The sequence below is a fragment of the Moorella sp. E306M genome (assembly GCF_006538385.1).
GTDB lineage: Bacteria > Bacillota > DSM-521 > Neomoorellales > Neomoorellaceae > Neomoorella.
On record NZ_BJKO01000001.1, the window covers coordinates 1,072,862 to 1,187,102 of the forward strand.

The window sequence follows — 114,241 nt, forward strand, 5'->3', positions numbered from 1 at the left end:
TATTCTACGTCTAGCTTGACCCCTGTCTTCTCTTACAGGGTCCCTTTTTACGTCTGGCCCTCTTCCACTGTTCAGTTTTCAAAGACCTGCTTCGCTCAACGCGACTTTTTTAGTTTATCATTTTTTCGGCTCGGTGTCAAGAGTTTTTTTCTTCCACCGGCGCCGGCAGATTTCCTGCCGGCAAGTTCGTATTTTACTACGGCCTCCTGAGCTTTGTCAAGGGGCCTTTTTATTTTATTTCTTTCTTTCAGTGGCGCCCCCGCCGGGACGCAGAACATAATATAACATGCAAAACGGGTAGCGTGCAATGCTCTTTATAGCCTGCCAACGACTACCCGTTATAATTACACCGTTAAATTTTTGACCTTTCTTGTTTTTTTCTGCCCGATACTCCGTTTTGCTTATTCTTCCCTGGGACGCATGGTGGGGAATAGGATAACGTCCCTGATGGAAGGGGAGTCCGTCAGGAGCATTACCAGGCGGTCGATGCCGATACCCATACCGCCGGCCGGGGGCATACCATATTCCAGGGCGCGCAGGAAATCTTCATCCAGCATGTGGGCTTCTTCATCACCAGCGGCCCTGGCAGCCATCTGGGCCTCAAAACGCCGACGCTGGTCCAGGGGATCATTCAGTTCGGAGAAGGCATTGGCCAGTTCCCGCCCGGCAATAAAGGCTTCAAAGCGGTAAGTTAGTTCTGGGTTTTCTTTTTTCCTCTTGGCCAGGGGAGAAATGGCCACCGGGTAATCAAGGATAAAAGTGGGCTGTATCAGATGGGGTTCCACCCTGGTCTCAAAGATTTCGTTCACAATTTTACCCCAATCCAGGCCGGGTTCGAGTTCCACGCCCAGTTCCGTTGCCGCCCGCCATGCCTCTTCCCTTGTTGTTATCCGGGAAAAGTCCACTCCGGTATACTTTTCAATGGCTGCAAACATGGTTAACCGCGGCCAGGGCGGGGTCAAATCCAGCTCTTCGCCCTGGTAGGTAACGGTGGTCGTCCCCACTGCTTCCCTGGCGACAAAGGCTACCATCTCTTCCAGGAGGGTCATCATATCTTCATAGTCGGCATAGGCCTGATACAACTCGATCATGGTAAATTCGGGATTGTGTTTTGTAGATATGCCTTCGTTGCGAAAAATGCGGCCCATCTCGTAGACCTTTTCCAGGCCGCCGACCAGCAACCGCTTTAAGTGCAGCTCCAGGGCAATACGTAAATAGAGATCGATATCCAGGGCATTGTGATGGGTAATAAAGGGCCGGGCTGCTGCGCCGCCGGGGATGGTATGCATGCTCGGTGTTTCCACCTCTAAAAAGCCCTGGTTGTCCAGGAAAGTGCGTATGGCCCGTAAAACCCTGGCTCTGGTAATAAATACCTGCTTTACTTCCGGGTTAACAATGAGGTCGAGATAACGCTGTCGGTAGCGCAAATCTACGTCCTTCAAACCGTGCCATTTTTCCGGCAAAGGACGCAAACTCTTACACAGCAGGGTTAGCTGATGGACTTCCAGGGAGATTTCCCCGCGGTGGGTACGAAAGACCCTGCCTTTAACACCAATAATGTCGCCGATGTCCAGTTTGCGGAAAAACTCATAGGTTTCCGCCCCAACATTATCGATACGAATATAAAGCTGGAGGCGTCCGTCCCGGTCCTGCAAATCAGCAAAGGAGGCTTTACCATGGCCCCTGATGGCCATGATACGGCCGGCCAGGGTTACTTCTTGCCCTTGCAGTTCTTCAAAATGCCGGTGAACGGCTGCTGTGGTATGGGTACGCTCAAAACGTCCCCCGTATGGGTCGATGCCCTCCTCCTGAAGTTCCTTTAACTTTTCCAGGCGCACCGCTATTAAATCGTTCTCGACTTCCAAATTATTGTTCCCCCTATTGCCCTCTGGTTATATTTACTATCTGGTAACGCAGGGTTCCGGCCGGTACCTGAATATTTATTATTTCTCCAATACGATGGCCCAGGATGGCCTTACCTACCGGCGACTCGTTGGAAATCCGATTCTCTGCCGGATCGGCTTCCATAGAGCCGACAATTTCGTATTGCAGTTCCTCCCCTGCGTCCAAGTCCTTTAAAGTGACCCGGGAGCCGAGGGAGACAACGTCACCAGGTACCTCGCTGGCGTCAATAACCCTGGCGTTACGCAGCTTTTTTTCCAGGGTAAGAATACGGCCTTCAATGAAGGCCTGCTCGTTTTTGGCGTCCTCGTATTCAGAGTTCTCGCTGAGGTCGCCAAACTCAATGGCCTGCTTTAAACGTTCGGCGACCTCCCGCCTTTTTACAGATTTAAGGTACTCCAGCTCTTCTTCCAGCTTCTTCAATCCGCTCAGGGTTAATAAGGTTTCTTTTTCTGCCATCCTCTCGCTCCCTTTCAATTACCGCATCACTTATAAGCACCGGTGCTATCTCAATATATGTCCTTTTTCGCTCCTTTATGCGGCCGATCCACAGGTCCAAGTACCATAACAAGCACCGGAGGTTGCCCCAGTGCTTGTTGTGCCATAGTCCGCTCGTTTACTGGTATTATAGGCTTGCCCGGTTACCATGTCAATACCTTTCTAAAAGTTAACGAGGCAGGGCTGCTTTGCGTCGGGCCTGCTCGCGGATGGCTGCCACCCTGGCTTCGGAAACCGGGAGCTCAAAACTACGGAAGCCGGCCACGCGAAAGCCGTGTTTGGCCGCCAGGCGGTTAATGGTATCAATCTGTTCTACCGTTAACTCTCGGCCCAGGGTAAAGTTTTCAATTCTCCCCTCCAGGGCCAGGATCATGGTTTCGGCCATGCAGGCATAGGCTAAACCCGGCGGGTAACCAAAATTAAAGTTAAAGTTGACATTGCCCGGTACCTCGACCACCCCGCCGTCAATCACCAGCACGTCGTCGCGCATCTCGGCTACTCGCCGGGAAACATCCCGGGGCCGGGCTACGTCGCAGACTACCGCTCCCGGCTTCAGGTCCTCGGGCTCAATGATGGTGTCTACCGCTGAGGTAACGGTGATAATAACATCGGCGCGACGGATGGCTTCCTGGGAATGGCTGGTTATCCTGGCCTTTACACCAGTCATATCCTTTATCTCACCGGCCAGGCGGAACAGTTTAGCTTCATTGCGGGCAACAAGGGTTAGATGCTGGCAGCGCCGGGCCAGGATTTTAGCGCACACGGCGCCAATGGAACCTGTGGCCCCAACAATAGCTACCTCGGCCCGGGGCAGGTCAATATCCATCATGGCCGCCGCCTTTTCCGTAGCTTCTATGGCCGTAGCTACGGTATAACTGTTGCCCGTGGTCACCGCTATATTTAAATTGCGGGCCACGGTAATCCCGGCATCGCCGACTACGGAAGTCATGGCCCCCAGGCCCAGGATCTCGGCGCCCAGTTTTTCCGCCAGGCGGCCGGTGCTAATAATCCGTTCCATTACAAATTTTTCCGGCAGGCTTACCATCTGGCGTGAAGTCAGGGGACAGGCTACAAACCACCCTTCAGTTTCTGCGTAGGGAGAACGGACGCCGGTAATGTGCGAGGTTTTCAAAGGGGGGAGATAACGTGTCGCCCGTTCCAGGAGACTGGAGGGCAAGTGGCGGGCGAGAGGAAATTTCCTGGTAATATCACTGATATCCAGGGGGTGGATCATGAAGGCGAACTTGTGCAAGGAATGAGCCCTCCTTCGAAGAATAGATAGGGGAAGCGGCAGGTTTGTGGGAGGCCGCCCTCCTCCTTCTCCTGCGTCCGCTGGTGGCGCAGCACCGCCGCGGGCGGCTTTCCCATAATGTAGCTCAATTCAAATTTACGATGCGTGGTTTAAATTCCAGCCGGTCCAGGAGGCGGTTGTAATCTTCCGGGGTGACATCCTCCGGCTTTTTTCCGCTCAAGGTTAAGAGCACGCCTTCCATGACGTTGGTACCGAAGGAGCGGCCGTTAAATTCCGGCGTGGTAGTTATCAAAGTTTTAATACCCCGGCGGCGCAGTTCTTCGATGTCGGCGCTGGTAACGGTATTGGTGATTATTACCCGCCCCGGCAGCTCCGGGGGAAGGTAACGGCGAATAAAGAGGAAATCCCCGGCAACAATCTCCGCCCCTTCGTAATAACGCTGATAGCGGTTGTCGATCTTCTCCTGCTCTTTACCCGTAGGATAAAGGAGTTTAAAGGGCAGCAGGCGTACAAAGGGTGCCGCCAGGTAGGCCACCCGCTGGAATTTTGCCAGGGAACGGATGGGTACGGGTATACCCAGGCCAAAAATCAGGTCGCCGCAAATAAGATCGGCTCCGGCAGCGTCCAGGGCTTCAGCCATGCCAAAACGGTCGACGGCGCTAACCATGAGCACCCTTTTCCCCCGGAAATCCAGGATACCTTCCCGGGCCAGGTAGGCTATCACCCGGCGCTCCAGGGTATCCTTTAAGCCGCCGCCGTCCACTATGGGAGTCAGCCGGGCCGCCCGGACTATTTTAGCCGCATCCCGGAGGAGATAACGCCTGGTGCCTACCCGGATGTAGAGGTCCATCCCTCCCAGGCCGAAGGCATCCACCTGCCCGTCAAGTTCCCGGATAAGATTAATCATCCGCTCCATATCGCCGTCGGTACCGATGCGCTCGATGCGGAACTTTTCTCCCAGGAATTCAGCTTCCACCTGGTGATCCCGTTTAGAGGAACCCAGGCTGATGCTGACCACTCGTTTCATTTTTTATCCCTTCCTTTGTTTTTTCCCAGCTGGCGTACCAGGGCGCGCAATCCCTCGACATCTACCTCCCGGTCACCCTGGATGGGGGAAGGGCCGATCTCCACGCCCACCACTTCTCGTCCCAGCAGCGCTTCGCTGACCTTAATGCGGTAGTCGGAACCGATAATGATGACGACATCGTAGTCCCGCACCCGGCCTACAATCTCCATCAGCTGGTTCAGTAGCTCCAGCCCGCTTTTCTGGCGGACAAAATCCCAGCGCTCGGCATCGGTTAAAAGTAAGATGTATTCTACGCCCTCCTGCCGCAGCATATTTTCCAGCTCAGCCTTATTGGCAACGGGAAAGCCTACCACGGCTATACGCCGGCCGCGCCGTATCTCGCCCAGGGTTTCTAAACGGGAAACAAAGGAGCGGTCGACGCCTACCTGCCGGGCTGCCTCCTGCTGGGAAAAACCCTGGCAGCGCAATGTAAAGATGCGCTCCAGGATGGAGTTAATCTTGCGCCGGCTGATAAGCCTGTCGCCAATCCGGATCAGGTCCATTAGAAAGTCTACTCCTCTGTGCACAGATATGTGCACAGGGAGATTATAACAAAATAAAACCGTCCTGGCAAGGTAGTTTAGCAGGTCCCTCAACAGACCGCTCCGCGAGGACGACAGAGCGAGCAAAACAATGCCCGTACGGAAAGTTATTCAGAGGCATGCCGGTCAAGATATTCACGGCTATAAGCATTCAGGGTGGCGATGACTTCCGCCGCGGTATCGAGGGTATATAGGTGCTGGCGCAGGCGGGCTGCCCCCGGTAAACCCCGCAGGTAACAGGCCAAAACTTTCCGCATTTCTTTTACTGCCTTCTTTTCACCTTTCAGCTCTACCATCATGTTTAAATGGCGAATGGCCATAGCCATACGTGTGGCTACATCCGGTGGTGGAGGTTCCGACCGGCCTTCCAGGCGGGCGCGGATGGCCGTTAAAAGCCAGGGATTGCCTATCGCAGCCCGGCCTACCATGACGGCGTCGCAACCTGTCTGTTCCAGCATGGCTACGGCGTCTGCCGGTGTCCTGATATCACCATTGCCAATGACCGGTACCGGTACGGCTTCCTTTACCCGGCGGATGCAATCCCAGTCGGCCTGCCCGCTGTAAAACTGGCTGCGGGTGCGGCCGTGGATGGCTACCGCCGCCGCCCCGGCTTCAACCACCGCCCGGGCTGCCTCGATAACATTTACGGAATTTTCATCCCAGCCCTTGCGCATTTTGACCGTTACCGGCACCGGGCCGGCAGCCTCAACCATGGCGGCGACAATGGCCGCTGCCAGGGGTAGATCGCGCATCAAGGCCGCTCCCTCGCCATTTTTCACTATCTTGGGTGTCGGGCAGCCCATATTTAAATCAACAATATCCGCCCCGGCGGCCACGGCCAGTTTGGTAGCCCTGGCCAGGATTTCCGGCTCGCGGCCGAAGAGCTGGACAGTAACCGGGCCAGGTTCGTCCTTTACATCCAGGAGCGCCCAGGTAGCCTTGCTTTGATAGATAAGACCCTGGGCGCTGATCATTTCTGTATAGGTTAAGGCCGCCCCCGCTTCCCTGGCGAGGTGGCGAAAGATGCGGTCGGTAAAGCCCGCCATGGGTGCCGTCACCAGGGGTGCGGCCAGGGTAACCGGGCCAATTTTAACTGTTGCGCTCATAGACAATCCGCAAACCCTCCAAAGTTAACAGGGGATCAACCTTATCGATGCAGCTAACTTCAGGTGCTATCAAGCCGGCCAGGCCGCCGGTGGCTACCACCACGGCCCGCCCCCCCATCTCGGCCTGCATGCGCTTAACAATTCCTTCTACCTGGCCGATAAAGCCATACATTATCCCCGCCTGCATGCAGGCTACGGTATTTTTACCGATTACCTGGGGCGGCCTGACGAGTTCCACCCGGGGCAGTTTGGCCGCCCGGGCAAAAAGGGCATCCGTAGCGATGCCAATCCCGGGAGCGATGGCCCCGCCCAGGTATTCGCCGCTGGCGGAAATGGCGTCATAGGTGGTAGCGGTCCCGAAGTCCACGACAATGGCCGGGCCACCATACAGTTCATAGACGGCCACGCCGTTGACAATCCTGTCGGCACCTACCTCCCTGGGGTTGTCAAAGCGGATGGGCATCCCGGTTTTTACCCCGGGGCCGATTACCAGCAGCCGGCAGTTAAACTGATCTTTAAGCATCATGGTCAAAGTCTGGGTCAAAGTCGGCACCACGGAAGCCATGACCACGGCTTTAATGGCCTCCAGGTCCACCCCCTGGTAATGGCACAGTTGACGTAAAATCAGGCCGTATTCATCGGCTGTCTTCTGCCGGTCGCTGGCTACGCGCCAGTGGCATTGCAACTCCTTACCTTTATAAAGGCCAATGACAATATTAGTATTGCCGATATCTATGGCCAGTAACATGGCCTCATCCCCTCCATTCTTTTCAACTTCAATTATTCCACAGTACCCGGCTTTATCCTCTTTCCTGCCGGTAAAAAAATAACCCCGTTAAGGGGTTAGTTACCATCGGCAATAACCGCCGGCCAGCCAGGGGCAACCGGCGCAGAGGCGACCGGCCGCATTTTTATCAACTTTGCGGCCAACAAGTTCCCAGGCCGCGGCCCAGGTCAGGGCGGTACCGGGTACCAGGCCCAGATGCTTTAGCACCAGGTTATCCCGCGCCACCGCAGTGGTACAGTTATCTGTACCCTGGTTGGGGCAGGCCCGGCACCAGACATCATAATCATTAATGATGATTAATAGCGATTGGGGACGCCCGTGCCATAAAGCCAGGGTACGCCGCATCCGCCTGACAAAGGCCGGGCTGTAGCCGTAGCCCTGGAAGTGGCGGGCACAGAGTAAATGATGGGCACGGACTGAATAACTAACTGCTTTCCCCAGACTGCTCTTCCAACTCACGGGCTGGTAGATACCCTGCCTGCTGCAGCGCCCGCCGGACCTGGAGGCTGATGGCTGCTGCCAGGACCAGTTTGGCCAGGTCCAGGGGGATGTAGGGCAGAACCCCCAGGAGAAGACCTTTCATCAGATTAAGATGCAGGAGGTACATCAACTGTAAAGTACCCAGAACGTAGATTACTACCAGGCAGGTGAGCATGCCGGCAGCCAGGCGGCCGTAACCCGGCTCCCCTTTACCCCTTTCCAGGACCAGGCCCATGAGGTAGACCCCCAGGGCAAAACCCCAGAGGTATCCCCCCGACGGGCTGGCAAAGGCCGCCAGGCCAGCTCCGCCACGGGCAAAGACGGGTAAACCAATGGCCCCCAGAAGTAAGTAAACGAGCATGGCCAGGGTACCTCTATTTTTACCCAGGATGGCACCGGCCAGGAATACTCCCAGGACCTGGCCGGTAATGGGTACCGGTGAAAAGGGCAGGGGAATAGCCACCTGGGCCAGGACGGCTACCAGGGCGGCAAAAAGGGCCACCAAGGCCATATCTTTAGTACGCATAGAAGATTCCTCCTCCTAAATCAGCTATTGCGGGCTGGCATTTTCCAGCCCGCAGCTTACGGCGGCTCGCTACCGCAAATGGTTTCTTGTTTTTATTGTTAACCATTTGCTATATATGTGGTTAACATATATGACAAAAAATTTAGCTTGCCGTCCGCAGGCTCACCTCCCCTGCGGTAAAACGCCGGACCTCACTACCAGCACCCCGGACCAGCAGCGCGCCCTCAGCGTCAATATCTACAGCCACGCCCCGGAAAACTTCCCGCCAGGAGTTAACCTCCACCTCCCGGCCCAGGGTCACGCTCGCCTCTTTCCAGGCCCGCCGGACAGGATCGAAACCCTCCTCCTGCCAGCGCTCATACCATTTTTCCAACTGGTACAATATCTCCTGGAATAAAGGCAGCCGCGCCACCGGTCGCCCCAGTTCTAAAAATAAAGAGGTAGCCAGGGGTCTAACCTCGGGGCTAAAATCATCCGCCTCAACGTTGACGTTTAAGCCTGTACCCAGGACAACATACTCGAGGGCATCAATTTCGGCTTTAATCTCCGTCAGGATGCCGCAGACTTTACGCCCGCCGGCCAGGAGATCGTTGGGCCACTTGATACCCGGGGGGAGGCCAGTTCTCTGGCGGATGGCTGCCGCCACGGCTACTGCCGCCAGCAGGGGCAGCTGGGAAGCCAGGACCGGAACCACCCGGGGGCGCAAGATAACCGAGAACCAGATGCCTTTTCGGGGTGGCGAGAGCCAGGAACGCCCCCGCCGGCCGCGGCCGCCTGTCTGGCCCTCGGCGACGACCACTGTCCCTTCCGGTGCCCCGCCGTCGGCCAGTTCTTTGGCCACCTGGTTGGTAGAACCCACTTCGTCGTAATAGTAAAGGTTCCGTCCCAGCCAGGACGTCTTGAGGCCTGCGGCCACTTCCTCGGGATAAAAGCAATCCGGGACGGACAGCAGGCAATAGCCGCGGCGGGTCTGGGCATCAATCCGATAGCCTTCCTGGCGTAAAGCCTGGATATGTTTCCACACGGCCGTCCTGGTGATGGCAAGCTTTTTGCTCAGCTCTTCACCAGAAATGTATTCGCCCCGGCGGCGGCGCAGATACTCTAATACCTGTTGCTTGCTGCCTTCTATGCCCATGATTATATTTTAATCTTCCTTTTTATGGTTGTCAACTATCCGCCCGCCATCTGGGTTAACATTTTTCCTGTCTTTCTTCACACCCAGACTTCCCGCGGCTGTTCCCCGCCCCTGACCTCGCTTATTTTATTCTGGCCATCCAGGAGAATGACCCGCGGTTGATAGGACCTGGCCTCGGCGTCGGTAAATATACCGTAGGAGATAATGATGACAACATCGCCGGGCTGGACCAGCCTGGCGGCGGCCCCGTTGGCGCAGATAACCCCGCTGCCGGGAGGCCCGGGGATGGCATAGGTTTCCAGGCGGGCGCCATTATTATTGTTGACCACCTGCACTTTCTCGTTGGGCAAAATATCGGCCGCGGCCATCAGTTCGCTGTCGATGGTAATACTACCGATATAATTGAGGTTAGCCTCGGTGACAGTCGCCCGGTGGAGCTTGCTTTTCATCATGGTGCGCCACATCGTCTTTTACCTCCAGGGTCAAATTATCAATTAAACGGGTGTTGCCCACCCAAACGGCCAGGGCCAGCAGCACCCGGCCCTTGATTTCGTCTAAAGGTTCAAGAGTCTCTGCGTCATTTACCGCCACATAATCTATTCGCGTCCCGGGCCGGGATAAAATTTCCTGAGCCATGGCTTCCCGGACTACGGCAGCACGGCGTTCGCCAGAGCGGATAAGGTCGGCCCCGATGTTCAAAGCCCGATAGAGGGACAGGGCTGATTGGCGCTCTTCCGGGCTTAAATATTTGTTCCGTGAACTTAAAGCCAGGCCGTCGGACTCCCGTACGGTGGGAACGGTGATTATGTCAACCGGAAAATTTAAATCCCTGACCAGGCGCTTGATCACTACCGCCTGCTGGTAATCCTTGAGGCCGAAATAGGCGCGGTCGGGTTGGACGATATTAAATAGCTTGCTGACCACCGTAGCCACGCCCCGGAAGTGACCCGGCCGGGAAGCGCCACAGAGAACTTCCGTCAAGCCCTCGACCTGGACATAGGTGGCATAGCCGGGCGGGTACATTTCTGCTACCGCAGGGGCAAAAATGGCGTCGACACCCGCGGCAGCAGCCAGCTTTTGATCCCTTTCCAGGTCCCGGGGATAACGCTCCAGGTCTTCCCCGGGGCCAAACTGGGTCGGGTTGACAAAAATGCTCATAATAACGACGTCATTCTGCTCCCTGGCCGTCCTGGCCAGGGTTAAATGGCCCTCGTGAAGGTAACCCATGGTCGGGACCAGGCCTATGCTCTTGCCCTGTTGCCTGGCTGCCGCCACAAACTTGCGTACCGCGGCAATTGTTGTCAACAGCTCCAATACCGTCAGCTCCTTTAAAAATAAAATCTTCTGCCCGCCTGCTCATCGCATCAAATTTGGTAGCCAGGATTTGCCCGAACAGGGCTACCTTGCGGGCGTCGATGCTGCCTTTACGGCCGGCCAGGTCGGCCGTATAGCGTCCCAGGGCGCGGTAAATCTCGCCCAGTTCGGGAACAGCGGCTTCCATGGCCTTTAAATGATCCCTGATGGTAACAAAGTCGCCCCTGGCAATGGGACCGGTCAGGGCCTGGGGAATTCCCTTTTCATTAATATTATCTAAAGTGCCTTTAATTAATGGCGCCAGGGCCCGGGCCGCCATCTCCGGTTCCATGCCGGCCGCCTGCATGAGCCGGCGACTTAAATCTATGAGGCTGACCAGGTAGTTGGAAGCGACGCAGGCGGCCGCATGGTAAAGGGGTTTGGCCCCGGGGCTGATGAGGAAATACTCACCCCCCAGTTCGGTTACCAGGCGTTTCCCCAGAGGCAGGGCTTCCCGATCGCCTTCCAGGCTGAAAACCGACCCGGGGAGGTTGGCCACCGCCCGGTCGGCATCGGCACAGGACTGGAGGGGATGGAGGCTCAAGGCCAGGGCACCGGCCCGCCGGGCCGGGTCCAGGACGGCTGAAGTTAACGAACCGCTCATATGAATGACCGTTTGCCCGGGGCGAAAGCCGTTTCTCGAGGCAATGGCGGCTGCCACCGGGCCGATGGCCTGGTCACTGGTGGTAATAAAGATCAGGTCGGCCTGCCGGGCTACTTCTTCCGGCTGCGCAAAGACCGGGCAGGCCAGCCTTGCTGCCGCCCGCCGGGCTGAAGCAGGGGTACGGCTGGCTACACCGGCGATGGTGTATCCCCGCCGGCGCAATAATATGCCCATCCCCGTACCGACAGCTCCGGCTCCAATTATGCCCACCCGCATAATTGCGACGCTCCTCCAAATAAAAAGCTTCCGACGAGCTGCCGGAAGCTTGATTCCTCATTCACCCGTCTCGGTCTTAAATAGATCCAAGCGGTATAATTTTAAGCCGGTATTATCGAAGGATAAATGCGTGCACTCCTTAAAGGTAGCGCCCAATTTTATTCTAACACCTGAAACCACTATACGGCAATACTTCCTGCCCGGGAAAACGGTCTTTAGCAGCCACATCTGCCCGCCGGCCATCCGGTAAAATAAGGTCCGGGGCAATTTCTGCCAGGGGTATCAGGACAAAGGCCCGCTCTTGCATCCTGGGGTGGGGAATCTGCAGGTCGGGTTCATTAACTGTTAAATCATCGTAAAGCAGGATGTCAATATCAATGTTGCGGGGACCCCAGCGCTCCCGCCGCACCCGGCCCAGGCGCTGCTCTATAGCCAGGACAGTCGACAGCAGCTCGCGCGGGTGCATGGAGGTTTTGATCCTGGCCACTCCGTTTAAAAACCATCCCTGGCCCGTCTTGCCCACCGGGGCCGTCTCATACCAGGAAGAAAGGCGTTCCACCTCGATCCCTTCGGTGGCCGTAAGTATTGCTACGGCCCGCTGCAAATGCCCTTCCCGATCACCCAGGTTGGAGCCCAAACCCAGGTAAGCCGTTGTAAAATCTTTCCCCTTTACCGGCATGCAATCATCCCCGCCATACAGGTTGGCCAGTAATAGCATATCCCTGCCGGCCTGCCTGTACACAGTTTTTACAAAAATGGATCAGGGTTCAGCTTCCACAATTAAAACAGAAGGATTGGTCAGGAGGCGGATAACCTCGCCGGCGCGGCGCCGGGGCTGCAGCACCTCAACCACCGGCCGCATGGGCACCTCCGGCTCCTGGGCTATTACCCGGGCTATTTCACCGGTCGTTAACCGCACCGTAGTGCCCACCGGGTAACTGGCAATAGCTTGCAAAAAGACTCGTACCAGTTTCAGGTCCAGGTTACCCATGGTGCTTTCTACCATTAATAATTCCATGCCCTCATGGGGAAGATACCTGGGGCGGTAGCAGCGGTCGGTAGTTACAGCATCGTAAACATCGGCGATAGCCACGCACCGGGCCGCCAGGCTTAACTCTTCCCACCTTAATCCTTTAGGGTAACCGCTGCCGTTGCAACGTTCATGGTGATCCCGGGCCACCCGGCGAACTGCTTCGCTTACCACGCCCTCCAACCGCTCATAACCGGCCTGGGGATGGCGCTTGATAAGAGCAAACTCCTCGGCAGTTAACTTGCCCGGTTTTAATAAAACTTCAGGCGGTACTTCCAATTTGCCCACGTCGTGGAGCATGGCGCCAACGCCGATGACCAGGAGTTCTTTCTGGGAAAGGCCCAGTTTTAAACCCAGGAGGGTAGCCAGAACAGTCACATTCAGAGAGTGGCGTGCAGAGTAAGGGTCCAGGTCCTTAAGCATGGCCATCTGCAAAAACATGTTCTGGTTGTCCTGCATCCGGTTGAGAAAGTCGGCTACTATCTCCTGGATATTTTTAACCTCCAGCTGACTCCCCAGGCGGCAGCGGTGATAGACATCGCTCAGAGCTTCCTGGGCTTCCTGATAAATTTCCCCTACCGGCCCGTCAGGTAAATGGGGTATCCTGGCCGGCTTCCCCTGCGGTGACGGATGGTAATAATCCCCGGCACGCTGGACGGTTGCAGAATGAAAATCATAAATTTGGGTTGTAGCTCCTGCCAGTTTATCCAATCCAGCCCCGCCTCGCCGGGGAGAATTGCCATCCATTGCGTACCTCCGCCTTTTTTTGTTAATTACTGACTGTAATAAATTTTTTTCGACACCAAATATGGATTTCCTGCCAGTGCCATTTTAGATTTGTAACAAGAACGCAGCCGATTATTTGATGAAATCGCTTTATAATTGTGACCGAGGTCACAGTTTGTCTTCGCGCCCTTGTTTATGATAAAGGTGTCTTTAGAATTCCACCAAAGGGGGAGAAACCATGTTTTGTTACCAGTGCGAGCAGACGGCCGGCGGTACCGGCTGCACCAGGGTAGGCGTCTGCGGTAAGAACGAAGATATCGCCAGCCTCCAGGATACCATCCTTATCGGCCTTAAGGGTATTGCCGCCTATGCCTACCATGCCCGGGAACTGGGTGCCCGGGACGAAGAAGTAGACGCCTTTATGCACGAGGCACTTTTTACCACCCTAACCAACGTCGACTTTGATCTTAACCGTCATATAGAGATGGCCTTAAAAGTCGGGGCCATGAACCTCAAGGTCATGGAATTATTGGATAAAGCCCATGTAGAGCGTTTCGGCTCCCCGGTCCCGACGAAGGTTTCTACCGGCACCAAGAAAGGACCGGGCATCCTCGTTACCGGCCATGACCTGCTGGATCTCTATGAACTCCTGCGGCAGACGGAAGGTACGGGGATTAATGTGTATACCCACGGCGAAATGCTGCCGGCCCACGCCTACCCGGAATTGAAAAAGTTCCCTCACCTGGTGGGCAACTACGGCTCGGCCTGGCAGAACCAGAAAAAAGAGTTTGCCGAGTTCCCCGGCGCCATCCTGGGTACAACTAACTGCGTGTTAATACCTGCGGAATCTTACCGGGAGCGCATGTTTACCTGCGGCATTGCCGGCCTGCCGGGAGTAACTCATATTAAAAACCGCGACTTTACGCCGGTTATTGAAAAGGCCAAGGCCCTGCCGCCCCTGGAGGAAAAGGCCGGCGGCGAGCTGACCACCGGTTTCCATCACACGGCTATCTTAAGCATAGCCGGCCAGGTGATCGAGGCCGTCAAGGCCGGCAAGATCCGCCACTTCTTCCTGGTGGGCGGCTGCGACGGGGCCAAGCCGGGCCGCAACTACTACACCGAGTTTGTGGAGAAGGTGCCGCAGGACTGCGTGGTCCTGACCCTGGGCTGCGGCAAGTACCGCTTCAACCACCTCGACCTGGGCGACATTGACGGCATCCCGCGCCTCATCGATATAGGCCAGTGCAATAACGCCTATTCAGCCATCCAGGTAGCCCTGGCTCTGGCCGAAGCCTTTAACTGCAGCGTCAACGAGCTGCCCTTGAGCCTGGTCCTGTCCTGGTTCGAGCAGAAAGCAGTGGCCATCCTGCTGACCCTGCTCCACCTTGGTATAAAGAACATCCGCATCGGCCCGTCCCTGCCGGCCTTCTTAACACCCAATGTGCTGAAGGTCCTCCAGGAAAACTACAACCTGAAGCCTACTACCACGCCGGAACAGGACCTGAAGGACATCCTGGGTTAATAATAAAACGCCACGTAGCTTAAGTGCGCTACGTGGCGTTTTTTCACAGGGGCAAAACCTTTACGGAGAAATTTTAGCCAGCCGTTTCAAGGCCTGAAGCTTATCAGTCCGGCCGATCTTTGCTGATGCCAGGGCCTGCTCCAGGACGGCAATGGAGCGATCGTACACCCGGCGGTCCACCGGGTAGGGGTGGCCGTCCTTGCCGCCGTGGCTGAAGCTGTACCGGACCGGATCCCGGAAGCTGGCCGGTGCGCCGTAGGCCACCTCGGCAACCATGGCCAGGGCGCGGACGGTTTTGGGACCCACGCCTTCCACGCCCAGGACGGCGGCAAAATCCCGGGGCTGGGCGGCATATACTTTGAGCAGGGCTTTATTGAGGTAGCTCGCCCGGGGAACATCATGACGCCAGGGGAGAGGGAGGTTGGGCAATTCCCTTTCCAGAATGCGGTTAAACTCGGCTACTACCTTTTGCGGCTGCTCCCGGGCCAGCTCCGTCACCACCTGGCGGGAGGCTTGACCCTCGCTGGCCACCATGTTCAGCACCTCACCCTTCACGTCGCAGCAAACAGCGGCATGGGGTTCGCAGACAAAGTCCCTTAGCCCTTCGCCCAGCCAGTGGTAGCGGCGGGCCAGGCGCGTGGTTTCATTCATCCCCTGCTGGACGACGGCCCACCGGCCGTCAAAGGTGAAGATAAAGACGTGGTGGTAGAGCTGGTAGCCGTCCTGGAGGGCCGTATTGTCGACTTTGGCGGCCATCCTGCTGGCGTAAATTAACTCTCCTGGTTGTAAAGAAGTCAGGGCCAATCTGTCGGCCGCCGTTGCAATTTCCTCCGGTGTCCGGCGGGAAGTACGACCTTTGCCCCCGGCAATGACAAAGCCCAGGTCCTTTTCCCGGCCGCGCAAACCCTCCTTAAGGGCGCCGCAGAGGGTGGTAGTTAAACCCGAAGAATGCCAGTCAAAGCCCAGAACGCAACCGAAGGCCTGAAACCAGTACGGATCGCTCAAGCGCCGTAACACCTCCCGGGGACCGTATTCCCGGACAATAATCTCCAGGATGGCCGGCCCCAGGCGTTTCATGCGTTCAAAAAGCCAGGGCGGGCAGTGGCCGCCGTGGAGGGGCAGGCTGGCCGTACCGGTACGCATTAAAAACCTTCCTCTAAAACCCTAGTATATGTATTTAGAATTTCTTGCGAGAAAAGCACAAAGCGTACTTCGGTAAAGATGCCCGGGTTGGCAGCTAAAAAATCCTTAACTGTGGCCAGGGCGATGCGGGCCGCCCGTCCCACAGGGAAGCGGTAGGCCCCGGTGCTGATGGAAGGAAAGGCGAGCGATTTTATACCCCGTTCCTTCGCCAGCTGCAGGCTGCTGCGGTAGGCGCTGGCCAGGAGCTCATCTTCTCCTTTTCGGCCGCCGTGCCAGATAGGGCCTACGGTATGGATAACGTAGCGCGCCTTGAGGAAGCCCCCGGAGGTGATGACCGCCTGACCAACGGGACAGCCGCCCTGTTCCTCCCGGATACGGCGGCACTCTGCTGCTATGGCCGGTCCCCCGGCACGGTGGATGGCGCCGTCGACGCCGCTGCCACCCCACAGGCCGGTATTGGCGGCATTGACAATGGCCTCTACCTCCTGCTCGACAATATCCCCCTGGAGGAGTTTTAGCAGGGTACCGGCAATGTTGACTTCCGTCATTACTAAGACCCTCCTCAAATAGCCTTAGAGCGGCTGGTAACCGCCGCTATTGAAAGCCTGGCTTTTAGTACCCCGGTCTGCTGTTATGTCAACTCCGGCTTTACTCATGCCACGGGTTCCGGGGCCAGATCGACAAATTTGGTGAATTCAGGTAAAAAGGCCATTTCCACCGTTCCTACAGGACCATTGCGGTGCTTGGCTACGATAACTTCGGCAATCCCCTTTTTATCGGTGTCGGGATCGTAATACTGGGGCCGGTAAAGGAAGATAATCACGTCAGCATCGGCCTCAATAGCCCCGCTCTCCAGGAGATCGGCCATGACCGGACGTTTATCCTGGCGCTGCTCAACACCGCGGTTCAACTGGGATAGGACCAGGACGGGAACATTCAATTCCCGGGCCAGGGCCTTCATGGCCCGGGAAATGATAGCAATTTCCTGCTGGCGGCTGTCCACGCGGCGGTGGGCCTGCATAAGCTGCAGGTAGTCAACTACCACCAGGCCCAGGCCGCTTTCCGCCTGCAGTCGCCTGGCCTTGGCCCGGACCTCCAGGGCCGAGACGGCCGGGGTGTCGTCAATATAGATGGGGGCTTCTCCCAGGATGCCGGCGGCATTGACCAGACGCGCCCAGTCGTCTTCGGTTAAGTAGCCCGTCCGCAAGCGGTGCTGTTCCACCATGGCTTCGGCGGCCAGCATACGCTGCACCACCTGTTCCCGGGACATCTCCAGGCTGAAAATGGCCACCGGCAACTTTTGTTTAACAGCCACCTGCTGGGCAATGTTGAGACAGAAGGAGGTCTTTCCCATCCCCGGCCGGGCGGCGCAGATGATGAGATCAGAGGGCTGCAGGCCGGAAAGGATTTTATCCAGGTCATGGAAGGTGGGTATACCGGTAACTTCACCCTTATGAGCGCTTAAACGCTCCAGATGGGCAAAGGTTTGCATCAGGACATCTTTAACGGGCACAAAACCGCTGCGGCGCCGACCCCCGGCCACCTCAAAAATTAGACGTTCAGCCTCATCTAAAATCTGGTCCACATCGCCGGCCTGATTTAAGGCCAGTTCGGTAATGCGCCCGGCTGCCTGCACCAGGGCCCTTAATGTGGCTTTTTCCGCTACCAGGCGGGCATAATAGCCGGCATTGGCTACACTGGGTACATCGCCCGTCAGGGAGCTCAAATAGGCAGCCCCGCCTGCCACCTCCAGCTGCCCCTGGCGGCGAAGTTCTTCCGTCACCGTCAGGAGGTCGACAGCCTCACCGCGCTCATTGAGATCCAGGATGGCGCGATAAATCAAACGGTGGGCTTCCCGGTAAAAGTCTTCGACTTTAAGGATTTCCAGAACGGTAAGCAGGGCTTCCCGGTCCAGCATAATGGCCCCCAGGACGGATTGCTCGGCCTCCAGGCTCTGGGGAGGAAGCTTTTCCAGTTCGCCTGCCATGGTTTTCAGGCTCCTGCCCGGGACCGCCGCCGGCCCCTGGCCCTGGCCGCCGGCATCAGGTAATCCAGGGCCTCGGCTACATTTTCCACGGGCTGGACGGCAATCCCTTTGAGACCAGCCGGTACCTCGGCTGCATTTTCCGCTGGAATTAAAACCATCTTCATGCCCGCCTGCTTGGCGCCATAGATTTTCTCCAGTACGCCGCCTACCGGCTTGACTTTCCCCTGGATGGAAATCTCGCCGGTGACGGCAATGTCCTGGCGCATCGGCCGCTCCTGGACGGCACTGATAATGGCCGCGGTAATGGCCAGGCCGGCCGAGGGCCCGTCAATGTTGGCCCCGCCGACAATATTGACGTGGACGTCATAGTTGTATAAATCCTCACCTGTCAGCAGGCGAAATACCACAGCGGAATTAAAGACGGAGTCCCGGGCCATGCTGCCGGCCGTTTCATTAAAGCGGATGCTCCCTTTCCCCGGTTCCCGGGCCGGGAAGGCCATCGCCTCAATCTCCAGGACTGAACCTACAAAACCGGCTACGGCCAGGCCCATGACGCGGCCCACTTCCAGGGTATCCCTGGCCTTCACGGTAACGCAGGGCGTCAAGCGGGCGCTTCTTAAAACCTGCATGACATGTTCTGCTGTAATCAACCGGCGCCGGCGGCCCTTTTTCCGCTGCTGTTGATAGAGACTGAGGCCGTAAGCTTCGGCCAGGATGTTGATGGCCTTACGGCCTTCAATGGTATATTCGGAGATTAGTTCCGGTACCGCCGGTTCCAGTTTGACCCCCAGCCGGCCAGCGGCTTCCCTGATAATAGTCTGGATATGGACAGGGGTGAGGGGTTCAAAAAATACCTCCGCGCACCGGGAGCGCAGGGCCGGGTTTAGCTCTTCCGGCTCCCGTGTCGTAGCGCCGATAAGGATAAAATCAGCCGGCGCCCCTTCCTCAAAGAGTTTTTTAATATAGCGGGGAACACTCTCGTCACTGGGGTCATAGTAGGAGGAATCAAATTCTACCCGCTTGTCTTCCAGGACTTTGAGGAGCTTGTTGAGAAGCAGGGGATCCATTTCCCCGATCTCGTCAATAAAGAGTATGCCCCCGTGAGCCTCAGTCACCAGCCCCAGCTTGGGCTCCGGCACCCCGCTCTCGGCCAGGTCCCGCCGCGCTCCCTGGTAAATGGGATCATGAACAGAGCCCAGGAGGGGGTTGGTCACTTCCCGGGGATCCCAGCGCAGGGTGGTACCGTCCACCTCGACAAAAGGTGCCCCGGGTTTAAAGGGGGAGCTGCTTATTTTCTTGGCTTCTTCCAGGGCCAGTCGCGCCGCCGTCGTTTTCCCCACCCCCGGCGGGCCGTAGATGATCATGTGCTGGGGAAAGGGGGAGGTGAGTTTAGCAAGTATTGACTGCACGGCCTGATCCTGGCCGACGATTTCCTCCAGGCGCCGGGGCCGCAGGGCTTTCAGGGCTGTCCGGGACAAGGTTATCTGGGACATCTTTTCCAGAATAGCCAGTTTTTTAAGGGTCTGGGCGTTTTCCGGCCCGTTATTTTCCTTTAGAACCTGGCGGCGAACCTCCTGGATGTACTCTTCATGGCGCTCCTGCAGCCTTTCGGCAATGCGCTGCTCCAGCTTTTCTTCCACCGTCCGCCGGGCAATAAAGTCGGCTATTTCTTCCTGCAGGGCGGTCAGGATCCGGGGTATCTCTTCTTCGGCCGGTAAATCAACGATGGTAGGGTCTTCATAGATCAATTTTTCCAGGGCCAGGACCCTGGCCGCCAGGTCATCGGAACGTATTAAATCCAGGGCTTCCAGCTTGCTGGCCCTTAAAACTACTTTCTCCGTACCGTAAATATCACATAATACACCATATAAAGCGGCCACCTGGCGATCCAACATATGACGATCGCTGGCCAGGACGGGCAAAATCTCTTTGGACATTCTTTTTAACTCCCCTCTGCCACCACCTGTACCCGCAGGCGGGCCTGGATTTCAGGATGCAATTTCAGGGTAACTTCATAGCTACCCAGGGCCTTGATGGGTTCTTTAAGATCTATTTTACGCCTGTCGATATCCACATGAAAAGTGTTTTTAATTGCCTGGGCTATCTCTTTATTGGTAACCGAACCAAAGAGTTTGCCCTTATCACCGGCGCGGGTGGTCACCTGTACCACAGCACCATTGAGCAGACCGGCCTGACGCCGTGCTTGTTCCAGTTCCTGGCTCTTTTTCTCCTCCTGGCGTTTCTTTTCCAGGTTTAACTCTTTCATGCGCCCGGCAGTAGCTTCCACCGCCAGGCCCCGGGGCAAGAGATAATTGCGGGCGTAGCCCTCAGCCACTTCCACCACTGTCCCCCGGTTACCGAGTTTGGGGACATCAGCAACTAAAATAACCTTCATAATGCCTCACTCTCCTTCACCAGGCGAATTGATGCGCCGCCGGTAACTGAAAAACGGGTCAAATAAACCCAGGGTTACCAGGGAAACCAGGGCCATCGGGAGATTGATCATGGCCACAATAACCAGCACCGCCTTGAGAAAGGAAGCCAGTTTCAGCCGGTAAAAAATAAAGCTTACCGCGGCCAGGCCGTTACCCGCCAGCAGGGGCAAATATACATAAAGGATATTTATCCCTACCTTGCGGGCAAAAGCCAGGCCGTAATAATCTCCTAACTGCCACAGGCCCAGCCCGGCAATTACCCCCCAGATGGCGTGCCAGGGTAACTGCCAGTAACGGAAGGGCGGCAGCCCCCTCTCAATAAGGCCCAGGCGTTGCAGAACCTTTTCAGCTACCAGGTAATTAACGAAGGCGGCCAGGATAGAAGCAGAGATTAAAATCCCCGGTAACAGGAGTTTAAGGAGATTGATCATGCCGGTCAGGGCGGCCTGGAACTGCTCCGGAGTCATTCCCGATTCCAGCATTCCCGTACGGCGGTAAAATTCCATGGTATAGTTGACTGTAGTCTCAAATTCCTGGAGCAGCCCCCCCAGGGGCAATCCCGTCAGTTTAGAAGTCAGGACCAGGCTCAAAAGCAAAGAAAAGAGGGAAACCACTCCCCCGGCAATCAGCACCAGGCCTGGCCGGGCCTTAACTTTAAAAAGGTGACCGTAGACCAGTCCCAGCCCGGCAAACTGGACAAATAGCAATGTCGCATTTAGCGGCCCGGTAAAAAAAGCTATAGCCAGGCCGGCCACAAAGGTAGCCATTACCCCCAGGCGTAAGCTACGGCGTACGGTAAGGACGACAATGGGGACCGTCCAGATAATATTGGTAAATACCTGAAAAAGGGGTATAAAATAGCCCGTGAGCACCAAAACCACCGTCAGGGCTGCCATGAGGGCCCCTTCAGCCAGGGCTGCTACCCTACCTTCGGTCATGAAATTATCACCCAATTATTATCCATTAATTAAGCGAATATAGAAAAGAGGGAGTTGCTGTCCTCCCTCATGAACTTCGCCTTTATTATTCAACCGTATATGGCAACAGGGCCAGGATCCGCGCCCGTTTTATAGCCGTAGTAAGCTGGCGCTGGTGATGGGCACAGTTGCCGGAAATACGGCGGGGTAAAATCTTGCCCCGTTCGCTGATATAACGGCGGAGGCGGTTTACATCCTTGTAGTCTACCTGCTCAATTTTATCGACGCAGAAGCTGCAAACCCGTTTCCGGGAACGTTTCTTGTCACGCGCCAAATTCAGTTCCACCCCTTTACCTAAAAAGGTAAATCATCTTCGCCCATATCTACTTCTGTGCCAATATCGCTAAAATCCTGGCTGAAGCTATCAGCACCCATACCCGCAACGGGATTAACCCCGCTCGGGCCCTTTCCATCCTTGGGCCAGTCAAGGAAACGGACATCGTCGGCTACAACATCAGTAGCCTGGCGTTTCTGGCCATCGGGCGTTTCATAGGTACGCGTCTGGAGACGGCCTTCAACTGCCACCAGGCGGCCTTTATTCAAGTGGTTGGCACAGGTTTCTGCAAGCTTTCGCCACACGGTGATGCGAATAAAATCTGTTCCCCGTTCACCCTGCTGGTTGACATAATTCCTATCTACCGCCAGGGTAAAGGTTGTTACGGCGATACCGCTGGCCGTATAGCGCAGTTCGGGGTCCCGCGTCAGCCGGCCAATTAGAACTACCCGGTTTAACATACCTCTCCCACCGCCCCTGTCTTTTAGCTGGCTTCTTCCAGACGCGTAATCAGGTAGCGAATTACCTCATCGGTAATCTTTAATACCCGCTCCAGTTCCTGGGCAACGACCGGCGTGCCTTTAAACTTCATGAGGACATAATAGCCCTCCCGGTACTTGCGTACCTCATAGGCCATCCGCTTTTTGCCCCACTGGTCTACCTCGATAACCTGGCCGCCCTGGTCGGCTATCAGCCGGGTAAATTTCTCCACCACTGCTGCCGTAGCTTCGGCTTCCAGGTCGGGCTTAATTACGAACACAACTTCGTAATTACGCAAATGACAGCACCTCCTCCCTGTGGACTTATGGCCCCACCCACCGGTGGAGCAGGGAAGCTTTTCTGGTTGATTATAGCATAATTGATCCCGGAGGGCAAGGTTGAGATTTGCCAAGCCTGACGCATACCTAAAAAAGATAAAATGCTAAGGGCTAAGAAAAAAAGAGGCAACTAGTTATACCGCCGTCGCAGGGCTATGAAAGGTTCATCGGGGTATAGCCCGTCTAAAGGCATTTCCCGCGCCACCCGGTATGGTGGCATCAATAATTAGTTTAGATCGGTGCAGATTAAAGGGATCCCTGGAAAAACCATTAGTATTATTAAAAACAATGGCTTTATCCGGGGAGCTCCTAGTAGCTAACGCCCACAAGACGTCTTCCCAGTTAAAAATATCTACATCCGGGTCAACTGCGACACAATATTTTAACCATGGCGCCTGTTCCAGGGCAATTTCTAAAGCCCTTCGTACTTCAGCCTTATCTTTAGGCCTTAATGAAATAACCCCATTAAAAACTACAGGGGATAGGTTAACACCTACTACATCTATACCTGCCTCTTTTATTGCTTTAAAAACAGCGGCTTCCCTGGAAAGCGCCAGCAATAAACTATCCTCCAGGGAACCAGCCCTTATTCCTTGAAAAACAGGATTTTCCCGATGCGTAATTGCCGTCAAATGGATAGTTGGATTTTCGCCGCGCGGTACGTAATATCCCATAAAGTCGCCAAATGGTCCCTCAGGAGCATCGTCTTCTGGATCTATATAACCTTCTAAAACAATTTCGGCCCAAGCTGGTACTTCTGCGTCGATAGTAACACATTTAGTTAACTGCAAATGTTCACCCCTTATGGCACCGGCAATCTCCAGTTCATCAAGCCCAAAATGAACTTTACTTACAGCGGCTATTATTTCCGCGGGGTGGTTGCCAATTGTTATAGCTACCTCAACTCTTTTCCCTAGTTCTCCAGCTTTTTTACGGATTAATTCCAGATGAGAACCGGGTTCCAGGCGAATGCCTAATTGTTGTTTCCCCTGTACCTGAAGTCTGTGTATGGAAACGTTACGTATTCCTGTTTCCGGATCCCTGGCCAGAACCACACCGGCAGTAATATATGGACTGGCATCCAGAGCATTATATTTTACAACAGGCAGCTTGTACAAATCCACCTGCGAGCCAATATATTGGACCTCTTGAACACTGCCGCTTTTTATTAATACCGGTTTTACAGGGTTGGACAGACACTTGAGGTAAGCGGGCCATATTTCGTGTATGGTGCAACCAAAAACTATCGCATAATGATCTCTGCTGCTTAATACGTTAAACAAAAAGCCGCTTTCAAACCCTCTAACTTTTTTTATCCAGATTGTTTGTGGGCTTTTCCTGTTAGCAAATATTAAATTGGGGATATCTTCTATTGAAATGTCCTCTATTTCTTCCAATTTATTTTTGTGGTAAAGGTTACGCAGGTAATCTCTGAGACCTTCCTGCATAAATAATTCCCCTTTAACAGGAATATATATAGCTACCCGGAGTCTGAAATATAAATACAAACTAAGAAAGCCTCTTGATTATTTCTTCTGAGGTAATGACTTCACCAAGCACGTACTCGATATTTCTTAAAAAAGCGCGATGTAATTCCCTATCGGTACCAGCAACGCAATCAGAAATTACTACGACACGATAATCACGTTGCTGGGCGTCCAGAGCAGTAGCATAAACACATACGTTAGTTGCAACACCGGTAATAATAAGGGTGCTCCTTTTAAGCCCTTTAAGTAAGATTTCCAGGTCGGTCAAATAAAAGCCGCTATACCTGCGCTTAACAACAATAAAATCTCCCTGTTCCGGCCTGAGTTCATCGATAAATTCTACTCCCTTCGTTTGTTCCAGGCAATGCTCCGGCTCTTCGCGTTCCAATTCCATACCAAAGTCAACCTTTTCCGGCCGGTGCTTTTCTTGGGTATAAATTACAGGAATATTCTGGGCGCGCATAAAAGAGATTAATTCCTTTAATCGTGGTATAATCTCACGACCGCCAGGACATTCGATGGGAGCGCCCTCATCTATAAAATCCGCTTGCATATCAATTACAAGCAAAGCACAATCCTCTTTTTTATACATTTTCAGCCCCTCCCTATAACGACCGGATTTCCTGGATAATTTCAATAATCTTCCTGGCTGCAAACTCTACTAAAAGGCGTCCCTTTTCGGAGGTAGCCTTGGTCGGATCACCTATAACCCCGTTAGCCGAGATGTCCTCAGTTCTCCACCCCATAGTTACAGGGCCAAAAATGGTAACATATTTGTTGCTACGTAATGGTTCGGGGGGAAAGCTGGCAACAATTTGCTCTTTTTTAACCAGATGAGGAAAAGTGTACATAATAATAGAGGTTTCCAATTCGCAGGCGTGGAACACGCCATCTCGAGGAGATTCTTGAATTTCTTTCAAGATATCCTCCCAGAAATTAGTAAACCACCAGTCAATTACAAACACCTGGACATTCAATTGATCCCGCAAATCCCGGCATAAAGATGTCAAGATATCTGTATTGCCGCCATGGGAGTTAAAAATAGCTATCTTTTTAAATCCATGCCGGGCAATGCTTTTACATATATCTTCTATCACGCCCCTTAATGTTGCATACGAAAAAGAAATGGTGCCAATAAAATTCAGGTGCTCGTTACTCTTGCCAACCGGTATAACGGGGGGTTATCAATAGTGGTATTTCTGGATCAATATCTTTTAATACGCGTTCTAGAACGGATTTTAAAATCATAGTGTCTGTTCCTACTGGTAAATGTTTACCGTGTTGTTCTGTAGCTCCTACTGGAAGTAAAACGATGGTTTCTTCCCTGTTAAAGGCATCTATCGCCTCTGAAGTTAGTTCTTCTAATAACCTAGCCATCTTCACTTACCCCCATATCTCAGACTGACTGTAATTGTAGTTAAAATAAAAATCAGTAATAGCGCTATAAATATATAGTCATTGCCGGTTAATTGAAGCTCTTTGTAGTTCATCCTCTTTTTTCCGATGCCAAACTGGTACACGTGGAGACCAATACTTATGTTCTTACCCAGATTAATTGCACGCATAACAAAGGGAAAAACAACTGAAGCATATTTCCTATACTTTTCTATCAGGCCACCCTGGTCAAGTTCGTACCCCCGGCTCCTTTGAGCGTTTAATATAGTTGTAATTTCACTGCTTAATAAAGGGATAGTTTGGAAAATGAGAGCTATCATAAAGGTTAAAGTATAAGGCAATCCCAGTTTTGATAAACCGCAGGCCAGTTCACTAAAATCCGTCGTCAGGATCACGGTATAAAACACACTTATAGTGATAAAGATGTACAAGGCGACAGTAATGGCCTTTAAAATATCATTTTTCTCTAGTTGCAGGATGCCCAGAGAGAATAAAACTTCACCTCCTTCAGGCTTTAAGGCACCAAATATCATCCAGGTAACAATCGCAATGCTCAGAAGCGGTAGGGCTTTGCGCATTAAAGATAATATTTCCGGTAAAATCTTTGCTGACAGCCAAGCTCCCAGCAAGCTTAGCACAACTAATACCATCACAGGTAATGTCCGAAATACTAATGCCACAATGGTTATAACTATGAACCATATTATTTTTACCCGGGGATCAAGATTATGAAAGTAAGATTCCTTTTCAACGTAGCTAGCTAACTGCATACCTTCTCCTCCCTCTCTGTAGCATTTGTTAAGCAAGAGTCAATGAATTCGTCGACGTTTAAAGTGGCCGGCGCCCCGGCTTCCAAGCCCAGCATAGTAATTTCAGGCAAAGGTATATTGATTTCTGCAAATATTTCCCTCTGACTAAATATCTCTCTAATTGTGCCACATGCTTTAACTCTTCCTTTATCTAGCAACAAAACTGTATCTACTAAATCAGCCAGGAAAGGTAAATCATGGGAAACAATTATTATGGTACGACCAGCGTTTTTCCATTCCTTGATTAACATTGCCAGCTTTTCTTTATCAAACCTGTCCATGCCATTGGTCGGTTCGTCTAAAACTAGAATTGCAGGGTTAACAGCTACAGCGGAGGCAATCATCAACCATCTTTTTTGGCCGGCTGATAAATTTACCGGTAATTCTTCGCGATACTCCAGCAAGCCGAATTCTGCCAGGAGCTTTTCCACCGTCTCCTTTTGTTCGGGACTTACTTGTCTATAAATAGCCCTAATGCCAAAAGTTGCTTCATCGTAGACTGTCTCTTCAAAGAGCATCTGGTCAGGATTCTGGAAAACAAAACCTATAATTTTAGCCATTGTGGCAATAGTTTCTTGATCAGGCCTTTTTCCATTAACCTCGATTGTTCCCCGGGTTGGTTTCAGCAAGCCATTAAGATGCTTTAATAACGTGCTTTTTCCCGAGCCGTTCTGGCCAATTAAACCGATAATGCGACCCCCTTGTAAATCAACATTTATGCCTTCAAGGGCCTTGAACCGGCCGTACATAAAGGAGAGCTCTCTTATAGAAATTAAAGACGGTGCCTTGGGACTCTCTTTAATAGCGTCGTTATAATTAACAGACCTTGTCCTTAATGTTGGATTCTTCCTTATGAGGTTCTTTTCCCATAGGTAGCGTTTAGCTTCTGCATAACTAATGAAAACAGGTAACCGGTATCCATTTTCAACTAGGGTATGGTATAACTCATTTACTTGAGTGGTAGTAATGCCGGAAGCAATAACTTTGTTTTTATCAGCAAAAAAATTATTGGCCTGGTTATCTAAAATTATCTCTCCTTGATTCATAACGATAACTCGATCAAGCAGGGGGGCCACCCATCCCACGTTGTTACCAATAACGATGATAGTACGGCCTTCACGTTTCAGCCGGGCAACGGCCTCCTGAATCAGAAGGACGCCCCCGGGATCCAGGGCCGAAACCGGTTCGTCTAAAACTAAAACCTTCGGTTCCATAGCCAGTATGGAGGCAAGACAGCATAACTGTTTCTGGCCACCAGATAGCTCGCCTGTAAATCTGTTTAAAAGATGTTCAATTTGGAGTTGCTTGGATACGCGTTCAATCCTCTTACCCATCTCTTCGCGGGGTAAACCGAGATTTTCCATGCCAAAGGCCAGCGTGTCTTCTACCCTAAAGCCGAAAAGCTGGGTTTCAGGATTTTGCATTACCATGCCTACTAATACGTTGCTTGCATCTTTAACCTGGAAAGCATTATTACCGGCTATTTTTAGTTCGCCTTCAATTATGCCGTTCCTATAAAAGTTTGGTATAATACCGCTTAATATATAACCGAAAACGGATTTACCTGAACCGCTGCGCCCAAATATGCCTACTACTTCACCCTCATTTATGGTCAGTGATATATTCTTGATCACCCGGGGAGAGCCGGGTCTAAATCTGTAAGACAAATTTTTCGCTTCCAGAATGGCCATGTTAATCCTCCTAAATGGTAACCCTACAGATATACTGCTTGCCTGGCAGGGAAAGCCCTGTCCAAACCTTCCCTGCCAGGAGTATTCAGGCCGAGATATTAGAGACATCGATCCTGGACAGGCGTTTGATAAACATCTTGACTATTATCGGTGTACCGATCATTAATGGAGGAACATCGCTTAAGCCCAGCCAGAATAATGCCCACCGAAAATCAAATATACCCAGGATAGATAAACTCAGGGAAACGGCTATTATCATGGCAATTCCGGAAAGACCGCACCACAAAACCGATTTCCATACCAGTGATTTGTCGGTAGCGATTTCCTCCAGTGTTCTACCTTTGCCGACCATAATTGCCGGTAACCAGCCCGTAAACCCTACCATGATCCCATCCACTAGCAGTGTGTGGGCGGGGATAAAGGCACCGCTAAGCAGCGACCAGACCAAGCTGCCAATATACCCGGAGGCGAAACCGGAAATAGGACCAAAAAAGATCCCTATTACCGCTGGTAGAAAAGCAAAAATACGCAAATGGATTACCCCGGGAACCAGGGTAATGGGGTTAACGTAGGCCCAGAGAACCCCGGTTAATACACCCCAAATTACCATGAAAACGAGACCTGCAGGAGTGATTTTGCTTTTTTTAGTCATGATTTACCCTCCTCGTTTTTTTATAAAAATAGGCCCTTTGTAGACTGTTTCACTACAAAGGGCCCCGTTACCCCTCAGTCAAACACCATTGCCATAATAAAGGCGCATTCCGCCCAGTCGACGCCTTCAGAAGGATATGATATAATGGTAAATACTACCCCATTTTCAGGGTACGTAAAAGGTGACTCATTAAATCTTGTTTTTCTTCATTTATTTGTGCTATCCTTTGTTCCAGCTCGAGGACATATTCTTTATTGATCCCTTTGATATTAATTGCCACATTTAGCAGCGCCCCTTCAAGGCCGGCAGCAGCCAGATGGGCAGCGACCCCGGCATCGCTTACGGCGCCGGGAACGCCTTTATCGATAACCACCGATATTTTTTTGAGTAACTGCAAGCATTTCTCAGCGGTACGTAAAGGTACGAACGCTGCTTTTAAAGTTTCCTGTTTAATAGCCTCCTTCCGTTTATTTGCTTCACAGGGATTTCTTCTGGGTAACCGGTAAGCATTTATTACTCCAGCAAAGGCAGCTGCGTCTTCATCCATTAAACCCAGCAGTTCGGCTTTTAACTCTTCAATCTCACCTCCAACTTTATGCATTTCGGCATGGCTTGCTTTATATTGTTCCTTTGCTAGCGTTAAATAGCATACCTTTAGAGCCAGGGCGGCGCTGAGGTAGCCGCACAGGGCGCTTAAGGTTCCCCCTCCGGGTACGGGTGCCGTTGATGAAAGCTGGGCAGCAAAATCGATAAGGCTTTTTCCGGCAAGCATAGGTATCTCCTAACTAAGATCAAATAAATTGTTCTCCAGTATCTGGTTACGCTTAAAACTCTTAAGCTGTAAGAAATACTCAGCCACCATAATTAAACTTTCCTGGGGAACGGTTCCCACAAGCTGGGTCTCCAGGACCGTTACTCCATAGCGGGCAGCCTCTCTTTTCACCAGCTCAAAAGTGCGGTAAAGAGGGGTCAATTCATAATCAAAAATATTCATCGATACCGCAACCAGGTCGCGCTCTTCATATTTGAGGCCCACAGCCCTGACAGTACTGAAGCCCCCGCTTGGCCCGCGGACCGCTTTAGCTATCCCCTGCGCTAAACTCAAGTCACTGGAATTGAGAACGATATTATAAGCTACCAGGGGCCTGGTACCGGCGCTGACAATGACCGCCCCGGCAGTTGGGTGCAGGGCAGCCGGCCCGATGTCCGGAGCCCTTTCCGGCAAATGGACAACTTTTTTTAACCCCTCGTATTGCCCCCGGCGGATAAAGTCCAGGCTTTTTCTTTCCGGAGTGCGGGCATTTTCCCCGCTCAAGTAAACTGGCAATTGAAAACGGGCGTAAATCTCCTTTCCTAGTTCTTCCGCCAGAAGCTTACATTCTTCTAAGGATATATTCTTCAGTGGAAATAAGGGGATAGTATCCTGGGCTCCTATCCGGGGGTGGGCGCCGCTTTGCTCTTCCATATTAATCAATTCTACCGCTTTGCCGGTCATATTAAGCAGGGCCCTTTTTAAAGGTTCCGGCTCTCCTATCGCTTCAATGACAGTGCGGTTAAAATCGGGATCGGGATAATAGTCGATGAGTTTTACCCCGGGAATGTCCTTAAACTGCCCTACGATCGCCTCAATTACTTCTTTCCTGCGACCTTCACTAAAATTAGGTACTGTGTGGATATATTTCTTCACTTAGCGGCCCTCCAACGCCTTAATCCTCGTCAGTTAAAATAGCCACAGCTCTGATAGGAGACCCGCTGCCATCCCTTATACGTAAAGGAAGCCCCATGAATATGAACCTGCGGTTTACTACTTTATCGAGGTTACAGAGGTTTTCTGTATTGGTCATGTTATATTTACCGCACACCCAGTGACCTGAAAAATCCAGATCGGCTGGATGATCAATAGACGGGGTATCAACACCGATATTGACTACCCCCTTTTGGGCCAACCACTCTGCCGCCTCATAGCTAAGACCCGTATATTCTGTCTGCCATTTATTGGTACCGTAATTACGATCATAATGACCAGTATACATTAGAAAAATATCTCCAGCCTGGATCTCCAGGCCTGCCTTAGCCAGAGCCAGCTCCAGATCTTCTACAGTGATATACCTTGAAGGTGGTACATGGCTTAAATCTACACAGATGGCGTCACCCCAAAAGTGGGTCAACGGCATTTTATCGATGGTCGGCCCCTCCGGATTGTATTCCCACACAGCATCGCAATGGGTAGGCCCGTGTTCGCTAATCAACAGGTTGCGGGCCGAAAAACCCAGTGTCTTACTCCCGGTCATCTTTTTATTTTCTTCGTGGGTCATATTTACCATAATAAAGGTACGCTGATGCATGGGAAAAACAGACATACCCTGGTATATTTCCTGGGAAAGATCAATCAGGGTCCAGCGTTTATTCCGGTTCATCTTTATAAAACCTCCTTAATCGCTGAAAGTACGCAGTAATTATTGGCATCCACTACCCCTTTATCGGTAAGCTTCCATTTGGGGCTGGTGGTGAGGGATAGAAAAGCCAGATGCATAAAAGGAGCATGTACCTTGCACCCGAGTTCTTCCGCGGCCAGGCGATGCAGCAACGCCGTCCTAGCTATTAGTTCATGAGCTGTTAGGGCATCAGTCATTAAACCTCCAATCTCCAGGGGAAGCTCTCCCAGGACCCTGCCGCCTTTTACTACGGCCACACCCCCCTGCATTTTAATAACGTGATTAACCGCCACGGCCATATCGTTATAGTTTGTACCTACAACTATGATGTTGTGGGCGTCATGGGCCACACTTTCGGCAAACGCTCCATTTTTAAGGCCAAACCCTTTCACAAAGCTCCTTCCTATATCCTTTTGTCCGTACCTCCCTACTACGGCAATAGGCAACAAATCTTCGTCTAAAGAAGGGAGAATATAGCCATTGTCTACTTTCATTTCAACTTCGATAGCGTGGGACAGATTTTGATCGGGTATAAGACCTATACAGCGTACTATGGCTTTGGTGCCCCTTGCAGGCAACATCAACTCTGCGGCTGAGACGTAGTCCCGTTTGACAGATTTTTTTACTGTTGCCGGGTAAGTATATGGCGGTATATCAATAAGCAACTCCCCATCTTTCGCTACAAGTTCACCTTTCAGGTAAACCGCCTCTACTTCCATATCTTCGAGTTCACCCGCGATAACTACCAAATCTGCCAGTTTCCCCGGTGCCAGGACACCAAGATGATTTAAGCCCAACCATGTGGCCGGATTAATAGTCGCCATTTGTATTGCTTCTACAGCACCTACACCCTGACGGATAGTACGGCGAATTATATCGTTCATATGGCCGCTTTTGACTATATCTTCCGCCAGCATGTCATCGGTAGCCAGGATCATACGACGCGAATCGAAACCTTCTTCAGTAAGAGCTTTAATACATTCAGCCATGTTGCGCTGGGTTGATCCCTCGCGCATTAATAGATAAACGCCGTAACGCAGTTTTTCTATGGCTTCAGCTTTGGTTGTGGTTTCGTGGCAGGATACATCCGTACCTCCGGCAATAATATGGGCTGCAAGTTCGGGGCCGAACAACTCCGGTGCGTTGCCGTCAACTCCTTTACCTATAGAGCGGGCATATATGGTAGAAGCCAGGGTATCTTTAATCACGTCAGGGTTGTGGGCAAAAACAAATTTAATTGCGCTGACCCCCTGGATCTCGCCGATGCCAGAAACAGATGGGTAAGACAACATTTCCGGTACTTCCCGTGAAGTTATATGATAACCCGGCGTTTCCAACCCCGGTGAGTCGGGTGTTAAAGCGGGGATGCGTAAGAATACGTGGTGAGGCATAAGGGCAGCTTCAGCGGCCATGGCCCTTACCCCTTCTGGTCCTAGGACGTTGCCTATCTCATGGGGATCGCATATCAGACAGGTAGTGCCTGTGGGCAAGGATATCCTGGTAAATTCGGTAATCGTGAGCATGGCACTCTCAAAATGCATATGGGCGTCAATAAAACCTGGTGTTACATACTTCCCGTTCAGATCAATAACCTCTGTTTCCGGTCCAATCAAGTTGTTACAATCACCAATCATTAAAATTATTTTCCCGTTGATAGCAATATCCGCCCTGTAGATTTCCCTGGTTAAGACATTAACTACGCGGGCGTTCTTTAAGACCTTAGTAGCGAACTTTTGCGGAGAAAGTAAAACTTCTATTGCCCGAAATCGCTCTTCTATAAGATTTTGCTCTTCCTGGCTTAAATTCATATTTCCACCTCCGTTAAGCCTTATATAGCAAGTTTCGTACCAGGCCAGGCAACATCTTATTAGCCGATCGATAGGGGTTGCCAATTAAAAACAAATAGGGGAAGAAATTTCCGCTATTTTTATAAATCAGGACTGTGAACCGGAAATTATATCCGCTTTTTTTCCTTTATCCTATACTTCTTCAGTTTATTCCTCAGGGTCCTATCTGTTATGCCTAAAAGGATTGCCGCTTCTTTTTTTCTACCACCGGTTTTCTTTAGAGTTGAGAGGATCAACTTTTTTTCTACCTGGTCCAGGGTTTCGCCAATAAAAACAGGTATGGCGTCGGGAATGTCCATGGGCAACGGATCAAATAAAGGCTGAAGATTTGAAGGTAAATTGTCTGTAGTAATTTCCCTGCCCGTTGCCAGAGCCACACCACGTTCAATAATATTTTCCAGTTCTCTTATATTGCCGGGAAAATTATAGTTTAGTAATAAACGGAGAGCTTCAGGAGTAATAGAATCCACCTGACGCCCCAGCAGTGCCGAATATTTAGCAATAAAATGCTTTACTAATAAGGGGATGTCCTCTTTGCGTTCCCGCAGGGGCGGTAGCTCAATATTAATTACATTCAGACGGTAATACAAATCTTCACGAAAGTTATTCTGCTTAATAGCCTCGGGCAAATTCCTGTTGGTTGCCGCCAAGATACGTACATCAACCGGATAGGTATTCTTGGAGCCCAGCGGTATCACGGTTTTATCTTGTAAAAAGCGTAAGACTTTGGCCTGGAGGACGAGGGACATCTCCCCAATTTCATCTAAAAAAATAGTACCACCATGGGCAGCCCATAGTTTACCCTCATAGCTGCGGTTGGCACCCGTAAAAGCTCCCTTCTGGTAACCGAAAAGCTCACTTTCTAATAAATTTTCCGGGATAGCAGCGCAATTTATAACCTCAAAAGGACCTTTTTGCCGCCGGCCGTAATAATGAATCGCCCGCGCCACCAGTTCTTTCCCGGTTCCACTCTCTCCTGTTATTAAAACGTTGCTATCAATATCCTTTACTTTTTCTATCAGAGTTAAAATCTTATTAATAGCCCTTGATTTGCCAATGATACCATAAGATTCATATTGCTTTTTTAGTTCTTGGTTCAAGATTTCCAACCTGGCCTGCAGGTGGTACAATTCCAAGCCCTTATTAACCAGGGCTTTGAGTTCCTCAATATCGACAGGTTTGGTCAGGTAATAAAAGGCACCTTCTTTAATAGCTTCTACAGAAGAACGGATACTACCATAAGCAGTTAAAACTATAACAACAGCGTGCGGATTAAACTGCCGAATCTTACGTAGTACCTGTAAACCATCAACTGGCCCGAGATATAAGTCAAGAATGGTGAGGGCAATCTCTTCCTTTTGCAAATAATAGAACCCTACTGCCGGGTCAGTGGCCGTAATTACTTCAAAATCATTCAGCAGGGCAAAGCTCAAAGAAGAACAAATGGCGGGGTCATCATCGATTATCAGAATTTTCTCCATGGCATACCTCCTGGTAGAAAGTGATCTTGAAACATGTCCCCCGACCCTTCTGGCTAAATACCCTTATATCGCCATGATTCTCTTTAACAAGTTGGTAGGTAATAAAAAGACCCAGACCCGTTCCTTTTTCTTTTGTGGAATAAAAAGGATCAAATATGTGTCCAAGGTGCTCTGAAGAAATGCCGCAACCATCATCCTCTACCTCAATCCACACCCCATCCTGGCCTTTACCTGCTGTAATTTTTACCTTGCCTTTTTCTTTAATGGCTTCAGTAGCGTTTAAAATGAGGTTGATTAATATTTGTTTTAGCTGTTGCTCATCAGCCCATATTCTCAGAGAAGTGTCGATTTGAACATCAAAATCGATTCCACTGTTAAACTGCCCTTGAAATAAAACCATAACTGAATTTACGATTTCATATAAATTACACCATTCGCGGACCGGTGCGCGGGGGCGGGCGTACTGTAATAATTCCCCGACAAGCTTATTAAGGCGCTCAATCTCCATGGGCACATATTTTAACATCTCAGCGCGAAAACGGGGGTTGTCATATTGAGCAGGAAGAGTGTCAACAAAAGTTTTAATGGCCATAATCGGATTTCTGATTTCGTGGGCTATATTAGCTAAAAGCATACCCAGAGATTCCATTTTATCTTTACGGGCCAAACTTTCACGCAAATGCTTTTCCAGGGTAATATCCCTTAAACTAATCACTACCCCGATGACTTTATTACTTTCACCGTATAAAGGAAAAATATTATAGCTCAGCAAAGATTGTTTGCCATTCTTAATTTCGATTTCGTGATCAACAAAAGCCTTACCAGTCGCCATTGTTTCATATACAATACCAAAATCAAAATAGCGAACCAGTTCTGTTTCCAAAGCGTATTTCCCTATTAAGTTATGTCTCTTTACACCCAAAATTTTACAGGCATAAGAATTGATTGAGGTAATTATTCCCATACGGTTTAATCCAATTACTCCTACATCTACGCTATCGATAATGTGACTGTTTAGATCTTCAGCTACCAGACCAAACCACTTTTCGCAGATCCGATCGTAAACCCCATTTTCTTTTATCGCTCGTAATCCTTTATTAAAAATTTCTACTAGTTGCTTCCTGCCACGACTGACAGCTATAGCATAAGCCTGTGGCGAAATTGGCTGGCCAACCAGCCTGATTTTATCTATGTGTCCCATCTTTTGGGCTAGGTAAGTTCCTGTAAGCCTGTTGCCGATAAAGGCATCGACTTTTCGTTTAATTAATTCGTTTAATGCTTCGCCTTGATCAGCAGTAAAGATATAGTGCAGAAAAGTTTTAGCGCTGCCAAGATGATGGTTGATCAAGTCATAAGATATGTCATCTTTTTGAACGGCTACCTTTAAACCCTTGAGATCATTCAAAGTTAAAATATCATACCGGTCCCTTAGAACAAAAACAGAATGGGAAACTACCAGGTATGCTTCGGTGAAATCAAAGATATCCTTACGCCTTGCACTTAAAGCCATACCCTGTATAGCATCAAAAATACCCTCCTGAACGGCTCGTATAGCTTCTGACCAGGGCATGGCTCTGAAATAGATTTCCACCCCCACCTCTTTGCCAATGGCTTTTAAAATATCCACGTTAAATCCCTTGAAGGCCCCATGATCGTTTAAAAACTCAAAAGGAGGGTAGCGACAATCACCGCAAACCCGGAGAATAAGTTTAGTAAACATAAGAAAGTCCCACCTTTTTGAGTGCCTGTTTAGTTATAGATGCTATTTTCCATATCGAAAAAAGTGCTACCAGCCAAATGAAAAATCTGCCCGATAGCACCTTTGCTTTCTCACCCGGGGAAATGATATAACGAAAAAAGTTACCTGCCTTTTAACAAACAGGTAACTTCATCGTCCTGTAAGCCTCTTTGCTTACCTAAACTATCACTATTTTAAACTATTATATTTGTATGCTTCTATAATGTCAATATTGAGTGCTTTTCACCAAGGCCAGGTGTTCTTCCGGCAAGCCTTGGCTGTGACCGGTGATCCTCATCATGGCTGAAGCCGGTACGTGGTAGTAGCGTAAGAGCAACACCCGGTCAAACAACCGCAGGTAGTTGTCCACCGCCTCGGGGGTGTGGTAGATCCGCCGGGCAATCTCCTGGGTGGTTAGTCCTTCCAGGGCCATCTCCACTATACCGGTAGGTCGGGAACCATAACCCCCCCTGACCTGGAGGGCGGGTGATAATATCTTATCTCTTACCCTGCCGGCTGCCGCCGCTCCAGCCAGCAGGGTAGGGATAGATTAAGGCAGTGTTGACCGTGGTCCTTCTTGCCAGGGAAAGGGAGATGAGGGGTTATAGAAGGTAGAAAACCTTGTGAAATAGCCCTGGAGCAAATTATTGGCTGCCACCATTTTCTTGCTTTCCGTCGGGATAATCCTCTATAAGAGGATTATAGAAAATATCTACAACATTAACACAAAAACCCTCTATTACCCCGGAACGGACAATTCCTTCTTTCTCAATTTCCTGGTCCAGTTTAAATTTGCCTTCCACCAGGGAAAAAACCTGAATGGATTTATCCTGGGGATCTATAATCCAGTACTCCTTGACGCCATGTTTTCCGTAAACCTTGTATTTCTGGCGCAGGTCATAATAGGCTGTCGTGGGGGAAAGGATTTCCACCACCAGGTCCGGGGCGCCCTCGATCTTTTCAGGTTTAATAATATCCATCCGGTCGCGGGCAATGAAAATAATGTCCGGCTGGTAGGTTTCAGTTTCCTCGAGATAAACATCCATAGGCGCATGTAAAACTATACCTAAATTCTTTGCGGTTACATAAGCGACCATTTTAAATTCGAGCTTCATAGAAATAATCTGGTGGTAAGAAGTCGGCGATGGTGTCAATACCAGTTCCCCCCCGATGAGCTGGTAAGGAGCTCCCTCCGGTAGCCGGCAGTAATCGTCGTAGGTATAAACCTTATCTTTGCTAACTGCTATTTCCTTTAGGGCCAGGCTCACTATTGCCACCTCCCGCCTTTTTGCCTGAAGATATTTTACCGCTTCGCTTGGTGACCAATAACCCCTTTTACCATTACTATAATTCCACTTCTAACACGCGGTTGAAATAGGCAGGCATATACTGCCGGACACGGGCATAATCGGGCATGGTTTCGTAATCAAATTTCATCAGGACCGTTACTTTTGTTCCCTGCTGAAATTTACCGCTTTTCCGCAGGATGTTTTTAATGCTCTGGTCCAGCTCAACCAGGGTGCGACCCCTGGCCTCAAAACCAGCATCACCGGCTATCCATTCCCTCCCGTTGTGGATGAGCCTGACTTCTATATCTGCCCGCATTATCCTTAAGCTCCTTTGCCGTGAAGAACACAAAATATGACCGTAACAATAAATGATCTAGCGTTCCTGCCAGGATGTCCGGGCCAGGGTCAATTCCAGTTCCTTTTCCGGGCAGGTGAGGCGGTGGAGATACTGCCTGATGCCCTTCCCGGCTTTTACTTCCTGGCACTGGCTGAGGATATGATCGCCGTAACGGGCGTCTTTTTTATATACAACCTCAATGGTGGACGGAAAGGCCTGCCGGTGAACCTCCATGGGCACGCTCTCCAACAGCCAGTGGATATACCTCTTGTTATTGGCATGGTGGTTGATATCTATGTCTGCTGCGCCCACAGTAAATGCTGCCATCATAGTTGGGGTTTCCAGGCCAGGTAGCTCGCCAAATCCTTCCGGAATGGCCGCCTCAGGATAAAGCCCGTAAGGTTCGCTTATCGCAGACGGTATCCGCAGGGGCTTTTTGCTGGCGATATCCAGGAAGATCCACACGGACGCGGCCCGGCCCAGGAGGTTACCCCCGGCATCATGGATGTAAAAATTGCGGTAAGCGAAACAGCGCTGGAAGCGTTCCACCCAGGTGGTGACGGTTATCTTTTCCCGCCAGCGGGGGTAGCGGTTCATCTGTAGATGGTAGCGGTAGACGACCCAGCCCCGTTCGGCGGCGTTTAATCTGGCAATGGTGTTGCCTACCGTTTCTGAATGCCAGGTGGCCGTTTCTTCCAGGTAACCCAGGATGGTGACCGGTGAGGCTTCTAACATAAAATTGGTTTCGTAATAGTGGACTTCATAGGACCTCTGGTATGTACTGACCAGCAAATTTATCACCAGCGTCTATTTGAGATTACCAGTTTATTGTATCATAACAAAGACCTGCGGGCCAGCGCCAGCTATTATCGTTTGGGCCCGTTTCTTGATCAGCTCCGGAAACAGCTAGGATAGCCGACTTCCTCATTGACCGGGGCATTGCCAGCTTCCAGCTACTTCAGCCGGGAAGTAATTATACCCAGCCTGGTTTCATTTTGTTGAACTGCCGCCACCTTCCGACATTTTTTTGAAGGAAAATATGCTAAACTGCTATCGTTATGGTAAAATCGAGGCCAATTGGTTAAAATGATAATTTTTGTAAAAGGGGTTTCTTAATATGCTGCGCGTTGGTATTATTTCCTGCCGTGATCACTGGAAAAGGGGCTGCCCCGGCTACCAGGCCCATATCCTCTGTTTCCTGGCCGTGGAGAAAAAAAAGGGACCTCTGGGGGAGCTTCCGGAAGCTAAAATCGTTGCCATACAGCCCTGCCCCGGTTGTCCGGGCACCGGCCGCCTGGAAGTGGCCCGCCGCATGGTTCGTCAAGAGAAAGTCGACTATTTCGTTTTTCCTTCCTGCATGTTTTTTGGCAACCGTTGCCCCACGGCCTTGGCCGGGGCAATGGCCATTGAGGATGAACTGGGCCGACCGGTGCTTATGGGGAGCTACATTGATGCAGCGACAGCCTACCACTGCTCCACCGTAATTCTAAAGCCAGATGACATCCCCAGCCTTACCGAATGCCGGCAGCGCCTCCTCAACCTCAATTATTTGCATTATTTGTATGAAAAACAGGCCGCTACTACCAGGAATACTCTGCCAATCCTGACCCTGCTCAAGGCAATTTAGCTATCACTTTTTTAATGCTCTTTTCCGCTTTTAGACGAGGAATAAGGATTAAACGACCGCATCCCAGGCAGCGTAGGCGAAAATCCATACCTACTCGTAAAATCTCCCATTGGTCGCTACCGCAGGGATGTTTCTTTCTGGTCTGGACGATATCGCCAACCTGCAAGTCCATCCAGATGTTCTCCTCCCATTTCTTGCTCGTCCCTTGCTGCCCCCAGCTCGGTGAGGGCCGCGCCGGCAGCTGCGCGGACTTCCCAGGTTGCATCGGCCAGGCAACTCTTAAGCAAATCCGTGGCATCCCGGCACTTTAGCCTTCCCAGGGCGCGGGCGGCGGCGGCCCGTACCTCGCCCACCGGATCGGCCAGTGCCTTCTTTAAACTCCCCGCGCCCTGGCTGCAGCCGGTTTCCCCAAGGGCCATGGCCGCTGCTCTGCGCACGGCAGCGCTCTCATCCTTAAGGCAGTGCTCCAGGGCCGGTAAGACCCGCTCATCCTTAAAGCAGCCCAGGATATTTATCACCCGTATGGAAACGTCTTCCGGCCCCCGTTCCAGGAGATCCAGCAAAGGCGGGATACTGTCTGTTCCTAAAGCCAGCAACACCTCGGCCACCCGCGCCGGTGGCCAGCGCCGGGGTTCCGCCAGAGCTGTAAGCAACGGTTCCAGGCAACGCCGGTCACGTAAACGGATAAGGGCTGCCGTTGCTGCCATCTGGACGCCTTCGTCCCGGTCTCCCAGGGCCGCGAGGAGGGAGCCAAGGGCACGTTTAACTCCCATCTCGCCCAGGATGGTAGCCGCCCTAGCTTTCTCACCGGCTTTTCCCTGTTCCAGGTCCCGCAGCCAGGCCTCAATAAAACCTTCTTCCTCCGCCAGAGCCGCCAGCTGCTCACGGGTAGCTTCCTCCAGACGCGGCCAGAGGCCGGCAAGGAGCCCGGCCAGGGCCCGGGCGTCCAGCCGGCACAACTCCCGTCGTAAACCTTTAGCTATTTTGCCCCGGCAACCTGCCAGGGCTGCTGACAGGCGCTCTTCATCCCGGTAACGCCGGCGCTGCCAGAGCAAAGTCACCACTCCCCTAGAGGGTAATTACCTTTTCCGCAGCCATAAGGTGTTCAATGATGGTATACATATTGGTAACGCTACCGGCACACAATTTTTCTTTCAGGTGGTAATAGTCCAGGCAGGTGCCGCAGGCCAGGATTTCCACTCCCTTTTGCTCCAGAGCCAGCAGGCTGTCCAGCACCGGTGAACCCTGGCAGCAGAGCTGGACACCACTGTTGATAAAGAGAACCCGCCGGGGCAGCACTTCCATTTCACTCAAGCTGTAAAAGAAGCTGCGCATGAGGATGCTCCCCAGCTCTTCCGAACCGCGGCCCAGGCTGGCCGAGGTTACCAGCAATACCTGGCCCGGATTAACGCTTAACTGGGTAGCCGGTATGCTTTCCTTGCGAATATGGATATAGTATTCACTTCCCTGTTCCCTGACGCTGGTAGCGCACTCCAGGCTCCGCGCCAGTTTTAAAACATTGTCCCGGGCGACCTCATTATCGACAATGGTAACCAGCTCTCCATCCGGCCCCAAACTTTCCAGGGCCTTTTTGGTCTGGATAACCGGTTGCGGGCAGGCCAGCCCGCGGGCATCTACTATTTTTTCCACCATCCATGCCCCCTTTAAAAGAAAAGCACCTGGCGCCCATCCACTCTCAAGGTACCAGGGCCTTTTATATATCTTTTCTTCACGAGATTTTACTTTTCCTGCTTAAAAAATCATTAACTGGCTAGAAAAGCCTTGTAGGCCCGGTAGGCCATATAAATATCCACCTTGCTGGCTATCTCCAGGGGAGCGTGCATGGAGAGGAGGGCCGGGCCGCAGTCGGCCACATCCAGGCCGAAATAGGCCAAAAACTTGGCTATGGTACCGCCGCCGCCGGCATCCACCTTACCCATTTCGCCGCTCTGCCAGATGACCTGATTCTGGTTGAAAATGTCCCGCAGTCGGCCCATAAACTCGGCACTGGCGTCATTGGCGTCGTATTTGCCCCGGGAACCGGAGTACTTATTTAAAACCACGCCGTATCCCAGGCGGGAAGCATTGTGCATGTCGAAGACATTTTCATAGGTGGGATCGACACCGGCGGTCACGTCAGCGGAAATGGCCTGGGAATTGGCCATAATCCGGCCCACGTGGACAATGCTGGTATTACCCAGGCGAGCAGCTAGCTCGCTCAAAGCATATTCCAGGAAGCGGGAGTGGGCGCCGGTATTACCTGTACTGCCGATTTCTTCTTTATCTACCAGGAGTACCAGGGCCGTATGCCGGGGGCCCTCCAGGTCCAGGATGGCCTGCAGGGCCGTGTAGCCGCAGACCCGGTCGTCCTGGCCATAACCTCCTACCAGGGAGCGGTCAAAACCCAGGTCCCGGGCCGGCCCGGCCGGTACCAGTTCCAGCTCTGCCGTAATCAGGTCCTCTTCCACCAGGCCATAACGTTCATTTAGCAACTGGAGAATGGCCAGGCGAATTTTATCTTTTACATCGTCTTCGCCGGGATAAGGTATGCTGCCTACCACCAGGTTTAAATCATCCCCGCTCAAGGCTTCTTCCATATTCTTTTTCATCTGCTCCTTGGCCAGGTGGGGTAACAAATCGCTTATGGTAAATATGGGGTCGGCGCTGTCTTCACCGATTACCACTTCCACCCGGCGACCGTTCCTTAACATAATCACGCCGTGTAGGGCCAGGGGAAGGGCCGTCCACTGGTATTTCTTGATGCCGCCGTAATAGTGGGTTTTGAACATGGCCAGGCCGTCTTTTTCATAGAGGGGCATGGGTTTCAGGTCCAGGCGCGGCGCATCAACATGGGCCCCCACCAGCCTTACGCCTTCGGTCAGATCAGCCGTACCCATTATACCCATGAGCAGGACTTTACCCCGCCATTCCAGGTAAAAACGGCTTCCGGGATTTAACCCCCGGCCGGGTGGCAGGTCAGCCAGGGAAATAAAGCCGCGTCCCCGGGCGGCTTCCAGGGCGGCCCGGATGGCTTCTCGTTCAGTTTTAGCCCGGCTTAAGAAGGTTTTATACCCCTCGGCAAAAGCAAATACCTTTTCCCTGGTGTCCTTTTCTAAAAGCTCCCAGGCACTCTTCTGAGGGAGAGCCAGTTCTTTTTGTAGTTTTTTGCCTCTGCTTTCTTCTTTTTCTGCCATAGGTAATTCCTCCTTTTATCAACCTGGAGGCAAATCCCCCATATTGATAACTTCCTCTTGCCAACCCCCTAGATTAGGGTATGCAACAGTCCGGCCAGCCAGTCATAAAAATTGCTCAGCTGGAGGGCCATGCCGGAGTTATAGAACTGCCGGGCCAGGGGTAAAAAACCCGGAGCTGCCGTCATGGCCGGTAGGGCCACGAGATAGCGCAGCATCCCTACCAGCAAAGCCAACCAGAAGACCTGCCCCAGGAGACCCAGGGCCAGGCCCAGGCCCCGGTTAAGCAAACCGGTAGAGGTCATATTTATCCCCATGGTGCTCCAGCGTGCCAGGCGGCGTAAAAGAAATAAACTGCCGTAAAAAAGGACCACCAGGGTTACTAATTCCAGGAGCAGGAAGACCAGCTGCCCGGCCAGGACCTGGCCCACCGTACCTCCGGGAGCCTTCTCCAGGCTCTCCAGCAGGCTTTGTTTTAACATCCCTGGTAACGGCGTGCCGTTTAAAAGGATTTCCAGCTGTCCGGCGGCAGCCTTACCCAGGGGCTGGCTGAGAACCGGCCGGGGTAATGGTAATAGGGGGGCCAGCCAGTTGCCCCAGCGACCGGTTAAGTGCCAGGCCTGGTCCACGGCTTCAGCCAGGGGCCGGGCATAGAGGGCTGCCGCCAGCCCAGCCACCAGGTAGCTGATCCACCCGGCTATGAGGTTAACAAAACCCAGGCGGTAACCCCGCCACGCACCCAGGGCCAGGAGCAGAAATAGAAGCAGGTCCAGGTAATTGAGCAACTAACAGCGTCCCTCCATACATTCTACCCTGAAATAACTTCGCTCCAGGCTGGCATTGTTTTTGCTCGCTCCCTGGTCCTCGCGGATCAGCCTACGGCTCAGCCTCGGGGCTCGGGCGGGGTTCCCGGCCTATTCGGCATCCTTGCCTCAGAGGCCGGCCTCGGACATCCTGTCCTCGGCCCCGCCCTCGCTCCTCGGCTTCGCCAAGGCTGCTCAACCGCTCGGACCAAGTCGCTCGCTCCAAACAAATGCCAGCCCGTTATTTTCATCCTTCTAATGTGTCGCGTTAGCGGTATGAGGGTCTTTTACCGGAAACTGTGTTCTTCACCGGGGAATTTCCCCTGGCGGACCTCTTCCCGGTAATCGGCAAGGGCCTTGACAATGGCTTCGCCCAGGTTTACATAACGCTTGACAAATTTGGGCTGGAAGCGGTCAAAGAGGCCCAGGAGGTCATGGTAAACCAGCACCTGGCCGTCACAATCAGGCCCGGCCCCAATGCCGATGGTAGGTACCGGTAATTCCGCCGTTATCCGCCGGGCCAGGTCCGCCGGTACGCATTCCAGTACCAGGGAGAAGACGCCAGCCTCCACTAATGCTTCCGCATCGGCGGCAATTCTATCGGCCGCATCTTTCTCCCGTCCCTGGACGCGATAGCCACCCAGCTGGACTACCGACTGGGGAGTTAACCCCAAATGACCCATAACCGGGATGCCGGCATCGACTATAGCTCGGACCATGGGTACCATAGCCCGACCACCTTCCAGCTTTACGGCATCGGCCCCACCCTCTTTGACCAGGCGGCCGGCATTATAAACGGCGTCCGTTACACTGGCCTGATAGGAAAGAAAAGGCAGGTCGGCCACCACCAGGGCTGCAGGATTGGCCCGCATAACGGCGCGGGTATGATGCACCATCTCATCCATAGTTACGGGTACTGTACTCTGGTAGCCCAGGACCACCATGCCCAACGAATCGCCTACCAGCAGCATGTCCATGCCGGCCTGGTCGGCCAGCAAAGCTGAAGGATAATCATAAGCGGTTACCATGGTGATCTTCTCCCCTCGCTCCTTCATGGCCTGGAGCTGGGGCAGGGTAATCTTAGTGCGTGCGGCCATTTTCCCCCTCCTTGTTCCATATGTTACCATGATAAAAGCTATAAGCTGGAAGTATTGACCAGCTATATGCTTATTATAACAGAAAATCCCCCTGCGGGGGATCGGCTGCCGGTTTAATTTCCAGTGGGAATTCCGGTGGTGAGGTCGCAGGATGGGGGACGCTGTTGGGCTGCGGCGCTTCCTGCGGATATTCAGGAGAGTCGATACGGTTGACCAGTTTAAATCCACCTGCCTTTTTTCTGTTATTATACCCGGCAGGGGAGGAGCGCATGCGCGGCCAGAAAAAGCCGCCCGGAGCGTTCCTCCGGGCGGCTCGTCATCTTCTCCCGCCTGGCGTGCGACCCAGGGCCCGGGGTCGTAACACCAGCGTTCCTGGATTTTATTTCGCCAGGCCGATCAGCTCTTCCGTATGTTTCTTCACCCACTCGGGGTCCTTCGGCTCGCGAGCCACGCCACTCTCCATGGCGGCCTTGGCCACGGCCGCTGCCACCGCCGGTGCCACCCGCAGGTCGAAGGCTTCCGGCATGACGAAATCAGGTGAGAGCCTGTCGCCCACCAGGTCGGCCAGGGCATGGGCGGCGGCAATCTTCATCGGTTCATTGATATCGGAAGCCTTCACGTCAAGGGCACCGCGGAAGATGCCGGGGAAGCCCAGGACATTATTGACCTGGTTGGGGAAGTCGCTCCGCCCCGTGCCCACAACGGCGGCGCCGGCTTCCCGCGCCTTATCGGGATAGATTTCCGGAACGGGGTTAGCCATGGCAAAGATAATGGGGTCTTTACCCATGGAGCGTACCATATCCTGATTAACGGCGTCTTTGACAGAGAGGCCGATAAAGCAGTTGGCGCCTACCATGGCGTCGGCCAGGGTGCCGCTGCGGTCTTCTTTGTTCGTGATCTTGAGCATTTCCTGTTTTTCCGCATTGAGGTCCTGGCGCTTTGAGGAGATAATTCCCCGGGAATCGCAGAGGATCACGTCTTTTACGCCCACGCTGAGCAGGAGCTTGGCAGTGGCAATGCCGGCCGCCCCGGCGCCGTTGATCACTACCTTGAGATCACCCAGCTCCCGCTTGGTGATCTTACAGGCGTTGATAATCCCGCTCAATACGACTACGGCCGTACCGTGCTGGTCGTCGTGGAAGATAGGAATGTCAGTGGTTTCCTTGAGGCGTCGCTCGATTTCAAAACAGCGGGGCGCGGCAATATCCTCCAGGTTGACGCCGCCAAAGGTAGGGGTCAGGAGCTGGACTGTCCTGACAATCTCATCTACATCCTGGGAATCGATGCAGATGGGGAAGGCATCGACACCGGCAAAGGTTTTAAAAAGCAGGCTTTTCCCTTCCATAACGGGCATGGCCGCCCGGGCGCCAATGTTACCGAGGCCAAGGACCGCCGAGCCGTCGGATACTACGGCAACCTGGTTCCAGCGCCGGGTGTAGACGTCAACGAGTTTGGGATCTTTATGGATTTCTTTGCAGGGCTCGGCGACACCGGGAGTATAGGCCAGGGAAAGATCCGTCCCATCCCGGACCTGTACCCGCCCCCGTACTTCGATTTTACCCTGCCATTCCTTATGCAGCTGCAGGGCTCTTTCCTGGGTATTCACAGCCTGTCGTCCCCCTTTTTCATATTTAAATATCGGTACGGGGTCACCCTCTACCGGGTTTCCCCGGCAACCGTATAGTTATAAAAGGGGCCGGCAGCTTTCCTGGAGGCCGCCAGCCCCGCTATCTCAACCTTTAAGCGTTCTTCTTCCTGGCGGCATCTTTAGCCTGGATCTCTTCGTAGGCGTTCAAGATATCCTTGGCGTTGAGGTAAACAGGCGTGTCGACCATCTTGCCCTGGTAGGAAATGGCAGCCTTACCCTGGGCAATGGCTTCTTCTTCAAAGGCTTTTACGACGCCGCGGGCCCATTCCACGTCGGCAGGGTCCGGGGAGTAGAGACGATTGGCAGGCTCAACCTGGCTGGGATGGATCAGCATCCGGCCTTCATATCCCATCTGCCGCCCCTGGAGAACACTCTTTTCAAATGCTTCCATATCCTGATAGGCAACAAACGGACAGTCAATGGCTACCACCCCTGCCGCCCGGGCGGCAACTGCCATATGGGCGCGGGCGTATTCCTGCTCTTTGCCTTCCGAGGTCAGTTTGACCCGCATATCCTTGCAGTAGTCCACGGCACCGAAGATGGCACTGACCACCCGCGGGCTGGCGATGCAGGATTCATAGGCATTGATAATACCTTTCGCGGTTTCCAGGAGCAGGGAAACCTTAATGCTCCCTATAGGTAGACCGCGGCGGCGTTCCAGTTCTTCCAGTTTCCAGTCCAGGCGCTTGACGTGGTCCGGATGCCCGCACTTGGCCAGGGTAACCCCGTGGAGTCCCTCATAAACAACGGCCTCCAGGTCGTCGTTGGTCATCTCGGTCTCCCAGTTGTTGATGCGCACGTATACCTCCGACCCGTTGGCCCCAACAGCCTTCAGGTTCTCGCGGATAAGTTTCCGCGCATTTTCCTTCTCCGCCGGGGGTACGGAATCTTCCAGGTCGAGGGTGATTATATCGGCGGGGAAAGTGGGGGCTTTGGCAATCATCCTGGGGTTGTTGCCGGGAACGTAAAGGACAGAACGCATTACAGGCATTGTTTATTACCTCCTAATGCTTGAGTACGTTTTTGAGGATACGCGGGATATCATTGGGGCTCATGGCCACGTAGCCACCAGCTTTCTGGATGGCTTCCATCTTGCTCTTGGCCGAACCGCGGCCCCGTTCCACAATGCTGGAGGCGTGGGAGAAGCGCTGGCCTTCCGGTGCCCAAGCACCTGCCACGTAGATGACGAAGGGTTTGGTAAATTTCCCGGCGGCAATTACTTCCGCACATTCTTCTTCCTGGGTACCGCCGATCTCAGAAAATACCGCTACGGCTTCCGTCTGGGGGTCTTCTTCAAAAAGGGGCAGCAGGTCAGCGAAGGAAGTCCCCAGGACCGGTTCCGTACCCGTGTGAACGACGGTGCTGACGCCGTAACCGTTTTCCTTAAGGATCCAGGGAATAGTACCCGACTGGCCGCCGCTGCGGGAGAAAACACCGATCGGACCGGGCCGGAAAAAGGAGTTGGCCCATTCTACATTGCCGCCCAGCCATCCGACTACCGCCTCTCCAGGCGTAATGATGCCGATGGAGCCCGGGCCGATGAGCCTGGTCCCCTTCAGCTTGCAGTACTCCACCATTTCCATGATGTCATGGATAGGGACCGATTCCACGCAGGGGACGATATTTTTCACGCCGGCGTCGGCGGCTTCTTTAACCGCTGTTTTCAAAGCCCGGCCGGGTACGAAGATAACGCTGAAGTCAATTTCCCCGTGTTCGGCTACGGCCTGCTTGACGGTATGATAGACGGGAATGCCCGCTACCTCTTCGCCGCCCTTACCGGGGCTCGTCCCGGCCACAACCTTCGTGCCGTAATCCTTCATATATTTGGCCCGGAGGGAACCCTCCCTACCGGTAATTCCCTGAACAATAACCTTGGTGTTTCTATCAATTAAAATCCCCATGCTTATCCCTCTTTATCCTTTTACTGGTTGGCGTTATCTTCAAGCAGGCCCCGCTTGCGCAGGTACTCATCCATTCCTTCAATGGGAACGTCAATTTTTATGGCGCTCTTGCCGCGGAACCAGCATTCATACTCGCAGGCAAGGCATTCTGTTCCCCGGCGTTTTATTTCATCTTCACTCAGGTGGGCCACAGAGGGTGCGCCGTCCTGGAGCTGCAGCATCCCCCGGGCAAACTTCTTGCATGCGTCGATACAGGCCTTTGTTTCACACTCGGTGCACTTGCTGGTGTCGATGGTAACTTTAATTGTTCTTTCCCAGAATTCAATCACTGGTTTCCACCCTGCTTTCGCTTTTCGGCTTGATATTCTTTAACAAGGGCCAATAACCTTTGCCCGATAAAATCAGTATCGGTAACATGCTCCCGGCCGTAGATCTCCACCCTGGTAGCACCCTCAACATTGCTTAACCCTTCGCGTAAAATGGCGAGGGATTCTTCTTCCTTGTTACCGCACAGCAGTAACACACAGGGCAGACCGGGTTTTTTGGGCAGGACTTCCCGCAGGGCCTTCACGACGGCGTGGGCGTGGTGCCATTGTTCCTGGTTGGCCATCATAAAGCCGCCCAGCAGGTAGCCATCAATGTTGGGCTGCGAGAGAACAACCTTGGCTACCCGGTACACTTTGGAAGCAACCGGATTGCCGCTGGTGTCTGCGTAGTTCGCCGGCTTCAGGTTGACCTTGTTCAGAGCGTCCATGCCCATCATGGCCGATCCGCCGCCGATGGGATGGTAGCCGATATAACCCGGACTTTTCTCGTCAAAGCCCATGCTCATCACGAAACCGGAACCGCGGGTGTCGGTCTTTTCAATGCCCCAACCGATACGGTCCAGTTCCGTGGGCTCGTGGGGGAAGTCCCTGGCAATTTCAATACCCATTTCCGGGTGACGGTAAACGCTGCTGTTGTCAACCTCCATCTTGCAGTCGGCCGCCACCAGTTCCCCGCTGGCGGTTAAGACCAAGGGGTTGATTTCCAGGGTAAAGCAATCATACTTTTTATAAGCATTCCACAGCTTGACCAAGATATTGGCAAAGGTCATCAGCTGGTCGTTGGGGATGCCGGCCTGAACCAGCATGTCGACAGCGTCATAAACTTCCAGGCCGTTTAAGGGTGAAATTAGAAGCTTAAAAATCTTCTCTTCCGGAACACTTTCGATGTCCATACCGCCCTCGGTGCTGAACATCATCATGGGGCAGCGGGCATTGCGAGCTGAATTAACAATAATAGTCACGTAATATTCCCGGGCGATATTAAGTTTCTCTTCCACCAGGACCTTGCGTACCGGATAGCCTTTAATTACCGTTCCAAGAATCGATGCTGCTGCCGCCCGGGCTTCTGCCGGGGTGTCGACTAGTTTTACCGCTCCTGACTTACCCCTGCCGCCAGCCTGCACCTGGGCCTTTACTGCGACGGGCTTACCCATCTCCGCCGCAATCTGTTCCGCTTCTTCCGGCGAGGATGCAGCCCGGCCCACAGGAACCGGAATCCCCGCCTTGCGTAACCATTCCTTGCCTTGATACTCTAATAGCTTAGCCATACTTTCGTCCCTTCCACAAAAATTTATTTGGTTGGAAAGACGACGTGCAAAATCCCTCCTGCTATCCCCCCTCTGTATCTATAATAGGCTGGCAAATGGTGTAAACCTACCCTATAGGGGTATCAATTCTTTATGCTATTACATATATTCTTGATGAAATTAAAAAATCCTGCTGGTTTGAAAAAAAATTATCGCAACCAGGTCAGCAGGTTTACCAACAGGGCGGCAATACCACCGGCCATCAGGGGCCCCACGGGAATACCGCCGAAAAAGGCAACGCCGATAATGGAACCTATAACCATACCGATCATCATCTGGGGAAAACGCTGAAGCAATTCCAGGCCCTGGCAGTTCATATGGGTGGCGATAATCCCGCTGGCGATGGCTATTATACCGGGTAAGGAAACAAAGGAGGCAAGCATATCCCGCGCTGAAACCCGGCCGGATGCAAAGGGCACCAGTACGGAAACCACCAGAAAAATAAGGCCGGCCTCCAGAGCGCGGCGTTCAAGAAAAGGATAGATTCTTTGCAGGTTAGTAAACTGGAGGAGTAAAAGAATAGCAGCAGCGGCTGCGATAACATTAGAGCGACCCAGGATGCCCAGCAACATAATAAGTAACAGGATCGCCGTTGTCGCGCTCATTGAATACGCCCCTTGTACCAGCCGTCCTGTACCATATATATGCCAGGGCACCCGGGACAATAACGCCATACGTGGCGTTAGCCGGCCTTTTTAATAATACCGCCCCCATACACCGGAACGACATCAATCGCGCCCACCCGGGAACAGAATTCTACATCCGCTTCCAGTCCCAGGTCAGCCAGGAGCCGGCCATGGAAACTAGCTTTCATAGCTGCCGAGGGATCATCCCGGTGGCAGTAATAATAATCCCTTGCAGTTAGAGCGCCGTCGCGCAAGACAAATTCTCCCAGCCCGGCAAGCCGGTCGACCAGTAACCCGGCTGCCAAAAAATCTTCCAGGGAGAAACGATCCCTGGTACCGGCACAAATTATGGTTATATCCGTTGCTGCTGCAGCAGCCAGCCCGGCCACAGCCGGAGCGTTGATCATGGCACCCAGGAATACCTGGCGGCCGCCTGCGGCCCGGCGAATGGCCCTGGTGCCGTTGGTAGTGGTCATAATCAACCTTTTGCCGGCAACAATTTCAGGGGTATACTCCAGGGGGGAATTGCCCAGGTCAAAGCCCGGTATTTTTAAAGCATTGCGCTCACCCCCAAGGAGTACCCGCTCGTCCTCCAGACGCTCGCGCATATCGATGGCTTCCTCGGGGGTTAGGACAGGAATTACCTCCAGGCAACCGGCCGCCAGGGCCACCGAAATGGTGGTCGTTGCCCGCAGCACATCAATTACTATGACCGCTTTATTATTAATGGCCTCATCCGGTATACCATTTATTCCCGTAAAGACATCGATTTCCAAACCCAATCGCACCTCCAACTCTTTCCGGTCAGTAGTTATTCGCGAAAGATAGGGCAGATTCCTGCCGCCGAAAGTTAAAGGTAATAATTAAACGGGAAGCAGGAACCCCGCCACCGGCTCCCGCTTCCCATATTTCTTAACTCTTAACTTACTTCAGCCACCTTCAGGGTAGTCCTCAAGGTATCGCCCCGCAGTCCCACCCGCAGGGCTTCCAGGGCCAGGACATCCCCTGGCTGGACATTGCCCAGGTTAACATTGGGTCCCAGGCGCATTATTAAGGCCTGCTGCTGCTGCTTCTGGGGAGCTTCCCAGATGACCCGTTCCGGCTCCTTGATGCCTGCCAGCAGGCTGTCCAGTATATCTTCTTTGACAGACCCGCGGCTGTCGTAAATGACGACTCCCTGACCTGATTCCCGGCCCTCGACGATGACATAGTCGGCTCCCGCCTCCAGGTCGACGGCAATCTGGCTCAGGAGATAGGCTGTGCTTAAGGCATCCCGTGGGTCCTTCTTGCCCACTTCAGTTATGACGCCAAAACCTGCCGCCCGGGCCTGACGCACCGCCGCCATCCGCACAGTTCGGCTCATGTCAATAGTTCCATCGGAGATTTCAATAAAAGAATATCCAAATTCCCTGGCTGTTTGCAGGTAAAGGTTCAGCCGCCCCTGGAGAACGGCGACTTCAAAGAAGGTGCCGCCGGGAAAAATATCAACACTATAAGAGCGTGCCAGGCGAATTTTTTCCTGTAAAATAGCCGCCGGGTAAAAGACAGAGGTGCCGAAACCAAGTTTTATAAAATCAATATAGGGTGCTGCCACCTCCAGCAAATCCTTGAACTCTGTAAGCCCCAGGCCCTTGTCAATAACCATGGTCAATCCTGCCCGCCTGGGTTTTTGCTGGCGTCCACCAATTGGAAACTCCAGGATATCATTCCAGGCAGCAGTTGATTTTTCCAGCATTCATTTCGCCCCTTCCTGCATGTTTATTTTTTAACTTGCTTTTTTATCTTTATGTCCCGGGCAGGAAGGGGGTAACATCTTTGCCGCCGGTACTTTTTCACAGGTCAGACGACTGTTACCCCACCATCTTTACCGCTTTACGCCATAAAAAATGAGTCCCACCCCCAGGATAATGGTCAGCATTTTTACAGGGGGGATCTTACCGGCCAGGCCCCAGAGTCCCAGGGCCGTCACCGTCATCATAACTGCCGGACCAACAAAAGCCAGGGTGGCATTTATTTTTAAAGCTGCTTCAACCCGGTTTAATTTTAACATCAGGATGGCTGCCGTCAATTCAATCATGCTGGACAGGACGCGCACTGCCGCCATGGCCAGCACATGTTTGTCCGGCACATAGAAAAACATGGCATCTCCTCCCATTATTTTTTATGCGCTGCCGAGAGAAAATAGAAGCAGCATCTTTTCTAGGAGGTTTTCAAGGTTGCAGCCATCTATAAAATTGCCCTTTGCCATCCTGTGTGCCGTACCGTTTATCATGGTCCTGGGCAACTCCATGCTGGTTCCCCTGCTACCAGTCATGCGCACCACTTTGAATGTCAGCCTGGTCCAGATCAGTCTTTTTATAACAGCCTTTTCCCTGGCAGCCGGCCTGGTCATCCCTTTTGCCGGTTTCCTGTCCGATGCCTATGGCCGCAAGCCCATTATGGCACCGGCCCTGATCATTTACGGTCTGGGGGGTCTGCTGGCCGGCCTGGCCGCCTGGCTGGTGGCTTCCCCTTATTACCTGATCCTGGGCAGCCGCATCCTCCAGGGTATTGGTGCCGGGGGTACGTACCAGCTGGCCATGGCCTTGACCAGCGACATCTTCCAGAGCAGGGAGCGTACCAAAACCCTGGGTTTGCTGGAAGCTTCCAACGGCCTGGGAAAGGTGGTGAGCCCCATTGCCGGCTCCCTTGCCGGCCTCATCGCCTGGTTCGCTCCCTTTTTTGTCTATGGCTTCCTGGCCATCCCCATTGGCCTGGCTGTGTGGTTCTTCATTAAAGAACCTTCGGGGCAAGATAAAAACAGGGTAACCTTCCGCACCTATTTCCGCGACCTGGGCCAGGTTTTCCAGACCAGGGGCTTGTCCCTCCTGGCCTGCATCCTGGCCGGAATGGTTGTTCTTTTTATCTTGTTTGGGGTTTTGAGTTATGTCTCTGATATCCTGGAAGCAAATTATAGCATCCGGGGCCTCAGCATCGGTCTGCTCATAGCCATTCCCGTGGCTACCATGGCCCTTACTTCCTATTTATCTGGTAGTTACCTGCAACAAAAGGCCGGCAACTTCTTGAAGATGACCGTTGTTGCCGGCCTGGTCCTGGAGACCGCTGCCCTGATAGTTATGGGCTTCTTTGATAATATCTATATCTTTTTCCTGGCCATGGTGGTCATGGGGATCGGCACAGGTATCGTCCTGCCCTCAGTCAATACCTTGATAACCAGTGTGAGCGCTAAGGAAAGGGGCGGCATTACCTGCCTTTACGGTTCCATGCGTTTCTTTGGCGTCGCCCTGGGACCCCCGGCCTTTGGCCTGGCCATGACCCTGGGCCGGTTGCCCCTTTTCCTGGGCGCCGCCGTCCTGGTAGGACTGATAACCTTTTTAACGGCGACCTTTATCCAGACGGAAAAAATGCTGCCCCCGGAACTGTTACCCGGTCATTAAAAGACCCGGGTTAGCTTACCCGGGGCTTTTAATCGTTTAACTCTTTCCGTTCGCCGGTGGCCAGGTAAATGGCTTCCTCGGCTATATTGGTGGCGTGATCGGCTATCCGCTCCAGATAACGGCTGACAAAGAGCAAATAGGTGGCCTGCGTAATGGTTTTAGGATCTTCCATCATAAAGACCAGCAGTTCCCGGAAGACCTGGTTGTGGAGCATGTCGATCTGGTCGTCCGCTCTGGCTACCGTATAGGCCAGTTCTGTATCTTCCCTGACATAAGCATCCAGGGCCTGCTTGACCATTACCTGGGATAATTCGGCCATGCGGGGAATATCGATTAAGGGCTTGATCAAAGGCTGGCCGGTTTCCAGGATACGCTGGGCAATACGGGCGATATCAACAGAATAATCGGCCATACGCTCTAAATCGGTAATAATCTTAAATCCGGCGGCAATTTTGCGTAAATCCTTGGCCATGGGCTGCTGGGTGGCAATAAGCTTTAAACACTGATCTTCAATCTGTAACTCCATCTCGTCGATAACAACATCGCCTCCAACCACTTCAGCGGCTATCCGGGCATCCTGCCTGGCCAGGCACTCTACTGACTTGGCAATGGTTTGCTCGACGATACTCCCCATGCGCAGGATGTTTTGCTGCAAATCTTCCAGGGAATGTTGAAAGCCCTGCCTGGTTGTGATGGCCATTGCTTGCCCTCCTGTAAGTTTGTTACCTTCCATTATATTCACCTCACTTCCTCTTTCTGACTTTTATGGGTTAAAAAAATGTTTTCCCTTAATTAGAGGTAATTTAACCGAAACGACCGGTAATATAATCCTCCGTCCGCTGGTCGCGGGGCCTGGTAAAGATGATTTCCGTATTATCGTATTCCACCATCTCCCCGTTGAGGAAAAAAGCGGTATAGTCGGAAACGCGGGCTGCCTGCTGCATATTATGGGTGACAATGACAATGGTATATTTTTCTTTAAGGACACGGATGAGCTCTTCAATTTTTAACGTGGAAATAGGATCCAAGGCCGAAGAGGGTTCGTCCATGAGAACTACTTCCGGCTCCACGGCTAATAGCCTGGCAATGCACAGGCGCTGCTGCTGGCCCCCGGATAATCCTAAGGCCGGCTGGCGCAGGCGATCGGCCACTTCTTCCCAGAGGGCCGCTGCTCTAAGACTCTGCTCTACAATTTCGTCCAGTTTTTTTCTGTTCTTAATGCCATGAATTCGGGGGCCATAGGCCACATTATCATAAATAGACATGGGAAATGGATTGGGTCGCTGGAAAACCATACCTACCCGTTTGCGTAAGTTGATGACATCAACATCGGGAGCATAAATATTCTCCCCATCTAAAAGAATTTCCCCGGAAAGTCGTACTCCTTCAATAAGGTCATTTAAGCGGTTTAAAGTCCGCAAAAAAGTAGACTTACCGCACCCCGAAGGGCCGATGAGGGCCGTGATGGAATTGGGTTTTATTTCCAGGCTAACATCCTTTAAAGCCCATTTAGAACCATAGTAAAAATTTAAATTGGTAACTTTTATTTTGGGTTGGATCATAAAAAATGATTACCTCCCGGTCGGGGCCAAACGAAACATGTCAATCACCAGGTCTAGAAATGAAGTGCATAAGCAAAAAGGGCACTCTTGCCCCTCCATTTTACCTTAAGAATATTTAAACGGCAATAGGAGTAACTTTAAGTTTAAGTTAACGCCGGCGTACAATGGCGTCGGCCATCCGGGCCACCCGCACCATGGCCCGGACGTCATGAACGCGAATTATATCGACCCCATGGGCAATACCAAGGGCCACCGTAGCAGCCGTTCCCTCCAGGCGCTGGTCAACGGGTAGATCGAGGGTCTTGCCAATCATTGACTTGCGTGAAGTGCCCAGGAGGATGGGTTTGCCCAGTACCTTTAGCTCTTGTAAACGGGCCATTACTTCCAAATTCTGCTGCAAGTCCTTGCCAAAGCCAATGCCCGGGTCGATAATAATCTTCTCCGGGGGTACCCCGTTTTCTTCTGCCAGGCGGATACTTTCTTGCAAGGAAGTGAGGATATCAAACATTAGATCCCGGTATGCGGTGCCCTGCTGGTTGTGCATGATAATGACAGGTGCCTGGTAGCGGCCACAAACAGCGGCCATATCGGCATCACCCCGGCAACCCCAGATATCGTTAATGATGTCAACTCCCAGGTCCAGGGCCCGCCGGGCTGTAACAGCCTTGTACGTATCTACGGATATAGGAACTTTGATTTCAGCCACCAGGCGCTTTAAAACCGGTTCCAGGCGGTGCCATTCTTCTGCGGCCGGCACCGGGTCGTGACCGGGACGGGTTGATTCCCCACCTACATCAATAATGTCGGCCCCTTCTTCCACCAGCCGGTGGGCATGCTCCACCGCCGCTCCGGGGTCATAAAAAAGGCCCCCATCGGAAAAGGAGTCCGGCGTTACATTGACAATTCCCATGACCAGGGTCCGCCGGCCCAGGACAAGGGGACCCCGCGGGCATTTGATCTCCTGAATGCCGGTCTTTTCCCATCTGTCCAGGGCAGCTTGAATAGCGACGGCCAGCTTGTTTAAGCCAAAATACTGCCGGGGCAGCTTTTCTACCAGAAGCTCCAGCTGGCGTCTGGTGGCAAAGAGCAGGACATCGGTCTTCTCGATCGACCAGCCGGCTACGCCTGCCGCCATGGCCGCCTCGCCGCCCCGGGCCAGCATTTCTTGTTTTAAGATATTGGCCGCCCTGGCCGGTACATCTTTTAGCTTGAGGCAGTAATGCAGGGCCTTGGGCACCATCAGCTCAATACCCCGGGCGTCAACGCCAATCTCCGCCATCAATTTTTGGGCCGTTGCTGCATCGGGAATGTTGATTATTTCTATGGTTTCATGCCAGGACACATAAATCATCCTCCGCATATATTATACCATTCTCTACACCTGGCAGTAAAAACCCCACCCGCAGGGGGGTGGGGTCCAGGCAAGGAATTATCAAGGGCTCTACCCTAGAACAGTCCGGTGATAACGCCGTCGGCATCAATATCAATATTGCAGGCTGCCGGGCGCTTGGGCAGGCCGGGCATGGTCATAATGGTACCGGTAATGGGGACGATAAAGCCGGCCCCCGCTGAGAGCCTTACCTCGCGGACGGTAATGGTAAAGTTCCGGGGCCGCCCCAGCTTGGTCATGTCGTCAGAGAGAGAGTACTGGGTCTTGGCCATAACCACCGGCAGGTTGCCGTAACCCATGGCTTCAAAACGCTCGATGGCCTTGTCGGCATCCGCCGTGTAATTAACCCCATCGGCGCCGTATATTTCTGTGGCGATTTTATTAATCTTTTCTTTGATGCTGAGGTCCAGTTCATAGAGGGGATGGAAGTTAGACGGTTTTGTTTCAATGGTTTTAAGTACTTTTTGCGCTAGTTCAATGCCGCCGGCGCCACCTTTAGCCCAGACTTCGGACAGGGCCACTTCGGCTCCGGCTTTGTTGCACAGGTCATAGAGGAGGTTTAATTCAGCTTCCGTGTCGGTGGGGAAGGCGTTAATGGCCACCACGGCCGGTACCCCGAATTTGCCAACGTTTTCAATATGCTTCTCCAGGTTCTCAAAGCCCTGACGCAGGGCTGCCAGGTTTTCCGTGGCCAGATCCGATTTCGGTACGCCGCCGTGCATTTTGAGGGCGCGGACGGTGGCGACAATGACGGTAACGTCGGGTTTGAGACCGGCATAACGGCACTTGACGTTATAAAACTTCTCGGCCCCCAGATCGGCGCCGAAACCGGCCTCGGTTACAACATAGTCAGCCAGCTTGAGGGCGGTCCTGGTAGCGGTTATACTGTTGCAGCCGTGGGCGATATTGGCAAAGGGACCGCCGTGGACGAAGGCGGGGGTGTTCTCCAGGGTCTGAACCAGGTTTGGTTTAATAGCATCCTTCATCAGCAGGGCCATGGAACCCTGGGCTTCCAGGTCACCAGCAGTTACGGGCTTGCCGTCATAGGTATAGCCGACGACAATACGGCGGAAACGCTCCTTCAAGTCCATGAGGTCGCTGGCCAGGCACAGGCAAGCCATGACTTCCGAGGCTACCGAGATATCGAAACCGGTCTCCCGGGGGACACCGTTGGCTTTACCGCCCAGGCCGATAACGACATTGCGCAGGGCGCGGTCATTGAGATCAATAACCCTTCTCCAGGTAACGGTCCTGGGATCGATGTTTAAAGCGTTGCCCTGCTGGAGGTGGTTGTCGACCATGGCCGCCAGGAGGTTATGGGCATAGGTGACAGCATGGATGTCACCGGTAAAGTGCAGGTTGATGTCTTCCATGGGTACAACCTGGGCATAACCGCCGCCGGCAGCGCCACCTTTGATGCCGAAACTGGGACCCAAGGAGGGCTCCCGCAGGCAAACCATAACCTTTTTCCCCAGGCGGGCCAGGGCGTCTGTGAGACCGACACTGGTGGTCGTTTTACCTTCACCGGCAGGGGTGGGGGTAATGGCCGTGACCAGGATGAGCTTGCCATCGGGTTTATCCTTGAGCCGGCGGTAGACATCAAGGGAGATTTTGGCCTTGTATTTACCATATAGCTCCACTTCATCTTCCTCAATGCCTAGAGCCCGGGCCAGCTCCATAACGGGTTTCATTTTGGCCGCCTGGGCGATTTCAATATCGCTGGGTATGTTGGCCAATTTGAACACTCCTTTCAATTCAAAAAAATGTACATCCACCCGGGTGGATATTAGTGAAATTCTACACAAAGTCCAAATTTCCTGCTGACCCAGCTACTTTATTTGAGTTCTAACCCCCTTACCCTGTACCTGCCCGGACTATCATTCCTAATTATACACGTTTCTTTGCAAAAAACAAACAATTAATTTTTGTGCTTCATAACAGCAGAAAAAGCAAATATCTTAACCTTTTGCGTTCTCACCAGGTTCGGGTGCAATAATGACTGGAGGGCTGTCAAGGAGTAAAGCCTGCCTCGCTACTTCCAAGATGGCTTCCCCGGGAGCAGGGCCTAAAACGCCCCTGCTTATCTGAATGTTAAAGGTCCTGGCAGCTGCACGGACCGTCTCCAGGACCCGCAGCAGGGGAAAGGCCTGCCAGTCCAGGAGGTGGACTACCACGGCAGTTTCCCGGCCGGCTTCCTGCCCCCTGGCAGCGATTGCTCCCCCTCCTTTCTGGTTAAGGACCCGGGCCAGGTGGTAGGCCACCCGGACGTCGTCGGTACTGAGATAAAGGGTATAGTCCAGGACCTTCACCCCTCCTCACCACCCTTTGACGTACATTCCTTAATACTATTCGAGAAGAAAACCTTCCCTGGCAAGGTTGCCGGCAATTATATCTAAAATATCTTCCCTGGCTGCTTCCACGGTATGCAGGTGCACACCATTGTTCGTAAGGGTATACAGGGGCCGCGCTCCGCTGGCCTTTAAATCGGCGACAAATTTTTGGACATCATAACGGGAGGCGAGCATCAAGTAACCGCGGATTTCCCCGTACAGGGGGTGTTCTACCACGACATCAATTACCTTTCCCCCGCAATCGACTATTATCTGCAATTCCTGCTCCAGGCCGGCCAGGTCATGCTGGCAGGCAAAAACACGCTGGCAACGGGTATCCGGACCCGGTAGGAGATAGCCCTGGGGAGTAGCCAGGATATTGTATCCTGCCGCCCGCAATACGGCCACGTCCTGGACAATAACCTGGCGGCTGACGCCAAGGAGGGCAGCCAGCTCGGTGCCCTTGCGGGGCTGGTTATTATCTAAAAGTTCGAGGATCCTCTGCCGGCGTTCACTGGCTTTCATGAAGCTTTCAGGCCTCCATTAAAGAAAAAGACCGGATTACACGGCCTGTTCTTCCCCCAGTTCGCCGGGGGTAAAAAAGAGGGCTATTTCCCGGGCCGCACTGGCCGGGGAATCCGAACCATGAATAACATTCTTGCCCACCTCAAGGGCATAGTCCCCGCGAATGGTACCGGGAACGGCATCTTTTGGATTGGTGGGACCCATCATCTGCCGTAAACCGGCAATAACACCGGGTCCCTCTAAAACCATGGCCACCACCGGACCCGAGGTAATGTGGCTGATAAGCTCCTGGTAAAAGGGTTTGCCCTGGTGCTCGGCATAATGCCTGGCTGCCAGTTCCGGCGTTAGCCGCAGCATTTTCAGGGCTACAATCCGGTAGCCTTTGAGCTCAAACCTGCTGATAATAGCCCCGATGAGGCCCCGTTCCACCCCCTCGGGTTTAATCATGGCAAAGGTGCGTTCCACTACCATACTCCTTTCAAACAATGAAGATAAGTTAATTTGATCGGCAGTTCCTTATGGGGACCATCGCCTGTGGTGCTTTCAGTTCCTGCCCCGCCGGACGCTACTGGCTGCTGGCTTTCCTTTGGCAGGTTCTCTTGCTTGTTGCCTTCCGGGTTGCGCTCGTTATAGGCTTCAATAATCGCTGTAAATTCTTCGGCTTCCAGGGTTTCCTTTTCCATTAATGCCCTCGCAACCAGGTGTAGTTCGGCCATATGCTTTTGGAGGAGTTCTTTGGCCCGGTTGTAGCATTCATCAATGATGCGGCGGGCTTCCTTGTCGATGGAAAAGGCTACTGCTTCGCTATAATTACGGTCCCGGGCTATATCACGGCCCAAAAAGACGGTTTCTTGCTTACGGCCGAAGGTCAGGGGGCCCAGTTCATCGGACATACCAAACTCGGTGATCATTTTACGCACCAGTTCTGTGGCCCGTTCCAGGTCATTCTGGGCTCCTGTACTGACTTCCTTTAGTACCAGGGCTTCAGCAACCCGCCCCCCAAGGAGCATGGTCACCTGGTCCAGGATCTGGGACTTGGTCATATAGCGGCGATCTTCCTTGGGCAGGAGCAGAGTATAACCTCCAGCCCGCCCGCGGGGGATAATAGAGACTTTATGCAGGGGATCGGTATGGGGCAGATAATGGCCAAGGAGGGCATGCCCGGCTTCATGGAAGGCTACCAGCCTTTTTTCATAGTCGCTGATAACCCTGGATTTTTTCTCCGGGCCGGCTATAACCCTCTCAATGGAATCCTCCATCTCTTCCATGCCGATCTTGCGCTTACCGCGCCGGGCAGCCAGTAAGGCCGCTTCATTAACCAGGTTGGCCAGGTCGGCACCGGTAAAGCCCGGCGTCCGCCGCGCCAGGACATCAAGGTCCACGGTATCATCCAGGGGTTTTCCGCGAACATGGACCTTTAAAATTTCTTTCCGTCCTACTACATCAGGTACATCGACCACTATCTGGCGGTCGAAACGCCCCGGGCGCAGGAGGGCAGGGTCCAGAATATCGGGCCGGTTGGTGGCCGCGATGATAATAATCCCTTCGTTGGCATTAAAGCCGTCCATTTCTACCAATAATTGGTTTAAAGTTTGTTCCCGTTCATCGTGACCGCCGCCCAGACCGGCACCCCTCTGGCGACCCACGGCATCAATCTCATCAATAAAGACAATACATGGTGAATTCTTTTTGGCCTGCTCAAAGAGGTCTCGTACCCGTGAAGCACCTACGCCAACAAACATTTCTACAAAATCAGAACCGCTGATGCTGAAGAAGGGTACCCCTGCTTCCCCGGCAACGGCCCGGGCCAGCAAAGTTTTCCCTGTCCCCGGAGGACCGTAAAGAAGGACACCTTTGGGGATCCTCGCCCCCAGTTCATTAAACTTGCGGGGATTTTTGAGAAACTCCACGACTTCTTCTAATTCCTCTTTAGCCTCATCGGAGCCGGCAACATCGTTAAAGGTGACCTTGCGTTTTTCATCAGTATGCAACCGCGCCCGGCTCTTGCCGAACTGCATCACGCGCGAGCCGCCTCCCTGGGTCTGCTGCATCATAAAGAATACCAGACCCACCAGGAGGAGAATCGGCAGCATACTCCCAAGTAAATTTGTCCACCAGGGTGGTTGCGGCGGTAGCTGGGCTTTGACAGTGACCCCCTTCGCGGTAAGTCTGTCAATCAGGTTGGCCGCCGCAGGTGCATTGACTGTAAACCGGGTATTATTTTTCAACAGCCCATCAATTTTAATAATGCTATCATGAGGTGTTAAAGTAACTTCCTGAACCTGACCCTGATCTACTGCCTGGTAAAAGCGGGTCAAATCCCATTCTTCAACAGCCCGCTCTGTTGGCGTCGATAACCTGATGATGGAAACGGCCAGTAATACTATGAGCAGATATACGGTCAGGTTCTTAAAAATTCGATTCAACGGGTCACCCTCCTCTTACCCCGCCCTGCATCTTATAGCTATATATTGTAGCATACGGTAAATATGATTGCAATTTAAGTTTTTACTTTAATTTTGCATGGCCAGGGTTCCAGTTTTAGATGCAGGGCCAAGCGGGTTGCCGGCGTAATTTTAAAATCTTCGGCCAGGCGTAAACCGGCCACCCACGCAATACGCCGCCCGCTTACAATTAAGGGCACCAGGCGACGCCTGGCTGCCGGTAAATGAATATCGCTGAAAAAATCCTGGAGTTTCTTGTTGCCGGTAAGACCCAGGGGCCGGAAATAATCCCCGGGCTGCCAGTTACGTACCACCAGGGGTTTTTCTGTTTTTTCCCAGTCCAGCCAGGCCTCATCTTCCCCGCCTTTAAAAACGGAAGGCGGTTCGGCCAGCTCGGCGCGGATGGCCTGACCCAGCTCTGGTAAAGGCGTTAACCCCGGTACCTGCAGCGGGTAGGAAAAAGTTATGGCCTGTTGCTTTTCTGCCGGTACCAGCAGGATTAACTCCGCCCCCCCGGCCTCTACCCTTAAATGCCCCGGCCAGGTAATGGTGCCACCCCGGAAAGCTATTTCCCTGGCCCCTTCCACCTGGTCGAAGCTTACCTTTCTCCCCAGGGAGGTAGCCGCAAGGCGCAAAACGCGGCGCTGGATTCCCGGGGGGAGAGATATCCACTTCTCCCGGTCCAAGGCCAGGCAGCCGGGCTCCTGGCGTATTTTTATCCTGGTAAAGGCTTCTTCGGCCAGATTAGCCAGGATCTCTTCTTCCTCCTGCAGGATAACGGCGGTCCGGCTTAAGGTTCGGACAATGGCCGGGTTAAATTCCCGGGCCAGGAAGGGCAATAACTGGTGTCGGATTTTATTACGCCGCAAGGTGACGTCCCGGTTGGTAAAGTCCTGGCGGGGTTCAAGGCCATGCCGGCGGCAGTAGTCCTCTATTTCCGCCCGGGAAATAAAAAGCAACGGCCTGATAACCTGGCCGCGCTGGGGCAGCATAGCTTTAAGCCCCGTCAGGCCGCTCCCCCGCAGGAGATTTAATAAAACCGTTTCGGCCTGGTCTTCAGCCTGGTGGCCAACGGCAATTTTACCGGCCCCGACCGCAGCGGCAACTTCCAGGAAAAAGCGGTAACGTACTTCCCGGGCTGCTTCCTCCAGGGATAGGCGGTGCTCCCGCTGGTAGGCAGCCACATCCCGGCTCTCTATTGTTACCGGCAGGCCCCATCTCCCTGCTAGTTTACGAACGTATTCGGCATCGGCAGCCGCCTCCGGCCGTAACCCGTGGTTTAAATGGGCGACATGCAGGCTATGGCCAAATTCATCCTGTAACGCCCGCAGGCTGTGCAACAGCGCCAGGGAATCCGGCCCCCCGGATACCCCCACCACTACTTTATCCCCTGGTACCAGGAGACCGTATCGCCGTACTGTTTGCCGGACCCGGTCGAGCATAAAGGTCCACCCTCAAAGGTCTTCATATCGCCTTTATTTCGGCATGACGGGCCTTTTTCCTGCTTCATCTGGTGAGTTTTTCCTTAATTAAAATACATTATACGCCCGTCCTTTCTATCCTGGCTACCATGACTGTCATATCATCCCTAGGCTTACCATCGACGAGGGCCCGTGCCTGTTTTAATAGACGGTCGGCTATTTCCTGAGGCCGGGCATCGCCTACCCGCTGTAAAGCTTTAGCCAGCCATCTTTCCTTTTCGTTTATGTCCCGGTGAGCTTCCAGGACACCGTCGCTGACCATGACCAGCAAATCGCCTTCCTGCAGCTCTTCGCGCATGGGTTCCAACTGCAGGTCTTCCAGGATCCCTACCGGCAAAGAGTGGCTGCTCAAGGTTTTGACCAGGCCATCCCGTTGGATAAAGGTGGGACACGCTCCCAGTTTATAAAATTCAGCCGTACCGTTACCACAGTTGATTAAAGTCAGATCGCAGGTAGTAAAGCTCTCTTTGGGTGTTCTTAACAGGAGGATCATATTAACGGTCCGCAGGGTCTTTTCCGGAGTAAAGCCGGCTGCCAGCAGGTCGCGCACCAGTTCGATGGCGGTAGAGCTTGTTTCAGCAGCCTCCCGCCCGGCGCCCATGCCGTCTCCCAGGACCAGAAGCTGCCTCCCGGGTTCCAGGTTGGCTACCAAACAGGCATCGCCAGAAACATCTGCCTTGTAGCGGGGCGTAGCCGCCGTCCCAACGGTGAGCTTCCACCGCGGTGATTCCCTTCCTTCCTCTTCCCCGACCCCTGCTTTGGCCTTCCCTTCCACCAGCATTGCCGCCAGGGTTTCAAAGGTGGCCGCCAGCCAGGTATTCAGGCTGTTCTCTGCTGGAAGGACTTGCATTTTGCTGGCCTCGCTTATCAACGCCGCCAGGAGTTCCCGGCAACGGCTGCAACGTGAGGCCAGCCATTCAGGTATATCGGCTGTTGTCAGGCAGCCATGGCTTCCCTTTTGTAATAGTTCCTGCAGCAAGGTTACCATTTGCACGCCTTCCAATTCCCAGCAGACCTTGCCGGCCGGGCAACCACGGCAGGTGGCCCGGGCTACCTGGCGCACGGTAACCTCGGGACTTTCCTTAAAACCGGTAAATTTAAGGCTCCGCGCCAGGCTTTTCAAGGCCTTCCTTAATGCCTCCTGCCGTCCGTGGTCTTCTTTAAGCGCCGGCGTGCTTACCGGTGCGGCAAGGAATCTCTGCAGGTTGTTGATCAGGAAAGAAGGAGTAGCTACCAGGGCCAGGGCGACCAGTACCCCTTCCTTTAAAGCCGCCAGGACACTTTCTTGTCCAAGGAAATAGTTGGCTAAAAGCAGGTGGGCCAGCAGGAAGCCGCTGATAACCCCCGGTTTGCCCAGGCTTTTTAGAGAACCGGCAATTAAACCGGCAAAAGCGAGAAGCCCTGCCAGGGCCGGCGTCACCAGCTGGGAGAGGCTGGGCAAAAAGCCGACCGCCGCCCCGGCTGCCGCCCCGGCCCCCGGCCCGCCCGCCAGGGATACCAGCAGGATGATATAGCGACTAATCACGCCCTGCAGGGAAAGATCAAAAAAACGCCATTCCTGCAGGCCCAGGAGTACCCCCACGAGGAAGAGACCTCCACCCAGGAGGCGCTCTTCCTGCCGCGTGGTTATGGAGGCATAGAGAAACGCGAGGCTCAATCCCCAGGCCAGAAGGGCTTCAAAGATTACCTGAATCCAGCCATAAAAGGAAGGCTGCCAGAGAGTAAGGCTCAATCCTCTGACCAGGATAATGGTCGCCGGCGCCAGGGTGGCCTGGGTTAAGATACTGCCCCGGCGTAAAGCAGGATAAAGGCTAAAAATTAGTCCCAGAAATAAAAAAAGGAACAGGCGGCTGTAGACTGGAGCAGTGCTGCTGAACCAGCTGCCGGCCATGCTGATCAAGACCACTGGCCAGAGGAGGCGCGGCCGCCGCACAGCGGCGGTAATAACTGAGGCCGGGCCAAAGGGGAAAAGTTCCTCCAGCAAAACCCCCCGTGCCAGGAAAAATGCCGCCACCAGGAAAAGAAAGTCGAGTCCCAGGCGGGTTGTCGCCGTTAGTTCGATTTCCCGCCGGTAAGGATGAATTCCGGGTTGGCCGGACATAAAACCACCGCCTTTACCATTACCTGGCAACTATTATACGCCCTTTTCCGCTAAAATCTTGTCATCTTCAGGCAGCGGTGGCGGACAATCTTTCGACAAAAAAACCACCCTTTTTTGAGGGTGGTTTTACTGGTGGCCCGTAGGGGATTCGAACCCCTGTTACCGGCTTGAAAGACCGGTGTCTTAACCCCTTGACTAACGGGCCAGATCATAAAATGGTAGCGGTGGTAGGATTCGAACCTACGACACTGCGGGTATGAACCGCATGCTCTGACCAGCTGAGCTACACCGCCATGCAGAAGATATTATGCCTGAATCTTACCCTTTTGTCAAGGGGTAGGCGGCTCAATTCAGCATCAGCCTGGCGCCGGTAGCCAGGAGTACCAGGCCGGCGGCCTTCCACCAGGTAAAGGGCATTTTATCCAGGCCAAATAAACCAAAATGATCAATTAGCAGGGCGGTAGATACCTGGCCGACAATAATAGCCGTGGTGGCCAGGGCCACGCCTACCCTGGGGATGCTGGCCACTACGCCGTAAGTTATAAGAACGCCAATGAGGCCTCCCAGCCAGAGGTACCAGGGGCAGTGGAGCAACTTACTCAAACTGCCGCCGCTTAAAGGGGTAAAAAGAAGGATAATCACTGTCAGGGTGGCCGTGAGGTGAACGACCAGGGTAGCCTGTAGTAGGCCAATAATTTTTCCCAGGGCCGAATTTAGAGAGCCCTGAAAGGCCATGGCTATACCTGAAACCAGTGCCATTAAAAGCGCCAACCACATAAAATAACCTTCCCTAGTTTTTTATTTTATTCCCCGATTAATGTACCCCTAACCCTGGCCGGCTAAACCCCCGGTGCAAGTTATCAAGGTGAAGGCTGTAAAGGAAAACGGTTCTGGGAAATACTATATTACGCGACAGTCACCTTTGAGGTGTTCGCCATTTGATTTGCGGGGGTAATACCCTCAAGGGTTCGCCGCCATAAACGGTACCTCTACAATCAGCTACTGTGAGGGAGATACATTGCAGCAGCGCAAGTTGTCCTGGCTCCTAGTTTTCCAGGTCATCTTTATTTTTATAATGCTATCTATAGCACCGGCAGCGGCCTGGGCCCACGAACCGTGCCCCTGCTACGACGAAGAACGGTTGTTAAAGCTGACCCATCCCCCCATGCGCGGGCCGGACGTCAGCAACCTCCAATTGCGCCTGGCCCAGCTTGGTTATTACATCGGCCCCATGAGCGGCGTTTATGACAGTGCCACCAACCGGGCTGTCGTTAACTTCCAGAAAGACCGGGGGTTAGACCCTCTGGGCCAGGTAGACCTGGCAACCTGGTCGGCCCTGGCCCAGGGTGCCGCAAACTCCAGCAACGCTTCCAGGACGGCCCCGCCACCGGGTAAAAACCTTATAGTTATCGTTGATACCGATCGCCTGGTCCTTACCATCCTGGTAGAGGGCCAGGTCTTCCGCCAGTACCCCGTGGCCATTGGCAAATATACCAGCCCTTCGCCGGTCGGGGAGTGGAAAATTACCGATAAAGCTTATGAGGCCGGCGGCGCCTTTGGCACCCGCTGGATGGGCCTCAATGTCCCGTGGGGTAACTATGGCATCCATGGCACCAATCGTCCCTGGTCTATCGGCTGGGCGGCCTCGTCGGGCTGCTTTCGCATGTACAACAAAGATATTGAAGAAATCTATTCCTGGTTACCTGTAGGCACTCCGGTAATCGTTAAAGGGCCCTACATCCCGCCGACCGGTCCCTTGAAACCAGGTTCGGGTTCACCGGAAGTAGTAACCCTGCAGGCCAGACTCCGGGAAAAAGGGTTTTACCTTTTTGGCCCTACCGACGGCGACTACGGTCTGATGACGGAACTGGCCGTCAGGGAATTTCAGCTCCACCATGGCTTAAAGGCCACCGGAGTGGCTGATATAACTACTTTGAGGGCCCTCGGCTTTGCAGTTCCCGATGCCAGACCTTGATGATACCCTCCACCGCCCGGCGGGTATTAGCCTCCAGGCGAGCCAGCTCTTCAGGAACGGCCCTATCTATATGCACCCCGGCAACTACCACCACCGGCGCGTTCAAACCGGCCGCGAGCTTCGCTGCCGCCGGGCGGGCCAGTTCATCATCCTTATGGCCCAGGAGGGTTAATACCGAAGTGGTGGCACTCATGCAGTTTTCTTTTAGGCTTGGCCGCGGTAAACCCAGGGCCACAGCACCTACATGGGGTCTGGTACCGCCCATAAGGTGGGCTATATAGCCCTCCCTGGTAGCGAATACCCGGCAGAATATACGATACCGGCCCCTGCCGGCGATATAAGTTAACGGTCGCAATTCCCTCTACCTCACAAAATTTATTGTTTTTGGCCAGGTGGTTGACCTCTTCGTCAACGGTCCTGGGGTGGTAATAAAAGGCCATGGGTGGCATAATGACTGCCCCCAGCCGGGCCAGGGATATCATATTTTCCCAGCTTTTCCCCCCGAGCCCGGGCCAGCAGTAAACCCCAAAGGAGGTCGGCCTCGCTAACTACCACATCCCTTGCAACCAGTCCGGCGAGGATAATTTCCAGGATGGTCACGCCAGCGACAATGATGTCGGCTCGTTCCGGCTGCAGGCCGGGAAGCTTCCGTCTCTCTGCCAGGGGCATGACCGCGAGACGCCGGCGCCAGCTTTGCACCTGTTCAGTAGTTAAGAGCATACCGTGAACCAGTTCCGGTTGATAATGCTCCAACCCCAGTTCTAAAGCGGCGACGGTAGTTATGGTGCCGCCGGTTCCAATAATTTGCCCCGGCCGCACTTTTCGTGCTCGGGCGAGCACAGGGGCCAGCATGGTCTCCATAGCCACCCTTGACATGGCCGTTTCCGTGGCCCGCACGGCACCTACCTTAACGCTCACCAGCTGTAGCCGGTCTTCATCCTGCCAGCTGAGTTCCGTACTGCCGCCGCCGATATCGATTACCAGCGGATTGGCGACGGGCTCCTTAAAGCCTGCCAGGGCGCCCTGGTAAGCTAGGCGGGCTTCTGTATGGCCGTCGATAATGATCAGGTCCAGCCCGGCATCATCGCTCACCCCGGCCCGCAAAAGTTCCGGGTTACGGGCCTCCCGGGCGGCACTGGTAGCAACGCATACCACATCCCGGGGCTGGTAGTCCCGGGCCAGGGCGGCCAGTTCGGCGACGGCTGTCACCGTCCTCTGGACGGCTTCCTCCTGCAGCCACCCGTTTACTGCACCGGCCAGCAGCCTGGTGCTGCGGAGTGCGGTCCGCAAGGGCTGCACGGAGGTACCCTGCACCTTACCCACCAGCAGGCGGACGGAATTAGAACCAATATCCAGGGCTGCATAGCATGTCATTCCAGCTCACCTGCAAAATAAAGGGCACCCCTAGGTGCCCGTCTGGTTTGCCTCAAAATCCGCGTGCGCCCCGGCCGCCACGTTTGGCTTCCGTGTGCCGCTTTAAATCCTGTAAACGTTCGTCGCTTTCCTTCAAGAAACGAGCCAACTTGTCCTCAAAGGAAGCTGACGCAGCAACCCGTCCGTGGCGGCGCCCGCGCCGGTTTTCGTCATAATTGGGATCAGCACGCTTAATAGAAAGGCCTATTTTACCATTTTCGTCAATGTTGATGACTTTAACCTTTACCCGGTCCTTTTCCTTAATAAAATCCTTTACATCTTTCACAAAGGTGTCGGCCACCTCAGAAATATGGACCAGACCAGTGAGCCCACCGGGTAATTCAACAAAGGCACCGAATCTGGTGATCCCGCTGACCACTCCTTCCACTACGGTGCCCACGGCAATGGACATACGAATGTTATTCCTCCTGTTCTCGTTAAAGCTAATCACATTATATGTAAGAGTTAAGAAATTTGTCAATAACCTGGAGGAATTTTAATCACGAAATTGCTGCCCCGGGCGAGGAGGAATATAGGGTCGCACCTGGCCCGGTACCGCCGGTATAATTACTGTTTCCCCGGGTTTTACAAGCCCCAATTCTTCCCGGGCCATCCGCTCTATGTAACTATCGTTATGGAGTTCTTTAATCTGCTCATGGAGGCGGTTGCTTTCGGCCATTAAAACTGCTTTCTGTTCCTGGCAGGCCTTAATCTGGAGGTTGGTCTGGTACAGTGCCAGGCCCAAACGAATAAAGGAGTATAAAAAATAGATTGCGATGATGGCCGCTAAAATAGCTGGCCAATGAGAACGCTTTTTGGGAAATCGCACTACCTTACCCATCTTCTTCACCTGCAAATATCCCCAGGACGTCACCGGGCATGACAATTACCACCTGGTAGCCTTTGGTCCGGGCCCGGTGGTAAAGGGTGGCCACGCTGCTGGTGCTCAAGTTCAAGCGGCGCGCTACTTCCTCATTGCTGAGGCCCATTTCTTTCAAAGCCACCACCTGGCGTTCCCGGAAACTCAGCTTTTCTGCTCCACGAATCTCAATCTGCACGCCATTTTCCCCACGTTTATCCACAAGTTATGCACATGTTGTGGACAAATATTGGACAAATTTATATTTCGCCTTTCTGGGAAAAAATCCTCCCGGTGGTAAAAATAATTATGGTGGCGGACCACCAGGGTGATGGCGGCGCAGGAAAAGTTTCAAGGCTGCGACAGGGAACCCTACCCACCTAAAAATCAGCCGCCCCGGAATAATAACAATAAGAAATGTCTGCCTTATAAAATGGCGGCCGGAGGCTATCATCCCGGCCAGGAGACGCCCACCAGTGTATAACCGGCGGCGCGTTCCCCGGCTTAAGAAACCGGTATAGAGAGCGAAGCCCAGGCCCAGGGCCAGGAAAACATAGGCCCGTATCTCACCCCAGTTAATTAGCATCAGCAAAATAAAGGTTAGCACGGTAAAAATTAGCCAGAACAAGGCATCGCCTATATGGGTGCACAAACGTTCCGGCCGCCAGAAATAGCGGCCGACGCGGTAACAATCAAAGGCGAAAGCCAGCAGAAGCCCTGCCCCGCACAGCGCCAGAAATATCTGCCACTGCTCCAGTACAGGGATCATTTAAGCAGGCGCTGGAGCAAACCCTTACCCCTGGCGCCCTTTCCCTCGCTATAACAAAGGTTATTTACGGTACCGCTGGCCTCAAGATTACCTGTCTCTAAGCTCAAATTGCTGATATTAAAATCTTTGCCCTTAACAGAGAGAAGTCCCATGGTTGTTTCCACGAGTATTTCTTCTTCATCGTAATTAAGAACATGGAGGACTCCGCTGATAACTAGTTTTTGCCGGTTGATAATGGTGAGCTGGTGCTGCCCGTCGGCCATAACGCCATCCCCCCTCCTTTATTTTTATGAAGGAGAAGGGTAAAAAAGTAATAAAAAAGCTGGCCGGCTACCAGGCCTTGACCAGCTCCACATCTTTAAAAAAGTATTTAATAATCTCCTGGGGTGATTTGCCCTGTTCGGCCAGGGCTTTGGCCCCCCACTGACTCATACCCACGCCGTGGCCGTAGCCCTCGCCCTTGAAGGTTACCCGACCATTGCCGGCGGTTATACCCGTCAGCAGGGTCGAACGCAGGCGGTCATTGCCCAGGGCAAGGCGCAGGGCGGGGGCATCAACTGTAAGCTTACCGACCTTTAACTGGGTAGCCCGGCCCGAAGGGCCTTTGGCGGCAATACTTACCGACGTAATAGGTCCCGGGTCCTGGCCGGTAACTTTTCTTACTGCCGCGGCCACTTCGGCAGTACTGAAGGTCGCCGTCCAGCTTTTATTCTCCGGCGTAGTGATGGCCATTCCCGGGTCAGGGACACTCTGGATGTACGGTGCCGGTTCTTGACGGAAATTTAACCCTTCTACGGCTGAAGCAGCCGTCCGGGAGCCGCCGGAAGCATAAAACCAGGCATTGATGTAGTTCCCCTTATATTTTATTACCTGGCCGCGGGTCATTTCTACTGCCCGGCGAACATTATCGTTGACCCTGGCAGGGTTGTAAGCCTGGAACTCCTCCACGCTGGTGGAGGCATCGGTCCCGTGGGCCTTGACACCGCCCTCCTGCATCTTTTTCACAGTAAAGGTCCGGGCAATTATTGCCTGGGCCGCCAGGGCGTTAAGGGGCCAGGTGGGCTCCATTTCCGCCGCTACTACGCCGGGCAGGTATTCTTCTATTTTTAACCTTTTAACCTCGCCGGTCTGGTTAACATAAAGGGAGATGGTGGGTTCTTCGGCCGCCGGTCGCCTGGCCGGTGCCCGGCAACCTCCCAGAAAGTGGCTTAAGAACAATAGCCCGACTATACCTGCTATAACTTTACGCCTTAACGCCATGCTTGCTCCTGCCTTTCAGGTTTTTCCTTAGTATAAGCAGGAAGCATTCATGGCTATGCATCCAGTTAGGGCTCGCCGGTCTCAGTTTTGCCTTCTGCCAGAACCCGGTAGGTTTCTTTAGCCCGGTCGGCAGCTATACTTTCCGGCGTGGCCAGCACTTCTACCGTCTGCCAGCGGTTGCCCAGCTTCAAGGTTATAATATCGCCGGGTTTTACTTCTGTACCGGCCTTGGCCGGTCGGCGGTTCACCTCTACCCCGCCGCCGTCACACACTTCCTTGGCCAAAGTCCGCCTCTTGATTAACCGGGAGACCTTCAGGAACTTATCCAGGCGCATGATGGACCTCCAAACAGAAAATCAGGCCTGATGCCTGATTTCCCTCACCGCATTTATTTGGCCACAGCTTCCTTCAATGCCTTGCCGGGTTTGAAAACCGGCACCCGCGTGGCCGCAATTTCGATTTCCTCGCCGGTCCGGGGGTTGCGCCCTACCCGGGCGGCTCTTTCCTTGATCTCAAAGGTTCCAAAGCCGACAAGCTGAACCTTGTCGCCCTGGGCCAGGGCTTCTTCGATGCTGGCCAGTACAGCGCTGACTACCTTTTCAGCTTCTTTTTTAGTCAGATCGGTTTTTTCTGCCACGCTGGCAACTAAGTCCATCTTATTCAATTGTCATCCCTCCTGCTTATCGGTTATGCCCTTGTTCACATTTATTCGCTATAATCCAACAATCTCCTGCATTAACTATTATTTTCCTTGATTTTTTTTGCTTCTTCCCACAAAGCATCCATCTCTGCCAGGGAAAGCCCTTCAACATCCAGTCCTTTTTGCCGGGCCCTCCTCTCGATATACTGAAAACGTTGCATAAATTTAGCAACAGCAGCCTGTAAAGCAGCTTCCGGCTCCACCCCGAGCCAGCGGGCCAGGTTCACCAGGGCGAAAAGCACATCTCCCATTTCAGCAGCCTGTTTCCGGTGCTTTTCACCGGCCACTGCGTCTCTTAATTCTTCCAACTCTTCCTCTACTTTGGCCCAAACACCGGTTACGTCACTCCAGTCAAAACCCACCCGGGCTGCCTGCTCCTGAATCTTCAGGGCCTTCATGAGGGCCGGCAGGCCCCGGGGTACACTTAATACGGAAGGTTCCTCTTCCCCGTTGCTTTTCTTTTCGGCCGCCTTAATTTGATCCCAGCGAGCCAGCACCTCCCCGGCTGTATTTAAAATAGCCGTACCAAAAACATGGGGATGGCGGCGACGCATCTTGGCACAGATAGCTTCCAGGCAGTCAGCCAGGGTAAAATCGCCGGTTTCCTCAGCCAGCCGGGCATGGAAGACTACCTGTAGCAGTAAGTCTCCCAACTCCTCACACAGTTTATGCATATCGCCGCTATCAATGGCTTCCAGGACTTCATAGGCTTCTTCAATAAGGTAACGTTTAAGAGATTGGTGACTCTGTTCCCGGTCCCAGGGGCAACCTCCTTCGCCGCGAAGCCTGGCCATAATGGCTTTCAGCCCCGCCAGGGTCCGGTCCCGCCCCTCCGGATAGGGTGGCAGGTAAATGCTGGTAAGGTGATCAATCCAGGGCAGACGGTCGATGGCATAGAGCGGTACCGTTGCCACCTGTTCTTCCCCGGGCAGGCCGGCACCCCGAATCACCGTTACCGGATATTCATCCGGGTAAAGGCCCATAAGGGTCAATTTGGTGTCGGAGGCTATCCGCTGGTTGTAAACCTGGGTAACTATAAGTCCCAGGCCGGGGTCCAGTCCATCTACCGTCAAAGTCAGGGCATCGGTTACAGTTAAGCCCCGGGTGGGGTCAAGGCGCAGAGTGGCATACAGGGCATCCAGGCAGCTCATGGCCGGTATTACCCGGGTATCTACTCCGGATGCGGGGGCAGCTTCCAGGAGCAGGGTTACACTCCTTTCGGCCACCAGGGGATGTCCCGGTACGACGTAGGCCAGCTCTTTGTTTCTGGCCTCATTAAGTAAGGTAGTAACTATCAGCTGGTAAAGTTCCTCAAAATCTCCCGCCTGATCATAATAGCTATCAAAGGTTTCCCACTGCAATCCCCGCTCTTCTAAAGCCGCTACTGCCGGATGCCGCCCTGTCCGCAAGTATATCTTGTCCACACCTTTGAGGATCTCCAGGACTGCCGGCGGCACCTGGGCCGGGTCACCTGGTCCCATGCCGGCGATAATAACCTTGCCTGCCATCTACCTCGCCTCACAGGAAAAGTATACCGTTTTATTGTACCACAACACCCGGCCAAAAAAAAAGCGGCGCCTGGGCGCCGCGCTATTGTTCCATTTGTTTGGCCAGGAAACCTGCCGCCGTCTCGGCCAGCTTTAGCTCCATATCCCCCATTTTCACACCCGGCTCCCGGGAACAGATAATTACCGCCCCGATGGGATCGCCCTCGGCAATTATGGGAGCAATCACTTCGGCAGTAAATTTATAGGCCTCTCCTTCGCCGTCAATGGGGAACCACTCTTCTGTTGGGGAATTAATCAGGACAGGTTTCCGGTCTTCCATGACCTTTTCCACGGCAGGACCAATGGGTTTATCCAGGAATTCCTTTTTGGGGGCACCGGCCACCGCAATAATGTTGTCCCGGTCAGCAATACAGGCTATATGCCCGATAGCTTCATGGAGCGAATCTGCGTATTCTTTGGCAAAGTCTCCAAGCTCACCAATGGGCGAGTATTTTTTTAAAATTACCTCGCCTTCGCGATCAACGAAGATTTCCAGTGGATCACCTTCGCGAATCCGCAGGGTGCGCCTGATTTCCTTGGGTATTACCACGCGTCCTAGATCGTCAATACGCCGTACAATGCCTGTTGCTTTCACTGCTATCTATCCCCCCTTTACCCTTTTCCGGGTAACCCTTTCAAGAATTAGCTTTCAATGTTAGTATATAATCCACGCGGATGGTTTATTCATTTTTTCCCTGCCTTTTCTATAACTGGTACCATGGATAAAATCCGGCTCCCGGGCAAATACTAAAATTTACGGAAAGCTTCCATTCGCCCCCGGGCAGTCACCTGGCTGCCGACATAAACCCTGTTGGCCAGCATCACGGCTGCTTCAGCCCGCCGCTTCCGCGACCAGGTATTTAATCCTGGTCAGGACATCTTCCAGCAAGGCCAGCAACCCCTGCTGGTCCAGGCCCGCCGTTCGCACCTTGATGGTCAAACCGCCAGCAGATGAAAAAGAGAGCTTGCGGGGAAAATACTTGGTCAGGTGCATCAGCCTTTCGCCCCGCAGGTCGTGACGCTGACCAAAATTCAATTCTACTTCCCTGCCCTTCTGGTGGACGCTGCTTACTCCAACTTCCTGGGCCAGGAGGCGTACCCGGGCAAGGCCCAAAAGATTTTCCGCCGCGGCCGGCGGTCGGCCAAAGCGGTCTTCCATTTCGCTGGCAATAGCTTCGACTTCGTTTAAATCCCTGGCCGCCATTAAGCGGTGGTAGATTTCCATCTTCAAGGCGGCATCAGGGATATACTCGTCACTTAAGAAAGTATCCACGCTTAATTCTACGGGAGCCGCCGGCGGTGCTGCCGTCTGTCTTGTTTCCGGTACGGCTTCGCCACGCTGGCGTTTTAGTTTTTGCACGGCCTCCTCCAGGAGCTGGCAGTAGAGATCAAAGCCCACGGCCAGCATGTGGCCATGCTGTTCGGGTCCCAGGAGGTTCCCTGCGCCCCGGATTTGCAGGTCCCTGAGGGCAATTTTATACCCGGAGCCAAGGGCGGTAAACTCCCGTATGGCAGCCAGGCGCTTTTCGGCCACTTCACCCAGGACTTTGTCCGGCCGGTAGGTGAAATAAGCATAGGCCAGGCGGTTGCTCCGGCCTACCCGGCCGCGGAGCTGGTAAAGCTGGGCCAGGCCGAAACTATCGCTCTCATCGACAATTAGGGTATTGACGTTGGGGATATCGAGGCCATTTTCCACAATGGTAGTACAGACAAGCACATCGTAACGGCCTTCGATAAAGTCCAGCATGATCTTTTCCAGCTCCCTTTCCTCCATCTGGCCGTGACCCACTCCCACCCGGGCTTCCGGTACCAGCTGCTGGACGTGATAGGCGAAGCGATCAATATCGGCCACCCGGTTGTGAACAAAGTAAACCTGGCCGCCACGGTCCAGTTCCCTCCGGATGGCCTCTCGCACCAGCTCCGGGCTGTATTCAACCACATAGGTCTGGACGGGAAAGCGGTCTTCCGGCGGTGTTTCAATCAGGCTCATGTTGCGAACACCGGCCAGGGCCATGTGCAGCGTGCGCGGAATAGGGGTAGCCGTCATGGTCAGGACATCGACGCTGTAACGCAGTTTCTTTAACTTCTCTTTATGGGCCACGCCAAAGCGCTGTTCTTCATCAATGATGACCAGACCCAGGTCCTTGAAGGAGACATCACCGGACAACAGGCGGTGGGTGCCAATGACAATATCCACCTCGCCCCTTTTTAAAGCCTTAACAACCCGCTTTTGCTCCCCGGGTGAACAAAAGCGACTCAGGACGGCTATCTTTACCGGGAAATTCTCAAAGCGTGCCTTAAAGGTATTATAGTGCTGTTGGGCAAGGATGGTTGTCGGCACCAGGACGGCCACCTGCTTGCCGTCCATGACGGCTTTAAAGGCCGCCCGCATGGCCACCTCCGTCTTACCATAACCGACATCGCCGCAGAGAAGGCGGTCCATGGGCCGGGGCCTCTCCATATCCGCCTTCACCTCAGCGATGGCCTTGAGCTGGTCCGGCGTCTCGGTATAGGGAAAGGCCTCTTCAAATTCCCGCTGCCAGGGCGTATCGGGTGAAAAAGCATAGCCGGGGATAGCCTCCCGTTTGGCGTAGAGCTCCAGCAATTCCTCGGCCATGGCCTGGACAGCTTCCTGGACCCGGCTCTTAACCTTATGCCATTCATTGCCTCCCAGGCGGTACAAACGCGGTACATGACCTTCGGCCCCTACGTACTTTTGTACCAGGGAAACCTGGTCAATGGGCACATAGAGGCGGTCCTGGCCGGCGTACTGGATGAGGAGGTAGTCTTTTTTAATACCTCCTACCTCCAGCTGCTTCAGGCCCAGGTAACGGCCAATGCCATGGTGAACATGGACAACGTAATCACCTTCCCGGAGATCGCTAAAAGAAGTGATTTTGCTACCTTCCATGGCCACCTTGAGCCGTCGCGGCCTTTTAACCCCGCCATAAACTTCCGTGTCCCCCAGTACCGCCAGCCGCATCTCGGGCCAGGAAAAGCCCTGGTGCAGGCGTCCGGACACAAAAAGTATTTGCCCGTTCCCGGGAACGGCAGCCACTTCATCCAGAACCTGGCTGCCTATACCCTGATCGGCCAGGGCCTGGCGCAAACTGGCCATCCGCTCCGGGTCGGCTACCATAAAGATGGTACGGTAGCCATCCCGCCGCCAGCGACTGAGTTCGTCAACCAATAAATTCATCCGCCCCTGAAAGGCCGGGATGGACTGGGCGCCAACACCCATGGCCTGCCGGGGGCTGGTCCCCGGCGCCCGCCGGGGTAAGAGGGAAAAATAGAGGCGCTGGTGGCAACTGAAAAGACGCTCCAATTCATCCGTTTCCAGGTAGGCCTCCCCCTGGGAGGGTAAAGCCAGGCCGCCGGCCAGCATTTCGGTAAAAACCCCTAAGCGTTGCTGTTCCCGCCGGCGCATTTCTTCCTGCAAACGTGCCGGGTCATCGAGAACCACCAGGGGTGGGCGCGAGAAGTAATCGAAAAGGGTGGCCAGACGCGGGTAGAAAAGGGCCTGGAGCTGGTCAATACCTTCCGGCCAGTCTCCCATCTCCAGCCGGGCCATTAAATTCTGGATTCTCTCTTTTAACTCCCGGGCTGCCTGGGGCTGGCGGTTGCGCAAGGCAGTATAGGTCTGGGAAAACTCGGCCTGCAAAGCCTCCAGCCCGGGCTTTATATCCTGGGGAGGGAGAACCTCCCGGGCCGGCCCGATGGTTACGGCCCGCGTCTCTGCCACCGACAGCTGGGTATCCGGATTAAAAAAACGAAGAGAATCAATCTCATCGCCAAATAATTCTAAACGTACCGGTTCCCCGGCACCCGGGGGATAGATGTCAATAACGCCCCCCCGGACGGCCATCTGGCCTGGGGCTTCGACTACTTCCTGCCGCCGGTAACCGAGGGCAATTAACCTCTCCAGGAGAGCCTCGCGATTAATGGTCTGGCCGATTTCCAGGGAGAGAAGGGCCTCCTTTAAAATTTCCGGCGGCGGCAGCTTCTGGAGCAAAGCATCCACCGGAACCACTAGGAGTCGCATCCGCCCGCCGACCATATCCGTCAGGGCCTTAAGGCGCTGGCCCTCCAGTTCCGGGCTGTGGGCGTATACCTCTACCGGAAGGAGTTCCTTCGCCGGTAGAAAGCAGGTGCCTGAACCCGGCCAGAAGGAATCGATGTCGGCTACCAGGCGCCCGGCTTCATCGCTCCCTGCTGTAACCACCAGGATTGGATGGTAATCGAGGAGCATGGCTGCCAGCCACAGCCCCTTTAGGCCTTCCGGGAGTCCGTAGAGCTGTTGCTCCGCCAGGCCCTGGTTCAAGCCTTTTACTATGCTGTGAAATTGAGAACTATCTCTGACAATTTGCAATATACCATAATTATACATTTATATGCACTCCAACCAGCAAACAAGCCTTTGTTGATTAAGAAAAGGCCCTTTTCCAGGGCCTTTTCTTCACAACACTCCTCATCCGGTATTTATTATATTCTGCCCCCGGGAAAGAAGTCAAGTTTTGATTGTATTGTAAAATTAATGCAGGGCTAAAATTAGCCGGTTCCAGGCCAGGTGAGCCAGGAAACCGGTGGCCAGGGCTACGTCGGCCCGGCCGGAACGAGCGAAAGCCAGGGATACCAGCAAGCCAAAAAAAGAATGGCCTGCCACAGCCGCCAGGGCTGGTTTTAGCTTGCCACGTTTTTTGGCCGGAGATGTACTGGCCAGCTCCCAGGCGGCTTCAGCGAAACCAAACACGGCATGCACACCGGCCAGGGAAGCCCCTGTCAAAAGGCCCAGGCCAGTCTTTAGGGTCTCTTCTCCAAAGGGCCCTATAAAAGTGAGGAAGATGGCTCTATTATTCAACCTCGGCCCCAGGAGAACGTAATTAACCCCCCAGGCTACCAGGGCCGCCAGAAGGCCTGCCATTAAGGTTTGAAGAAAAATCATGGTTTAATATTAAAACGATTCATGGCCTCCTCCAGTTCCCCTCCTTCCAGGAGGAAACGGAGGGCCCGGGCCGCCTTCAGGAGGACCGGGCTCACCAGGGCCCAGTCTTCTTCACTGAAGGGCTGTAACACATAGTCAACTACATTTTGCCCCTCTTGGGGCCGGCCAATACCTATTTTTAATCTTGGTACGGCCGTAGTCCCCAGGGCGTTGATAATCGACTGCAAGCCGCGGTGCCCCCCGGAACTGCCCGCAGGCCTGATACGCATCCGCCCCGGCGCCAAGTCCAGGTCATCGTGAACAATTACCATTTCAGCCGGGGCGATACCGTACCAGCGCGCCAGGGGGGCTACGGCCCGACCGCTATTATTCATATAGGTCTGGGGTTTGACCAGGAGGACCCGCCTTTCCCCGACCATCCCCCGGCCGATGAGCGCCTGGTGCTGGCTGGAATTAAAGTCAATTCCCAGTTCGTCGGCCAGGAGATCAAGGACCATAAAACCCGCATTATGCCGGGTCGCCTCATAACTGAGCCCGGGATTGCCCAGGCCCACCACCATCTGCACCGGCAAATTAGCGCCCCCAACTCCAGTTGTCTTCACCGGCTTATTCCGCTACCGGTGTTTCTCCTTCTCCCACCGGCGCTCCAGCGCCTTCTTCAGCTTCCACGGCCCGGGTACTTACCACCGTGGCAATTACGGCATCCGGTTCGGAAAGAATTTTTACCCCCGGCGGTGCTTTAATGTCAGCCACCTCCAGGTGTTCTCCCACGCCAAGGTTACTAATATCAACAGTTATAACCTCCGGCAGGTCGGCGGGCAGGCCCTCAACCTCTACCTCCCGCAAGCCGTACTGGAGGATACCGCCTTGTTCCACACCTTTAGCTTCCCCTTCCAGGATGACCGGTACAGTAGCCCTGATTTTTTCATCCAGGGAGATCTGGTAAAGGTCCGCATGGGTAATTACACCTTTGATGGGGTGACGCTGAACCTCCCTGATTACCGCGGCAAATTCTTTTTCTTTCCCGTTCCCGGTGACGATTACCTTCAGTAAAGCATTTTCCCCTTCCCGGGCGAGAAGCCGTTCCAGCTCTTTCAGGGGAATGGCCAGAGGTATATTACCGGCTTTTTTCCCATAAATAACCCCGGGTAATTTACCCTGCCGGCGTAAACGCCTGGCCGTCTGTTTACCAGTGTCAGGCCGCACTTCTACAAACAGTGTCTGGGTTTGCATATTCCCAACTCCTTTCAGTATTTAAGTTTAGCCTACCTGGAAACAGCATAAACCCCCTGCCGGCTGAATAAGCATGTTATAAGCCGGGAGGTGAGAAGGATGTTTTATACCAGCAAGAAGCTCATGGGTATGCCCGTAGTCAGCCTGGCCGACGGCCACCAGCTGGGGCGCATCAAGCGCCTCTTAATTGACCAGCAAAAAATGATCATTGCTGCTTTCACTGTTGACCGTAAAGGATGGTTCAAGGAGCAACCGGTAATCCCTTATAGCCATGTTAAAAGCGTCGGTAACCATGCCGTCACCGTAGACCAGGCCAGTGCCGTAGTGAAATTAAGTTCCCTGCCAGAACTGGAAGTCCTGGCCAAACATCCCCTCCCCCTGCTGGGTGCCAGGGTTATTACAGAGGATGGTACCGTCATGGGTACCGTAGATGACTTTCGTTTCGACCCCCAGGACGGCAAGATTTATTACCTGGATATTAAAAGCGGCCTCCTCCATGGAACCAGGAGCCTCGAAACCACTCAAATCATCACCTGCGGTCGCGACGCCCTGATAGCCAGGGCAGGGGCCGAAGAATTCCTCCAGAAACCCGGGGGCCTGTTAAACGTCAAATGGCAGGAAACCTCCGCCGGTGCCGCCAAAGCCTTCCAGGACGCCTGCGGGGTTACCCGCCGGGCAGCGGAGGTCTTTAACCGTTACCGCCAACGCCTGCCCTTTAGCCGCAAAAAAAACGGCGATCCGCCCCCCGAGGATAGGAACTAATCGAAAAGTTTACTGACGGACAGGTCCTTGTGGATGCGGATAATGGCTTCGCCCAGGAGGGGGGCTACTGAAAGGCGCCGCAGCCGGGCCATTTCCTTGCTTTCCGGTACGGGAATGGTATTGCAAACGACTACTTCCTGCAGCGGTGCTGCGGCCAGGCGTTCCAGGGCCGGCCCGGAAAGTACAGGGTGGGTACAGCAGGCGTACACAGCCCTGGCGCCGTGCTCCATTAAAGCCCCGGCCCCCTGGCAAATGGTCCCCGCCGTATCGATGAGGTCATCGATCATGATGACCGTTTTATTTTTAACATCACCGATGAGATTCATAATCTCAGCCACATTGGGTGCCGGACGCCGCTTGTCGATAATGGCAATTTCGGCTCCGATGCGTTCGGCAAAATTTCGCGCCCGGGTCACCCCTCCCAGGTCCGGAGAGACGACTATAGCCCGGTCAAAGCCCTTACTGTTGAAATAATCGGCAAGTATTGGTACTGCCGTCAGGTGGTCAACCGGGATGTCAAAGAAACCCTGGATGGCCGCCGCATGGAGGTCCATGGTCAGTACCCGGTCGGCACCGGCAGCAGTAATCAAATTGGCTACCAGCTTGGCCGAGATGGGGTCCCGGGCCCGGGTCTTGCGTTCCTGACGGGCATAGCCATAATAAGGTACCACCGCTGTAATGCGCCAGGCTGAAGCACGCCGCAAAGCATCAATCAAGATTAAAAGTTCCATCAGGTTATCATTGACGGGCTCACAGGTGGGCTGGATGACAAAGACATCCTCGCCCCGAACGCTCTCATCGATAGCGATACTGATTTCACCATCGCTGAAACGGCTAACCTTGGCCGCGCCCAGAGGTACGCCCAGGTAGGCGCCAATCTCCCGGGCCAGCTCGGGGTTGGCATTGCCGCTAAAGATTTTTAAACGTGCGCTCTCTGTTTCCATTTTCTTTTTAATAACCTCCAGGTTCCAGGGGAAAGGTTTAACGCTGTATTTACTTCGCCTTTTTTACCTTTTTTCCTGCCTTTTTTCTTCGCCTTTTTTACCCCTGGAGGGTAAATTAACCTGCTTTTCCCGGGCCAGGGCCAGGGACCCGGCCGGTACATCTTCGGTAATGGTAGAGCCGGCACCTATCAGGGCCCCGGCCCCTACCCTGACGGGGGCAACCAGGTTGGTATTACTGCCAATGAAAGCCCCGTCTTCAATAATCGTCGGCCACTTTTGCCGGCCGTCGTAATTGCAGGTAATGGTCCCGGCGCCTATATTTACCTCCCTACCCACGGTAGCATCACCCAGGTAAGTCAGGTGCGGCACCTTGGAACCCCGGCCAACCCGCGTAGCTTTAATTTCGACAAAGTCTCCCACCTTAACGCATGCTTCCAGGATAGTCCCCGGCCGCAAATAAGCAAAAGGGCCTATCTGGCAGCCCGGGCCAATAGTGCTTTCCAGGACTACGGCGTGGATTATGGTACTACCATCACCTACCTGGCTGTCCCGAATGGTAGTACCGGGGCCCAGGCAGCATCCGGCACCAATAATAGTATTCCCCTCAAGGAAGGTACCCGGATAAATAATTGTGTCCCGGCCAATGGTTACCGTGACGTCTATATAAGTCGTTTCCGGATCGATGATAGTTACTCCGCTCTGCATATGGGCGGCATTGATCCGGCGCCGCCAAACGGCCCCGGCTGCTGCTAGCTGGGCGCGGTCATTGACCCCCAGGACCTCCTCGGCGTCCCCGGCAACAAGCGTCTCGACCCGGAGTCCCTGGCTTACGGCTAGGGCCACGGCGTCGGTAAGGTAATATTCACCCTGGTCGTTATCAGGTTTTAACCGGGTCAAGGCCGGCCAGAGAAAGGCGGCAGCAAAACAATAAATACCGGTATTGATTTCATTAATCGCCTTCTCGGCCGGGGTGGCATCCCTTTCTTCGACTATACCCTTGACCCGCCCCTGCCCGTCGCGGATAATGCGGCCGTAGCCGGTGGGATCGGCAATCCTGGCCGATAGGATTGTAACAGCGGCTCCCGTATCCCGGTGCTGCTGTAACAGCCCGGTTAAAGTAGCCGGCCTGATCAGGGGGGTATCGCCACACAGGACCAGAATAGTAGCAGCTTCCCCTGCAGCCTCCCGGGCCTGGGCCAGGGCATGGCCGGTGCCCAGTTGCTGCTCCTGGAAGGCGTATTTCTGCTCCGTTCCCAGGGCTGCTTTGACTTCCCCGGCCCCATGGCCTATGACGATGATGTTATCCTCGATGCCGGCTTCCCTGGTTGCCGCCAGGACGTGTTCTAAAAGACTGCGCCCGGCTACACGATGGAGCACCTTGGGCAGCCGGGAATGCATCCGTTTCCCCTGGCCGGCGGCCAGGATAACGGCAACTGTTTCGGCCATTGGATCTCCTCCAAATCAGGGTTCTGCCAAAAACGGTGCCTTCTGGTAGGGATATGTCCCCATCATAACACCCAATAAATTTTCATTGTTTCGTAGGGGGAGACGTTAGCCCTCTACGAAAAACTCCTTCGGCCTACTGCCTAAAACCCTCCTGGCGAGTTCCAGGTCGCTTTCCTTATCAACGTCAATACCGATTTCGGGATACGGGGAGATTATCCCTACCCCCCGGGCTCCCAGCAGGCGGGAGAAATGCTTTTCTGCCTCGGCAATGGTTAAGCGGTGCGTTAAAAACTTTACTATAAACTTAAGACCTATCAGCCGGCTTAAAGCCAGGGGGCTCTTGCGCAATCTTACCAGTTCCCGGCCCCGGCGGGCACAGGTAAGTAAGGCCGGGGCCTTTATTAAAACCATATTACCGCCGGTGAAGGTTCCATCGCGCAGGCGGACATAGGTGCGCTCTACCCCGGGGTAGCTGGCCTCATTGCATTCCCGGCTGACGATGGGGTAATAAAAATCGGCCGGCCGTTCCCGGCAACGGTCCAGGAAGTCCCTGACTGCCTCGGGCTTCAGCAAGGGAATATCGGCGGTAACCAGAAGCAGCCATTCGGCTTCCGGAAAGGCTGCCGCCCCGTTCAAGGCGCTGTCTACAGCCGTCCGCCCCGCAGGGACAAGGGTAACATCAGGAGGGAGGGCCGAAGCAAGTTCCGGCGGACCGGCAACTACCAGTCTGCGGATGCGGCCCGAAGCCAGGAGAGCTTCCACCACCCAGGCAATTATGGGCCGAGAACCAACAGGTAACAGGGACCGGCCTTCTTGATCCCCGGCGAGGATAACAGCATCTACCTCCAACCTTTAACCCCCTCTTTTATTTTTAGGGCTGCTGCTGGCACGCATTTCTTCCCGGATGGCCTCCATCATCCGATTCTCGGCATTTTCGATGTGTTCCTGGGCTAGGCGCCTGGCAAGTTCCACGTTGCGGGCGGTAATAGCTTCCACCAGTTGTTTATGTTCTTCCAGGGTTTCCCGCATCCGGCCCGGCGTTCCCAGGGAGGTGGTACGGAAACGCTGGATTTGTTCCCGCAGGTTATTGATAATTTGTACCAGGCGGTCATTACGGCTGGCCCGGTACAGGACATCATGGAACTGGGTGTCAACCACAATGAGGGCCTCCAGGTCCTCGGCCGCTACACAATCAGCTACTTTTATTAACAGGCGTTCCAGTTCTTCCAACTCTTCTTCCGTAATACGTTCGCAGGCCAGAGCGGCGGCCAGGGCCTCTAGGGCGGAACGAATCTCAAAAACATCGGCAATATCCTTGGTAGAAAGGTCGGCCACATAAGCTCCCTTGCGGGGGACCATGACGACGAAACCTTCCAGCTCCAGCTTGCGAATTGCTTCCCTGACAGGAGTCCGGCTGACACCCATTTCTTCCGCCAGCTGGACTTCCATAAGCCTTTCGCCGGCTTTTAGCTGGCCGTTGATAATGGCTTCCCGTAAAGCCTCAAACACTATTTCCCGTAAGGGTTTATAGTTTTCCAGTTTCCCGTTGAGGAGATTCTTCATTGTACCACCTTTGTCATAGCCGTTTACCAAATATACCCCCCCTCGCAAAACTTCGTCCAGAACCATGGCAGAGCGCCTCTGCCCTCAGCTCATTCAAGCGGCCCCTCCTATAAAGTGCAGGTTACTATTGTCTCCGGGTAAGTTTGCCGCAGCCGGGAAGCAATGTTAATGGCCGTCTCCCGGTCGGGAGCCACCCCGAAGACCGTAGGGCCGCTGCCGCACAAGACAGCCCGTTCCGCCCCGGCGGCCACAAGGCTTAATTTAATGGCCATCACCTCCGGGTACAGCCGGCAGGTCACTATCTCCAGGTCATTGCCCAGCGCCCTTACAAGCTGCTCCCGGTCACCAGCCCTTAAGGCCGCCAGAGCCTTTTCCTCATCAGGGGGTTCCGGGTTCTGCCGGGAGGGGGCGGCATCCCAGCCCTGATATACAGCTGCCGTGCTGACGCCAAAGGGAGGTTTCACCAGTACCAGCCAGAGCCTGGGAGCCGGCGGTAAAAGATATAATTCCTCCCCCCGGCCCCGGCCCAGGGCCGTGCCTCCCAGGACGCAAAAAGGTACATCCGACCCGAGCCTGGCCCCTTCCCGGGCTAACTGCCCGGGTGTCAGACCCAGATTATACAGGTAATTAAGCCCCAGTAACGTCGCCGCCGCATCGCTACTGCCCCCGGCCAGGCCAGCCGCCAGGGGAATCCTTTTAGTGAGGGTAATGCGCACACCCGGAAAACCATACCGCTGTTGAAGTAAGGCGGCTGCCCGGTAAACCAGGTTGTCGGGACCGGCCGGAAGAGGTGCCCCCTTAACTTCAAGGTTAATACCCTCAGGGCACCGGCTGAAGGTCAGGGTATCCTGCAGGGCAATAACCTGAAAAATGGTGCTTAAGTTATGGAAACCGTCCGGCCGGCGGTCAAGGACCTTTAGGGTCAGATTTATTTTACCATAAGCCCGCACTTTCAGGGCATCCAAAAAAAGGCATCTCCTTAATTAAATTTTTTGCCAAGTAATTATTAGGTATTATTAGGCATTGCAACGCTAATTCCTCTTTTGAGGACTACAGCTATTCTCACCAGAGGGGCAAGTAGGTATACCAGTAATAGTCGCGTTATTTTAATATTTAAATCCAGGGGAAAAGAAGGAAGGAAAATGGTTAAGGCGAATATTATTTAGGCTAAAAACAAAAACATAATTGCCGGTTGAAAGGTGGAAAGAGAAGCCAATGGCCAAAGAACTCTTTTTAAAGAACTATATGGAGGACTGTGTATGGGAGCTGCTGGACCAGGTCCTGGACCAAGAGCCTCAAGCCTGCCGCTGTGACACCTGTCGTCTCGATATAGTAGCCCTGGCTTTAAACCAGTTGCCGCCCCGTTATGCAGTCCGGGAAAAAGGCGCAATTTACTCCAAACTGGCCATGCTGGAAGCCCAGCACCGGGCCGATATTTACCGCGCCCTTACCCAGGCAATAATGAAGGTCAAAGAAGCTCCCCGACACGACCGCTAATTAATCGCGAAATTTATACCCCACACCCCGGACGGTAAGAATGTATTGCGGGTTGCTGGGGTTTTCTTCTATTTTTTCCCGCAAATGGCGGATATGAACATCGATGGTACGTGTATCGCCGTAATATTCACCTTCCCAGAGGCGTTCCAGCAGTGCTTCCCGGCTGAAAACCCGCCCTCGGTTTTCCGCCAGCAGGTGCAGGAGCTGGTACTCCTTCAGGGTCAAATCTACGGGTTTACCCTTTACCGTGACCACATGGCTGGCCGGGTTAATCACCACATCACCGATGGTGATGATTTCGTCCGGCTGGCGCTGGTTTTCTGCCGCCCGTCGCAATATAGCGCGTACCCGGGCCACCAGCTCCCGGGGACTGAAGGGCTTGGTGAGGTAATCATCGGCTCCCAGTTCCAGCCCCAGGACCCGATCTATCTCTTCCCGGCGGGCTGTAAGCATAAGGATGGGAGTATTGCCCCTGGCCCTCAGGCTGCGGCATACTTCAAAGCCGTCCACCTTAGGTAACATTACATCTAAAATAATAAGATCCGGCTTTTCCTTGGCCGCCTTTTGCAGGGCCTCCGCTCCGTCACTGGCCGTTACGGTAGTAAAACCCGCCTGTTGCAGGTTAAAGGATACCAGCTCCAGGATCGCCGGTTCATCATCAACAATCAGCACCTTGGGCACTGCCCTCACCGCCTTTCGCGCCTATTATAGCGTAGTTAATTAAAAGCCTGCAAGAGTTAGTAAAACAAATCTTCGTAAACAACCAGTCAGGCCAAAAAAAGACGCTGTTTCCCCGCTACCTGCATTTCTACCCTGAAAATAACTTCGCTCCAGGCTAGCATTGTTTTTGCTCGCTCCAAACAAATGCCTGCCCGTTATTTTCATCCTTCTGCTGGTGCCGCGTTAGTGGCATAAGGGTCTTATTTATTTGCAGTTTCCTTACAATAAAGTACGGCGGGTCAAGGGGCAATGACATGCGGCAGTGCCGACTACGCCGGAATCAGGTGCACGGCTTCCGGCGGGAAGGTGGCCAGAACTTCTCCTCCAGGCTGCAGGCAGCCCTGGCGCAGCTGGGAAGCCCCGGCCAGGGCCACCAAAGGCAGGCCGCAGTCGAGTTCAATCCGATACAGGCCCCCCTGAGGTATAATGTGCTTGATCCGCCCCCGCAGGTTGTTAGCCAGTGGCACAGCAGCATTAACACCCTGAATAATTATTTCTTCCGGCCGCAGGCAGGCTACCACCCGCCCACCCACGCGCGTACCGGCCAGGATGGTCATCCCCCCTTGGAGGCGGACCTGGACGGGGCCGCTGCCGTTTAAGCGCGCTTCACCCGGCAGGAGGTTGGTTATGCCGACAAAGGCTGCCAGCTCCACACTGGCCGGCTGCCGGAGAATATTTTCCGGGCTACCGCTCTGGACAATTCGCCCCCCCTGGAGGGCCGCCACGCGGTCCGCCAGGAAAGGCAGCTCGGTAAAATCGTGGGTAACAAAAATGGCCGTAATCCTCGTCTGCCGCAGGATAAGGTGGAGTTCTTCCAGCAGGGCGCTCCTGGTGGGAGCATCCAGGGCGGCAAAGGGTTCATCCAGGAAAAGGACCCGCGGCTCCAGGGCAAAAGCCCTGGCCAGGCTGACTCGCTGGGCTTCACCGCCAGAAAGCCGCCTGGCCGGCCGGCCGGCCAGGTGGCTGATCCGGAGAACTTCCAGCCAGCGTTCAACCCGCTCCTTTACTACCGGCCAGGGAATACCCCGGAAACGCAGGCCCACAGCTACGTTGTTAAAGACTGTCGTATCCAGTAACAAGGCCTCCTGGAAAACCACCGCCAACTGCCGGCGCCAGGAGAGAGCCCGGTGGTAATCGATTTTTTGCCCATCGAAGAAAATGCTGCCGCTATCCGGCTCTTCCAGTAAGGCCAGGACCTGGAGCAGGGTGCTTTTACCGGCACCGTTGGGGCCGATAAGGCCCCATACCTCTCCCCAACCGATTTCCAGGTTATCAACGGCCAGAACCTCACGCCCGCCCTTGCTGACCCGCAGTCCTTCAGCCCGGATGCTGATACCCATCGAACTTCCCCCCGCGGTATAAATTCTTCCTGCCGTCCGGTACAACCCGCGTCCTCTGCTGTAAAAGGGTCAGGAGGACTGTGATGCTGAAGGCCAGGCCCAGGAGGATAAAGCTCAGGGCCATGGCAATATCAAAATGTCCCCTGGACACCTCCATTACCGTGGCCGTGGTCAGGACCCGGGTCTGGTGCATGATGTTCCCGCCAACCATCATTGCTGCCCCTACCTCGGAAATAACCGCGCCGAAACCGGCAATAATGGCCGCCAGGATGCCCAGGCGGGCTTCTTTGATGAGGGTCCAGTAAAACTGCCTCGGTGAAGCCCCCAGGGCCAGGACCTGGGTCTTAAGTTTGACCGGCAACTGCTGGATGGCAGCCATGGTCAGGCCGGTTACCAGGGGGGCGGCAATAAATGCCTGGGCAATTACCATGGCTGCCGGGGTATAAATGAGCCCCAGCCGGCCCAGGGGGCCGCTGCGCCAGAGGAGAAAACTCACCCAGAGACCAACGACTACCGGCGGCAGGCCCATGCCGGTATTGACCAGGCTGACGATGAGCCGGCGGCCGGGAAATTCCTTCAGAGCCAGGAAAGTGCCCACGGGGACCCCCAGGAAAACGCTAACGGCGGTAGCCAGGCCACAAACCTTGAGGGTCAGGGCTACCACTTCAATAACCCCAGGGTCCAGGCTAATTAGTAAATAGAAGGCTTGTACCAATCCCTGCCAGACTACATCCACAGTTTATCCCCTTACTGGCCCAGGGTATTTTCATCTTTACCGGCATCGGGAAAGAAGAGGGGCTGGCCGAATTTATCTTTGCCAAAGTCGCCGATGATCTTCTGCGTCTCCGGGGCTATCATGAAGTCCACAAAGGCGCTGGCCCCTTCGCTGTTAATGGCCATCCCCGGGAATTTATCCGGGTTCACCTGCATGACATGGTAAATATTCAGCAAAGCCTTATCGCCCTCCACCATGATGTCCAGTTTAAGGTTCTTCTTCAACGCGAGGTAAGTGGCACGGTCCGTCAGGGTGTAGCCGCCTTTTTCAGATGCGATGTTTAAGGTCTGCCCCATACCGGATCCGGCCTCCTGGTACCATTTACCTTCCGGTTTAATATTGGCTGCCTGCCAGAGGCTTTTCTCCATCTTATGGGTGCCGGAATCGTCGCCCCGGGAGATAAAGATGGCTTGTTTAGCGGCAATCTCCTTAAAAGCATCCGCCGCCTTTTTGACCCCTTTAATCCCGGCCGGGTCACCGGGGGGGCCAACAACAATGAAATCATTATGCATGACCAGCTGGCGGTTAATAACCGTCCCCTTTTTTACCAGCTCCATTTCGGCCGCCGGGGCGTGGACGAGGAGCACATCGGCATTGCCCTGGTCGCCCATGGCCAGGGCCTGTCCCGAACCGACGGCATTGGGCTTAACGGTATAGCCAGTTTTTTGCTCAAATATTGGGATCAGGACATCGAGTAAGCCGCTGTCCATGGTACTGGTAGTGGTTGCCAGAATCAGGTCTTTTTTGGCGTGCCCTTGAGCAGTATCCTTATTGGACACAGGGGCAGGCTGGTTGTTTTCCTGCCTGACAGCCCGGCCGCAACCGCCTGTCACGACTACCAGGAGGAAACCCAAGGCGAGTAAGGCAGCGGTACATTTTGTAATTTTTCCCATTATGTATCCCCTCTCATTATGTTTATCCCAGCATAGCGCTGGTATAAAAAAATTAACCAAAATGACGTTGAAAAGCTGCTTCAATGGCCTCCCCAGCATCGCGCCTAAACTGCTTGTAACGCTGCAAAAACCACCTGCCGGCAGGCGTTAATTCGGCTCCGCCTCCCGTCTCACCTCCCACCCGGGTAGAGAGGAGCCTTTCCCCCAGCCGGCCTTCCGCCTTTTTAACCTGACCCCAGGCCTGACGGTAGGACATGTTGAGGCTCCGGGCCGCCTGGTTAATGGAACCCCGCCGGTCAATCTCCTGCAGAAGCTCAAAGAGGCCCTCGCCAAAAATATGCTCACCGTCTTCCAGCCAGAATTTATAACGTACCCGCATACTCTCCACCTCGGACAACTATATTTAATTGTAAATTTCCGAGAAAGCACGGTCAAGGTTTTTATCGTAAAAAACTATTTGCACCTTCCGGCTTTGGGTGTACAATAGCTCCAGGTAAAGTATAATTCTTATTTCCCCGTGGGGAACCTTAATTTGGGAAAATACGTCTATAATTTATGATAGGTATTCTAAATAAAGGAGAATATATATGCGGAGAGGTTTATCCATATCTCTAGCGGCTGTTTTCATCATCCTGATCCTGGGCGGTTGCCAGACCCGCAAAGAGACAGCGGCTACCTTTAATGAATTTAAGGATGAGATTACCGGCCTGGAGTTTTATGTAACCTCACAGGCAGGTGAAGAACCCCGCCAGGCTATAAACCTTGTCGACAAGCAACTGACCCAGCGCTTTTTACATCTCCTCGGCCCGCTGCCCAAAATTGACCCGCCACCTAAATCTTGGTACGGCAGCAAGGACTATCTTGCCTTCAAATACATAAGAAACGGTGAAACCATCGCCAGCAAGCAATATCCTTACTGGCATCAAGATAACAACCCCGGTTACCTGAAATTGGAAGACGGCTGGCGCCAGGTACCGGCGGAGTTTGCCGCAAAACTGGCTCCCCTGGCCGAATACCCCGATGCCTCCAGTGACATCGACCCGGCCGATGCCGCCTTTCTAAAACAGTACGGGTGGACTGTTTTCTATAAAATTAAAAGCTATAACGGCCGCCTCCCCGAAAGGTTTATCCATGAATCGGGGGAATATCCCGTTTCCCTTTACTATGCCTATAACAATGAACTGAGTAAGGATGTGGGCCTCGATCTCAGCCCCTACCTGGGTAAAAGCGTCACCGTTAACCTTTATAAAATCGAAGAGCCCCTGCCGGCTTTCATGGCTCCCCGCCAGGAGGCTAACCGGGCCGTTATTGTTAAAGATGGTCCGAAAATAATAGGAGCCTGGCTTGATGCCGGACGGCACTATGCCTTTGCCTGTTCCCTTAAAGGCCGGCGGCTGGAGGAAATCACCGGCAAAACCTGGGGCGAGTGGGTAGACCAGTATATTGACCATGATAACCCCCAGGAGAAGCTGATCAGCCAGATGACGCCGGAAAAAGTTATTGAGACCTACTACGAAGCCATAGACAACAAAGATCCCCGTACGGCTCATGCCACGGAAACGCGCCGGCGCCTGGTAAGTTACCTGTTCCGCAACATGGACAACAACCGCCTCTATAATTATTCCTACGCTACCAATGATGCCGACGAAATAAACAACATCACCCGGGCCAAAGTGATCCGTATACAGCCCTACCATGATCCATCGTCAGAGCAGGCGGATGTTAAGAAATACGTGGTGGAAGTAGACATCAACGTCAGGCGTGTCATCAGCTACGACAGCGGCCGCCAGATTCGTTTTATTACCCTGCGGCGGGAAACTCCGACCACCGGCTGGCGCATTGATGATATAGGTACGGGGCCCTAAGAGGTTTTCGGTTCAGGCAAACCTGTTTTTGCTTGCATCCGGACAGGATGTTCCCGGCTATGGTATCGCCGGGAACATCTCCCTGCTAGGTCTTTTTTGTGTAATTATTTTGTATTCTTATTATTATATTTTATATGTATTATGTGTATTGCATACTTGGTATTGACCATTTTTTTTTCTAATGATAGATTAATATATGGAATCAATATAGGGACCAGGGGTATGGCTTAAATTTCTTGGTGAAGGAGAATGCCCATATGCCCAAGCAACCATTTGATGGTAACACTGCAGCCGCCCATGTGGCTTATGCCATGTCCGAGGTGGCTACCATTTACCCCATTACGCCATCCTCGCCCATGGCCGAAATTGCTGATGAATGGGCCGCCCACGGCCGCAAGAACATTTTTGGTAAGACGCTGAAGGTTATTGAGATGCAGTCGGAGGCTGGGGCCGCCGGGGCTGTCCACGGTTCCCTGGTCGGTGGCGCCCTGACGACCACCTTTACTGCTTCCCAGGGTTTGCTGTTGATGATCCCCAATATGTACAAGATTGCCGGTGAACTTTTGCCCACTGTTTTCCATGTAGCTGCCCGGGCCCTCTCCACCCATGCCCTGTCCATTTTCGGCGACCATGCCGATGTCATGGCCGCCCGGCAGACAGGTTTTGCCATGCTGGCTTCCGCCTCGGTGCAGGAAGTCATGGACCTGGGCCTGGTAGCCCACCTGGCTACCCTGAAGGCGAGGGTGCCCTTTGTCCATTTCTTTGATGGTTTCCGGACCTCCCACGAGATCCAGAAAATCGACGTCATTGAATATGAAGATATGGCCAAACTGGTGGATTGGGAGGCGATTCGTGCTTTCCGCGCCCGCGCCTTAAATCCGGAGCACCCCCACCAGCGGGGTACAGCCCAAAACCCGGATATCTACTTCCAGCAAAGGGAGGCGGCCAACCCCTATTACCTGGCCACGCCGGGCATTGTCGCCCAGGTAATGGAGCAGGTCGGCGCCCTCACCGGCCGCTATTATCACCTCTTTGATTATGTCGGCGCCCCGGATGCGGAAAGGGTCATTGTTTCCATGGGGTCGTCCTGCGAGGTCATCGAAGAAACGGTCAATTACCTGGTGGACAAGGGCGAAAAGGTTGGCCTCATTAAGGTCCGCCTCTACCGACCCTTCTCGGCCGAGCACTTCCTTAAGGTGTTACCGGCTTCAGTGCAACGGATAGCCGTCCTGGATCGTACCAAGGAACCCGGTGCCGCCGGCGAACCCCTCTACGAGGATGTGCGGGCGGTCCTGGCCGAAAACGGCAGGAATATCCTTGTCGTTGGCGGCCGCTACGGTCTCGGCTCCAAGGAATTTTCCCCGTCCATGGTGAAGGCCGTCTTTGACAACCTGGCGGCGGACACGCCCAGGAACCATTTCACCGTCGGCATTATCGATGATGTGACCAATACTTCCCTGGAAATCAAAGAATATATCGATACGGCACCCAAAGGAACTTTCCGCTGCAAGTTCTTTGGCCTGGGTTCCGACGGTACCGTTGGCGCCAACAAGAACTCCATTAAAATTATTAGCGATCATACCGAACTTTATGCCCAGGGTTACTTTGAATATGACGCCAAAAAATCAGGTGGTGTCACCATCTCCCACCTGCGCTTCGGGCCCCAGCCGATTAAATCGTGCTATTTAATCGATCAGGCGGACCTCATCGCCTGCCATAATCCTTCCTATGTCACCCGTTATGACCTGCTGGAAGGTATCAAACCGGGCGGGATTTTCCTCCTGAATTCCCCCTGGAGCGCCGAGGAGATGGAAATCCGCCTGCCGGCTGCCATGAAGCGGACCATCGCCAGTAAGAAACTGCGCTTCTTTAATATCGATGCGGTAAAAGTCGCCCAGGAAGTCGGCCTTGGCGGGCGCATTAACACCATCATGCAGGTCGCCTTCTTTAAGATTGCCAATGTTATCCCGGTAGACGATGCCATCAAGTTTATTAAGGACTCCATCGTCAAGACCTACGGCAAGAAAGGCGAGCAAATCGTTAACATGAACCTGGCCGCCGTGGATCGGGCCCTGGAAGGCCTGGAAGAGATTAAATACCCGGCTGCCTGGGCCGAAGCCCGGGACGAGGCCGCAGCCACGACCCCCAATGACGAACCTGAATTCATTCGCAAGGTCGTGCGGCCAATAATGGCCCTGAAGGGCGACCAGCTACCGGTCAGCACTTTTACTCCCGATGGGGTCTTCCCCACCGGTACCACTAAATATGAAAAACGGGGGATTGCCGTTAATATTCCTCAGTGGCTACCTGAAAACTGCATCCAGTGTAACCAGTGCTCCCTGGTTTGCCCCCATGCGGCCATCCGTCCCTACCTGGCGCGGCCCGAAGACCTGGCTCAGGCCCCGGCTTCCTTTGTCACCAGAGATGCCATTGGCAAAGAGGCTGCCGGCCTGAAGTTCCGCATCCAGGTGTCACCCCTGGACTGCACGGGTTGTGCCAACTGCGTTGATGTCTGCCCGGCCAAGGTCAAGGCCCTGACCATGGTGCCTCTGGATGAAGTGGCGGCCGTGGAAAACGAAAACTATAAATTTGCCGAGCAGTTGCCGGAAGTAAAGGTTAATTTCAATCCGGCCACCGTTAAAGGCAGCCAGTTCCGCCAGCCCCTGCTGGAGTTCTCCGGTGCCTGTGCCGGTTGTGGCGAGACACCTTATGTTAAACTCGTTACCCAGCTCTTTGGCGACCGGATGATTATTGCCAATGCTACCGGGTGTTCTTCCATCTGGGGCGGCAGCGCACCGACCTGCCCGTACACCGTCAACCGCCAGGGCCATGGTCCGGCCTGGGCCAGCTCCCTTTTTGAGGACAACGCCGAGTTCGGTTACGGTATCAGCCTGGCCGTGGAAAAACGCCGGGAAGAGCTAACCGACGCCATTACCAGGGTCCTGGCCGCACCGGTCAGCGCCGCCTTCAAGGCCGCCTGTGAGGCCTGGCTGGCCGGCAAGGAAGACGCCGACCGTTCCCGGGAGTTAGGCGATCAAATTAAAGCCCTCCTGCCGGAAGAGATCAAGCAGGCCGACGGCGGCGTTAAGGAACTGCTGCTAGCCATTGACGGGCTGAAGGATTACCTGACGAAAAAATCCATCTGGATCATCGGCGGCGACGGCTGGGCCTACGACATCGGCTACGGCGGCCTGGACCATGTTCTGGCCAGCGGCGCCAATGTCAACATCCTGGTCCTGGATACCGAGGTCTACTCCAACACCGGCGGTCAGTCCTCCAAGGCCACCCAGACCGGTGCCGTGGCCAGGTTCGCTGCCGGCGGTAAATACACCAAAAAGAAGGACCTGGGCCTCATGGCCATGTCCTACGGTTATGTCTACGTGGCTTCCGTAGCCATGGGAGCCAGCCATACCCAGCTGTTAAAGGCTCTGGTAGAAGCAGAAAAATACGAGGGTACTTCCCTGATTATCGCCTATGCGCCCTGCATTAACCACGGTATCGACATGAGCCACAGCCAGCTGGAAGCCAAAAAAGCAGTCGAATCCGGATACTGGCCGCTGTATCGCTACAACCCGGACCTGATCAAAGAAGGTAAGAACCCGTTCATTCTCGATTACAAGGCTCCTAAAGCCAGCTTCCGGGACTTCCTGATGGGCGAGATTCGTTACACCTCCCTGCAGAATCAGTTCCCGGAAAAGGCCGAAGAACTCTTCGCCAAGGCCGAAGCCGATGCCAAAGCCCGGCTGGAATACTACAAGAAGCTGGCGGAAGGGTAGACCCTATAGCCTGTAATCAAAAAGGCCAGGAGTTAAAACTCCTGGCCTTTTTAACTCTCAACTAAACATGAGCAACCGTCTTCTCAAAACTTATCTTCCTGCAGCCGCTTAATCAGGTCTTCTTCCCTGGCTTTTTTAATGGCCAGCACCCGTCCATCCTGCCAGTCGTAAAAGCCGCGGCCGGTCTTTACACCCAGTTCTCCCCGCTCTACTTTTTCCTTGAGAAGCTGTGACGGCCCCCGTTCATGGCAGAGGTCCTGGTTAAGGTAAGACTGGATGCTATAAAACACATCCAATCCGCCCAGGTCGGCGCTTTCCAGGGGACCGGTAACTGCCAGGCGCCGGCCAAAGCTATATTTAACGGCCGCATCCACATCCTCTGGCGTCGCCCAGCCCTGTTCGACGATGTACAGGGCCTCGCGCAGGAGGGCGAACTGCAACCGGTTGCCCACAAAGCCGGGAATAGCCTTTTTGACTTCAATGGGTTTCTTACCCAATCTGGCAACCAGAGCCATGGCAACTCCCACGGTAGCGTCAGTCGTTTTTTCTCCCCGCACTATCTCTACCAGGGGGAGTAAATGGGGTGGATTCCAGAAGTGGGTAACAATAACCCTTTCCGGCCGCCTGGTTAATGCCGCCAGCTTTGTGGGGTCCAGGCCGGATGTGGTTGAAGCCAGGATGGTGTGGGGTGGAACCAGGGCCTCGACTTCGCGAAATACCCCTTGCTTAACAGCCAGGTCCTCAACAATGGCTTCAATGACAAAATCAACCCCTGTAACGGCCTCAGCAAGGGTTGTGAACCCTTTAATGTTCGTCATAACTCCTTCAGTCCGGGAAGCCTCCACGAGGCCACCCTTTGCCAGCAACTCCAGGCCGGAGCGAATGTTCCGGAAGCCGCGGTTAAGGCTATCCTCACTACGGCCAAAAAGCCGCACTTGATAGCCTGCCAGGGCGCATAATAAAGCAATACCATGGCCCATGGTGCCGGTACCTAAAACGGCTATTTCCTTGATGTCTTCAAGTTGCATGATATCCCTTCTTTACCACAGTCTAGTTATTGCGAAAACCCCTTAATAATTCTTCCTCCACCCTTGATTTCCTCCTGGAAGTAAAAAGCCCCCCTTCAGGGGGGGGTTGTATCCGGCTAGCTTCTATCAGGCTGGAATAGTACGCCTGGCCAGGTTTCCTTCCCGGTCAAGCCATAGCCGCACTCCCCATTCTTCCTGAACAAAAGAATACTGGCGGGAACCTATCCGGATGGAAGTATTCTCAAAAGCATGAGCTATGGTCACAGTAGCCCCGGCCTGGGTTTCGACCCTGGTACTCGTACCGGTACGGGAGCCCAGTTCTTTAATATAAACGTCACCCTGGGCCTGGATCTCCCCACCGCGGAACACACCATGCACAGCTACCGCTTTCCCGGCCTGCAACCTGGTATGATAACAGCCATCACCTATTACTTTAATGTTACCGGTGGCTATAACGGTTGAGTTAATGGCGTAGTGAATTATAATGTCGGCCGCACCTTGAGGCGGTATATTAATCTCATCCCGCCAGGTTATAATTTCTTTCAACATTGATTCCAGTTGTTCTAAACTGTTGATGGCCAATGGTGTCCTTACCAGGCGTTCCAGTTCATTTATCAATGCCGTCGAACTATTCATTGATATAGCAGGAAGGCTGTGGGCTTCCTTTTTTAGTAATTCTACCGCCGCAGGAAGCTCGCGAAATTTCTTCTCTAAAAGCAGTAATACCAGGGGACCAATACCACCTTTAAGGTCATCCTTTTTGAAGGAAGGATGATGGAAAAGCTGGGTAGCAGCGGCTACAAATTGCTCCAGGATGGCAGCAACCCTGGCAAGTATTGAGCCGAATTTCTGCTGCAAAGCCACCGTACTCCCGGCGGCCAGCAGGGAAGAAAAAACGTTGCCGCCTACCTCAATTAAGCCCCCGGCCCGGACCATGGCCCTGGATACAGCGCCCTCTATATAAATATTACCGCCAGCCTCAACACTCATCCCTTCTTCAACCTGGCCGGCAATCATTACATCGCCGGTGAAAGAAATGTTTCCCGAGGTAATATCAACATTACCAGGGTGCATGAGGGCGGGGAGCACACTGATAACAACCCGCCCTTTAACCCCCCTTGCCACGGGGCGGCCGGCTATGGTAGCAATGATCTCCAAACCATCTTTGCTTAAAACAGCGCCGGAACCGGCTGTCATTTGAATATCCCTGGGCTCGGGGGGCACGATTATTTCCCCCGTTACCGCCTTCCCCGGCCGCCCAACTTCGGCCGGGTGTTTCCTGGCCAGGACCATTCCGGCTTCAACCGCGGTAAAACGAAACCTTTCCCGGAAGTTCACTGTCTCCTCTTCTCCGACTGCTACTGGAACCTTTTGCTGGGTAGTAAAGAATAATTCTACCGTGGCGTCTTTACCTGGTACTGGTGGTTGCCCCCGGGCAATAATTAAAGTACCCTCGGTTGAGGCTTCAAGTCCCCGGGCACAGGCCTGCCAGTCGATACCATACTTGATACCCTGGCGCCCCATTTCCCTGGTTAAATCTTCCAGGGTAAAGGGTTTATAGAAATCTTCGTGCTCCAGGACCTCCAGGTATAAAACCCGCGCTGGTGGCAGGTCCCGCACTTGCCGCCGGACTAATACCCAGGGTTTTACCTGTAAAAATGCCTCCTGTTTATCCGCACTAACCTTTACCTGCCAGTATCCTTCCCGCCTTTCATCCAGGACGATTATTTCCACCCTGTCCTTCTCATTTACAGGCGTCGGTTCGCTTCGTTCTTCCCCATTTACTACCAGGCGCAACCCCGGGCAGGGCACGATCACCGGATAAGGGCCTCCAGGCGGGTGTTCTATTACCAGCTGTCCGTTTATTACGGCCGCCCGAGGCGCCACGCCCTTTTCCCCGGGCTGTTCAAGGGCTCCAGTCTTTAAAGATTCCACATGCAATCACTCCCCTCCACTTTGAGGGGCGCCTTTAAGGGTTTCTAAGACGCGGAAAAAGCCGATTATTTCCAGGTCATGGCGAATATTTGCGGGTATATGGGTAATTTTCAAAACGCGGTTCTGCTGGCTCAACAACCTGGCCTGGCTGAGAAGCATCCCGGCACCGGAGGAATCCATGAACTGCAGGTCCTTAAGAACTACCTCCACCACGGGAGCCTCCTGCCTTTCAATCTCTTGCTGCAGCTGAGCAACATTGCTGTAGTCCAATTCCCCCGCTACCAGCAGGGTGGCCTTTTCCTTTTCTTTATTTACCCTGATCTCCATGACACTCACCCCCCTTTTCCAGCTCTTTCTTAAGTATTACCAGGGTTACATCATCCCTTTGCTGCCTGCAGCCGGTAAAGGTAAATAAGTCATTTAAGATAACCTCCTGGAGTTCAACTGCATCCAGGCAGGTATTGGCGGCAACTATCTCTTTGAGGCGATTTAAACCATAATTTTGACCGTTGGCATCGCGGGCTTCTACCAGGCCATCGGTATACAGGATAACTACATCGCCGCGAGACAGGACAACCTGTTCCGGTCGAGTACCCTGGTATTCTTCCAGGAAGCCCAGGGCCACCCCCCTTACCCGGGGTACGTGGATATTACGGCCTGAAAATATTACCGGAGACGGGTGTCCGGCGCTGAGGCAGGTTAAACAATTATGCTGCCGTTCATAAGAAATAAGGCACAGGGTGGCAAAGGAACCGGCGCGATGCAGCTGCTTTCCTCCGATTGCAGCCAGCTGATTTATGATTTCTAATAGGGACAGATCTTTCCTGGTACAGGCATGTAAGATTGTACAAAGCTCCTTCATTTGCCCGGCGGCACGCATACCTTTACCCATTACATCTCCGATAGCAACAATAAGTTGATCTTCCCCCAGGGGAATAAAATCAAAAAAGTCGCCGCCTTCCAGGTCTGCTGGAATACTACACCCCGCACCCTGTATACCGGCATGTATTATTTGTTTCCCATTTCCACCGGTATCCAGGGACATTTAATATTCACCCCCGGTTGCCTTGCTCTGGTCACTACAATCTAAAAGTTCTTCCATACCTACCAGCCGGAAAACTTCGGCAATCTCTGGACAGGGGTTAATAACCCGTACCTTACCTCCCTTCATTGACCACCGACGCTGTATTTCTAATAAACCCCTGAGACCTGTAGAATCTATAAAGGATACTCCTGCCAGGTTTATTTCCAATTGCCCCTCTCCTTCCTGTACTTCTGCTGCTCGCTCCAGCGTGGCCAGGGTTTCCATGTCTAACTCCCCTTTAAGGTTTAAACAGCGCCCATAATCGCCCTTGGTTACAGAGATTGCCAGCATAATATCGCTCCTCCTCTTTCTTTACTTAAGAAGCTGGAGAACAGATTTCTTCACCTGCTGATTGATGGAAATCCAGGACCAGGGTGGTTCCCCTGGAACCGGTAGTTAGATAAACTTTATCAGCATAATAAAGCATTAAAGTAAACCCACAACCAAGAGAATTTTTTGTGGAGTAATGTCGCATTAAAGCCGCTTTGGGTAAATCTTTTATCTTAATTCCCTGGCCCTGGTCTTGAATAATTACCCGGATGGCCTCATCCGTCTGCCGTACCACCCATTCACCACCCGTAGCATGTTTTAATGTATTGGTCAAAGCCTCCGTTAAAGATAAGGCCATGCCGTACGCGCGGGCGCTAAAAGCCGCAGGTATCAGACTGCATAACTTGCTGCGAGCTAAAGCTATGTCAGCAGCCTTGTTAACTACTCCCCTTGCCAGTTCATTCCCCTGGGATAATACAGCTACCATTTCTTCTGAAGTCAAAAGCTGCAGGCGCCCATTGGTGACGGCAGCCATGGCTTCCCGGTAGGCCTGCATCTCCTGGCGGCGCATCTGCCTTTCCTTTTCAATAATTTCGGTTAGATCAAAGGCCAGCAGGCCCCCTGACCGGGAGTCAAGGGGTATACCGTGCAGGTCAAAAATCCTTTTACCGTCATCACTTACTATCACTTCCCGGCAGTGGGTTCCCCGGTGTATTGCCTGGCGCATTAAATTTTCTATTGCCGGCAGGGGCAGTTCCAGGTCAGCCTGTCCTGTCAGATGGCGAAAACGCCCCTTTTCGTAACGCATTACCTTGCCCAACCGCATGGCATTAAAAATCTCGGAGCTTTCTAATTCGGCCAGTAGTCGTTCTTTAACCAGGTCCTGTAAATGGGCGGGAACTAATTTGGATACTTGCTCAATGAAGTCCTCGGTACTACCCGTCAGTAAACGGTATTCTTCATTACCCAGGCGGCTGGCTGTTTCCTCGCCCCGGTAAACGGCTATGATATCAAAAAGGTGGATGTTACCCTTGCCCTTGGTCGGTACCCCTGCTACATCCAGGCTAAGATGCTGCTTTAAATAAATCCGGTATTGACCGGGAACGGGAGCTCGTGTTTCCAGGCCCAGTTCCATGGTATTCAATACGAGAATACGGCCGGCATAACGTTTCCCATCGGCGGCAACCAGGCTAATGCCTATGGGCATCGGCGGCTTGCGGCGCAAAGGGCCGGGACTCATGAAATAATCGCAATCGACACAAGAACGATCTGGGGTCTTGCGGGCACACTGGCTACACTCTTGCATAGCTGACCCCCCCTCTACTGCTCTGGCTTTAAACCAGGTTTAAAGATTCTCTTTCTCCCATAAAGAGAAGTTTTTTCCTTATCTCAAGTAAAATTTGGGTAACTGTATCCCTTTGCACTGAACCCGCCCCCGCCTTCGTTCCATCTAGAAATAGCAAGGCAGCCACGAGTAATTCGCATGGCTGCCCTTTACTTTAAAGTGGCAGCCTGGCAGTCATACCAACAAGTGGCTACAGACCCATGGCTTTGCGTCCCACCCTTTCGAGTGGTTTGCCCTTGAACACTTTAAGCTATTTACATAAGAAAGATATCTCTTAGGAAACCCTGGGAGCAGAGGAGAAGGTATGGTGACGGCTGTCCAGTGACCCCTGGACATTTTTCCGAAAAATCACAAGGAAATTCTGGTTCCTGGAGGTGTTATGGAAGGTAACACTGGATGGGTTGGGAGGAATGTTATTTGCAGTAATTTTAAGGGGGCTAATAGAGGGGAAACTTTTTTCCAATATTTTACATACAAGGCATATAATCCCCCCCCCCCCCCATTGGTTATTTTTATTTTTTATGTTAATTTCTGTTATGCTCTTTGCCATCGCTGGAATTATCCTCCAATAATTTGCTTTAATATTTTTATATTCGACCCCGCTCAACAAATTCCTTCTCTCGGAAAAAAGCAATCGTTAATTTACCCCGCCCATGGTTGCCAGAGCCGTAACAAAAAAATTGCCATGGCACTGGTTGCTTCATCCATGGCTTAGGGGGCAAAACGGTGTTATCTTACCTTCTGGATACCCAGGGCCTTCTCCAGGTCAATAATATGTTCCTGCTCAACTACGGCAATCTCCCTGATGACCTGGGCGACATCGTACAATTTCAAGGCTTCCAGTTGTTCAATGCGCTGCAGGTAACGATTCAGGGCGTCATACTCGGCTTCCAGGTCCTGGCGCAGCATTTCTACGTTATTGAGGGAGGTCTTGATTTCCTGCACCTGGACGGTAGGAATGCCGCCCAGGTACTGGATCTTGTCGCTTAACTTTACGGCATGCTCGTGTTCTTCCTGGGCATGCTGGAGCTCTTCATCGATAATAGCAACATACTGGGGACCGGTAAGCATGCTGGCATGCTGGATATACTGGATCATGGCGGCGTATTCCCAGGACAGGTCCAGGTTGAGAAGCTTGATTATTTGCTCGATGGTCATAGGGCCACCTCCAGGAGTATACTTATACTACATAATATTAGTTTTCCTGGTAAGTGTGCCCATACAAAAAAATCAAGTCCAGGTATTGGTTTAACCATATTTATACAGGATGCCGAAGCCGCCGCGGGGATAACGCCAGTCAATGTTATCGTGGGCGCAGCCGTAGCGACAGGTGCCACACTCCACGCAACCCTCGTAGGCCGTCTCGATCCGTTTCTCCCCTTCATTCCAGACATATACCCGGGCCGGGCAAATAAAGGTGCAGGGCCTGCCGTCACAGTGGCGGCAGACCTCCCGGTCCTTGATCCTTAAGTGAGGGTGCTTATCCGTTTGGTAACGGTTGAGGAAGAGTTTATCTTCCAGGCGCATCATCCCATCACCCTCCAGAGGTGGTAAAGGTCCCCGGCCAGTTGTATACGGCTGCGTTGGGCCGTAATTTCTCTCCAAATGCGCTTCTGCTTTTCCCCCTTGGGTACATTATCGACAGTTAAAAACTCCCTGGCGGCCCGGGAAAGGAGCTGCGGATACAGGGTAAAGAAGTGGGGATTTTGGTCAAAGAAAAAGGGGGCCCGTTGGTATTTCTGCAAGTCTTGCAAGACAAAGCTCTCCGCCAGCATCTCCCGGTAGGGCGCCAGGTTGGCCGCGCTGTAGTCGCCCTTTTCCCGGGCGGCCAGGATGGTTTTCGCTGCCAGCAGGCCGGAGGTCATGGCGAGATTCGAGCCTTCCCGGTGAATCCCGTTGACCAGCATGGCGGCGTCACCGGCTACCAGGACGCCGTTGCCATAGAGTTTAGGAATGGCCCGGTAGCCGCCTTCGGGAATCAGGTGGCCCTGGTATTCCTTGCTCTCCCCCCCGGCCAGGAGCCGCCGCACCATGGGATGACTTTTCAGGTGTTCCAGGAGATCGTTGGGGTTCAAACGGCGGCGGATCAGGCTCGACAGAAGGACGCCTACACCAACGGATAGGGAATCCTTGTTGGTATAGATAAAGGCCGTACCCATCATACCTTTAGTGGCTTCACCGAGGAGTTCAATGGTGCAGCCCTGGCCTTCTTCCAGGTTAAAGCGGTCCTCAATCTTTTCCCGGGGCAGGGCAATGATCTCTTTGACGGCTACGGCCAGCTGGTTGGTATTGATGCCGTCCTTTTTCAGGCCGGCCTTCTGGGTTAAAAGGGAATTGGCGCCCTCGGCCAGGATGACTACCTCCGCCCGGACATCGCCCTCAGCCCGGCCCGCCCTTACCCCAACGACGCGATCCTTCTCCCAGAGAAGGTCCTCGACGACGGTTTCATTAATCAGCAAGGCCCCGGCTGCCACGGCCTGTTCCGCCAGCCAGCGGTCAAAGCGGGCCCTCAGCACGGTAAAGGCGTTGTAAGGCTCGACGGCAAAGGCCATGCTTTTGTAACCCAAAGTAAGGGCCGCTTCATCGGTTAGCAACCACAGGCGCTGCTCCACCACCGGCCGCTCTAAAGGGGCCTCCCGGTAAAACCCGGGAACTATCGTTTCGGTGGGGTGGCGGTAAAGGACCCCGCCCATGACGTTTTTGCTCCCGGGGTGCTCGCCGCGTTCAAAGATAATTACCTCCACGCCGGCCCGGGCCAGGGTTATGGCCGCCGCTAGCCCGGCCGGCCCGGCGCCCACAACGACGACTTCAAACCTAAGCGCCATAATAATGCCCCCAAGTCAAACTGCAGATAAACTGTGTATACTATTAAATAACCCTGTTTGTTGCCGGCCTACGCGGGTCCCGGGGCCAGCCGGCGGCGAAATTCCGCTGTTAATGCCGGAACTACCTCCCGTAAATCGCCGACGATACCATAGGTGGCAATTTTAAAAATTGGGGCCTGCGGGTCATTATTAACGGCTACGATAACGTCGGCACCCTGCATGCCAACCAGGTGCTGGATGGCTCCGGAAATGCCGATGGCAAAATAGATTTTGGGCCGCACGGTAACCCCCGTCTGGCCCACCTGGTACTCCGGAGGCAGCCATCCGGCCTCCACCGCCGCGCGTGAGGCGCCCAGGGTGCCGCCCAGGACCCCGGCCAGTTCTTCCAGGAGGCGTAAGTTTTCCTTCGACCCCACGCCGCGGCCACCGGCAACGATGATCTCCGCCCGGTCAAGGTAGACGGCTTTGTTTTTTTCTTCGATGACCTCTATAACCTCGGCCCGGGCCTCGGCTTCATTGAAGGCCATATCCAACCGCACCAGCTCTCCCCGGCGGCCTTCCTGGCGGGACGGCATGGGCATAACCCGCGGCCGGACGGTGGCCATCTGGGGACGGTGCCGGCGACAGAGAATGGTGGCCATGACATTACCGCCAAAGGCCGGCCGGGTCTGCTCCAGGAGGCGTGTTTCCGGGTCAATGGTGAGACTGGTGCAATCTGCCGTCAGGCCGGTGCCCAGGGCGGTGGCCACGGCTCCCGCCAGATCCCGGCCCAGACTGGTGGCCCCCAGGAGCAGTATCTCCGGTTGGTACTGTTTTACCAGCTGTACCAGGGCCCGGGCATAGGGGGCCGTACGGTAGTGTGCCAGGACGGGGTTCTCGACCAGGTAGACCTTATCCGCCCCGTAGACCCACGCCCCGTCAGCCAGGCCGGCCACCCCCTGGCCCAGCAGGACCCCGGCCAGCTCTACCCCCAGGGCACCGGCCAGTTGCCGGCCTGCCCCCAGGAGTTCCCAGGAGACGGGGGCTACTTCTCCCCCCACCTGTTCAATAAAGACCCAGACGCCGCGATAACCGGCATTCGCTGTATTAGCCGGCATGGGTATTCCTCCATTATTTATCAGCTATAACCTTCGTCTGTACGAGTTTTTCTACCAGGAGCGCCGCCGCTTCCCGGGGATCGCCGGGAATTATCTCTCCGCCCGGCCGTACCGGTGGGGCAAAGATGCGCCGGACGGAGGTAGGAGAGCCTTTGAGGCCAATTTGCGCCGGGTCAAGGTCCAGGTTGTCTTTACCCCAGGTGGTGATGGTTGCCCGGGCCGCCCTGATTAAGGCTGGCAAGGAAGGGTACCGCAGTTCATTTAAGTCCTTAACCACCGTTAATAGGGCCGGCAACCGGCCGCGGATGATTTCCCGCTTTCCTTCCAGCTTGCGCTGGACATGGATGTAACCCTGTTCCAAATCTACGGCGTCAATGGCCATACAATAGGTCAGCTGGGTGAAACCCAGCCGGGTGGCTATTCCCGGCCCTACCTGGGCCGTATCGCCGTCAATGGCCTGCTTACCGCAAAAGACCAGATCAACCGGCGTTTCCCGGCTTATGGTTTCGATGGCTCGGGCCAGGATATAGCTGGTGGCCAGGGTATCGGAACCGGCAAAGGCCCGGTCGGTGAGGAGGATAGCCTGGTCGGCCCCCATACCCAGGGCCCGCCGCAGCACCTCTTCAGCCTGGGGCGGCCCCATGGACAGGGCCGTAACACGGCCGCCGTACTTTTCCTTTAGCCGGACCGCGGCCTCGACAGCATGGGCATCAAAGGGGTTGATAATGGCCGGTACCCCGGCCCGGACCAGAGTATTGGTCCGGGGGTCAATCCTGACTTCAGCCGTGTCCGGTACCTGTTTGACACAGACCACTATTTGCAACAAAAAACCCCACCCCTGCTGGTAGTATGGGGTAGGGTAACTTAAAATATGCAATCATTGCGATACAAAAAGCTATCAGGTATGACCTGATAGCCCCTTAATGTTTGGCGCCAAGTTTTTTAACGCCGGTCTCACCCTCGACCATTAATTCTACTGTATTGGTAAGGACATCGGTATAGCTGAAGGATATCCGGCGTTCCGGGCTTTTACTCTCTTCCAGTCGGATTACAAAGATGTTGGGGTAAGTCTTTTCCAGTATACCGGTCCTCTCCAGGATCTTTTTCCGCCCGCGGTTGGCCCTCAGCCTTACCTTCTGGCCTACCCGGGCCTCCAGGTCCTCTCTGATAGTTGCCAGTACTTCCTTGCCCGCCAAAAAGACCACCCTCTTTCCGCGTATACCTTATTATACAACAGCAGGAGGGTGGTGTCAAGTTATTCATTTTATTCTACTAGAGAAACCGGCTTATTGTCAAGGGGAATAATGGTATAATTTTCGCCTTTGTTATTAAGATATCTTCAATAAGGGGAAGTAGGGTAACCAAGGCGCAGTTTGCCTTTAATCTCTATGCCCCCTATACCTTCATTGCCGGTGATGGTATCTTTAATTATATCCGCAGGGCCCAGGGTTTTTTCAATGGTTGTATAGGCAATGCGCTCCACTACAAAAACCGGGTCGTAGGCATGAATTAAAACCCGGCGGGGCGAACTGGCAAAGGTGGCTCCGGCTTTAAGCAGGGCTTCATAATGGGACTGGCAGGCCCCGGCAAAAATAGCCAGGTCATCATGGGTAGGCCTCAAAGTCCGAGCCGCCCTTACTGCCGCTACAAAGTGCTTCGAATGGCGGTAGCTGTCCAGATCGGTATAATTGCTGCTCTTTTCCCGTAGCAGGCCATCATGACCCGTAAGGACCAGAATATCGGGGGTATATTCCTTTAAAAGCTCCTCCACTTTAGCTGCCTGCTGTTCTTCAGGCAGGCATACGCCCTGGGCCGGTATTTTTAGCTGCTCATAGGCATGGAGGCATTTATCGAGGTATTCCTCGTCGCCGTCAATATGCAGCACCCGGCCCGGTACCTCAAAAAAACCATCGCCAGGGATGTCTTCCCTCTTGTCCGGTTCCCTTTCTTCCCGGCCCGGCCTTTCACCCCGCAGTAAAAAAACCTCCCTCTCGGCTTCCCGGCGCTGCAAAATCCGCCGGAAACAAAGGCTGTGCTTTTGAATGTCGCAATGGCGGTAACGCAGCACTTTTTCGGCCGGCTGCAGTTCCAGGTCCTCCAGGGGGGCATCAGCTACCAGCCTGACATCCAGTCCTCTTAAAATAGCAGTCGTTTCTCCCGCATCAGTTATAATAAGTGACTTTACTTTAAAAAAAATATCTTTACCGTATTTTTTCCGCGCCACGATATCCCCGGGCTTAATGTTATTCAACCTTCTCCCCTCCCCCGTAAGCCCTGTATCATTCTATTTTATGCCCCGGGATTTAAGGAGGTGAGGGCTGTACCCGGGCAATAACCTTTCATCTTGCCCTGATGATTATGTAAAGTTACCATAATGCTCCGATGCTGGTAACTATTTAACAATGACGGGCCATGATAATTAAATGTATAATTGTAGTAAGCTGGATGACAGGCCGGGAGATATAGCAAAAATAGTTCGAAGGAGTTGATGGCAATTTCCAGAACAGTTCTTCCCAGCCTGCGGCTATTTTGCCTGGCTTCTCTCCTGCTAATCGGTATCCTCGTCTTTGCCGGCCCAGCAGGTGCCGCCACCTACACCGTCCAGCCCGGCGATACCCTCTATCTCATCGGCCTGCGCTACGGTATCAGCGCCTGGGATCTCCAACAAGCAAACAACTTGACCAGTACGTGGATCTATCCCGGCCAGACCCTCTGGGTACCTGACCGGGATGGTAGTACTTACGTCGTCCAGCCCGGCGATACCCTATTCCTTATCGGTCAACGCTACGGCCTGTCCTACCAGCAAATCATGGCCGCCAATAATCTCACCAGCGATGTTATATACCCGGGACAAATCTTACGCATCCCGGCCGGACCCTACCAGCCTGCGGCCTCCCGGGGTACAAGCAGTAATTACAGTTCCAGCGATCTGGACCTGCTGGCCCATCTAATCTATGGTGAAGCCCGGGGTGAACCATATGCCGGCCAGGTAGCCGTGGCCGCAGTAGCCATTAACCGTACCCGGGACGGGCGTTTCCCCCGGACCATCGCCGGTGTCATCTATGAACCTGATGCCTTTACTTCGGTAAACGACGGCCAGTTTTACCTGACCCCCGATGCTACTGCCTACCAGGCGGCCCGCGAAGCCCTGCGGGGCTACGATCCAAGCGGCGGAGCCCTCTATTTCTGGAATCCGGCTCTAGTTCCAGCAAATTCCTGGGTCTGGACACGGACCATTATTACCCAGATTGGCAACCATGTCTTTGCTCGTTAAAAATTGCATTAAAAAATTGAGGTGGCGGCCTTAAAATTAGGCCATGCCACCTTTTTTACATAACCGCCGGGCTTGAAAAGGCCGGTGTCGACCTGCTTTAACCGCTCTTGGTATATTTATCGGCCACCTTGGAGGCCCCGCATGAATAGGGTTTGATCCTGGCGGCAAAACCGCTGCCCACCACCATGCCGACAATTTCCCGGATTAAATCCCTGGTATTGCCGTTGGGCCCGATGTCCAGGTGGATCTCCAGGTTGAGATCAGCATGACCGCTGGCTGATAGCTTCTGAGCGATAAAGGTGGCCGTTTCCAGGCTCAAAGCCGTTTCATAAAAGATCTTTTGGCGTAAGGAAGTAATCTTGCGCTGGTACCTTTTTCTGTAGTAGTAACGGGCTCCCCTGCCTACCTGGTGAACTATTACAGCTGTAACAAAGCAGGTGCGGAGCCGAGCCTGGGAATCCGTGCCAATAATGATCTTGTACTGGGCTTCGGGATTGGCCTCGATAAACTGCATCATGTCGGCAAACATTTCTTCAGCCGTCAGGCGACCCTTGGTAGGACTGATATAATACACCGTCATCACCTTCTTTCTATTTGCTGTTGTAACGCTTTACTCAAGTTGGCAAACTCTTCAATCGTCAAGGTCTCTCCCCTTCTCCGGGGATCAACTCCGGTAGCTGCCATCGCTTTTAGTAACAGGGGACGTTCCAACCCCAGGCTCCCCAGGGCGTTTAATAGAGTCTTACGCCGTTGGTTAAAGGCGGCCCGGACCACCCGGAAAAAGAAATCTTCATCCCCTACCTGTACGGCCGGCTCAGGTCGGCGGGTCAGTTTCACAACCAGGGAGTCGACCTCCGGCCGCGGGTAAAAGACGGTGCGCGGTACCTTCAAGATAATAGCTGGTTTTGTATAATACTGGACCACTACACTCAAAGCGCCGTAATCCTTGCTTCCCGGTAAGGCCAGCATCCGGTAGCCCACTTCAGCCTGGACCATTAAAACAAGTTCCGTAATCTGAAATTTACCGGTCAGTAAATGCATCAGGATGGGGGTGGTTATATAATAAGGAAGGTTGGCCACCAGCTTATATGTGGGCAACCTTCCTCCTCCATCTCTCTTAAATCTGGCAACTAGCTCGTCAAAATTAACTTTTAAGGCGTCGCCGGCAACCAGGCGCACATTGACCTTATCCTTTAAGTTTTCTTCTAAAGCAGATATTAAATCCCGGTCGATTTCAATGGCAATTACCAGTCCCGCCTGTTCCGCCAGCTCCTGGGTAAGGGCCCCCAGGCCGGGGCCTATCTCGACAACTGTATCATCAGGGCCAAGGCCGGCGGCCCTGGCGATCTTTCGCACGATGTTGCTATCCACAAGAAAATTCTGGCCCCGGGATTTACGGGGTACCAGCCCTTTTTCCCGGATCAGGGCCAGGGTTTTACCTGGCGTGGCTACAGAATCCACCCCTATCCCTCCATAGAGGTATTATACTACATCTGCAGCCACGGTACAAATATATGTAAATGGAAAAAACCTAAATTGCAGGCCGGATGGCATAAAACAAAAAACCACCCGCCGGAGGGTGGTTTTAGCGCAAAATATAAACCTTCACCCGGCGGACGCCCCAGCGGGCCGTATCCGCCTCCGTGTCCAGAAAAACGTCAATGCGGTTACCCTTGATAGCACTGCCCACGTCCTGGGCAATGCCAAAGCCATAGCCTTCCACGTAGAGCCTGGTACCCAGGGGAATTACATTGGGGTCCACGGCAATGGTCCCTACCCGGGGATAAACCCCCGTCGCCGTCCGTGAACCAGTGTGGGTGTATGCCGTAGCGACGGCCCAGATAACCCGCTCAAAGCGAAAACTGTACCCCCCACGGGAAGCCATATCCAGGGTTCCTACAGCTATTATCTCCGGTACAGGTTCTTTAACTACCCTGGTTACTACCAGCTCGCGGCCTGTTTCCTGCCCGTCTTCATAGACGATCCGGTATGTTTCTTCCTGGATACCCTTTTGCCCCCTCTGCACCAGGCGGGTAATACCTTTTTCTATTTTCCCGTCGGGTCGGCGCTCCACCCGGTAATTAATTTCCCTGTTAACCGTTTCCATTTTGTAGGTGACCCTGGTAACTTTAATTGTGTCTCCTGCCCTTACGGTGGTGGTTAGATCCGGGGTAACCCGGTCTTGCGGCTGCAAGGTTACTCCCACCTTATTTAAAACCTCGGCCACCGTCACCGAAGGAGTCCATATTTCCCTTTCCTGCCCATCGGCAATTATCTTTACCGGAACGGCCCTTTTGACCGTCACCACCATGCCTTTAGTCACAGGTGCGTCCAGGGCCGGCAGAACAACATCCTCTGGCCCCAGGGTAATCTGCTGCTCATTTAAAAATTGCCCTACCTGGCCGGCAAAGGTCCGGGCCTCGATTTCACGCCCGTCTACCTGAAGGGTTACCTGCTTCCAGGCAAAGTTCATTACTCCCCACCCAGTGCCGGTAAAAAGCAGCAATACCGCCACCAGGAGCCAGAGCCAGGGCCGGCGGCGCCCCCGGGAAGTCTTCTGGCGCCAGTGAGTAATCCACCCGTCCAATGGGTCACCTCCCTGCAAAATATCGGTTTTACGCCTGCCTCTTGAGAGGCATCGACGAATAAATACTTCGACGCGGGGGAAGATTTTCCTGCCCCCATATCTGGTATTATTTTCCTAATAACCGAGAATCCGCACCGTAACCGGCCGCCGGCCCCACTGGATGGCTTCGGCCTCACTTTCTAAAAACACGTCAATGCGGTTGCCCTTAATCAGGCCACCCGTGTCCTGGGCCACGGCATAGCCGTAGCCTTCTACGTAAAGCCTGGTCCCCAGGGGGATGACCCGGGGATCGACGGCCACTATTCCCCGGTAGGGCCAGATGCCGGTAGCCGTCCGGTTACCGGTGTGGGTATAGGCCGTAGCTATCACCTTCAGGGTATCCCCCACCCGGGCCGCCGTAACTGCCGGGTAGGCGCGGCTACCGTAGGCCACTATCCGTGGCTGGGGCTGGACTTCGATCCAGGTGTCCAGGAGCTGGCGTTCGACTTCGACGCCATTCTCTTTCTTTACCTGGTATTTATAATAACGAACACCAGGCTGACCTTCCTGGACAACCTTTTCCTTCCCCGGCTGTAAAGTTCGATCCGGCCGGCGCACCAGGGGAGGCGGTACTACTTCCTGGCTCAGTTCAATAGCATTTTCCACCCTGATGACCCGGACATACTGGTATGGATCATTGCTGCCCAGATTGCTCTCTACCCGGTCTTCAGGACCCAGGGTTATGCCCTCCTGGGCCAGGATGCCGGCTGCCGCCGGTAACGGCACCTGGGACCAGAGGTTCTGACCGGCAATCTCAGCCGCTACCGGCACACTGCCGGCCATGATCAGCTTTAAACCTGGCCAGAACCAGGCGCCGGGCAAGGGTAAAACCCAGTCACCTATTCTTATCTGGCTGCCAGCAGGGTCCCATCCTTCGCCAAAGAACCACTGGCTGGTGGCCACCTGCCTGGCGCCGCCATCTGCAAAAATATCGACGCGTTTACCGGTCCAGCCTACCAGCAGCAGTGACTGGAGCCCTAGCAGCAGGCAGGTCAGCTCCAGCAATAGTTTTCTCCGACCAGAGGCAGGCCGCTGGCCGGAAGGAGGAAATATCTTGAACATAACGTCACTCCTTCCATATTATGCCAGCTATAGCCTTGCCAGAATATTCGCCTTTTATACCCGTAGAAAATCCTGCCCTGGAGGCAGGAGGATTATAACCTATTTCAAGCGGTATACCCCTATTTACTGGAGCGAGTTTTGGAATGGCCGGGAAAATATTGCTTTATTACGCTTTGTGTAATATAATATTACACAATAAGTAATAATCATGGATAATAATATCAAGGGGCGTTGATAATGCCAGGTAAGCTATTTCCCATCGGCGGTCCTGTTGCGGAAGAAGATATCGTCGACAGGGAGGACTTCATTACCTCCCTTGTAACCAGGCTCTCTGAGGGTCAAAGCGTCATGCTTTACGGCCCACGGCGCATAGGAAAAACCTCGTTGGCCCATGAGGTGCTAAGGCAGCTAAAGGTAAAAGGTTTTTATATCGCTTCAGTTGATCTTTTCCGGCTTTCCAGCAAGCGTGATCTGGCCGTTGCGCTGATTAACGCTTGCCTGGAAAACAGGACTGGCATTCGCAAGACAATCGATGCGTGGAAAGACCGGACTAAAACCATTGTCGGCACTGCGAAACTGGCAATTAAGCTCCAGGACCTTGAACTCGATTTGGGGCTTTCGCAAGGCGAGCAAAGCGATGAAGCCTTGCTTGACTATGCGCTGAACTTGCCCGGGGTGTTGGCTAAACGGGATAAAAAGCCGGTGGTTATCTTGTTCGATGAATTTCAAGACGCTTGCCGGGTAGCAGGGACGGAAATCTATAAAAAGATGCGTTCCTATTTTCAAAATCAAGAAGATGTGGCCTACTTGTTCCTGGGATCAAAAGAGGGCATAATGAAAACCCTATTCGCTGACAAAAAGGAAGCCTTTTACCGGTTCGCCACTATTCTTCCCATACCCTCGATTCCCGAAACGGCCTGGGCGGAATATATTGCCAAAAAGTTCCGCACCAGGGGAATCACATCTACCCCGGAAGCAATAAAGGAAATTACCCGTAAAACCGGAGGGCATCCCCAGGACACGATGGTTGTATGTTCCGAACTATACTACGCATTGCTTGAAGCCGGGCAGAACACCATATCCCTTGAGTTTGTACGCTTGGGATATGATCGTGCCCTGCTGACTCTTGCACCCATCTACGATGAATTACTAGACGATCTAAACCTGAGTTTCACTGGACGCCAGGTATTAAAGCGCATTGCCACAGGAACCAGCATTTATAGCATAGAAAACGCCAATCCTAATGAAATTAAACGGACGATAGATCATTTGCTGGCTAAAACAGTGATCGAGAAGAAGGGGCGCGGGTCTTATACATTCGTTGAGCCGATGTTCCGTGATTACGTACTGCGGGAATTTTTCTGATCAAATCCCAAACAGGCGCCGGGCGTTGGCCGCGGTGGCTTCGCTGACGGCTTCCGGTGCCAGGCCCCGGACAGCGGCTATGGCCCCGGCCACCAGTTCTACATAAGCCGGTTCGTTGCGCCGGCCGCGGTACGGCTCCGGGGTTAAGTAAGGGCAGTCGGTTTCAATCAGCAGCCGCTCCAGAGGTACCTGTGCCGCTACAGCCCGCAACTTGGAAGCATTTTTAAAGGTCACCGGGCCGGCAAAGGAGATATAAAAGCCCATCTCCAGGCACTCCCGGGCCATTTCCCAGCTGCCGGAGAAGCAGTGGAGAACGCCCCCCGCCGGGAAAGGCCCAGCCTTTTTTAAAATCCGCAGGGTATCCCCATGGGCGTCACGGTCATGGATAATCACCGGCAGGCGTAAAGATCGGGCCAGCTCCAGGTGCCAGCGAAAGACTTCCTGCTGGCGTTGCCGCGGCGAAAGGTTGCGATAGTAGTCAAGCCCCGTTTCGCCAATGGCCACCACCCGGCTGTCCCTTGCCAGGCCGCCGATGACCGCCTCCGCCTCAGTGTCGAAAGTCGCCGCATCATGGGGGTGGACGGCCACGGCAGCGTAGATGAAGGGCCAGGCGTGGGCCTGCTCCACCGCCCGCCGGGAAGAGGATACATCATAA

Annotated in this window: 121 protein-coding genes, 2 tRNA genes and 1 riboswitch (1 of these 124 only partly in view); of the genes, 10 read left to right on the forward strand and 113 right to left on the reverse strand. The window is 53.6% G+C overall.

All coding sequences use genetic code 11. The annotated features are described in order from the left end of the window. Positions 1-401: 401 nt before the first annotated feature. From lysS to FLZ89_RS05690, 15 genes are all read right to left on the reverse strand, one after another. Positions 402-1,865, reverse strand: coding sequence for a lysine--tRNA ligase (gene lysS, locus FLZ89_RS05620; protein ID WP_141263727.1), 1,464 nt, complete (start codon positions 1,863-1,865; stop codon positions 402-404). A 13-nt stretch (positions 1,866-1,878) separates the two neighbouring features. Continuing rightward, a complete protein-coding gene (greA, locus tag FLZ89_RS05625) occupies positions 1,879-2,361 on the reverse strand; it encodes a transcription elongation factor GreA (RefSeq protein WP_141263726.1) in 483 nt (160 codons plus the stop codon). A 208-nt stretch (positions 2,362-2,569) separates the two neighbouring features. After that, on the reverse strand, positions 2,570-3,652 hold the full coding sequence (locus tag FLZ89_RS05630; protein WP_141304601.1) for a polysaccharide biosynthesis protein: 1,083 nt from the start codon (positions 3,650-3,652) through the stop codon (positions 2,570-2,572). 124 nt (positions 3,653-3,776) lie between these two features. Further along, positions 3,777-4,679, reverse strand: coding sequence for a quinate 5-dehydrogenase (locus tag FLZ89_RS05635; RefSeq protein WP_141263724.1), 903 nt, complete (start codon positions 4,677-4,679; stop codon positions 3,777-3,779). Next, positions 4,676-5,221, reverse strand: a complete 546-nt coding sequence (locus FLZ89_RS05640; protein WP_141304602.1) for a helix-turn-helix domain-containing protein — start codon at positions 5,219-5,221, stop codon at positions 4,676-4,678. Before FLZ89_RS05640 ends, FLZ89_RS05635 begins: the two co-directional genes overlap by 4 nt. Before the next feature lie 146 nt (positions 5,222-5,367). Continuing rightward, positions 5,368-6,366: a tRNA dihydrouridine synthase DusB gene (gene dusB, locus FLZ89_RS05645; RefSeq protein ID WP_141305291.1), complete on the reverse strand. Its 999-nt coding sequence runs from the start codon at positions 6,364-6,366 to the stop codon at positions 5,368-5,370. After that, a complete protein-coding gene (locus FLZ89_RS05650) occupies positions 6,350-7,114 on the reverse strand; it encodes a type III pantothenate kinase (protein ID WP_141263721.1) in 765 nt (254 codons plus the stop codon). Before FLZ89_RS05650 ends, dusB begins: the two co-directional genes overlap by 17 nt. 99 nt (positions 7,115-7,213) lie before the next feature. Beyond that, entirely contained in the window at positions 7,214-7,612 is a 399-nt protein-coding gene (locus tag FLZ89_RS05655; protein ID WP_172613463.1) for a DUF1284 domain-containing protein, read from the reverse strand. Next, the gene (locus FLZ89_RS05660) at positions 7,578-8,159 is read right to left on the reverse strand and encodes a biotin transporter BioY (RefSeq protein ID WP_141263719.1); all 582 of its coding nucleotides are present in this window, start codon (positions 8,157-8,159) and stop codon (positions 7,578-7,580) included. The genes FLZ89_RS05655 and FLZ89_RS05660 overlap by 35 nt, the downstream gene beginning before the upstream one ends. A 142-nt stretch (positions 8,160-8,301) precedes the next feature. After that, on the reverse strand, positions 8,302-9,294 hold the full coding sequence (locus FLZ89_RS05665) for a biotin--[acetyl-CoA-carboxylase] ligase (RefSeq protein ID WP_141263718.1): 993 nt from the start codon (positions 9,292-9,294) through the stop codon (positions 8,302-8,304). Positions 9,295-9,371: 77 nt separating this feature from the next. Beyond that, positions 9,372-9,758 carry an aspartate 1-decarboxylase gene (panD, locus tag FLZ89_RS05670; protein ID WP_141263717.1) on the reverse strand — a complete coding sequence of 129 codons (387 nt, stop codon included), beginning with the start codon at positions 9,756-9,758 and terminating at the stop codon, positions 9,372-9,374. Continuing rightward, positions 9,703-10,569, reverse strand: a complete 867-nt coding sequence (gene panC, locus FLZ89_RS05675) for a pantoate--beta-alanine ligase (RefSeq protein ID WP_253256536.1) — start codon at positions 10,567-10,569, stop codon at positions 9,703-9,705. The genes panD and panC overlap by 56 nt, the downstream gene beginning before the upstream one ends. Beyond that, complete coding sequence (locus tag FLZ89_RS05680) at positions 10,463-11,527, reverse strand: Rossmann-like and DUF2520 domain-containing protein (protein WP_253256414.1); 1,065 nt, start codon at positions 11,525-11,527, stop codon at positions 10,463-10,465. The genes panC and FLZ89_RS05680 overlap by 107 nt, the downstream gene beginning before the upstream one ends. Before the next feature lie 163 nt (positions 11,528-11,690). After that, positions 11,691-12,206 (reverse strand): 2-amino-4-hydroxy-6-hydroxymethyldihydropteridine diphosphokinase, encoded by a 516-nt coding sequence (folK, locus tag FLZ89_RS05685; protein WP_141305293.1) that lies wholly within the window; start codon positions 12,204-12,206, stop codon positions 11,691-11,693. 81 nt (positions 12,207-12,287) lie between these two features. Then, complete coding sequence (locus FLZ89_RS05690; RefSeq protein WP_141304603.1) at positions 12,288-13,304, reverse strand: HD-GYP domain-containing protein; 1,017 nt, start codon at positions 13,302-13,304, stop codon at positions 12,288-12,290. A gap of 217 nt (positions 13,305-13,521) precedes the next feature. Here FLZ89_RS05690 and hcp point away from each other — a divergent pair, with 217 nt between their 5' ends. Continuing rightward, entirely contained in the window at positions 13,522-14,805 is a 1,284-nt protein-coding gene (gene hcp, locus FLZ89_RS05695; protein WP_141304604.1) for a hydroxylamine reductase, read from the forward strand. Positions 14,806-14,865: 60 nt separating this feature from the next. On the opposite strand, the gene FLZ89_RS05700 is transcribed toward hcp, so the two are convergent. The 26 genes from FLZ89_RS05700 to FLZ89_RS05825 all read right to left on the reverse strand — a co-directional run bounded on the left by FLZ89_RS05700 (position 14,866) and on the right by FLZ89_RS05825 (position 38,401). Then, on the reverse strand, positions 14,866-15,948 hold the full coding sequence (locus FLZ89_RS05700) for a DUF763 domain-containing protein (protein WP_141263713.1): 1,083 nt from the start codon (positions 15,946-15,948) through the stop codon (positions 14,866-14,868). Further along, positions 15,948-16,496, reverse strand: coding sequence for an O-acetyl-ADP-ribose deacetylase (locus FLZ89_RS05705; protein WP_141304605.1), 549 nt, complete (start codon positions 16,494-16,496; stop codon positions 15,948-15,950). The genes FLZ89_RS05700 and FLZ89_RS05705 overlap by 1 nt, the downstream gene beginning before the upstream one ends. Positions 16,497-16,600: 104 nt before the next feature. Further along, positions 16,601-17,935 carry a replicative DNA helicase gene (dnaB, locus tag FLZ89_RS05710; protein ID WP_141304606.1) on the reverse strand — a complete coding sequence of 445 codons (1,335 nt, stop codon included), beginning with the start codon at positions 17,933-17,935 and terminating at the stop codon, positions 16,601-16,603. 5 nt (positions 17,936-17,940) lie between these two features. Further along, complete coding sequence (lonC, locus tag FLZ89_RS05715; protein WP_141304607.1) at positions 17,941-19,872, reverse strand: Lon family ATP-dependent protease; 1,932 nt, start codon at positions 19,870-19,872, stop codon at positions 17,941-17,943. A gap of 5 nt (positions 19,873-19,877) precedes the next feature. Further along, positions 19,878-20,330, reverse strand: a complete 453-nt coding sequence (gene rplI, locus FLZ89_RS05720) for a 50S ribosomal protein L9 (protein ID WP_141263709.1) — start codon at positions 20,328-20,330, stop codon at positions 19,878-19,880. A 6-nt stretch (positions 20,331-20,336) separates the two neighbouring features. After that, positions 20,337-21,308, reverse strand: coding sequence for a YybS family protein (locus FLZ89_RS05725; RefSeq protein ID WP_141304608.1), 972 nt, complete (start codon positions 21,306-21,308; stop codon positions 20,337-20,339). A gap of 85 nt (positions 21,309-21,393) precedes the next feature. Continuing rightward, complete coding sequence (gene rpsR, locus FLZ89_RS05730; protein WP_141263707.1) at positions 21,394-21,621, reverse strand: 30S ribosomal protein S18; 228 nt, start codon at positions 21,619-21,621, stop codon at positions 21,394-21,396. 20 nt (positions 21,622-21,641) lie between these two features. Beyond that, a complete protein-coding gene (locus FLZ89_RS05735) occupies positions 21,642-22,082 on the reverse strand; it encodes a single-stranded DNA-binding protein (protein WP_141263706.1) in 441 nt (146 codons plus the stop codon). Between the two features lie 23 nt (positions 22,083-22,105). Next, positions 22,106-22,399 (reverse strand): 30S ribosomal protein S6, encoded by a 294-nt coding sequence (gene rpsF, locus FLZ89_RS05740; protein WP_141304609.1) that lies wholly within the window; start codon positions 22,397-22,399, stop codon positions 22,106-22,108. 204 nt (positions 22,400-22,603) lie between these two features. Next, positions 22,604-23,887, reverse strand: a complete 1,284-nt coding sequence (locus FLZ89_RS05745) for a UbiD family decarboxylase (RefSeq protein ID WP_141304610.1) — start codon at positions 23,885-23,887, stop codon at positions 22,604-22,606. Between the two features lie 61 nt (positions 23,888-23,948). Continuing rightward, the gene (locus FLZ89_RS05750) at positions 23,949-24,518 is read right to left on the reverse strand and encodes a cysteine hydrolase family protein (protein ID WP_141304611.1); all 570 of its coding nucleotides are present in this window, start codon (positions 24,516-24,518) and stop codon (positions 23,949-23,951) included. Positions 24,519-24,531: 13 nt separating this feature from the next. Next, on the reverse strand, positions 24,532-25,098 hold the full coding sequence (locus FLZ89_RS05755) for a creatininase family protein (RefSeq protein ID WP_141304612.1): 567 nt from the start codon (positions 25,096-25,098) through the stop codon (positions 24,532-24,534). Beyond that, the gene (locus tag FLZ89_RS05760) at positions 25,079-25,303 is read right to left on the reverse strand and encodes a creatininase family protein (RefSeq protein ID WP_141304613.1); all 225 of its coding nucleotides are present in this window, start codon (positions 25,301-25,303) and stop codon (positions 25,079-25,081) included. Before FLZ89_RS05760 ends, FLZ89_RS05755 begins: the two co-directional genes overlap by 20 nt. A gap of 2 nt (positions 25,304-25,305) precedes the next feature. Then, positions 25,306-26,091, reverse strand: coding sequence for an energy-coupling factor transporter transmembrane component T family protein (locus FLZ89_RS05765; RefSeq protein ID WP_141304614.1), 786 nt, complete (start codon positions 26,089-26,091; stop codon positions 25,306-25,308). After that, positions 26,082-27,821, reverse strand: a complete 1,740-nt coding sequence (locus FLZ89_RS05770) for an ABC transporter ATP-binding protein (RefSeq protein ID WP_172613464.1) — start codon at positions 27,819-27,821, stop codon at positions 26,082-26,084. The genes FLZ89_RS05765 and FLZ89_RS05770 overlap by 10 nt, the downstream gene beginning before the upstream one ends. 85 nt (positions 27,822-27,906) lie before the next feature. Then, the gene (locus tag FLZ89_RS05775) at positions 27,907-28,473 is read right to left on the reverse strand and encodes an aminotriazole resistance protein (RefSeq protein ID WP_141304616.1); all 567 of its coding nucleotides are present in this window, start codon (positions 28,471-28,473) and stop codon (positions 27,907-27,909) included. 154 nt (positions 28,474-28,627) lie between these two features. Beyond that, positions 28,628-29,245 carry a cyclodeaminase/cyclohydrolase family protein gene (locus tag FLZ89_RS05780; protein WP_141304617.1) on the reverse strand — a complete coding sequence of 206 codons (618 nt, stop codon included), beginning with the start codon at positions 29,243-29,245 and terminating at the stop codon, positions 28,628-28,630. Positions 29,246-29,254: 9 nt separating this feature from the next. Beyond that, positions 29,255-30,160 carry a glutamate formimidoyltransferase gene (gene ftcD / locus FLZ89_RS05785; RefSeq protein ID WP_141304618.1) on the reverse strand — a complete coding sequence of 302 codons (906 nt, stop codon included), beginning with the start codon at positions 30,158-30,160 and terminating at the stop codon, positions 29,255-29,257. 19 nt (positions 30,161-30,179) lie between these two features. Then, on the reverse strand, positions 30,180-30,890 hold the full coding sequence (locus tag FLZ89_RS05790) for a cyclase family protein (RefSeq protein ID WP_141304619.1): 711 nt from the start codon (positions 30,888-30,890) through the stop codon (positions 30,180-30,182). Between the two features lie 2 nt (positions 30,891-30,892). Next, complete coding sequence (locus tag FLZ89_RS05795; protein WP_141304620.1) at positions 30,893-32,716, reverse strand: adenine deaminase; 1,824 nt, start codon at positions 32,714-32,716, stop codon at positions 30,893-30,895. A 146-nt stretch (positions 32,717-32,862) separates the two neighbouring features. Then, entirely contained in the window at positions 32,863-34,236 is a 1,374-nt protein-coding gene (locus FLZ89_RS05800) for a sigma-54-dependent transcriptional regulator (protein WP_141304621.1), read from the reverse strand. Further along, on the reverse strand, positions 34,211-35,956 hold the full coding sequence (locus FLZ89_RS05805) for a transporter substrate-binding domain-containing protein (protein ID WP_141304622.1): 1,746 nt from the start codon (positions 35,954-35,956) through the stop codon (positions 34,211-34,213). Before FLZ89_RS05805 ends, FLZ89_RS05800 begins: the two co-directional genes overlap by 26 nt. A 244-nt stretch (positions 35,957-36,200) precedes the next feature. Further along, the gene (locus tag FLZ89_RS05810) at positions 36,201-36,413 is read right to left on the reverse strand and encodes a DUF1670 domain-containing protein (RefSeq protein ID WP_141304623.1); all 213 of its coding nucleotides are present in this window, start codon (positions 36,411-36,413) and stop codon (positions 36,201-36,203) included. Between the two features lie 205 nt (positions 36,414-36,618). After that, positions 36,619-37,242 (reverse strand): Uma2 family endonuclease, encoded by a 624-nt coding sequence (locus FLZ89_RS05815; RefSeq protein WP_141263704.1) that lies wholly within the window; start codon positions 37,240-37,242, stop codon positions 36,619-36,621. A gap of 76 nt (positions 37,243-37,318) precedes the next feature. Continuing rightward, the gene (locus FLZ89_RS05820) at positions 37,319-37,579 is read right to left on the reverse strand and encodes a DUF5395 family protein (RefSeq protein ID WP_141263703.1); all 261 of its coding nucleotides are present in this window, start codon (positions 37,577-37,579) and stop codon (positions 37,319-37,321) included. A 57-nt stretch (positions 37,580-37,636) separates the two neighbouring features. Further along, positions 37,637-38,401, reverse strand: coding sequence for an acyl-[acyl-carrier-protein] thioesterase (locus FLZ89_RS05825; RefSeq protein WP_172613465.1), 765 nt, complete (start codon positions 38,399-38,401; stop codon positions 37,637-37,639). A 316-nt stretch (positions 38,402-38,717) separates the two neighbouring features. Between FLZ89_RS05825 and FLZ89_RS05830 the strand changes: the two genes are divergently transcribed. Beyond that, positions 38,718-39,227, forward strand: coding sequence for a CGGC domain-containing protein (locus FLZ89_RS05830; protein WP_141263701.1), 510 nt, complete (start codon positions 38,718-38,720; stop codon positions 39,225-39,227). On the opposite strand, the gene FLZ89_RS05835 is transcribed toward FLZ89_RS05830, so the two are convergent. The 15 genes from FLZ89_RS05835 to FLZ89_RS05905 all read right to left on the reverse strand — a co-directional run bounded on the left by FLZ89_RS05835 (position 39,214) and on the right by FLZ89_RS05905 (position 52,266). Beyond that, a complete protein-coding gene (locus FLZ89_RS05835; protein WP_141263700.1) occupies positions 39,214-39,399 on the reverse strand; it encodes a DUF951 domain-containing protein in 186 nt (61 codons plus the stop codon). The genes FLZ89_RS05830 and FLZ89_RS05835 overlap by 14 nt on opposite strands. Further along, the gene (locus tag FLZ89_RS05840; RefSeq protein WP_172613466.1) at positions 39,344-40,291 is read right to left on the reverse strand and encodes a HEAT repeat domain-containing protein; all 948 of its coding nucleotides are present in this window, start codon (positions 40,289-40,291) and stop codon (positions 39,344-39,346) included. Before FLZ89_RS05840 ends, FLZ89_RS05835 begins: the two co-directional genes overlap by 56 nt. A 4-nt stretch (positions 40,292-40,295) precedes the next feature. Next, complete coding sequence (gene yedF, locus FLZ89_RS05845; RefSeq protein WP_141304624.1) at positions 40,296-40,877, reverse strand: sulfurtransferase-like selenium metabolism protein YedF; 582 nt, start codon at positions 40,875-40,877, stop codon at positions 40,296-40,298. 113 nt (positions 40,878-40,990) lie between these two features. Beyond that, positions 40,991-42,421 (reverse strand): aminopeptidase, encoded by a 1,431-nt coding sequence (locus tag FLZ89_RS05850; RefSeq protein ID WP_141263697.1) that lies wholly within the window; start codon positions 42,419-42,421, stop codon positions 40,991-40,993. A 68-nt stretch (positions 42,422-42,489) separates the two neighbouring features. Then, entirely contained in the window at positions 42,490-43,203 is a 714-nt protein-coding gene (locus FLZ89_RS05855; RefSeq protein WP_141263696.1) for a CvpA family protein, read from the reverse strand. A gap of 305 nt (positions 43,204-43,508) precedes the next feature. Beyond that, a complete protein-coding gene (gene panB, locus FLZ89_RS05860; protein WP_141304625.1) occupies positions 43,509-44,318 on the reverse strand; it encodes a 3-methyl-2-oxobutanoate hydroxymethyltransferase in 810 nt (269 codons plus the stop codon). Positions 44,319-44,697: 379 nt separating this feature from the next. Beyond that, positions 44,698-45,924: an NAD(P)-dependent malic enzyme gene (locus FLZ89_RS05865; RefSeq protein ID WP_141263694.1), complete on the reverse strand. Its 1,227-nt coding sequence runs from the start codon at positions 45,922-45,924 to the stop codon at positions 44,698-44,700. 133 nt (positions 45,925-46,057) lie between these two features. Beyond that, positions 46,058-46,957 (reverse strand): HpcH/HpaI aldolase/citrate lyase family protein, encoded by a 900-nt coding sequence (locus FLZ89_RS05870; protein ID WP_141263693.1) that lies wholly within the window; start codon positions 46,955-46,957, stop codon positions 46,058-46,060. 13 nt (positions 46,958-46,970) lie between these two features. Further along, complete coding sequence (locus FLZ89_RS05875; protein WP_141263692.1) at positions 46,971-47,867, reverse strand: succinate--CoA ligase subunit alpha; 897 nt, start codon at positions 47,865-47,867, stop codon at positions 46,971-46,973. Between the two features lie 20 nt (positions 47,868-47,887). Then, the gene (locus FLZ89_RS05880) at positions 47,888-48,196 is read right to left on the reverse strand and encodes a hypothetical protein (RefSeq protein WP_141263691.1); all 309 of its coding nucleotides are present in this window, start codon (positions 48,194-48,196) and stop codon (positions 47,888-47,890) included. Continuing rightward, the gene (locus FLZ89_RS05885) at positions 48,193-49,461 is read right to left on the reverse strand and encodes an ATP-grasp domain-containing protein (RefSeq protein ID WP_141263690.1); all 1,269 of its coding nucleotides are present in this window, start codon (positions 49,459-49,461) and stop codon (positions 48,193-48,195) included. The genes FLZ89_RS05880 and FLZ89_RS05885 overlap by 4 nt, the downstream gene beginning before the upstream one ends. Before the next feature lie 188 nt (positions 49,462-49,649). After that, entirely contained in the window at positions 49,650-50,105 is a 456-nt protein-coding gene (locus tag FLZ89_RS05890; protein ID WP_141263689.1) for a DUF441 domain-containing protein, read from the reverse strand. A 77-nt stretch (positions 50,106-50,182) separates the two neighbouring features. After that, positions 50,183-50,908: a 2-phosphosulfolactate phosphatase gene (locus tag FLZ89_RS05895; RefSeq protein ID WP_216363852.1), complete on the reverse strand. Its 726-nt coding sequence runs from the start codon at positions 50,906-50,908 to the stop codon at positions 50,183-50,185. Positions 50,909-51,045: 137 nt separating this feature from the next. After that, positions 51,046-51,861, reverse strand: coding sequence for a phosphosulfolactate synthase (locus tag FLZ89_RS05900; RefSeq protein WP_141263687.1), 816 nt, complete (start codon positions 51,859-51,861; stop codon positions 51,046-51,048). Positions 51,862-51,990: 129 nt separating this feature from the next. After that, on the reverse strand, positions 51,991-52,266 hold the full coding sequence (locus FLZ89_RS05905) for a YqhV family protein (protein WP_141263686.1): 276 nt from the start codon (positions 52,264-52,266) through the stop codon (positions 51,991-51,993). 76 nt (positions 52,267-52,342) lie between these two features. Here FLZ89_RS05905 and FLZ89_RS05910 point away from each other — a divergent pair, with 76 nt between their 5' ends. Then, entirely contained in the window at positions 52,343-53,563 is a 1,221-nt protein-coding gene (locus FLZ89_RS05910) for an MFS transporter (RefSeq protein ID WP_141304626.1), read from the forward strand. A 28-nt stretch (positions 53,564-53,591) separates the two neighbouring features. Here the strand turns inward: FLZ89_RS05910 and phoU are convergent, their stop codons facing one another. From phoU to FLZ89_RS05975, 13 genes are all read right to left on the reverse strand, one after another. Next, positions 53,592-54,263: a phosphate signaling complex protein PhoU gene (phoU, locus tag FLZ89_RS05915; protein ID WP_253256417.1), complete on the reverse strand. Its 672-nt coding sequence runs from the start codon at positions 54,261-54,263 to the stop codon at positions 53,592-53,594. Positions 54,264-54,366: 103 nt separating this feature from the next. Beyond that, positions 54,367-55,125 (reverse strand): phosphate ABC transporter ATP-binding protein PstB, encoded by a 759-nt coding sequence (pstB, locus tag FLZ89_RS05920; RefSeq protein ID WP_141263683.1) that lies wholly within the window; start codon positions 55,123-55,125, stop codon positions 54,367-54,369. 148 nt (positions 55,126-55,273) lie between these two features. Beyond that, the gene (folP, locus tag FLZ89_RS16385) at positions 55,274-56,476 is read right to left on the reverse strand and encodes a dihydropteroate synthase (RefSeq protein WP_172613467.1); all 1,203 of its coding nucleotides are present in this window, start codon (positions 56,474-56,476) and stop codon (positions 55,274-55,276) included. A gap of 95 nt (positions 56,477-56,571) precedes the next feature. After that, entirely contained in the window at positions 56,572-58,242 is a 1,671-nt protein-coding gene (locus FLZ89_RS05930; RefSeq protein WP_172613685.1) for a formate--tetrahydrofolate ligase, read from the reverse strand. A gap of 231 nt (positions 58,243-58,473) precedes the next feature. Beyond that, a complete protein-coding gene (locus tag FLZ89_RS05935) occupies positions 58,474-58,824 on the reverse strand; it encodes a hypothetical protein (RefSeq protein WP_141263680.1) in 351 nt (116 codons plus the stop codon). A gap of 36 nt (positions 58,825-58,860) precedes the next feature. Next, on the reverse strand, positions 58,861-59,370 hold the full coding sequence (locus tag FLZ89_RS05940) for a transcription repressor NadR (protein WP_141263679.1): 510 nt from the start codon (positions 59,368-59,370) through the stop codon (positions 58,861-58,863). A gap of 36 nt (positions 59,371-59,406) precedes the next feature. Beyond that, on the reverse strand, positions 59,407-59,835 hold the full coding sequence (ndk, locus tag FLZ89_RS05945; RefSeq protein ID WP_172613468.1) for a nucleoside-diphosphate kinase: 429 nt from the start codon (positions 59,833-59,835) through the stop codon (positions 59,407-59,409). Beyond that, complete coding sequence (ftsH, locus tag FLZ89_RS05950; RefSeq protein ID WP_141304628.1) at positions 59,835-61,796, reverse strand: ATP-dependent zinc metalloprotease FtsH; 1,962 nt, start codon at positions 61,794-61,796, stop codon at positions 59,835-59,837. Before ftsH ends, ndk begins: the two co-directional genes overlap by 1 nt. A gap of 74 nt (positions 61,797-61,870) precedes the next feature. After that, positions 61,871-63,256, reverse strand: a complete 1,386-nt coding sequence (tilS, locus tag FLZ89_RS05955; RefSeq protein WP_141263676.1) for a tRNA lysidine(34) synthetase TilS — start codon at positions 63,254-63,256, stop codon at positions 61,871-61,873. A 97-nt stretch (positions 63,257-63,353) separates the two neighbouring features. Next, complete coding sequence (locus tag FLZ89_RS05960) at positions 63,354-65,396, reverse strand: SpoIIE family protein phosphatase (protein WP_141304629.1); 2,043 nt, start codon at positions 65,394-65,396, stop codon at positions 63,354-63,356. Between the two features lie 130 nt (positions 65,397-65,526). Beyond that, positions 65,527-65,601: transfer RNA gene (locus tag FLZ89_RS05965), tRNA-Glu, on the reverse strand. 11 nt (positions 65,602-65,612) lie between these two features. Then, positions 65,613-65,689, reverse strand: a tRNA-Met gene (locus FLZ89_RS05970). A gap of 52 nt (positions 65,690-65,741) precedes the next feature. Continuing rightward, positions 65,742-66,155 (reverse strand): DMT family transporter, encoded by a 414-nt coding sequence (locus FLZ89_RS05975; RefSeq protein ID WP_253256418.1) that lies wholly within the window; start codon positions 66,153-66,155, stop codon positions 65,742-65,744. Positions 66,156-66,414: 259 nt separating this feature from the next. Between FLZ89_RS05975 and FLZ89_RS05980 the strand changes: the two genes are divergently transcribed. Beyond that, on the forward strand, positions 66,415-67,371 hold the full coding sequence (locus FLZ89_RS05980; RefSeq protein ID WP_216363853.1) for a L,D-transpeptidase family protein: 957 nt from the start codon (positions 66,415-66,417) through the stop codon (positions 67,369-67,371). On the opposite strand, the gene FLZ89_RS05985 is transcribed toward FLZ89_RS05980, so the two are convergent. From FLZ89_RS05985 to FLZ89_RS06060, 16 genes are all read right to left on the reverse strand, one after another. Next, positions 67,325-67,726 (reverse strand): hypothetical protein, encoded by a 402-nt coding sequence (locus FLZ89_RS05985; RefSeq protein ID WP_141263673.1) that lies wholly within the window; start codon positions 67,724-67,726, stop codon positions 67,325-67,327. The two genes, FLZ89_RS05980 and FLZ89_RS05985, sit on opposite strands and share 47 nt — an antisense overlap. Positions 67,727-67,779: 53 nt before the next feature. Beyond that, a complete protein-coding gene (locus FLZ89_RS05990) occupies positions 67,780-68,745 on the reverse strand; it encodes a Ppx/GppA family phosphatase (protein WP_141263672.1) in 966 nt (321 codons plus the stop codon). Between the two features lie 52 nt (positions 68,746-68,797). Beyond that, the gene (locus FLZ89_RS05995) at positions 68,798-69,196 is read right to left on the reverse strand and encodes a S1 RNA-binding domain-containing protein (RefSeq protein ID WP_141263671.1); all 399 of its coding nucleotides are present in this window, start codon (positions 69,194-69,196) and stop codon (positions 68,798-68,800) included. Between the two features lie 84 nt (positions 69,197-69,280). Continuing rightward, a complete protein-coding gene (locus FLZ89_RS06000) occupies positions 69,281-69,625 on the reverse strand; it encodes an FtsB family cell division protein (RefSeq protein WP_141263670.1) in 345 nt (114 codons plus the stop codon). Then, the gene (locus tag FLZ89_RS06005) at positions 69,618-69,842 is read right to left on the reverse strand and encodes an RNA polymerase sigma factor (protein WP_141263669.1); all 225 of its coding nucleotides are present in this window, start codon (positions 69,840-69,842) and stop codon (positions 69,618-69,620) included. Before FLZ89_RS06005 ends, FLZ89_RS06000 begins: the two co-directional genes overlap by 8 nt. 108 nt (positions 69,843-69,950) lie before the next feature. Beyond that, on the reverse strand, positions 69,951-70,412 hold the full coding sequence (yabQ, locus tag FLZ89_RS06010) for a spore cortex biosynthesis protein YabQ (protein WP_141263668.1): 462 nt from the start codon (positions 70,410-70,412) through the stop codon (positions 69,951-69,953). Further along, on the reverse strand, positions 70,409-70,675 hold the full coding sequence (gene yabP / locus FLZ89_RS06015) for a sporulation protein YabP (RefSeq protein WP_141263667.1): 267 nt from the start codon (positions 70,673-70,675) through the stop codon (positions 70,409-70,411). Before yabP ends, yabQ begins: the two co-directional genes overlap by 4 nt. A 67-nt stretch (positions 70,676-70,742) precedes the next feature. Then, complete coding sequence (locus FLZ89_RS06020) at positions 70,743-71,672, reverse strand: SpoIID/LytB domain-containing protein (RefSeq protein WP_141263666.1); 930 nt, start codon at positions 71,670-71,672, stop codon at positions 70,743-70,745. Between the two features lie 65 nt (positions 71,673-71,737). Then, entirely contained in the window at positions 71,738-72,007 is a 270-nt protein-coding gene (locus FLZ89_RS06025; protein WP_141263665.1) for an RNA-binding S4 domain-containing protein, read from the reverse strand. 53 nt (positions 72,008-72,060) lie between these two features. Continuing rightward, the gene (locus tag FLZ89_RS06030) at positions 72,061-72,327 is read right to left on the reverse strand and encodes an HU family DNA-binding protein (protein ID WP_216363929.1); all 267 of its coding nucleotides are present in this window, start codon (positions 72,325-72,327) and stop codon (positions 72,061-72,063) included. A gap of 80 nt (positions 72,328-72,407) precedes the next feature. Then, on the reverse strand, positions 72,408-73,880 hold the full coding sequence (gene mazG, locus FLZ89_RS16125; RefSeq protein WP_141263663.1) for a nucleoside triphosphate pyrophosphohydrolase: 1,473 nt from the start codon (positions 73,878-73,880) through the stop codon (positions 72,408-72,410). An 82-nt stretch (positions 73,881-73,962) separates the two neighbouring features. Then, positions 73,963-74,514 carry a stage V sporulation protein T gene (gene spoVT, locus FLZ89_RS06040; protein WP_141263662.1) on the reverse strand — a complete coding sequence of 184 codons (552 nt, stop codon included), beginning with the start codon at positions 74,512-74,514 and terminating at the stop codon, positions 73,963-73,965. A 237-nt stretch (positions 74,515-74,751) separates the two neighbouring features. Continuing rightward, complete coding sequence (gene mfd, locus FLZ89_RS06045; protein ID WP_141263661.1) at positions 74,752-78,306, reverse strand: transcription-repair coupling factor; 3,555 nt, start codon at positions 78,304-78,306, stop codon at positions 74,752-74,754. 144 nt (positions 78,307-78,450) lie between these two features. Continuing rightward, complete coding sequence (locus tag FLZ89_RS06050; protein ID WP_141304630.1) at positions 78,451-78,861, reverse strand: hypothetical protein; 411 nt, start codon at positions 78,859-78,861, stop codon at positions 78,451-78,453. Further along, the gene (gene pth / locus FLZ89_RS06055) at positions 78,858-79,463 is read right to left on the reverse strand and encodes an aminoacyl-tRNA hydrolase (RefSeq protein WP_253256419.1); all 606 of its coding nucleotides are present in this window, start codon (positions 79,461-79,463) and stop codon (positions 78,858-78,860) included. Before pth ends, FLZ89_RS06050 begins: the two co-directional genes overlap by 4 nt. Positions 79,464-79,467: 4 nt before the next feature. Beyond that, positions 79,468-80,094, reverse strand: a complete 627-nt coding sequence (locus FLZ89_RS06060; protein WP_141304631.1) for a 50S ribosomal protein L25 — start codon at positions 80,092-80,094, stop codon at positions 79,468-79,470. Positions 80,095-80,193: 99 nt separating this feature from the next. On the opposite strand from FLZ89_RS06060, the gene FLZ89_RS06065 reads away from it, so the two are divergent. Then, positions 80,194-80,856, forward strand: a complete 663-nt coding sequence (locus FLZ89_RS06065; RefSeq protein ID WP_141304632.1) for a PRC-barrel domain-containing protein — start codon at positions 80,194-80,196, stop codon at positions 80,854-80,856. On the opposite strand, the gene FLZ89_RS06070 is transcribed toward FLZ89_RS06065, so the two are convergent. The 5 genes from FLZ89_RS06070 to ispE all read right to left on the reverse strand — a co-directional run bounded on the left by FLZ89_RS06070 (position 80,853) and on the right by ispE (position 85,774). Beyond that, the gene (locus FLZ89_RS06070; protein WP_172613469.1) at positions 80,853-81,800 is read right to left on the reverse strand and encodes a ribose-phosphate diphosphokinase; all 948 of its coding nucleotides are present in this window, start codon (positions 81,798-81,800) and stop codon (positions 80,853-80,855) included. The genes FLZ89_RS06065 and FLZ89_RS06070 overlap by 4 nt on opposite strands. 63 nt (positions 81,801-81,863) lie before the next feature. After that, entirely contained in the window at positions 81,864-83,246 is a 1,383-nt protein-coding gene (glmU, locus tag FLZ89_RS06075; RefSeq protein WP_141304633.1) for a bifunctional UDP-N-acetylglucosamine diphosphorylase/glucosamine-1-phosphate N-acetyltransferase GlmU, read from the reverse strand. A 105-nt stretch (positions 83,247-83,351) separates the two neighbouring features. Then, entirely contained in the window at positions 83,352-84,095 is a 744-nt protein-coding gene (locus FLZ89_RS06080; RefSeq protein ID WP_141304634.1) for a nucleotidyltransferase family protein, read from the reverse strand. A 3-nt stretch (positions 84,096-84,098) separates the two neighbouring features. Continuing rightward, positions 84,099-84,809, reverse strand: coding sequence for a GntR family transcriptional regulator (locus FLZ89_RS06085; protein ID WP_141264095.1), 711 nt, complete (start codon positions 84,807-84,809; stop codon positions 84,099-84,101). Positions 84,810-84,916: 107 nt separating this feature from the next. Beyond that, positions 84,917-85,774 carry a 4-(cytidine 5'-diphospho)-2-C-methyl-D-erythritol kinase gene (gene ispE, locus FLZ89_RS06090; RefSeq protein ID WP_141263654.1) on the reverse strand — a complete coding sequence of 286 codons (858 nt, stop codon included), beginning with the start codon at positions 85,772-85,774 and terminating at the stop codon, positions 84,917-84,919. A gap of 250 nt (positions 85,775-86,024) precedes the next feature. Between ispE and FLZ89_RS06095 the strand changes: the two genes are divergently transcribed. Beyond that, positions 86,025-86,306, forward strand: a complete 282-nt coding sequence (locus FLZ89_RS06095; protein ID WP_141304635.1) for a late competence development ComFB family protein — start codon at positions 86,025-86,027, stop codon at positions 86,304-86,306. On the opposite strand, the gene FLZ89_RS06100 is transcribed toward FLZ89_RS06095, so the two are convergent. From FLZ89_RS06100 to FLZ89_RS06120, 5 genes are all read right to left on the reverse strand, one after another. Further along, positions 86,307-86,987, reverse strand: coding sequence for a response regulator transcription factor (locus tag FLZ89_RS06100; protein ID WP_172613470.1), 681 nt, complete (start codon positions 86,985-86,987; stop codon positions 86,307-86,309). Between the two features lie 308 nt (positions 86,988-87,295). Beyond that, positions 87,296-88,366 (reverse strand): ABC transporter ATP-binding protein, encoded by a 1,071-nt coding sequence (locus FLZ89_RS06105; RefSeq protein ID WP_141304637.1) that lies wholly within the window; start codon positions 88,364-88,366, stop codon positions 87,296-87,298. Beyond that, positions 88,344-89,102 (reverse strand): ABC transporter permease, encoded by a 759-nt coding sequence (locus FLZ89_RS06110; RefSeq protein WP_141263650.1) that lies wholly within the window; start codon positions 89,100-89,102, stop codon positions 88,344-88,346. Before FLZ89_RS06110 ends, FLZ89_RS06105 begins: the two co-directional genes overlap by 23 nt. An 11-nt stretch (positions 89,103-89,113) precedes the next feature. Next, positions 89,114-90,034, reverse strand: coding sequence for a substrate-binding domain-containing protein (locus FLZ89_RS06115; protein WP_141263649.1), 921 nt, complete (start codon positions 90,032-90,034; stop codon positions 89,114-89,116). A 52-nt stretch (positions 90,035-90,086) separates the two neighbouring features. Further along, positions 90,087-90,413: a winged helix-turn-helix domain-containing protein gene (locus FLZ89_RS06120; protein ID WP_141263648.1), complete on the reverse strand. Its 327-nt coding sequence runs from the start codon at positions 90,411-90,413 to the stop codon at positions 90,087-90,089. Positions 90,414-90,621: 208 nt separating this feature from the next. On the opposite strand from FLZ89_RS06120, the gene FLZ89_RS06125 reads away from it, so the two are divergent. Both FLZ89_RS06125 and nifJ read left to right on the forward strand, forming a co-directional pair. Further along, positions 90,622-91,899, forward strand: coding sequence for a DUF4829 domain-containing protein (locus FLZ89_RS06125; RefSeq protein ID WP_141304638.1), 1,278 nt, complete (start codon positions 90,622-90,624; stop codon positions 91,897-91,899). Between the two features lie 257 nt (positions 91,900-92,156). After that, positions 92,157-95,675, forward strand: a complete 3,519-nt coding sequence (gene nifJ / locus FLZ89_RS06130; RefSeq protein WP_141263646.1) for a pyruvate:ferredoxin (flavodoxin) oxidoreductase — start codon at positions 92,157-92,159, stop codon at positions 95,673-95,675. 83 nt (positions 95,676-95,758) lie between these two features. On the opposite strand, the gene FLZ89_RS06135 is transcribed toward nifJ, so the two are convergent. The 13 genes from FLZ89_RS06135 to yabG form a co-directional block, all read right to left on the reverse strand. Continuing rightward, entirely contained in the window at positions 95,759-96,703 is a 945-nt protein-coding gene (locus FLZ89_RS06135; RefSeq protein ID WP_141304639.1) for a 3-hydroxyacyl-CoA dehydrogenase family protein, read from the reverse strand. A gap of 126 nt (positions 96,704-96,829) precedes the next feature. Beyond that, positions 96,830-98,638, reverse strand: a complete 1,809-nt coding sequence (locus FLZ89_RS06140; RefSeq protein ID WP_172613471.1) for a DUF342 domain-containing protein — start codon at positions 98,636-98,638, stop codon at positions 96,830-96,832. Positions 98,639-98,644: 6 nt separating this feature from the next. Continuing rightward, a complete protein-coding gene (locus tag FLZ89_RS06145; RefSeq protein ID WP_172613472.1) occupies positions 98,645-98,965 on the reverse strand; it encodes an STAS domain-containing protein in 321 nt (106 codons plus the stop codon). Further along, positions 98,946-99,683 (reverse strand): PP2C family protein-serine/threonine phosphatase, encoded by a 738-nt coding sequence (locus FLZ89_RS06150; RefSeq protein WP_141304641.1) that lies wholly within the window; start codon positions 99,681-99,683, stop codon positions 98,946-98,948. Before FLZ89_RS06150 ends, FLZ89_RS06145 begins: the two co-directional genes overlap by 20 nt. Beyond that, positions 99,684-100,013: an STAS domain-containing protein gene (locus tag FLZ89_RS06155; protein ID WP_141304642.1), complete on the reverse strand. Its 330-nt coding sequence runs from the start codon at positions 100,011-100,013 to the stop codon at positions 99,684-99,686. Between the two features lie 25 nt (positions 100,014-100,038). Then, positions 100,039-101,298: an ATP-binding protein gene (locus FLZ89_RS06160; RefSeq protein WP_141304643.1), complete on the reverse strand. Its 1,260-nt coding sequence runs from the start codon at positions 101,296-101,298 to the stop codon at positions 100,039-100,041. Between the two features lie 197 nt (positions 101,299-101,495). Beyond that, a riboswitch (cyclic di-GMP riboswitch) is annotated at positions 101,496-101,582 on the reverse strand. A 484-nt stretch (positions 101,583-102,066) separates the two neighbouring features. Beyond that, positions 102,067-102,495, reverse strand: coding sequence for a ferritin-like domain-containing protein (locus FLZ89_RS06170; RefSeq protein WP_141263638.1), 429 nt, complete (start codon positions 102,493-102,495; stop codon positions 102,067-102,069). A gap of 90 nt (positions 102,496-102,585) precedes the next feature. Next, positions 102,586-102,864, reverse strand: coding sequence for a ferredoxin family protein (locus tag FLZ89_RS06175; protein ID WP_141264093.1), 279 nt, complete (start codon positions 102,862-102,864; stop codon positions 102,586-102,588). Beyond that, the gene (locus tag FLZ89_RS06180; RefSeq protein WP_141263637.1) at positions 102,864-104,162 is read right to left on the reverse strand and encodes an FAD-dependent oxidoreductase; all 1,299 of its coding nucleotides are present in this window, start codon (positions 104,160-104,162) and stop codon (positions 102,864-102,866) included. Before FLZ89_RS06180 ends, FLZ89_RS06175 begins: the two co-directional genes overlap by 1 nt. Positions 104,163-104,230: 68 nt before the next feature. After that, complete coding sequence (locus FLZ89_RS06185) at positions 104,231-105,259, reverse strand: electron transfer flavoprotein subunit alpha/FixB family protein (RefSeq protein WP_141304645.1); 1,029 nt, start codon at positions 105,257-105,259, stop codon at positions 104,231-104,233. Between the two features lie 13 nt (positions 105,260-105,272). After that, a complete protein-coding gene (locus FLZ89_RS06190) occupies positions 105,273-106,082 on the reverse strand; it encodes an electron transfer flavoprotein subunit beta/FixA family protein (protein ID WP_172613687.1) in 810 nt (269 codons plus the stop codon). Between the two features lie 97 nt (positions 106,083-106,179). Then, on the reverse strand, positions 106,180-106,455 hold the full coding sequence (locus FLZ89_RS06195; RefSeq protein ID WP_141263635.1) for a Veg family protein: 276 nt from the start codon (positions 106,453-106,455) through the stop codon (positions 106,180-106,182). Positions 106,456-106,598: 143 nt separating this feature from the next. After that, positions 106,599-107,510: a sporulation peptidase YabG gene (yabG, locus tag FLZ89_RS06200; protein ID WP_172613473.1), complete on the reverse strand. Its 912-nt coding sequence runs from the start codon at positions 107,508-107,510 to the stop codon at positions 106,599-106,601. Between the two features lie 237 nt (positions 107,511-107,747). Here yabG and FLZ89_RS06205 point away from each other — a divergent pair, with 237 nt between their 5' ends. Then, entirely contained in the window at positions 107,748-108,533 is a 786-nt protein-coding gene (locus tag FLZ89_RS06205) for a LysM peptidoglycan-binding domain-containing protein (RefSeq protein ID WP_141263634.1), read from the forward strand. A gap of 97 nt (positions 108,534-108,630) precedes the next feature. Here FLZ89_RS06205 and FLZ89_RS06210 read toward each other — a convergent pair whose 3' ends face one another. From FLZ89_RS06210 to FLZ89_RS16395, 4 genes are all read right to left on the reverse strand, one after another. Next, the gene (locus tag FLZ89_RS06210) at positions 108,631-109,113 is read right to left on the reverse strand and encodes a ribonuclease H-like YkuK family protein (RefSeq protein ID WP_172613474.1); all 483 of its coding nucleotides are present in this window, start codon (positions 109,111-109,113) and stop codon (positions 108,631-108,633) included. After that, positions 109,113-109,994, reverse strand: coding sequence for a 16S rRNA (adenine(1518)-N(6)/adenine(1519)-N(6))-dimethyltransferase RsmA (gene rsmA, locus FLZ89_RS06215; protein WP_141263632.1), 882 nt, complete (start codon positions 109,992-109,994; stop codon positions 109,113-109,115). The genes FLZ89_RS06210 and rsmA overlap by 1 nt, the downstream gene beginning before the upstream one ends. A gap of 124 nt (positions 109,995-110,118) precedes the next feature. Continuing rightward, a complete protein-coding gene (locus FLZ89_RS16390; RefSeq protein WP_172613475.1) occupies positions 110,119-111,120 on the reverse strand; it encodes a ubiquitin-like domain-containing protein in 1,002 nt (333 codons plus the stop codon). Positions 111,121-111,234: 114 nt separating this feature from the next. Then, positions 111,235-112,164 (reverse strand): 3D domain-containing protein, encoded by a 930-nt coding sequence (locus FLZ89_RS16395; protein ID WP_277997545.1) that lies wholly within the window; start codon positions 112,162-112,164, stop codon positions 111,235-111,237. Positions 112,165-112,458: 294 nt separating this feature from the next. Here FLZ89_RS16395 and FLZ89_RS06230 point away from each other — a divergent pair, with 294 nt between their 5' ends. Continuing rightward, the gene (locus FLZ89_RS06230) at positions 112,459-113,586 is read left to right on the forward strand and encodes an AAA family ATPase (protein WP_141263630.1); all 1,128 of its coding nucleotides are present in this window, start codon (positions 112,459-112,461) and stop codon (positions 113,584-113,586) included. Here FLZ89_RS06230 and FLZ89_RS06235 read toward each other — a convergent pair whose 3' ends face one another. Beyond that, positions 113,587-114,241: the 3' portion of a TatD family hydrolase gene (locus FLZ89_RS06235; protein WP_141263629.1), read on the reverse strand. The gene runs 116 nt beyond the window's last position; only the last 655 of its 771 coding nucleotides appear in the window; the start codon falls outside the window, past its right edge; its stop codon occupies positions 113,587-113,589. It abuts the gene before it with no gap.

Excerpts from the sequence above, each read along its gene's own strand:
- FLZ89_RS05635 (WP_141263724.1), bottom strand. The coding sequence starts at position 4,679 with ATGAAACGAGTGGTCAGCATCAGCCTGGGTTCCTCTAAACGGGATCAC.
- FLZ89_RS06155 (WP_141304642.1), bottom strand. The coding sequence starts at position 100,013 with ATGCTGGCAATCTCTGTAACCAAGGGCGATTATGGGCGCTGTTTAAAC.
- FLZ89_RS05650 (WP_141263721.1), bottom strand. The coding sequence starts at position 7,114 with ATGTTACTGGCCATAGATATCGGCAATACTAATATTGTCATTGGCCTT.
- FLZ89_RS05940 (WP_141263679.1), bottom strand. The coding sequence starts at position 59,370 with ATGAAAGCCAGTGAACGCCGGCAGAGGATCCTCGAACTTTTAGATAAT.
- FLZ89_RS05780 (WP_141304617.1), bottom strand. The coding sequence starts at position 29,245 with ATGCTTGCCGGAAAAAGCCTTATCGATTTTGCTGCCCAGCTTTCATCA.
- dnaB (WP_141304606.1), bottom strand. The coding sequence starts at position 17,935 with ATGGCAGGCGAACTGGAAAAGCTTCCTCCCCAGAGCCTGGAGGCCGAG.
- FLZ89_RS05660 (WP_141263719.1), bottom strand. The coding sequence starts at position 8,159 with ATGCGTACTAAAGATATGGCCTTGGTGGCCCTTTTTGCCGCCCTGGTA.
- FLZ89_RS06030 (WP_216363929.1), bottom strand. The coding sequence starts at position 72,327 with ATGGACTTAGTTGCCAGCGTGGCAGAAAAAACCGATCTGACTAAAAAA.
- FLZ89_RS05690 (WP_141304603.1), bottom strand. The coding sequence starts at position 13,304 with ATGGATGGCAATTCTCCCCGGCGAGGCGGGGCTGGATTGGATAAACTG.
- FLZ89_RS06095 (WP_141304635.1), top strand. The coding sequence starts at position 86,025 with ATGGCCAAAGAACTCTTTTTAAAGAACTATATGGAGGACTGTGTATGG.
- pstB (WP_141263683.1), bottom strand. The coding sequence starts at position 55,125 with ATGATCCAACCCAAAATAAAAGTTACCAATTTAAATTTTTACTATGGT.
- FLZ89_RS05640 (WP_141304602.1), bottom strand. The coding sequence starts at position 5,221 with ATGGACCTGATCCGGATTGGCGACAGGCTTATCAGCCGGCGCAAGATT.
- panB (WP_141304625.1), bottom strand. The coding sequence starts at position 44,318 with ATGGCCGCACGCACTAAGATTACCCTGCCCCAGCTCCAGGCCATGAAG.
- dusB (WP_141305291.1), bottom strand. The coding sequence starts at position 6,366 with ATGAGCGCAACAGTTAAAATTGGCCCGGTTACCCTGGCCGCACCCCTG.
- FLZ89_RS05905 (WP_141263686.1), bottom strand. The coding sequence starts at position 52,266 with ATGTTTTTCTATGTGCCGGACAAACATGTGCTGGCCATGGCGGCAGTG.
- FLZ89_RS06070 (WP_172613469.1), bottom strand. The coding sequence starts at position 81,800 with ATGGAAACAGAGAGCGCACGTTTAAAAATCTTTAGCGGCAATGCCAAC.
- FLZ89_RS06125 (WP_141304638.1), top strand. The coding sequence starts at position 90,622 with ATGCGGAGAGGTTTATCCATATCTCTAGCGGCTGTTTTCATCATCCTG.
- FLZ89_RS06060 (WP_141304631.1), bottom strand. The coding sequence starts at position 80,094 with ATGCAAACCCAGACACTGTTTGTAGAAGTGCGGCCTGACACTGGTAAA.
- folP (WP_172613467.1), bottom strand. The coding sequence starts at position 56,476 with ATGATTTATGTGTCCTGGCATGAAACCATAGAAATAATCAACATTCCC.
- FLZ89_RS05870 (WP_141263693.1), bottom strand. The coding sequence starts at position 46,957 with ATGCCTGTAATGCGTTCTGTCCTTTACGTTCCCGGCAACAACCCCAGG.
- mfd (WP_141263661.1), bottom strand. The coding sequence starts at position 78,306 with ATGTATAATTATGGTATATTGCAAATTGTCAGAGATAGTTCTCAATTT.
- FLZ89_RS05770 (WP_172613464.1), bottom strand. The coding sequence starts at position 27,821 with ATGGCCATTCTGGAAGCGAAAAATTTGTCTTACAGATTTAGACCCGGC.
- tilS (WP_141263676.1), bottom strand. The coding sequence starts at position 63,256 with ATGCTCGACCGGGTCCGGCAAACAGTACGGCGATACGGTCTCCTGGTA.
- FLZ89_RS06210 (WP_172613474.1), bottom strand. The coding sequence starts at position 109,113 with ATGACGGTGTATTATATCAGTCCTACCAAGGGTCGCCTGACGGCTGAA.
- FLZ89_RS05750 (WP_141304611.1), bottom strand. The coding sequence starts at position 24,518 with ATGTATAAAAAAGAGGATTGTGCTTTGCTTGTAATTGATATGCAAGCG.
- FLZ89_RS06180 (WP_141263637.1), bottom strand. The coding sequence starts at position 104,162 with ATGGCGCTTAGGTTTGAAGTCGTCGTTGTGGGCGCCGGGCCGGCCGGG.
- folK (WP_141305293.1), bottom strand. The coding sequence starts at position 12,206 with ATGCCGGTAAAGGGGAAAGATTTTACAACGGCTTACCTGGGTTTGGGC.
- FLZ89_RS06135 (WP_141304639.1), bottom strand. The coding sequence starts at position 96,703 with ATGCAACTTGAAGACATCAAGGAAATAGCCGTTTTAGGTACCGGCACC.
- FLZ89_RS06050 (WP_141304630.1), bottom strand. The coding sequence starts at position 78,861 with ATGATTTTTCTTCAAACCTTAATGGCAGGCCTTCTGGCGGCCCTGGTA.
- FLZ89_RS05850 (WP_141263697.1), bottom strand. The coding sequence starts at position 42,421 with ATGGCAGAAAAAGAAGAAAGCAGAGGCAAAAAACTACAAAAAGAACTG.
- FLZ89_RS05805 (WP_141304622.1), bottom strand. The coding sequence starts at position 35,956 with ATGTTTACTAAACTTATTCTCCGGGTTTGCGGTGATTGTCGCTACCCT.
- yabQ (WP_141263668.1), bottom strand. The coding sequence starts at position 70,412 with ATGATCCCTGTACTGGAGCAGTGGCAGATATTTCTGGCGCTGTGCGGG.
- FLZ89_RS06205 (WP_141263634.1), top strand. The coding sequence starts at position 107,748 with ATGGCAATTTCCAGAACAGTTCTTCCCAGCCTGCGGCTATTTTGCCTG.
- FLZ89_RS05745 (WP_141304610.1), bottom strand. The coding sequence starts at position 23,887 with ATGCAGGAAGGTCTCAGAGATTACCTGCGTAACCTTTACCACAAAAAT.
- glmU (WP_141304633.1), bottom strand. The coding sequence starts at position 83,246 with ATGGCCGAAACAGTTGCCGTTATCCTGGCCGCCGGCCAGGGGAAACGG.
- FLZ89_RS05795 (WP_141304620.1), bottom strand. The coding sequence starts at position 32,716 with ATGAATTTAAGCCAGGAAGAGCAAAATCTTATAGAAGAGCGATTTCGG.
- FLZ89_RS05990 (WP_141263672.1), bottom strand. The coding sequence starts at position 68,745 with ATGACATGCTATGCAGCCCTGGATATTGGTTCTAATTCCGTCCGCCTG.
- greA (WP_141263726.1), bottom strand. The coding sequence starts at position 2,361 with ATGGCAGAAAAAGAAACCTTATTAACCCTGAGCGGATTGAAGAAGCTG.
- FLZ89_RS05890 (WP_141263689.1), bottom strand. The coding sequence starts at position 50,105 with ATGAGCGCGACAACGGCGATCCTGTTACTTATTATGTTGCTGGGCATC.
- FLZ89_RS05765 (WP_141304614.1), bottom strand. The coding sequence starts at position 26,091 with ATGCAGTTAGCTAGCTACGTTGAAAAGGAATCTTACTTTCATAATCTT.
- FLZ89_RS05900 (WP_141263687.1), bottom strand. The coding sequence starts at position 51,861 with ATGCTGGAAAAATCAACTGCTGCCTGGAATGATATCCTGGAGTTTCCA.
- FLZ89_RS05680 (WP_253256414.1), bottom strand. The coding sequence starts at position 11,527 with ATGCGGGTGGGCATAATTGGAGCCGGAGCTGTCGGTACGGGGATGGGC.
- FLZ89_RS06120 (WP_141263648.1), bottom strand. The coding sequence starts at position 90,413 with ATGCGGGTACGTTATAAATTCTGGCTGGAAGACGGTGAGCATATTTTT.
- FLZ89_RS05975 (WP_253256418.1), bottom strand. The coding sequence starts at position 66,155 with ATGGCACTGGTTTCAGGTATAGCCATGGCCTTTCAGGGCTCTCTAAAT.
- FLZ89_RS06175 (WP_141264093.1), bottom strand. The coding sequence starts at position 102,864 with ATGCGCCTGGAAGATAAACTCTTCCTCAACCGTTACCAAACGGATAAG.
- lonC (WP_141304607.1), bottom strand. The coding sequence starts at position 19,872 with ATGTCCAAAGAGATTTTGCCCGTCCTGGCCAGCGATCGTCATATGTTG.
- FLZ89_RS05790 (WP_141304619.1), bottom strand. The coding sequence starts at position 30,890 with ATGAACCGGAATAAACGCTGGACCCTGATTGATCTTTCCCAGGAAATA.
- panD (WP_141263717.1), bottom strand. The coding sequence starts at position 9,758 with ATGTGGCGCACCATGATGAAAAGCAAGCTCCACCGGGCGACTGTCACC.
- mazG (WP_141263663.1), bottom strand. The coding sequence starts at position 73,880 with ATGGCAGGCAAGGTTATTATCGCCGGCATGGGACCAGGTGACCCGGCC.
- FLZ89_RS05820 (WP_141263703.1), bottom strand. The coding sequence starts at position 37,579 with ATGCGGGCAGATATAGAAGTCAGGCTCATCCACAACGGGAGGGAATGG.
- FLZ89_RS05835 (WP_141263700.1), bottom strand. The coding sequence starts at position 39,399 with ATGGACTTGCAGGTTGGCGATATCGTCCAGACCAGAAAGAAACATCCC.
- nifJ (WP_141263646.1), top strand. The coding sequence starts at position 92,157 with ATGCCCAAGCAACCATTTGATGGTAACACTGCAGCCGCCCATGTGGCT.
- FLZ89_RS06160 (WP_141304643.1), bottom strand. The coding sequence starts at position 101,298 with ATGCAAGAGTGTAGCCAGTGTGCCCGCAAGACCCCAGATCGTTCTTGT.
- phoU (WP_253256417.1), bottom strand. The coding sequence starts at position 54,263 with ATGGCCATCACAACCAGGCAGGGCTTTCAACATTCCCTGGAAGATTTG.
- FLZ89_RS06145 (WP_172613472.1), bottom strand. The coding sequence starts at position 98,965 with ATGGAGATCAGGGTAAATAAAGAAAAGGAAAAGGCCACCCTGCTGGTA.
- FLZ89_RS06150 (WP_141304641.1), bottom strand. The coding sequence starts at position 99,683 with ATGTCCCTGGATACCGGTGGAAATGGGAAACAAATAATACATGCCGGT.
- FLZ89_RS05995 (WP_141263671.1), bottom strand. The coding sequence starts at position 69,196 with ATGTCCATTGCCGTGGGCACCGTAGTGGAAGGAGTGGTCAGCGGGATC.
- FLZ89_RS05700 (WP_141263713.1), bottom strand. The coding sequence starts at position 15,948 with ATGCGTACCGGTACGGCCAGCCTGCCCCTCCACGGCGGCCACTGCCCG.
- FLZ89_RS05705 (WP_141304605.1), bottom strand. The coding sequence starts at position 16,496 with ATGACGGAAGTCAACATTGCCGGTACCCTGCTAAAACTCCTCCAGGGG.
- FLZ89_RS05800 (WP_141304621.1), bottom strand. The coding sequence starts at position 34,236 with ATGGAGAAAATTCTGATAATCGATGATGACCCCGCCATTTGTTCTTCT.
- FLZ89_RS06170 (WP_141263638.1), bottom strand. The coding sequence starts at position 102,495 with ATGACCATCGAGCAAATAATCAAGCTTCTCAACCTGGACCTGTCCTGG.
- FLZ89_RS06105 (WP_141304637.1), bottom strand. The coding sequence starts at position 88,366 with ATGGGTATCAGCATCCGGGCTGAAGGACTGCGGGTCAGCAAGGGCGGG.
- FLZ89_RS05665 (WP_141263718.1), bottom strand. The coding sequence starts at position 9,294 with ATGGGCATAGAAGGCAGCAAGCAACAGGTATTAGAGTATCTGCGCCGC.
- FLZ89_RS06185 (WP_141304645.1), bottom strand. The coding sequence starts at position 105,259 with ATGCCGGCTAATACAGCGAATGCCGGTTATCGCGGCGTCTGGGTCTTT.
- FLZ89_RS05875 (WP_141263692.1), bottom strand. The coding sequence starts at position 47,867 with ATGGGGATTTTAATTGATAGAAACACCAAGGTTATTGTTCAGGGAATT.
- FLZ89_RS06020 (WP_141263666.1), bottom strand. The coding sequence starts at position 71,672 with ATGGCGTTAAGGCGTAAAGTTATAGCAGGTATAGTCGGGCTATTGTTC.
- FLZ89_RS05760 (WP_141304613.1), bottom strand. The coding sequence starts at position 25,303 with ATGGCTAGGTTATTAGAAGAACTAACTTCAGAGGCGATAGATGCCTTT.
- FLZ89_RS05735 (WP_141263706.1), bottom strand. The coding sequence starts at position 22,082 with ATGTTAAACCGGGTAGTTCTAATTGGCCGGCTGACGCGGGACCCCGAA.
- yabP (WP_141263667.1), bottom strand. The coding sequence starts at position 70,675 with ATGGCCGACGGGCAGCACCAGCTCACCATTATCAACCGGCAAAAACTA.
- FLZ89_RS06085 (WP_141264095.1), bottom strand. The coding sequence starts at position 84,809 with ATGAAGAATCTCCTCAACGGGAAACTGGAAAACTATAAACCCTTACGG.
- hcp (WP_141304604.1), top strand. The coding sequence starts at position 13,522 with ATGTTTTGTTACCAGTGCGAGCAGACGGCCGGCGGTACCGGCTGCACC.
- FLZ89_RS05885 (WP_141263690.1), bottom strand. The coding sequence starts at position 49,461 with ATGGCTAAGCTATTAGAGTATCAAGGCAAGGAATGGTTACGCAAGGCG.
- FLZ89_RS06115 (WP_141263649.1), bottom strand. The coding sequence starts at position 90,034 with ATGGGAAAAATTACAAAATGTACCGCTGCCTTACTCGCCTTGGGTTTC.
- FLZ89_RS05775 (WP_141304616.1), bottom strand. The coding sequence starts at position 28,473 with ATGACTAAAAAAAGCAAAATCACTCCTGCAGGTCTCGTTTTCATGGTA.
- FLZ89_RS05725 (WP_141304608.1), bottom strand. The coding sequence starts at position 21,308 with ATGACCGAAGGTAGGGTAGCAGCCCTGGCTGAAGGGGCCCTCATGGCA.
- FLZ89_RS05830 (WP_141263701.1), top strand. The coding sequence starts at position 38,718 with ATGCTGCGCGTTGGTATTATTTCCTGCCGTGATCACTGGAAAAGGGGC.
- FLZ89_RS05960 (WP_141304629.1), bottom strand. The coding sequence starts at position 65,396 with ATGTCCGGCCAACCCGGAATTCATCCTTACCGGCGGGAAATCGAACTA.
- FLZ89_RS06230 (WP_141263630.1), top strand. The coding sequence starts at position 112,459 with ATGCCAGGTAAGCTATTTCCCATCGGCGGTCCTGTTGCGGAAGAAGAT.
- FLZ89_RS06025 (WP_141263665.1), bottom strand. The coding sequence starts at position 72,007 with ATGCGCCTGGATAAGTTCCTGAAGGTCTCCCGGTTAATCAAGAGGCGG.
- rplI (WP_141263709.1), bottom strand. The coding sequence starts at position 20,330 with ATGAAGGTTATTTTAGTTGCTGATGTCCCCAAACTCGGTAACCGGGGG.
- FLZ89_RS06065 (WP_141304632.1), top strand. The coding sequence starts at position 80,194 with ATGTTTTATACCAGCAAGAAGCTCATGGGTATGCCCGTAGTCAGCCTG.
- FLZ89_RS06000 (WP_141263670.1), bottom strand. The coding sequence starts at position 69,625 with ATGGGTAAGGTAGTGCGATTTCCCAAAAAGCGTTCTCATTGGCCAGCT.